The following is a 108115-nucleotide window of genomic DNA, read 5'->3' on the forward strand; positions in this document are numbered from 1 at the left end:
GAGCTATCGCTGCACAGCGAATGGGTGGAGGTGTCGCCAGCCTTGGTGGAGGCCGTGGCGGCCTGCCGGGCGAGAGGGGGGCGGGTGATCGCCGTTGGAACGACCAGTGTGCGGGCTTTGGAGGGGGCTGCGGCGGCAGGGGGCGGCTCGCTCATTCCGATCCGGCAGCCAGTGGATCTGGTGATCCAGCCCGGCTATCGCTTTGCGGTGGTGCAGGGGCTGCTCACCAACTTCCACCTGCCGAAAAGTTCACTGCTGCTGCTGGTGAGTGCCCTGATCGGCCGGGAACGGCTGCTGCAGCTGTATGACGCTGCGATCGAACAGCGCTATCGCTTCTACTCCTATGGCGATGCCATGTGGATTGATCCGGGGGCGGTGCTGCCGGACGCCCGCCCCCCCCAAGGCACCTGAGGGATTGCTGCTCAGACCGCCAGCTCAGACGGCGACAGGCTGCTCGATGATGCCGGTGGGCACATCCGCGAACATCACCGAGGAGAGATAGCGCTCGGCCAGGTCGGGCAGCACCACCACGATCGTTTTGCCGGCGTAGGCGTCCTGCTGGGCGAGGCGGATGGCGGCTGCAGCGGCAGCACCACAGGAGATGCCCACCAGCAGACCTTCTTCTTTGGCGAGGCGAAGGGCCATTGCAATCGATTCCTCGTTGGTGACCTGCTCCACCTTGTCGACCACGGAGAGATCGAGGTTCTTGGGAATGAAGCCGGCGCCGATGCCCTGGATTTTGTGGGGACCAGGCTTCACCTCTTCCCCATTGAGGGTCTGGGTGATCACGGGGCTGTGGGCCGGTTCCACCGCCACGGATTCGATCGCCTTGCCGGCCTGGTTCTTGATGTAGCGCGACACGCCGGTGATCGTGCCGCCGGTGCCGACACCGGCCACGAGCACATCGATGGCGCCGTCGCAGTCGTTCCAGATTTCAGGACCGGTGGTTTTCTCGTGAATCTCGGGGTTGGCGGGGTTCTCGAACTGACCGGGCATGAAGTACTTGGCCGGATCGCTCTCGGCGATCTGCTTGGCCTTGGCGATCGCGCCCGGCATGCCCTTGGCGGCTTCGGTGAGCACGATCTCGGCGCCAAGCACCGCCATCACGCGGCGACGCTCGATCGACATCGACTCCGGCATGGTGAGTACGAGTTTGTAACCCCGGGCTGCAGCGGTGAAGGCCAGGGCGATGCCGGTGTTGCCGGAGGTGGGCTCAACGATCGTTTTGCCTTCGCTGAGCACGCCGCGTTTCTCGGCGTCCCAAATCATGTTGGCGCCGATCCGGCACTTGACGCTGTAGGCGGGGTTCCGGCCCTCAACCTTGGCGAGCACGGTGGCTTTGCAACCCTTGGTCACGTGGTTGAGGCGAACCAGGGGGGTGTTGCCGATGGCCTGGCTGTTATCGGCGTAAACGCGAGACATGGTGGGAAAACGCAGGTGCCCAATCGCGTCAGTGTAGAGAGTTCCCCGCGGGATCTGGCCCGCTGTTAAGGCCTTGTTCAGACTTGTGCGTTACTGGTGATCTCAGGCTGCAAGGGCCGAGTGGAAACGGCTCCAGAGCTCATCGGGATCCTCCAACCCCACCGACACCCGCAGCAGGTGGGAGGGCACGCCGCAGCGTTCGGCCCAGCTCAGCTCGTCGTAGTGGGCGAGCAGCACATAGGGGCAACAGAGCGTGAAGCTGGTGCCGAGGCTGGGGCCCTTGCACACCGCCAGGGCGTCGTAGACCCGCTCGGCCCTGTCGCGGCCGCCTTTCAGCTCAAACGACAGCAGGCAGCCGTGCCCGGGGGCGATACAGCCGTGCCCGGGGGCGATACAGCCGTGCCTGGAAGTGGGTCGCATCAGGGCGCGAAAGTTGGGGCAGCCCGCTGGATGGAACACGCGGGCCACCGCCGGGTGCTGTGCCAACCGCTCCGCCAGCTCCAGAGTGTGGCGGTTGAGCCGAGGCAGGCGGTCCTCCAGATCGCGGCTGCCCTCTTCGAGGGCGATGGCGTCGGCATCGGCCAGGGGTGCCAGCGCTCCGGCGTTCGGATCGTCGCCATCTCCCCCCGCCCGCAGCCAGCGCGATTCGGGGTTCACGATCAGGCTGCCCGCCAGCACATCCCCCCGGCCGGCAAAGCTCTTGGTGAGGGAGCTGAACACCAGATCGGCATAGGGCAGGGCATTGATGTTCAGTCCGGAGCCGATCGTGTCATCGGCGATCACCGGGATGGCACGGGCGTGGGCGAGCGCGGCGATGGCGGCAAGGTCGACGCAGCGCAGCAGGGGATTGCTCGGCAGTTCCACCACCACCGCCATCGGTTGCAGGCGATCCAGCGCTGCCTCCACCGCCGAGGGCGAGGGGTCGAGGAGCAGTTCACTGCCGTGAAACAGCACCTGGGGCTGCTTGAGCACATCCACATAGGGAAAGCCGATCTGCAGGGTGGGGCGCCCAGGGCGCAGGGCGCAGACCCGGCGCAGAGCCTGATGCAGCGCCGCCATACCGGAGGGATGGAGGCTGATGGCTGCGGTAGGGCAGCCGTAGATCCGCGCCAGGCGTTCGATCACCATGCGCTTGGCGGAGACTCCCACCTTCGGGGTTGGGGCGCTCTCCCGGCCCAGGGCGATGGCGGCCAGCCGCGAGGAGGCGCCGAGACCGGCGTGCTGCCAGAAGGCTTTTGCTGCCGCCGTGCTGGTCTGATCCGCGATCAGGCAAGGTAATTCATGCACGATGGCGATCGAGGTGTGGGTCTCGGGTGCCGTGCGGCGGCAGTGGGTCTGGGCGGCGCGGGCGGCGGCTTCGGTGGGATAAGGCCAAGCGCTGGTCGCGTCCGGAGTGTTGGCTGCGTCCAGGGCGCAGCGAGCCAGCTCCTCCACGAGGGGATGGAAGCCGAAGCGGGGATAGATCGCGCGCAGGGCGTCACGGCAGGCGGGATCCTTTTCCTCGTAAGCGATCACATCACGCCAGCGGGGCAGGGCTACCGACACGGCATGCACGGCGTTGGGCAGCGGATGGCCCAGGTCGGCGGCCTGCCAGCAGGGGTCGCGCAGCAGATCGCGCCCGCTCATGGCAACAGGCTGAGGGCCTGATCAAGATCGTCGATCAGATCCGCTGTGTCTTCGCATCCCACCGACAGGCGCACCAGCCCATCGCTGATGCCGAGCTTCTCCTTCACGTCCGCCGACACAGCTGCGTGGGTCATGGTGGCGGGGTGGCAGATCAGGCTCTCCACGCCCCCCAGGCTCTCGGCCATGGTGAACCAGCGCAGGGCCTTGCAGACCGCGTAGGCCTGCTCGCGGCTGGCGTTGATGTTGATGGTCACGATCGCGCCACCGCCCTGCATCTGTCGCTGGGCCACCGCGTGCTGCGGATGGTCGGCGCGATGGGGATAGCGCACCCAGGTCACGGCGGGATGGGCCGCCAGGTGGTCGGCGATGGCGGCCGCGCTGGCCATTTGCTGGCGCAGGCGCAGCGGCAGGGTTTTGATGCCGCGGGTAATCAGCCAGCAATCAAACGGCGAGGGCATCAGGCCCAGGGCCTTCTGGGCGAACACCATCTTCTGATGCCAGGCGGGATCGTCGGTGCAGACCGCTCCACCGAGGGCATCGGAATGGCCGTTGATGTATTTGGTGGTGCTCGTGAGCGAGAGGGTGGCCCCCAACGCCAGGGGGCGCTGCACCAGTGCCGTGGCGAAGGTGTTGTCGACCACGAGCGGGATTCCCGCCTCCTGGGCTGCGGCACCCACAGCAGCGAGGTCGATCACCTTGAGCAGGGGGTTGGTGGGACTCTCCAGCCACACCATGGCGGGCTGACGGGTTGCGATCGCCGTCAGAGCTGAGAGATCGGTGAAATCCACCCACTCCGTGCGCACACCAAACTTGGCAAACACCTGCTCAAACAGGCGCACGGTGCAGCCGTAGAGGTTCTCCTCGCAGAGCACCAGATCGCCTTGGCGCAGGGTGGAGGCGATCGCAGTGATCGCACTCACGCCGGAGCCGAACACCGTGGCGTGGGCACACTGCTCCACTGAAGCCAGCACCGCCTCGAGGATGCGGAAGTTGGGGTTGCCGGAGCGCGTGTAATCAAAGCCGCCAGGGTTGCCGTGGGCAAAGGTGGAGGTGGCGTAGATCGGCGGCATCACCGTGCCGGTGCCTTCGGCGTAGCTGTCGCCGTGATGGATGGCCCGGGTGGCGATCGCCGGCTTCTGCACGCTGTAGAGGAAAGGCTCAATGGCCAGCCTACGCAGGCGGCTGGGTCACTTCTGGCGTTCGTCGATCAATTGAATGGCGTCGGCCCCCTTGTTCTCACAGGCCTCGGCAATCGCCTGCCTGCAGAAATAATTGAGGCTCATGTCTTCTGCCATGCACAACAGCCTGGCGCGCTGATAGAGCGACATGGAGACCTCGATGGTAATTCTTTTTGTGGATCGACGATCTTTTCCGCCATTTGTAGGGCTGGAGCTGATCATGGCTGCTGATCGAAGACGTGCGCAAGTATGCACTGCTGCGATTTCGTTTTCAAGCAAATGCAGTTTTTGGAAGCGCAATCAACTGCTGAACTGCTGAACTGCTGAACTGCTGAACTGCTGAACTGCTGAACTGCTGAACTGCTGAGCGGAATCCTGTTTTCTTGATGTGTGTAGCCTGCCGGACGTATTGAATCGCAGTTGCCATGAAAGGCCGATTGGGTGCAGTAGTCGGCTTGCTAGCTTGGTTTGTGACTGCTGCCACGGCGCCTGTTGTTGTTGTCGCCAAGGAATTTCGGTTGGCGAGTTCTGACGTTTCTCGTGCAGCAACTCTTCAGGAGGATGCCTATATCATCGGGCCTGGTGATGTGCTTGACCTGAGGCTCTTCGATGCACCTGAGCTCTCCGGTCAGCTTGAAGTTCTTAGTGATGGGACCGTTCCTTTGCCATTGATTGGAAGTGTTCGAGTGAGTGGCTTGACGCTTCAGCAGGCAACGGGTTGGTTTCAAGAGTTGCTCTCAAAGCAGCTGATACGCCCTCAATTGCAGCTTCTTGTTTCGAAGCCCCGGCCGATTCGAGTGGCCCTTGTGGGCGAGGTGGAAAGGCCGGGAATCTATTCGATGTCTCTCAATGAGACGGCGCAAACCGAAGGTGGGCCAGCCACTCGGCTCACTGGCCTTCCAACCGTTGTGGATGCCATTCAGAAGGCTGGGGGAATTACTCAATTGGCTGATTTGCGAACCGTGCTTTTGCGGCGGCGATTGCCTGGCGATCAGCTTCTGTATAAGCAAGCAAAGCTTGATCTCCTGGCTTTGGTGCTTGAGGGCGTTCAATCTCAAAATCCATATTTATTCGATGGTGATACGCTTATTCTTAAGCCTGCGGAGGAGGTCCCTGAGGAGGCTGTTGAATTGGCTTCTGTTAACCTTTCTCCTCAGGTGATTCAGGTGAATGTGATTGGTGAGGTGGAGACACCGGGGTTGTTACGGTTGCAGGCAAATACTCCTCTTGTGCAGGCCATTTTGGCTGCTGGTGGGCCCAAGGCCTGGAGGGCTAGTAAGGGGAATGTGGAACTGGTTCGTATCAATCGGAATGGCTCGGCTACCTTGAAAGAATTCGAGATAGACTTGAACCAAGGAGCTTCAAATCAAAAAAATCCTCCCTTGCGCGATGGTGATACTGTCAGGGTGAAGAGAAGTGCGCTTGCGAGAACGAGTGACGCCATTAATGCGATCAGTCAGCCAGTGAGTGGTTTGGTGACGATCTGGAGTTTGTTTAGGCTTATCAATACGACTTCAAATTGAGGTTGATGGATTCACTGTTCGCGATCTGTTGCAGCAAGGCCAGCTGTCCGGGTAGTGGATTGGTGCCTGGGTGTACCTGCATCAGGTAGTCGAGAGCTTGGGCGGGTTTGAGCTTGTGACGTTGAACAAGCCAGCTGAGGCAGACCAGCGGTGAGCGTTCCATCGCGGCGACGCAGTGCACGAACACGGCACCATGCTCGTGCTGGAGCATGGCCAGCAGTTCCAGGGCCGTCAACAGCTCAGCGGTTTCGGGCAGACGGCCGGAACGGTGATCGGGCAGCACAAGTCGTTCACAAGCGAAGCGCTCGACCAGGCCTTCAGGAGGTGGAGCCTCTGCATGGCTGCAGAGGCTGAGCACTGCTCGCACGCCGGCATTCTCCAGGCGAGTGAGATGCCGCTCGGCGCGGGGAGCGGGGCCGATGGCCAGCTCATTCACCAACACCCAGTTGATCCGGAAGCGCTGCGGCACCGTCATCAGCTATCCAGCCAGCGCATCACGGCTCGACCGCGTTGCCGCAGCGCCGCCGACCAATGCTGGGAACCGGCCTCGGCTTGGTCTGGTTGCCCTGGGGCCACGCTGGTGTTGGCAGATGGCGCCTCGCTGCCTTCGGGGTCGGCGTAGTGGGCATAGGCGGCTGAGGTGTCATACGCCGCGTAGCCATAACCTCCGTATCCGTATCCATACTTGCCATAGCCGTATTGCCCGTAGCCGTAGCCATAGGCGCTGGCTTGCTTGCCGGCTTTGATGGCATTGGTGACGATGCCCAGCAGGGGGGCGCCGCTGGAACGGATCCGTGCCACCGATTCCTTGGGAAGACCGCGGTCGACGCGGTCGAGACTGACCAGCAGCATCAGGCCATCGCAGTGTTCTGCGACCAGGGCGGCATCGGCCAGGCCGAGTACGGGTGGAGTGTCAAATACCACCAGGTCGAACTCACCACCGTTGGCCAGCTCCTGCACCAGGGAGTGCATGCGCTGAGAACTGAGCAGACGGGTGGGATCGGGCGGCCGGCGTCCGGCGGTGATCAGGCTCCATTGGTCATAGCCGGGCACGGTCTGCACCACATCGCGCCAATGGAAGCCATCGTCGGCAAGCAGGTTGGAGAGGCCACTCAGGTTGTTAAGCCCCAGGCGGGTGTGCATCTGCGGCTTGCGCAGATCGGCGTCGATCAGCAGCACCCGCTGCCCCATTTCCGAGAGGGTTTTGGCCAGCAGCACGTTCACCAGCGACTTGCCTTCCGCTGGCAGGGAGCTGGTGAGAGCAATGGCGCGCAGGGGGCGGTCGCTATTGAGGAAGCGAATCGAGGTGAACAGGTTGCGAAAGGCCTCCTGGTAGAAGAAACGCTGGTAGCGCTGTTCGCGGCGGTCGTCGGCATCACCGCCGCTCACGGATTGGTCCAGTTCCTGGAGAAGGAAGCGCTTGTCTTCCCGCACTCCCTGGAAAAACGACACGTGGGGGATGTGGCCCAGCAGGGGAAGACCCAAGTCATCTTTGACTTCGCCGGGGTGATGAAAGACGTGATCCAAACGATCGCGCAGCAATCCGGCGCCGGCACCGGCCACAAGACCCAACACGGCTCCGAGGGCCAGATTGCGGGGGACCGACGGTTGGATGGGATCCGGATTGATCTTCGGTGGGTCAATCACGCGCCAGGGCACGCTGCGCTGGGCGATCTCGAGCTGGAAGTTTTCGCGGGCACTCACCAGGCCGGCGAGATTGTCCTGCGCAATCTTGAGGCGGGTCTGCAGAGCTTCATATTGTTTGATCAGGGCCGGTTGGCGCAGGAACTGCACATTCAGTTGTCGCTCCTGAGCCTGGGCCGTTGCGAGGCGTCCGGCATTGAGGCTGAGGGCGGCATCGACTGCCTCCAGTTGGTTCTGGCGCAGCAAGGGCTGGAGCTGGTTGAGGCGGGCCTCGAGGCTGAGCACCATCGAGGAGTTGGGGTTGTATTTGGCACGCGCTTCAGCGAGTTCGGTTTCCACCTTGAGCAGCTGTTGGAGCAGGCTCTGATCGGCATCGCTCACCGACAGCCCCTGGGCTGATTGACCGCCGCCGCCGGAGCCAGTGCTGATCGCCTCCTGGAAGCCGCGGGCGCTGAGGGTGCCGGCGGCAATTTCAGCGCGCACGCGTTGAAGCCGGCTGCGCTCGGCCTCCAGGCCGAGGATCTCGGTGGCCACCGCAGTTTCCCGATCCTTGAGGGCGCCGCCTTCGGCGGTGGGCTCCAGCAGGGAGTGCTGGCGGCGGAACGCTGCCAGCTCGTTCTGGATCGCTTCGGTTTTCTGCTGCAGCGCCGGAGCCTGTTTGTTCAGGAAGTCAATGCCGTCGGCCAGGCGCTGCTGGCGCTGTTGCAGGGCGGCCTGGAGATAGGCGGTGCTTATCGCTTGGAGCAACACCTCGTCTTGCTCGGGGTCTCGGCCGGTGAGGCTCACATTCAGTACCCCATCAGCTTCTTTGCGCTTGGCGCCACCGGTGGAAATTTCGATGCGGCTCGCCAGAGCGTTTTCTGCCAGATCAAAGCGTTTGGCAATCGGGGCAAGCAGCAGCGGGCTCTGCAACACCTCGATCAGGGTGGGAATGTCGTTCTGGGTGGTGTTGCGGGCCAGTTGTTCAAACATCGTGCCGCTGGCGGCAAAGGCAGCATTTCTGCCATTGCCGCCTTCGTTGCTGATCGGGTCGGTGATCAGCAGCGCAAAGGAGCCCTGGTAAACAGGGCGGAAAATGCGCTGGTAAGCGGTGACCATGCCCGCGAGTGCAACGACTGCGGCAGCGGTGACGCCCACCAGTTTTTTGCGTCGTTTGAGGGCGCGCCAGAGTTCGCGCAGGTCAATTTCATCGTCGGCTGCAGCGGGTCCAGCCGCCACCGAGGTGCCCAGATCACGCACCTGCACGGTCTGGATGCCCTGAACGGCCAGATTTGGGCTGTGGCCTGCTCTGGGGATCAGGTTCGACACGATGTGGCTGTCAGCGTAGAGATTGAAAATTTGCTTCCGAAATCAATCTTTTGAGGAAAGCAAAAAGATCGGGTTAGTTTTAATTTGGTGTTTCCTTGCTAATCACTTTAACGCAGGTGGTGTAAATGTCGCGGTTTAACTGTGGTTGCGCAGGACCTTTTTCTTGCTCATTTGCAGTCGCAGGATGCTGCTGTACCAGGCATTTGGTTTCCTGTAGGGGGTTCCGGGGGCTTGAGCTCTGGTCTGATCGCTTTTGCAGATCCTGAAGTGTTGGAAATGATCAAAGCGCGCCCACAAAAAAGCCCCCGCCGGAGCGAGGGCCATGGATGCAGCGGAACGCTGCTTGGGAGCACTGGGCTCAGACTTTTCTGGAGTAGTACTCCACCACCAGCAGTTCGTTGATCTCCAGAGCGACCCACTCCCGCTCGCAGCGGCCAATCACCTTGGCGCTGAGCTTGGTTTTGTCGAGTTCGAGGTGGGGCGGCACGTTGGCGAGGCCAGGGAATTCCAGGTTGCCTTCGGCCAGTTTCTTGCTGCCCTTGCGCTCGCGGATGGTGATCACATCGCCGGCCTTGCACTGGTAGCTGGCGATGTCGGTGACGCGACCGTTCACGGCCACATGGCCATGATTCACCAGTTGCCGCGCACCGGGAACGGTGGGACCGAAGCCGAGTCGGAAACAGACGTTGTCGAGACGGTTCTCGAGCAGTTTGAGCAGGTTGGTTCCGGTGGAACCCTCCTGGGCGCGCGCTTTCTTCACGTAGCGCACAAGCTGACGTTCGGAAACGCCGTAGTTGAAGCGAAGCTTCTGCTTTTCTTCGAGACGGATCGCGTATTCAGAGCGCTTGCGACGGGCCTGGCCGTGCTGACCGGGGGGATAGGACCGCTTTGCGGCCTTCCGGGTGAGACCGGGGAGGTCTCCCAAGCGCCGCGTGATCCTCAGGCGAGGGCCGCGGTAACGAGACATAGAGACAGGATGGGATGGAGCTTCCGCGCCGCTGACCCGTCATGCTGGGCAAGAGGCCCAGGTTGCGGCTCCGCATGCGCGAATCCACCACTCTATCCGGCGGCTTTCCCGCCCAGATCAATCGCCTCATCAGCGGCCTGCTGCTGGCGCTGATCGGTGTCTACCGGCGCTGGTTCTCTCCCTTGCTCGGCCCCCGTTGCCGCTTCATCCCGAGCTGCAGCGCCTATGGCCTGGAGGCGATCCAGCGCCATGGCCCCTGGCGCGGCGGATGGCTCACCCTGCGTCGGCTCAGCCGTTGCCATCCCTTCACACCCTGTGGCTGTGACCCCGTCCCCGACTGAGCCCCTTGCCCTGACCCTCTACAGCCGCCAGGGTTGTTGCCTGTGTGAGGGCCTGGAGCAGCGCTTGCGAGAGCTTGCGCTTCACACCCTGAAGCCGCCGCTGCAGTTGCAGGTGATCAACATCGATGCAGCCGGAGTCGATCCCGCCCTCAAGGCCCGCTACGACCTGGAGGTGCCGGTGCTGGCGCTTGCCGCCGGTGCGTTGCCCCGGGTGTCACCACGGCTGTCGGGCGAGGGTCTGTTCCGCTGGTTGCAACGGGCTTGCGCCACCAGGCTCGGATCGGATTAGAACGACTCCACCTGAGCGGGCAGACGATGTCCCAGACGTTGCATTCACTTCTGCGTGCGGTGGGGTTGCCCTGGCCTGATCAGCTGGCCAACGTGCCGATTGAGTCGATCACCTGCGACTCCCGCTGCGTCAGCCGCGGCAGCCTGTTTCTGGGGCTTCCCGGCGTTCGCGTCGATGGGGGCAGCTTCTGGCCCAGGGCCCTGGCCGATGGGGCGGCCGCCGCGGTGATCGGTCCGGCGGCGGCGGCGGTGCAACCACCCGGTCCGGAGGATCCGGTGCTGGTGGTGCCGGAGCCGGTGGCCCAGTGGATCGGTGAGCTGGCGGCGGCGTTCTGGCAGCGGCCCTCCAGCCGCATGACCCTGATCGGGGTGACGGGCACCAACGGCAAGACCACCACCACCCACCTGATCGAGCACCTGGCCGCCCAAGCCGGTCGGCCCGCTGCCCTGTTCGGCACCCTGGTGAACCGCTGGCCCGGCCACAGCATCACCGCCACCCACACCACCGCCTTCGCCGATCGGCTGCAGGCCCAACTGGCGGAGGCCGTGGCCGGTGGCACCCAGGTGGCAGCGATGGAGGTGAGCTCCCACGCCCTGGAGCAGCAGCGGGTGGCCGGGTGCCGCTTCGCCGGGGCGGTGTTCACCAACCTCAGCCAGGACCACCTCGACTACCACCCATCGATGCAGGCCTATTTCGAGGCCAAGGCGTTGCTGTTCGCCGAGCCCCTGCTGGCGAGCGACGGGGTGCGAGCGGTGGTGACGATGGACGACCCCTGGGGCCGCCAGCTGGCGGAGCGGCTGGGCGACCGGTGCTGGCGCTGTTCCCTGGAGCCTGATCAGGAGGCGGAGCTGACCATGACCGATCTGGTGATGCGCTCCAGCGGTGTGGAGGGGCGCCTGATCACTCCCAAAGGCGAGGGGCGGTTCGCGTCGCCCCTGGTGGGGCGCTTCAATCTGATGAATCTGATGCAGGCGGTGGCGGTGCTCCAGCAGCAGGGTCTGCCCCTGCCTCTGCTGCTCAAAGGGCTCGGCAGTTTTCGCGGTGTTCCCGGGCGGATGGAGCGGGTGGTGGTGGCCTCAGCTGCAGCGGCTCAGTTGCCCGCCGTCCTGGTCGACTATGCCCACACCCCTGATGGCCTCAAGAATGCGCTTGAGGCGTGTCGCCCCTTTGTGGAGGGCCGTCTGATCTGCGTGTTCGGCTGTGGCGGTGATCGCGATCGGGGCAAGCGCCCCCAGATGGCCTCGATCGCCGCGAAGCTGGCGGATCGGGTGGTGGTGACCTCTGACAACCCCCGCACGGAGGACCCTCAGCAGATCCTTGCCGATGTGGTGGAGGGGCTGCCCTCCAGCACCGATTGCGTGGTGGAGGGGGATCGGGCGGCGGCGATTGCCGCTGCTGTCGCCGAAGCGAAACCCGGCGATCTGGTGCTGATCGCTGGCAAGGGCCATGAGGACTACCAGATTCTCGGCACCGAGAAAGTGCACTTCGATGATCGTGAGGAGGCGGGGAAGGCGCTGCGCTCTCGATTGACCAGCTGACCCCGCAGCTCTACAGCAGGGCCAGGATCCGGCTGCGGCCCACGATCAGGGCCACGCTCACGGCAAAGCCGATCAGGAGCAGCACCTGATAACAAAGGAAGAACAACCGCTCGCTGGCACCGCGATAAAAGCGCTGACCGCTCAGATTGCCGATCACCGTGACCGGAATCAGCAGCAGGGCACTGCCGGCGTTGCCGAGATGGAGGATGCCCAGGCTGATCAGGGGAATCAACTTCAGCAGGTTCTGCACCAGCAGGGCGATCAGTTGCGCTGCCACGAAGCGACTGCGTGGCACCTGATGGCGCAGGAAAAACACCGTGAGCAGCGGTGAGCCGGAATTGGCCACGGTCTGGCTGATGCCCACCCCCGATCCCACCAGCAGCAGGCCGGTGGGGCCGGCCGGTCCGCCGCCGCCACCGGCGCGGGCAATGGCGTTGCGCCCTGCCACCAGGGCCACATACAGCAGCGAGAGCAGGGCCACCAACACCTCCATGCGGCGATGCACAAGGTTGAGATCGCCGCCCGACACCAGAGCCCAGAGCGCCAGTCCGCCCAGGGCCGTGCCCAGCACCATGCCGAGCACCAGGGGTTGCAACAGGCGTCGCTCGCCTTCGCCGCGGTGCTGCCACACGCCGAGCAGGGCCGCCGGCAGCATCAGCATCGCCACCACGGCCAGGCCATCGCTCGGGCCGAGGGCGAACACCATCAGGGGCGACACGACAAAGCCACCGGTGCCCAGGCCACTGCGGGCGAAGCCCATCAGGAAGGCGGCGCTGAGGGCGAGCAGCAGGGCCAGCCAGGGCAGGGGCTGGGTGAGAAACGCCTGCAGCACAGCGATGCCTGAATCATTCACACCCTATGGCAGCTTCGCCAGGGCCTCCCGCAGCCGCTCCAGCTCCTCGTCGCTGCTGGTGATGTGGGTGCAGGCCCGCAGGCAGGCGGGATCGGCCAGGTCACGGATCCAGATTCCTTCGGCACCGAGCGCCTGCACCACCTGGCTGGGGGCGCTGGCGCTGGTCAGCGTGAAGCTCACCAGCCCGGCCGGCGGCGGACCCTCCAGCAGGGGCGTCGCCCCCGGCAGCGTGGCCAGGTGCTGCCAGAGCCTGGCGCTGAGCGCCGAGATTGTTTCCAGGCGCCGCTCGGCACTGCCCTGCTGCTCGAGCAGCTCCAGCGAGGTGCGCAATCCGGCCAGCAACGGGATGCAGCTGGTGGCGACTTCGAAACGGCGACTGTCGTGGTGAAACGGATCCGGGTCTCCAGCGATCGCCCGGCTTTCATCCTGGAGACTGCGCCAGCCGATCAGGGTGGGGCTGGCCTCCGCCAGCACCCGTTCGGAGAGGGCCACACCACCCAATCCCTCCGGACCGCAGGCCCACTTGTGCCCTGTGAAGGCGTAGATGTCGGCTGCGGCCGCGGCGTCGGCAACGGGGATCTGGCCAAAGCTCTGGGCCGCATCCACCAGCAGGTAGGGCTGGCTGGGGTGCTGATTGAGCTGCGCCGCCACCGCGGCGATCGGCATCAGCTGGCCGGTGTTCCAGAGCAGATGGGAGAGCACCACCAGGCGGGTGCGCGGCTGCAGATGGGCCGCCAGCGCCTGGAGCACGGCGGCATCGGTTTGCTTCTGCTCTTCGCGACCACCCCGGAGCTGTTGCACCGGCAGGGTGTCGATCGGCAGTCGCTGGCGTCGCGCCAGCTCGTGACAGGCGGCCACCACACCGGGGTGTTCGCAGTCGCTGATCAGGATCCGATCCCCCGGCGCCAGGGGCAGACCCCAGAGCGGCAGCACACAGCCACTGGTCACGTTCTCGCTCAGGGCGAGGCGATGGGGGGCGACGCCGCACAGCCCGGCCAGCAGGCTCCGGGTGCTGTTCACCTCGGCGCTGATGTAAGGCCAAACGTCGGCGGTGAAGGGCCCCAGCTCCTGGATGCGCTGCCAGCAGGCGGTGATCGCCTCCAGCGACGGGGTGGGCAACGGGCCCTGGCCGCCGTAGTTGCAGTAGGTCTTGTTGGCGAGGGCGGGGCAGAGGTGGCGCATCGCTCCAGGCGTCAGCGTCTGAACTGGATCATCGCTGGATCTTCGGCTTGGCAGCGGGATCAGATTGGGGTGTGTCGCGCTGATGGCGATGGACGCCAAGGTGATCGTTGGCAGCGAGGAGTGGTGCGGCCTGCCCGGGATCGGCCTGCCGGCGATCAAGGCGCGGGTGGATTCCGGTGCCGCCACCTCCTCACTCCATGCCTTCAACATCGCGCCCTTTCAACGGGAGGGGCAGGAGTGGATCAGCTTTGAGGTACACCCGCTGCAGAGCGACCGCTCGGTGGTGGTGCGGCATGAGGCTCCCGTGCTCCAGCAGCGGGGCGTGAAGAACACCAGTGGCCTGGTGGAGGCCCGCTACGTGATCCGGGAGACCCTGCAGCTGGGGGATCAGCAGTGGCCGATCGAGATCACCCTCACCAATCGCGATGCCATGGGGTATCGGATGCTCCTGGGCCGGGAGGCGATGGTGGGGCGGGTGCTGGTGGATCCCGAGGGCAGCCATCACCTTGTCCAGTACGCAGCGCCTGAGGTGGAGGCGATGTATGCCCATCACCGGGTGGAACGCACAGGCCTGCGCATTGCTCTGCTCGCCACCGATCCCGACCTCTACAGCAACCGCCGCCTGATGGAGGCAGGAGAGGAGCGGGGCCATCGCATGGAATTTCTGGCGATCAAGCACTGCTACATGCGCCTCGATGCCCAGAGCCCGGAGATGCATTACCGAGGGCGGGATGTGCTGGAGCGTTTCGATGCGGTGATCCCGCGCATCCGGCCCAGCGTCACCTTCTATGGCTGTGCGGTGACGCGTCAGTTTCAGGCCATGGGCCTGCAGACGCTCAACACGGCGGAAGCGATCAGTTGCTCGCGCGACAAGCTGCTGGCCTCGCAGCTGTTCGTGCGCCACGGGTTGAATGTGCCGGTGACGGGCTTCGCCAGCTCCCCGCTCGACACGAAAGACCTGATCAAGATGGTGGGTGGGGCGCCGCTGATCGTGAAGTTGCTCGAGGGTGCCCAGGGGCGCGGCGTGGTGCTGGCGGAAACCCAGAAGGCGGCGGAGAGTGTGATCAACGCGATGAAAAGCATCAACGCCAACCTGTTGGTGCAGGAATTCATCAAGGAAGCCGGCGGCAAGGATCTCCGCTGTTTTGTGATGGGCGGCAAGGTGGTGGCGGCGATCGAGCGCACCGCGGCCCTGGGCGACTATCGCGCCAACCTGCACCAGGGCGGCAAGGCCCGGGCGGTGCGGGTGCTGCAGAACGAGCGACGTCTGGCGATCGCCGCCAGCCGGGCGATGGGCCTCGATGTGGCCGGTGTCGACATCATCCGTTCGGAACGCGGCCCCCTGCTGCTGGAGGTGAATTCCAGCCCCGGGTTGGAGGGCATCGAAACCGCCACGGGCAAAGACCTGGCGGGGCGCATGATTCAGGAGCTGGAGCGCAAGCTCGGCTGGGTGCGCCCCATGCATTCCGCTCTAGCCTGAGGGTCTGAATTCATGCTGGGTCTTGGCATCCGTTGACTGGCTCTGGATCCTCCACCCGTTTCTGGCGGTGGTGCTGATCTATCCCCTGATCGGCATGGTGATCCGCCTGGCGCTGCAGACCCGGCAGCGACGCCTGCAAAAAACCAAACTTCCCCCCACAGTCGGCCGCGACCACAGCGATCTGGGCCGATGGTTGTCGGCCGGCGTGGTGGTGATCGTGCTGATCGCCCTCACGGTGGTGATTGCCACGAAGGCGCCTCTGTCGGCGTTCACCGGGGGAGCCCCCCGGGCCATCCAGCTGCTGCTGGTGCTGATCGGCACGCTGGTGAGCCTGGTGGCGCTCTGGTTCTCGAAGGCGGCGGGGCTGCGTTTGGCGTTTGCCCTGATCACTTGGGCCGGTGTGCTCGGGCTCGGCGCCCAGCCGGAGGTCTGGCGGCTGTCGGATAACCCCCTGGATGGGGCCTTCTGGCAGTCGCATTACTGGGCCGGCGTGGGGGTGACGGGCTTGATGCTCTTCTCGCTCGGCGCCCGGCCCGAGATCCTGCGCGACATCCGCCTGCGACGGTTGCATGTGAGCGCCAGTGTGCTGGCGGCCGTGCTGTTTGTGCTGCAGGGGCTCACCGGTACCCGGGATCTGTTGGAGATCCCCCTGAGCTGGCAGAAGCCGGCGGTGTATGCCTGCGATTTCGAGGCGCGCACCTGCCCGCCACCGGCTCAGAGCACCTGAACCACTTCACTCACTTCAGGGATCATTTCGCGCAACTTGCGCTCGATGCCCATCTTGAGCGTCATGGTGCTGCTGGGGCAGCTGCCGCAGGCGCCCTGCAGACGCACCTTCACCACCGGACCATCGATTTCCACTACTTCCACGTTGCCGCCGTCGGCCATCAGGAAGGGACGCAGTTCATCGAGTACCTTCTCCACGTTCTCGCTGGAGAGGGGCAGGGTTTCCGTGCTCATGGCGGCGTTGCGGGGAAGTCAGGACAACAATCGTAGGCAGGTCCTGTGCGACACCGGCCCATAGCCTTGAACGGCTATGCCGCCTGCTGTCATCGCTTTGGAACGCTACGACGCTGTGCTGGTGGGTGCTGGGATCATGAGCGCCACGCTGGCCTCGCTCCTGCAGGCCCTCGATCCCGAGCTGCGCCTGCTGCTGGTGGAGCGGCTGGAGGCGCCGGCGCTGGAGAGCAGTGCAGCGGTGAACAACGCCGGCACGGGCCATGCCGCCAACTGCGAACTGAATTACACGCCGCAGCAGCCGGATGGCACCGTGGCCACGGCCAAGGCCCTGGCGATCAATGCGTCCTTCGAGACCAGCCTCGAGTTCTGGGCTTCGCTGGCGGAGCGGGGACAGTTGCAGCCCGACACCTTCCTGCACCGTGTGCCCCATTGCAGCCTGGTGTGGGGTGATGCCGATGTGGCGTTTCTCCGGCAGCGGCATCGCCAGCTGAGCGCGTTGCCGGCGTTCGCGGCAATGGAATGGAGCACCGACCGGGCTGAAATCGCCGCTTGGATGCCATTGGTGATGGCGGGGCGTCGCCAGGATCAGCCGATCGCGGCCACCCGGATCGCCCGGGGCATGGATGTGGATTTCGGGGCCCTCACCCGTGCCCTGCTGGCGCCCCTGCAGGCGGCCGGCTCCCTGGAGCTGCTGTTGGGCACCACGGTCACCGATCTGCAGCGCTGCTCTGCCGCTACGGATGGGGGATCAGCTGACTGGTGCCTGACGCTGCGTGGCCCTTCAGGTGATCGCCAGGTGCAGACGCCTTTTGTGTTTCTGGGTGCCGGCGGTGGCGCCTTGCCCCTGCTGCAGCGCAGCGGCATTCCGGAAGCGGACGCCTACGCCGGGTTTCCGGTGAGCGGGCAGTGGTTGGTCTGCAACGACCCGGCCCTGGTGGAACGCCACCACGCCAAGGTGTACGGAAAAGCCAGGGTGGGGGCGCCGCCGATGTCGGTGCCCCACCTCGACAGCCGCTGGATCGATGGCCAACGGTCGCTGCTGTTCGGCCCCTATGCCGGCTTCAGCAGCAAATTTCTCAAAACCGGCTCCCTGCTCGATCTGCCCCGCTCGGTGCGACGCCGCAATCTGGTGCCGATGCTGCAGGTGGGCGTGAACAACCTGCCTCTGGTGCGGTATCTGATCAACCAGCTGCGCCAGAGCGATGCCGAGCGCATGGAGGCTCTGCGCGCCTTCCTGCCCCAGGCGCGCCCTCAAGACTGGACGCTGTCGGTGGCCGGCCAACGGGTGCAGATCATCAAGCGCACGCCGGAGGGGGGGCGGCTTCAGCTGGGGACTGAGGTGGTGGCCGCCGCCGACGGCTCCCTGGCGGCCCTGCTGGGGGCCTCGCCCGGAGCGAGCACGGCGGTGACGATCATGCTCGAGGTGCTGCAGCGCTGTTTCCCGCAGCGCCTGGCCAGCCCCGCCTGGAGCGAGCGTCTGCAGCAGTTGCTGCCCAGTGTGGGCCAGGACCTCAAGGCTGATCCGGCGTTGTTGGCCCGCACGCGCGCGCGCAGCGACGCTTTGCTCAGCCGTGCTCCAGCGACCCGGTGAGATTCACGATCACCACCCCGGCGGCGATCAGGCCCATGCCGATCAGTTGGCCGGAGCTGGGCACCTGGCGATAGGCCAGCACCCCCACCAGCACGATCGCCACGATGCCGATGCCACTCCAGAGGGCATAGGTGAGGCCCAGAGGGATGCTTTGCACCACCCGCGACATCAGGGCCATCGAGGTGGCGTAGGCCGCCAGCACCAGCAAGGTCGGCAGCGGCCGGCTGAAACCCTCCGACAGCTTGAGGCAGGAGGTGCCCACCACCTCAGCGGCGATGGCGAACAGCAACAGGATCCAGGGAGAGGTCATCGGTGTCAGGCCTTGATGAACTCATCCACTGACACACCGGCTTGGCGAATGATGGCCCTCAGAGTGCCTTCCGGCATATCGCCCGGGTGGTTGGGAAGCGTGGTGTAGGCAGAGTCGCTCGGTCGGTACCAAATCTCATGGGAGCCAGCGGCCTGCCGATCAAAGCCAAATCCGAGTGCTTTCAATTTCTTGGCGACGTCGCGATAGCGGAATCCTGCCAGTCGCCCCACGTCAGACCCCAACGACCAGGGGGATGTCGAACTCCTCTTCGAGTGGAGCTGCCGGAAGTTCCTCTCCACGCTCGAGTCGAGCTTCGACCAGACGCTTGGCAAGGTCTCGGGCGATCTCCAGCGTTTCAGTGACGGTGCGACCCTGAGCCACCAGGCCAGGAATGGCGTCACAGGTGCCCAGGAAGCACCCTTCAGGGAGTCGCTCGATATGCACCTGGACCAACTGCTCGTTCATGGCCTGATCTGCGACCTCACCACGCTAGGCAGCAGCGCTCTGGTGGCTGCTCCCTAGGATCGCTTCACTGAAGCCGCACACCCGAGCCGGGATTTCGCCAACCGCATGACCGCCGCCCCCGTCTCCCGGATCCGCAATTTCTGCATCATTGCCCACATCGACCACGGCAAGTCGACCCTGGCCGATCGCTTGCTGCAGGACACGGGCACGGTCGCCAGCCGCGACATGCAGGAGCAGTTCCTCGACAACATGGAACTGGAGCGTGAGCGGGGCATCACGATCAAGCTTCAGGCCGCCCGGATGAACTACAAAGCGGCCGATGGAGAGGAGTACGTCCTCAACCTGATCGACACCCCCGGCCATGTGGACTTCTCCTACGAGGTGAGCCGCTCCTTGCAGGCCTGCGAAGGGGCGCTGCTGGTGGTGGATGCCAGCCAGGGCGTGGAGGCCCAGACCCTGGCGAATGTGTATCTGGCGCTGGAGAACGATCTGGAGATCATCCCGGTGCTCAACAAGATCGATCTGCCTGGGGCGGAGCCGGACCGGATCAAGGAGGAAATCGAGGCGATCATCGGGCTCGACTGCTCTGGAGCGATCCCCTGTTCCGCCAAAACCGGCTTGGGAGTGCCGGAGATCCTGCAGGCGGTGGTGGATCGGGTGCCGCCGCCGGCCGATGCGGTGGAGGAGCCCACCAAGGCCCTCATCTTCGACTCTTACTACGACCCCTACCGGGGCGTGATTGTGTATTTCCGGGTGATGAGCGGCCGGATCAGCTGCAAAGACAAGGTGCTGCTGATGGCCAGCCAGAAAACCTACGAATTGGATGAGATCGGTGTGATGGCACCGGATCAGCGCAAGGTGGAGGAACTCCACGCCGGCGAGGTGGGCTATTTGGCGGCCTCGATCAAGGCGGTGGCCGATGCGCGGGTGGGCGACACGATCACGTTGGTGAATGCTCCGGCTGACGAACCTTTGCCTGGCTACACCGAAGCCAAGCCGATGGTGTTCTGCGGCCTGTTTCCCACGGAGGCCGATCAGTACCCCGATCTGCGCGAAGCCCTCGACAAGCTGCAGCTCTCGGATGCGGCCCTGCGCTATGAGCCGGAAACCAGCAGCGCCATGGGCTTCGGCTTCCGCTGCGGTTTCCTTGGCCTGCTGCACATGGAGATCGTGCAGGAACGGCTGGAACGGGAATACAACCTCGATCTGATCGTCACGGCGCCGTCGGTGATCTACAAGGTGAATCTGATCGATGGCAGCGAGGTGATGATTGATAATCCCGCCACACTTCCCGATCCGCAGAAACGGGAGTCGATCGAAGAACCGTATGTGCGCATGGAGATTTATGCGCCCAATGATTACAACGGCACCTTGATGGGCCTGTGCCAGGAACGGCGTGGTGACTTCATCGACATGAAATACATCACCACCGAGCGGGTGACCTTGATCTATGAGATGCCGCTGGCGGAGGTGGTCACCGACTTCTTTGATCAGATGAAGAGTCGCACCCAGGGCTATGCCTCGATGGAATACCACCTGATCGGTTATCGCCGCAACGATCTGGTGCGCCTGGATGTGCTGATCAACGGCGAGAAAGCTGATCCGCTCACCACGATTGTGCACCGCGACAAGGCCTACAACGTGGGCAAGGGCCTGGTGGAAAAGCTGAAGGAACTGATCCCCAGGCAGCAGTTCAAGATTCCGCTGCAGGCCTCGATCGGCAGCCGGATCATCGCCAGCGAAAGCATCAATGCGATTCGCAAGGATGTGCTCGCCAAGTGCTATGGCGGCGATATCTCACGCAAAAAGAAATTGCTGCAGAAACAAGCGAAAGGCAAGAAGCGCATGAAGGCGATGGGCAAGGTGGATGTGCCCCAGGAAGCCTTCATGGCGGTGTTGAAGCTGAATCAGAGCCCTTGAGCAGGGCTCTTTCTTCACTTCAAGGGTTGCGGAACTGACCAGCGCCGGTGAGTTCCACGTCGGCGGCATCGTTGCAGTAGGAGAAGTTGGCACTGGGATTGCTGGGATCGCAGAAGCCTTCGTTGTTGCCGATGCCGTTGTTGTCTTTCAGCGACTCGGGATCGATCTGGGTGTACACCCCCTTGCCTCGTTCGGCGAACAGCTTCATCCAGGGGGATTCCAGACCAAGTGCGGTGGTGAACACCTTGGCGGGGGTGGCGCGCTCATTGTTCTTGGCGATGTAGTACTCCACCGTGGGGCCGTAATCGCGGCTGCTCCAGCGGCGACCGCGTCGATCCTGGCTCGGTTCACCATCGGAGAGGAAATACACCGCATTCACGTCGGCCATCGTCATCGCTTTTTCCAATCCATTCCAGGGATCGGTGCCGCCCCAGCGGGTCACATTGCCGGCGCTGAGGGAGTTCACGAACTCCTTGGCGGATTGGTAGTGGTCCACATCACCGATGCGCACCAACCCATCGGAGGAGCGGCTCCATTCGCGGTGGTTGGAATATCCCCTTGAGCTGAAGGCGGTGAGGGTGATTTTGGTGTCGGGTGCGTTGTGATGCAGATCGGTGAGCACCGCCAGTAGTTCCTTCTGAAGCGATTCCATCCGGGTCATGGCACAGGAGCGTCTGGTGCTCTGATAGCGCTGGCCATTCCAGTAGGTGCGCTTGTCTCCATTGCCGCTGCCCCAGAGGATGCAGGCGCTCATCGAACCGGAGCCATCCACCAGGAAAGCGACGCGATCGCTGTTGAGTTCGGGGAAGAAGGCGGAGTCGATGGCGATGCCGGTTTCGCCGTAGTTCTCGAGGCGTTTGTCCGCCCGTGCAAAGGCGGCGAGATAGAGGGGATAAACCGAGAGAGAACGGCTGCTGTTGCTCAGTTGCAGATGGCTTTCGTTGAGATTGTCGTCGTATTCCGTGCCGGTGTTGGGATCAATGAATTTCACCAACTTGTAGTTGGGATCGGTTTCAATCCTCAGGGCTGGTTCGCGATAGATGCGCTCCGGGGTGGTGTAGGAGTCGGTGCTGAAGTTTACATCGAGGCTGGAAGCAATGGCCTCGAGTTGCTTGGTTTTGTTGTTGTCTTCTGTGTCGGTGCACTCACCGCTGGCGCAGGGCATCAAGGCGATGTCATCGATCACCCTGGCAATGAAGATTTCGTCGGTTTCGTTGTAGGTGCCGTCGATGCTGAGGGGGGCGCCACAGCGCGAGAGGCTGTAGCCCTTGCCGCTGGCGCTGGTGCTGATGCCATAAAACACCGGATCGGTCAGCTCGATCATCTTCAGGCCGAACACAGGCCGAAACACCTGGTTGCTGGCGCTCGCTTTGGCCTGGCAGGTTTGCAGCGGTGCGGCATATTGCTCATCGGCCAGGTCAAAATCCACCCCCTGGCTGGCCTTGCTGCCATTCACCATGATGTGCATGCTGCGTTCCACTTCAGAACGGAGCAGCCGCAGCCCGTTCGTGGTGTTCTGACGCAGGCTCGCTTTGCCTTCGGCCCGATTGATCAACACGTCGGTGGAGCGCAGCGCCATCGCCCCTGCTCCGATCACCAGCACACCGGCGGCGAGCGCCACGATCGCTTCGGTGGTGCCCATGCCCCGGCAGCGCTTCGATCTGCGTTTCGGTGGTGTGTTGCGTAGGAAGGCGGGGAGTTTCATGGCATCCGGGTCAGGGGGGCTGACCTCGATACAGTCAGTGTGACGGGTTCAAGCGGTCTGTTCCTAAGGCGGCTGTGAACAGATTCTGAGAAGAGGCTGAATTCACGTCGTTCAGCTGCTGTCGCATTGGCTGGTGCTCTGGGTCCAGTTGCCTCGATGCAGGTAGCCATTGCCCGAGAGCAGCACGCAGCGCTGCTTCAGGGGCTGGCCAGTCATGCTGGCGTGGTGCCGGGAACGGATCACGAACACCACATCGTCGTGGTTGATCGTGCCCGGTGGGGTGATCTCAAACTTGGTCTGGCCCCCTTTGAGGTGAATCATCAGTTCCACCTCCCGCGCCTGCTTCGTATTTTCGAGCTTGAGAAAGCGAAAGTCAGGGTCGCGAGGATTCAATGCAGCATCCGCATTACAGGCGGGATCGTTGTCCCCTTCGATGACGCACAGACGGCCATCACTACCATTGACGCGTGTGCCATCGGGTTTGGTGAATTCCACCAGCTGCCATGGCTCCAGAAAGCTGTCGCGGGCCGGAGGGGTGGCGATGAAGCTGATTTTCTCTTTCCCGGCCTTGGCCTTGAGGTCAAACAGGCCGGCTTCCAGGTTTTCGGTGTAGCGATCCACCTGCCCCTGCAGCAGCTGTCGCCGCCAGGCGGGCAGGGCCCAGGCGGTGGTGAGGCCGGCGATCACTAACATCACCAGCATCTCCACCAGGGTGAATCCCCGGGACGGCCATCGATGCATGCAAGGCGTTCGCATGGTCATCACGGGCAACGGGCCTGGAAGTTGGGATTCAGCTCCAGCACCCGGTACTCCCTGCCGATCGATCGTTCGGGTGCCTCAAACCCGTAGCTGATCACCAGGGTGTCGGCCGTGTCGGCGAAGCGCATGGTGCGGCTGACGTCCGGCAGGCGCAGTCTGAGGCTGCGGGAGGGATCGGTGCTGGCTGACGAGCGGGTTTCGATGTAAGCCTTCAGCGCTGCTGAGGGATCAGAGCAGGCGGTGCTGCCGGGTTGATCGGCGGGTTCGGGCGCATCGAAGCGAAATTCCGAGTCGGCCTTCTGGATCAGCTGGATGTTTTCGCTCACCGCCGCCTCGATGCGGGTGCGTTCTCCCTGCAGACGCCCGGTGGCGAGGGCTGCCACCGTGAGCCTGCCCACCGCTGCCATCACGGCCGACAGCACCACAGCAGCAATCAGCACCTCCACCAAGGTGAAGCCGGACTGCTTGCTGAGGCGCACAGTCCGCTGATGCCAGCGAGGGCGGCGGATCATGACGAAGCCAGGGACGCTTGAAGAAGAACGACGAGGACAACCTTTTCTTCTCTTCATGCTCCGTTGGTCATGCCCCTGTCTGGGTTGCAACTCAGCCAGAGTTCCCTGAGAACTTTCTGAGGGCCGAAGTCGAGTCGGGGTGAGCCTTAGAACCGCTTGAAGATGTCGAGACCGGTGCCACGGATGCCGCGCAGCACCTGCCGGCCATAGCCATTCTCTGGCTCCCAGCCCCAGAACTCCTGGGCTGAAGCAATCACTGGCGTGCCGCCCACGTCGGTATTGAGTAGGAGACCATGGCCGTTGGCACAGATGTCGTGGGCCCACACGATTCCTGCCATCTGGGCATCAGCCGAGAGCGAAAGACTGGCCTTGGGCAGGTGAATCAGGGCGGCGGGCAGGGCATCACCAGCGATCTGGAGCACATAGGGCTTGCTGGTGATGCTGTTGCACTGGGACGGTTGAGGCCCAGTGGATGAACTGATCACCAGCCGCTCCGGTTGGGAGGCATCACAGCTGCTGCCACCGGGGCTGGTGAGGCAGAGGCTGCTGTTGCCATCCAGCTGGATCCTGCCGCTGAGTCCGCTTGCGACTGCTGTGTTGTAGGGCAATTCCAGATGCAGCACCACCGCGTCGATGGCACTGCCGAGCGTGCGGAAGCGCAGGTTGGTGTTGTTGAGATTGATGTGCTCGACGAAGAGATGGCACACGGTGTTGCTGCTGTTTTTTGCCACGCAGATGTCATCTGCATCGATGGCCACGGTCCAGCGTCCGTTGCTGCTGGTTTGGCTGATTGAGGCTGGTTTGGAGGTGCTCAGTGAATCGTGGGCACGGGTGCACACCACCGAATTTCTGCAGCCGGAGGCACGGCCGCCACTGTCATCGAAACTCCAGATCCGCACCTTGCTGGTGCTGGCCGGCATCATGTCGATGGTTTTGCCCTTGTCGTAACTGGTGAGGGGGATGCTGCCCTGGAGCACCGGCCAGAGATCCCGGGCGATGGCGCTTTCGATGCTGGTGTTGGAGCCGCTGAAACTGAGGCCAGGAAGTGTTTTCAGATAGCTGGCATTGGCGCAGTTGCTGCTGGGGTTGCGAAAGTTGGCATCGCTGCTCACATTCCAAACGATTTTTCCCTTGGATTCAGTGGAAGCGCCGGCGATCGAAGAGCTGCCAAGATTGAGATAGTTGCCAGCAATCACGGCCCAATCCTCTGGGGTGAGCACCATCGCCGACACATTCAGGGTGCGTGTGAGCAGGGCGCGCGACAGCTCCTCCCCGTCGCCTGTGCCTTCGCGACGCACCAGGCCTTCCACTTCAAACACCCCTTCACCACTGGGTTTGGCGTAGCCTCGAAGTCGGTAATACGTCTTGATCGCATCGTCGCGGCCATCGTCACGCAAGGTGTCGGCATCCGAAGGCAAGGAGAGCGGGGTTTCCTCCAGCGGATCCCAGTTGATCGCCCCATTGCTCAGCAGCGCTGAAGTGTTGGTGCAGAGCTGGGGCAGCACGGGTGGGGCGTCGGTGGCAAAGAGATTCCACTGATAGCCGGGTGCTGGGATGCCGGGCTCGCCTGCTTTCTCCCGGTTGTTCACCGCATAAAGAAACCCGAGGTAGTCGTCGGGGCTGTTGTTGTTGAGGCGGCCGAGGATGCGGTTGAAGCCATTCACTGCGGCGGTTTCGGCCAGCTGTTGGTAGCTCTCGCTGGCACCGAGTTTGCGGGCCATCAGCTGCCGGATGAGCAGGCCGGTGGCCGCGGCGATCAGCAGCATGCCGATGAGCAGGGCCAGCAACAGGGCAATACCGCGTTCTTCCCGTGAAGAGCCAGGCGCGCCCTGCCTGGCACTGTGGCGCAGAAGCCAGTGCAGGCTGGAGATCCGGTGGCGGCGCGGCTGCTGGGTCATGGGTCTGTCCTAACGGCAGTCGAGATCGGAGGCTGTGATCGCGGCGCTGCTGCTGCCTTGTTCCAGATCACTGGCTCCGTTGCTCAGATCCACACAGGCCATCACGTTGAAGTTGGCAGCCGAGCTGTCGGCAGCCGTGAACTCGTAGTAATCGTCGTTGGAGCCGTTATCGGTGCGGGTGATGGTGTAGCGCCCGTTGGGCATGGTGATTGCGGTGTTCAGCGAGGTGCAGCCACTGGCCGGGCCGGAGTCGGTCATCACGGCAGCGATCCCGTTCAGGTCTCCCCAGGTGGGAGCACTGCCGTTGTTGCAGCCGCTGGCGGTGGTGTTGTTCTCGTCGACATAAGCCACCAGGGTGTTCTGGAGCTGGGCCAGGGCTGCTGCCGCTTCGCTCTGCCGGGTGCGTTGCACCTGATTGAAGTAGTTGGGCAGGGCGATGGCGCTGAGAATGCCCACGATCACCACGGTGATCAGCACTTCGGTGAGGGTGAAAGCCTCGGCTCTGGCGTTTCTGGATCGGTCCGATGAAGGCGTTAAGAATCGCGTCACCATGGGCCGTGACCACTGCACATCATCATCATGTGCCTCGCAGGGCGGATTTGGCTGTGAACTCCCTGAGACCTTGCTTGGAACTTCCCTGGTCTTGACCTGACACCATGTCTGCTCACCGTGATCACGGGGGCGGGCTTTTCGCTCTCAGACGCGTGGGGCGTGAAGCGGAAATGGTTGCTGCAACTTCATGTAACCGACGCTGTTGGGGGGTGATGACCTTGGTGATCATTATTTCTGGACTTCAGCTCTACTGGGGAAGGAGCCGAGGCAGGCGGGGAGTGGTAGACTGAGATTGAACGCACATATAATTGATATATTTTGGAAAAAAATTTGATTTTTCGATTCGAGTATTTTAGTAAAGGTTCATGGAGTTGATGTCAAGCTTTGGGGGTGTTAGTTGCTGTGCTTGGTAGCCCTTGGGCTTCACTGTTCAGCAAAATTGATACTGCTCTGGTAGTTAAATGGTTATCGGTTAATTGGTTTTGGTTTGATTGTAGGGAGGTATTAGCGCTTTTGTGAAGCCGCAGAAATGAGCTGCGGCTTTTTCTTTTCCTGGCGCTTTCTTGGTAAGGTCTGGTGGTCGCTAAGTGTTTATTTTTACGAGCAGGTTGGAGCGGTGGCTCCAAGTGTATTGTTGATCTCTATTTTGCCTGTTGACAGGTTTACACATCCTGATAATACTTTACTGGCCAAATCTGCGCCTGCTCCTGATTTTCCGGTTGCAGTCATTGGTAAGACAGTGGCGTTAGCGGCTAGGGTTCCGGTTACAGCGTAGTCGAAATTGCCGGCCGCATCAGCTTTTGCTATAGAGCCTGTCGTGGGAGTCTCCAGGGTTGTTTGTACTTTGCTTGCGTCATTTGAGTATTGGTATTCTGCATGTCCTTCTTTGAGAAGGCCGGAAAGCTTTGTGGTCGCTTCCGAGACTTTCGCTTTTGTTGTTTGATTCAAGAAATTCGGCAGCGCCACCGCCGAGAGGATGCCGACGATCACGATCACGATCATCAGCTCCACCAAGGTGAAGCCTTTCTGGAGAGCGTTGCCGGAGCGCTTGCGCTTCAGCAGGGCCAGTTGGAGCCGGTTGTTGAGTGTGCTCATGGCAGGGAGAGCGATGGGTGCACCACAGGTGCGGTCCCTTTCATCATTCCCCGCCCGATTTGACTTGGGATGGAAGTTGGGCTGAGGTTTCCCTAAGAAGGCTCTTAGCTGATCTCTCAGATGTGTCGATCCGGCCGCTGCCTTCCCTGCGCCTCTGGTTGCAGTCCACCACGTTGTTGGCCGTGATCGCTGGCTACAGCTTGCTGCTGGCGATGGATTCCGTGATCAGCGAGCGGGAGCGGCGCGCCCAGCATGAGCGCCTGGTGGAGGCCCTGATCTCTCTGGAACAGAGTCAGCGCTTGCCCCGCCTCAGTCCGGCGGAAGCCGATGGCGAGGCCCCGCTGCTCCGTTGGCGTGTGCTTCCCGGCCGGCAGCCCCAGCCGATCACCCGCACCGGCGGCACCGATGCTCCACAGGAGCTGGTGAGCCGTCGCCCCTTGCCCGGCGTCCGCGCCACGCCCCTCACCCTGGAGGTGCGCCAGAACATCACCGCCTCCCTGCAGCAACAACGCAGCACCCAGTTGTTGTTGGTGGCGGCAGCAGGCGTGTCCGCCCTGTTCACATCGCTGTTGCTGCGGTTGGTGTTGCGCCGCGGTCTGGTGCAACCACTGCAGGCCTTGGCCGCTGATGTGGCCTCCCTGGAGGCCGACCATCTCGGTGAGCATTGGCTGCCGGTTGCCCAGCAGTCGCAAGAGCTGCAGCCGATCGCCCAGGCGTTCAATGAGCTTCAACAGCGTCTGGCCCTGGCCTGGCAGCAGGAGCGCACCTTCATCGATGGAGTCGCTCACGAGCTGCGCACGCCGATCACCGTGATCTCCGGCCATGCCCAGCGGCTGCAACGTCGCGGTCTGCCCACCGAGCTGCAGGAACCGCTGCGCCTGATCGCTGCGGAAGCCGCCCGCATGGCCACCCAGCTGAGCATTCTCCGTGATCTGGCACGCAGCGATGCCGGACGCCTGCAGCCCCAGTGGCAATCGCTCGATCCCGATGAGCAGCTGCTGCTGGCCTTTGAGCGCTGGCAGGCCCGCTCGCCAGCACGGCTCACGCTTCCGGTGCCCGAGCCAACGCCACCCCAGCGGATTCAGGCCGATCCCGAGCTCCTGCAGCAGTGCCTGGATCTGTTGATCGACAATGCTCTGCGCTACAGCTCCGATTCGGTGGCGTTGCAGCGCAGTGTGGGCGCCACCGGGGAGACGATCCTGCATGTGCTCGACCGTGGCCCCGGCATCCCTGGGGCGGAGCGCGACCAGGTGGTGTGCCGGTTTGTGCGTGGCAGCAGCTCCAGCGGCACCCGCGGCATGGGCATCGGTCTGGCGTTGGCGTTGGCGCTCGCCACCGCCCTGCGGGCCCAGCTGCGGATCGCTGCTCGCACCGCTGGCGGTGCCGATCTGCAGGTGGTGTTCAGTGCGGCTCCTGCTGCGCCATCTCCCGCGCCATGAAGCCCACCCCGCGCACGGTGTGCAGCAGGCGCGGTTGGTCGCTGCTTTCCAGCTTGCGGCGCAGATACCCCACGTACACATCCAGGGTGTTGGGATCGCCCACGAACGGGCTGCCCCACACCCCATCGAGAATCTCCTGGCGTGGAATCACCTCTCCAGCACGGCGCAGCAGAAAGGCGAGCAGATCGAATTCCCGTTGCGAGAGATTGATCGTCCGCTCCCCCCGTCGCACCTGGCGCGTCAACAGCGCCATGGTGAGGTCGCCGAGCTGGAGGCAGTCTCCGTCGCTGCGGTGCTGTTGGTAGTGCCCTCGTCGCAGCAGGGCCCGCACCCGGGCATGCAGTTCGGCGATCTCAAACGGTTTGCTCAGGTGGTCATCGGCACCCATGTCGAGGGCCATCACCCGATCGCCCGTGTCGGCGCGTGCTGTGAGCATCAGCACCGGGGTCTGGTCGCCACTGCGGCGTAGCCGTTGGCAGATCTCCGTGCCGGCGAAGTCCGGGAGGCCCCAATCGAGCACCACCAGGTCGAATCGCTCCTGGCGCAACCGCATCAGGGCCTCCTGGCCATTGAGCACGCCGGTGCAGCTCAAGCCTTCCGCCTGCAGATCGTCGAGCAGGAAGCGCAGCAGTTCCGGGTCATCGTCGACGACGAGGAGGTGATCCACCGCAGGAGGTCAGGTTTCTCCATCGTGCCGCTCGGGGGAATCCTTCACACAGTTGCCTTGGATTCGATGCTCTTGCCCCTGGCCCTCTCCACCTCCGCGGTGCTGCTGCTCGGCAGCGCTTCCATCCACACCCTCAGCCTCCAGGGGCATCTCCGTCTGCAGGCCGCCGAGCGGCGCAGCGAAGCGGCCGATTGGTTGCGCTCGGCCGCGCAGGCGTTTGCCGCCGCCGCTAGCGGTGCGGAGGCCTGTCTGCTGCCCTGGCCGATGCAGGCCTGGGAGGGGGGCGTGGTGGGTTGCACGGCCGCCGATCCCGCTCGGTTGCGCAGTGGTGTGCTGGCGGAACGCCGTTGGACCCTGCGCGACTGGCAGCCCTCAGGGGATACGGGCCTGCTGCATCTGCAACTCGATGACGGTCGCCGTGCCGTCTTTCGCCTCAGCCTCAACCCGGAAGGCCCGGTTGTGCTTGGCATCAGCGAGCCCCAACTGCAGGGACGTGCCACCGGGGAGGTGACGTCATGAGCCTGGTGGAGGTGTTGGTGTCGTCGGTGCTGTTGGCCTCCAGCAGCAGTGCCGCCCTGGCCGTGTGGAGTCAGGCCGGGGTTGCGGTGCAACGCAGCAGCCAGCTGGAGGAGCGGGCGAACCAGCTGGAGCGCCAGCGCCTCGCCACCCACCGCTGGTTGGCGTCGCTGGACGATGGTGTGGCACTGCTGGACCCAGCCGCCGACTGCGCTTTTGCGGCAGGGGCCGTGGCGGCAGCGGCTGACCAGGCCCTGCCCCTGCCCGATGGCGCTGAGCGCCGCTGGGTTGCGGCGGCTGAGGGGGCCGGCCTCTGGTTGGAGCTTGAGCACGGGACGGCGCGGCGCCGCCAGCTGTTCAGTGCGGCGGCCTACGGATTGTGCCAGCCATGAACCAGGCCTCGAAGGGATTCAGCCTGGTGGAGCTGCTGGTGGCGATCGCCATCCTCGGCATCCTGGCGTCGCTGGGCCTGGTGCACGCCGGCAGCGATCGCGATCAGCTCCAGCTCGACACTGCGGCCCGGCGCTTGCAGCTCGGCTTGGAACGGGGGCGCAGCCTCGCCCGCCGCCAGCAGCGCGCCTGTGGCATCAGCCTCGAAGCTGAGGGCTGGTTGCCGTCAGCCGAAGAGGCTCTACCCGGCGAGCTCGCCGCCTGCTCCGGCGCTGGCCTCGCCCTGCAGGAAGCCCTGGAGCAGGGGCCGATTCAGCTGCACACCAACCTGCCGCCGGTGCTGCGGATCGCCGCCAACGGGCTGCTGATCGATGGCGGCACCGTGGTGCTCAGCCATAGTCGCCTGCAGCGCAGCCGCTGCCTGGTGGTGAGTCTGCCGCTGGGGATCAGCCGCCTGGGCCTCTACGACGGTGCCGCACCGGCTGGGGGAGAGGCGCCGAGCAGCAGCCGTTGCCGTCCTGATCCCGGGGAGGCCTGACGCCATGCGCTTCCACTCGTTCCGTTCCCGTTCCGCCGGCTTCACCCTCCTGGAACTGATGCTCGCCCTCAGCCTCGGGGTGATGGTGTTCGGGGTGTTGCTCAACCTGATCGCCGGTGATCTGCGCCTGGGCGGTGCGATGGCCGCGCGGCTGCGGGAATCGGCCCGGCAGCGCCGCACCCTGGAGTTGATCCGCGATGAACTCGCCCTCGGCCAGGGCCGCATGCTGGAGCCGCCGGTGTCGGATCAGTGGCCCTGCGCCATGGCGGGTCGACGCCCCGTTCTCGCCATTGCCACCGAAGCCGGCGACCCCCAGGCGCGCCGCCGCGCGATTGTGTATTCGGTGGGCCGGGCACCGTCGGCGATCTGGCGCGGCCGGGTGTTGATGCGCTGTGGACCGGCCTACAACCTGGAGGGCCTTCCCAGCCTCGACGCTGCTTATCAGAATCGGGTGGTGCTGGATGCACTCCCTGATGATGCAGCCGCCGGTTTTGTGGTGTCGCCCGATCCGGAGCTTCCCGTGCTCCAGCTCGAGCTGGAGCAATCGCTGCCTGGCCGCGATGGTGCCGCCCGGCGGCTTCGCAACGCCATGGCGGCTTGAGGGGTGGCCGGGATGTTGACGCCATGGCGTCGCTGGCGGCAGGCCCCCAGCACGATTCAGTCGCGGCTGGAGCGCACCAGCCTGATTGCGGTGCTGCTCGGCTATGGCCTGCTGCTCGCCGTGGATCTGCAGCTGTTCAACGAACAGCGCCACCAGCGCCAGCTGCAGACGATGGAACGGGCCGAGTTGCTCTTGGCGGAGACTGCCGAGGCGATGGCCCGAACCTCCGCAGGCGGCCGACAGGGACGCTTCGATGCGAGCGGGCTGCAGCGCAGCCTCAGTGATTTCTCCTCCTACCGCCTGGCGCTTTGGATGCATCCCCAGGGCATTCCCGCCTCGCTGGTGGCGCCGAAACGCAGCAGCAATGCCCTGATCAGCACCGTGCCCGGTCTGCGCGAGCGGGCCGAAACCCTGGCCCATCGCAACAGCCTGCCCCAGCTGTTTGAACGGAAGGATCGCCACTATGTGGTCTCCAGCCGGGTGGTGGAGTTCGGCGGCGCCAGCTGGGACCTTTATCTGCTCGAGGATGTGAGCGATGAGGTGCGCTTCCAGCGCCTGCTCAACGGCCTGCTTCTGCTGGCGGCCGCCCTCGCCTCCCTGGTCACGATCCTGATCAATCGGCGCGGCATCGAGCGCAGCCTGCAGCCCCTGAAGCGCTTCAACCGAAGGATCGCAGCGGTGAGTTCCAGCTCACTGGAGAAGCAGCCGTTTCGTCCTGAGCAGGAACCGGAGGAGCTGCAACCCCTCGCCCAGGGGTTCAACGATCTGATGGCGCGCCTGGCGGAGGCCTTCACCCGGCAGCGCCAGTTCGCCAGCACCGTGAGCCATGAACTGCGCAATCCGATCACCCTGATCAGTGGCTACAGCGGTCGTTTGCTGCGACGGTCTGACAACCTCACACCGCAGCAGATCGAGCAGCTGGGAATCATCGAGGAGGAGGGGCGTCGCCTCACGCGGCTGATCAGCGACCTGCTGGCGATCACCCGCGCCGATAACGATCAGTTGGCGATCGAGCCGGTGCCGGTGGGGGTGTGTGATGCGGCGGAGCAGGCGCTGCGGCTGGCCCAGGGCTCAAGATCCCATCACCTGCGCCTGGTGCCGCCCGATCTGGGCGATCCCCACGCGCTTCAGGCCCTCGCTGATCGCGACCGTCTGGTGCAGTGCCTGGTGAATCTGCTGGAGAACGCCTGCAAATTCAGCCCGCCCCACACCACGGTGGAGCTGTCCTGCAGCTGCAGCGACGAGCGCGTGCTGTTGCGGGTGCAAGACCAGGGCCCGGGCGTGCCGGAGGCTGATCGCGACAGGATTTTCGAGCGCTTCGGGAGGGGGCGTCACGCCGCCGGGGTGCCCGGCAGCGGCATCGGCTTGTCGGTGGTGAAGACCCTGGTGGAGCAGATGGAGGGGTCGATCCATGTGGAAACGGCTGAGGGCGGCGGCGCTGCGTTTGTGCTCGGCCTGCGGCGATGGTTGGGCCCCCAGCGAGAATCGGCCCAACCCAACCACTCCCGCGGCGGCCTTTGAGCTTCGGTTTCTCTCCCTTAGGGCTTTCCCGCCCCAGCCTGTCGGCGCGCATGGCCCGCTGGGGGCTGGTGATCGTGGCGATCTACATCGCCGTGGCCCTGCTCACCCCCCTGCTGCTGACGGCCGGTCTGCTGCCGGATCCCAATGCCGGCCTCGACAACCCGATCTACGCCCCGCCCTCCTGGCAGCACTGGTGCGGCACCGATCGGCTCGGCCGCGATGTGTGCGTGCGCACCTTGCAGGGCAGCGGCGTCGCCCTCCAGGTGGTGCTGCTGGCGGTGGCCCTCGCCCTGGTGATCGGCGTGCCCCTGGGAATGGTGAGCGGCTATCTGGGGGGCGGCGTCGACCGGGTGTTGGTGTTGTTGATGGACACCCTCTACACCCTGCCGGTGCTGCTGCTCTCCGTGGTGCTCGCCTTCCTGCTCGGCCGGGGCATTCCCAATGCGGCTGCGGCGTTGTGTGTGGTGTATGTGCCCCAGTATTTCCGGGTGGTGCGCAACCAGACCGCCCAGGTGAAGGCCGAGTTGTTTGTGGAGGCGGCCCAATCCCTCGGCGCCGGGCCGGTGTGGATCCTGCGCCGTTATCTGCTGCGCAATGTGATCACTTCGGTGCCAGTGCTGCTCACCCTCAATGCCGCCGATGCGGTGCTGGTGTTGGGGGGGCTCGGCTTTCTCGGCCTCGGTTTGCCGGAAACGGTGCCCGAGTGGGGCGGCGATCTCAACCTGGCCCTGGCGGCGGTGCCCACCGGCATCTGGTGGACGGCGCTCTATCCGGGGCTGGCGATGTTTGTGCTGGTGCTCGGGCTCTCCTTTCTTGGTGAAGGGCTGGAGGCCTGGGTGAGCAGCAGCGGTCGAGACGCGGCAGACTGAAGGAATTCGCAGCTGCTGCCATGCCCTGGTGGGCCACGCTGATCTTCCTGTCTTTGATGACCTATCTGTGGTTGTCGGGGCGATCCAATCCGGATGATGTGATCGGCCTGCTGGAGCAGATGTTGTCGATCGCCCTGGCCCTGGTGGTGCTGTTCATCGGCCGCAACCTGCTGCTCGAAACCCTGGTGCTGCTGTTTGCCCTGCGTCTGCCGACTGCGCGGCGCGGCATGCCGGTGATCGATCGGCCTCAGGCCAGCAAGGACGTGCTGATGCCGTTCTGATCGGCAGCGGCCAGTCAGCGTCTGCTTTTGCTTAACAGCGCAATCGTGCGGTGCGTGGGAGGTCCTCGAGGATCTCGCCGTCTTCACGCAAGGCCGGATAGGGCCGGCCCTGCTCGCGACACCAGCTGGCCACCTGGGGGTAGGCCCATTCAAACAGCAGGCTGTCGTAGTGATCGGGCGGAATCCCCTCCCCCTGGTGGGGAACCCGGCCCGCAGCCTGGCGTTGTCGCAGCGCCTCAAACAGCAGGGTGGCCGTGGCCACCGACACATTCAGCGACTGCACCATGCCGCGCATCGGGATGAACACGGCCTGATCCATCAGGGCGGTGGCGGCATCGCTCAGGCCCCATTTCTCCGCCCCGAGCACGAAGGCGCAGGGGCCGGTGAAATCGCAGTCGCGATAGTCGCGCGCATCCACGCCCAGGTTGGTGCCATAGAGCTTGAAGCCCTGCGCCTTCAGGTGGTGCACGGCCGCGGTGATGTCGGGGTGATCGCGCAGCGGCACCCAGCGCTGGCTGCCCTGGGCCGTGCTGTTGAAGGTGCGCGGCCTGCCACTCAGGCTCACCGCATGGGCCTCCAACACTCCCACCGCATCGCAGCTGCGCAGAATGGCGGAGAGGTTATGGGGCTTCTCCACATGCTCCACCAGCACCGTGAGATCGGCCATGCGCCGGTTGAGCACCGAGCGCAGCCGTTCAAACCGGCGGGGGAGCAGGGGCATGCCACAGGCTGGATCCTTTGATTCGAGGGTATGGGATGCCGTGGCCCGCATCCCCCAGGGCCGGCTCGCCACCTATGGCCAGGTGGCCGACTGGATCGGGGCCTATGGCTGTGCGCGTCAGGTGGGCTGGGCGCTGCGCCGCCTGCCCTTGCCTTCGCCGATCCCCTGGCACCGGGTGGTGAATGCCCAGGGGCGGGTGGCGATGAGCCTCAGCCGTGAGGGCTCCGACTGGATGCAGCGGCAGATGCTGATCGCCGAGGGGATTCCCGTCGACGACGAGGGGCGTCTGCCCCTGAAGCGCTTCCTCTGGACGCCGGAGCCGCAGGCGATCCGCGGAGCGCTAGGTCTGGAGCCTGACTGATCGCATGGCTGACTCGCATGGCTGATTCCGCTGCCTCGCAGGGCGTGGCTGCCACCACCGGGCTGGGGCCGCGGCGCGTCGCCTGGGAGGTGCTGGAAGCGGTGGCGGCCGGTGCCTACGCCGATGTGGCGCTGGAGCGGGCCCTGCGTGGTGCCGGCCTCTCCGGCGCCGATCGCGGACTGGCCACGGAACTGGCCTACGGCGCCATTCGCCGCCGGCTGTGGCTTGATGCCTGGCTCGATCGGCTCGGTCGCGTACCCGCTCGCAAGCAGCCGCCCCGGTTGCGCTGGCTCCTGCATGTGGGGCTGTATCAGCTCTTCTGGATGGAGCGGATCCCGGCGGCGGCAGCGGTGAACACCACGGTGGAGCTGGCCAAGCACCATCGCCTGGCCCGGCTGGCGCCGGTGGTGAATGGGCTGTTGCGGGCTGCCCTGCGGGCCCGGCAGGCGGGCGACACCCTGGCAATGCCTGCCGATGCGGCGGAGCGCCTGTCGCTGGAGCAGTCGCTGCCGCTGTGGTTCTGCCGGGAGTTGCTGGCCTGGACCGGTGACGTGGGGTGCGCCGCCATACCCGCGGCGGAGCGCATCGCTGCCGCCTGCAATCAGGTGCCGCCGCTCGACCTGCGTGTCAACCGTCTGCGCAGCACGCCCGAGGCGGTGGCTGCCGCCTTTGCGGCGGCCGGCCTGGCGACCCGCCCGATCGAGGGGTGTGGCTCGGGCCTGCAGGTGCTCGGCGCTGCTGGTGATCTGCGCCAGTGGCCCGGCTATGCGGAGGGCCATTGGTGTGTGCAGGATCGGGCAGCTCAGTGGGTGGCGCCCTTGCTGGAGCCCCGGCCCGGCGAGCGGCTGCTCGATGCCTGTGCCGCGCCGGGCGGCAAGAGCACCCATCTGGCCGAGCTGATCGGCGATGCGGGAGAGGTGTGGGCGGTGGATCGTTCCGCCGGGCGTCTGCAGCGGCTGGCGGCCAATGCGGCCCGACTCGGTTGCGGCTGCGTGAACGCGCTTGCCGCCGATGCCTGCGAGCTGCTGCAGGAGCGGCCCCAGTGGCGCGGTGCGTTTCAGCGCGTCCTGCTGGATGCGCCCTGCTCCGGTCTTGGCACCCTGGCCCGCCATGCCGATGCCCGCTGGCGTGTCACGCCCGCCACGATCACGGAGCTGCTGCCGCTGCAGGCGCGATTGCTGGAGGCGATGCTGGCGCTGCTCGCCCCGGGAGGACGCCTGGTGTATGCCACCTGCACAATCCATCCGGCGGAGAACCAGAACCAAATCGCTACGTTTCTTGCGGCCCATCCCGAGCTGACGCTGCACTCGGAGCAGCAGCGCTGGCCCGATCCGGCCGGTGGCGATGGCTTCTATGCAGCCGTGATCACAACGCCATGCTGATCACTGCACCGGCAGGGGCCGGAAGTTTTCGTCCACCGGTGGGCCTCCGGGTGGGGCCACATAGCGGGGCGGCGGTGCCTGGGGGGCGGGAGCTGGCACCGGCTCTGGCGCCCAGATGCTGGGATCCGGGTCGTAGTCGTAGCCGCGATAGGGCGCTTCCTGGTTCTCCTCTGGTTTCTTGGCTTTGGCGCCGGGCTTTTTGAAGGTGCGTTTGAGCACGGGCTTGGGCGGGAAGGTCTGCACCGGAAACTGGTTCTTGATCTTGCTCATGAGTTGGTTCCAGGCCCAGGCGGCCTCCCCGCTGTTGCTGTTGGTTTCGCGGTTGTTGTCGTGGCCGAACCACACGGCCGTGGTGAGTTGGGGGATCGAGCCGATGAACCACAGGTCGCGGGCGCCTTCGGAGGTGCCGGTCTTGCCGGCCACGGGCCGGTCGTTGAGCTTGGCGGCAGCTCCGGTGCCGCCCTCCACCACCCGCTGCAGCATCCAGTTCATGGCGTCGGCCACATCGCTGTCGACGGCCCGGCGTCCGCGATCCCCATCAACGCGGCGGCTCCAGATCACCTCGCCACCCGGCCCGCGGATCTCCTCAAAGGCGGCTGGTTTCACATACACGCCGCGATTGGCCACTGCCGCGTAGGCGGCCGCCATGTCGAGGATGGTCTGCTCGTAGGCGCCGATGGCCATCGGATAAAACTTGCCCAGGGGGCGCGTGGTGCCGATTCCCAGGTTGTTCGCCATGGCAATGATCGGGTCGAAGCCCACCTTGTCTTGCAGCTGCACCGCCACGGTGTTGAGCGAGTTCTTCAGGGCATCGGCGAGGGAGATCGGTCCGAAATACTTGTTGCCGAAGTTCTTCGGGCAATAGCCCCCCCAGCAGCGGGGCGAGTCGTTGAAGATGTCTTCCGGTTTCACGCCGGCATTGATCGCTGCGGCGTAGGGAAACAACTTGAAGGTGGAGCCGGGAGAGCGCAGGGCCTGGGTGGCCCGGTTGAACTGGCTGGCGTTGAAGTCCTTGCCGCCCACCATCACCCGCACCAGGCCCGTGCCCGGTTCGATCGACACGATCGCCCCCTCGGTGCCGCCGGGAGCGAACTCCTTCACCACCTGTTGCGCATCCTTCTGCCAGGCGAGGTTGAGGCTCGTGCGGATCTTGAGGCCGCCCACCTCCAGCTGATCGGGGGTGAGGATCGTGGGCAGCTGTTGAGCGACCCAGCTGGTGAAGTAAGGGGCGGCGCTGTTGAAATATTTCGGGGTGGCCGGTTTGAGGTCGAGCGGTGCGTTGCGCGCTTCCGCCGCTTCTCCGGCCGAGATGAAGCCGGCCTGTTGCATGCGATCGAGCACGATCGAGCGCCGCTCCAGCGCCAGGTCGGGGTTCACCAGCGGCGAATACACCGAAGGCGCTGGCGGCAGGCCGGCGATCAGGGCCGCCTCCGGCAGGGTGAGCTGATCCGGTTGCTTGGAGAAATACACCCAGGCGGCATCGGAAACGCCATAGGCGCTCGAGCCCAGATACACGAAATTGAGGTATTGCTCGAGGATCTGTTCCTTGCTGAGCTGACGCTCGAGTTTGTAGGCCAGAGCGGCTTCCTTCAGCTTGCGGGTGAGGGTGCGGTCCTGGCTGAGAAACACCGTGCGCGCCAGCTGCTGGGTGATCGTGCTGGCGCCTTCCCGCACGGCCCCCTGGCGCAGGTTGGTCACCAGGGCGCGACTGATGCCCCAGAGATCCACGCCATCGTGGGCATAGAAGCGGCGGTCTTCCGCTGCCACGAAGGCCTGCTTCACCAGCTCCGGCATCTGGCCGGGTTGGATTTTTTCGCGAGTGGCGGGCCCGAGTTTCTGGATCACCTGGCCGTCGCTGGAGAGCAGGGTGATCGTTCCGGGACGGTTGAAGCGGGCGATGCCCCTGGCATCGGGCAGGGTGGCATCGAGAGCCTGGGTGAGCGCGGCCTGGCCCAGAGCCACACCCACACCAATCGTGCCAGCGGTGACGCCGAGGAGCACCCAGTGACGGCGGGTGCGTTTCACATCCCCTGGGTCAGGGGGCTGTGGCCAACGGCGAGAGCCGTCACGAGCATGCCGAGCACAAGAAAGGGCTGGGCGCTGGCCTGATATTTCACATCGAAGGCCACCGGGTCGCGCAGCAACCAGATGTCCTGGAAAGTGATCTGGGGCACGATCAGCAGCACGAGCAAAACGGCAGCGAAATGCTGTCCGATTCCGATCAGAACGGCAACCATCAGCAACTGGAACACATCGATCATGCCGGCACTGATCCAGCTGGCCCGTTCGGTGCCGAACACCACCGGCAGCGATTGCAGGCCGAGCGCTTTGTCACCTTCGACGCTCTTGAAGTCGTTCACCACCGCGATGCCCAGCCCGGCGAGGCTGTAGGCAAGGGTGAGGATGGCCGTTGACCAGGTGAGCTGGCCGAACAGGGCCTGGCCTGCCCACCAGGGCAGGGCGATGTAGCTGGCTCCGAGGGCGTAATTGCCAAGCCAACCGTTCTGCTTGAGCTTCAGCGGTGGCGCGGAATAGATGAAACTCACGAAGGAGCCACCGAGGGCGAGCAGCAACACCACGGGCGTGGTGTGACCGGCCCAAGCATCGAGGCCCCAGGCCACGGCCAGTCCGGCCAGGAGCAGCACCCAGATCTGTAGCTTCACCTGCCCGAGTGGGATCGCGCCGGAGGGAATCGGCCGGTAGGGCTCGTTGATCGCGTCGATTTCGCGGTCGTAGTAGTCGTTGATCGTTTGGGTGAAGCCCGCCAGCAACGGGCCGCTCATCACCATGCAGGCAAGGGCGGCGAGCAGGTGATCCCAGCGCCACACGTAATGGCCACTGGCGGCGGCACCGCAGACCACACCCCAGATCAGGGGGATCCAGGTGACCGGCTTCATCAGCTGCAAGCGCAGCTTCCAGATGTTGGTGGTGCCGCTGGCACCTTTCATGCCGAGCAGCTGACGGGCGTCGCTCATGGCCTGGACCTCAGGCGGGGGCGATTTCGTCGTCGAAGAACCAGCTGGTGGAACCGTCGCTGAGCTCAACCACCACGCCGATGCCCTGTCCATCAGTGGTGCGGAAGTCGGTGACGGTGCCGGAGGCGTCCTTCTTGAGCAATTCCACCAGAGCGGCGGGAATGCGATCGCGCACCCGGGTGACCCGCACCTTGGAGCCGATGTCGATGGTGACTGCCGCCTGCTGTGACATGGCCTGCAAGGCTTGGAAAGTGGGCGTCACCCTAACAGCTGCGCCTGAGCCTTCCGTAAGCCCGCCGATGGTTGCCCTGCGCCTGATTCCCTGCCTGGATGTGGCCGATGGCCGCGTGGTGAAGGGGGTCAATTTCGTTGGCCTGCGCGATGCCGGCGATCCGGTGGAGCTGGCCTGTCGTTACAGCCAGGCCGGTGCCGATGAGCTGGTGTTTCTCGACATTGCGGCCAGTCACCAGGGGCGCGCCACCCTGGTGGATCTGGTGCGCCGCACCGCCGACGCGGTGACGATTCCCTTCACGGTGGGGGGCGGCATCAGCACGCTCGAAGGCATCACCGAGCTGCTTCGGGCCGGGGCCGACAAGGTGAGTCTCAATTCCTCCGCCGTGCGTGAACCGGAGCTGGTGGCGCGGGGGGCGGAGCGCTTCGGTTGCCAGTGCATCGTTGTGGCGATCGATGCCCGTGCCAGATCCGGGGGGGGTTGGGATGTGTTTGTGAAGGGGGGGCGTGAGAACACCGGCCTCGATGCTGTGGCCTGGTCCCGGCGGGTGGCGGAGCTGGGGGCGGGGGAGATCCTGCTCACCTCGATGGATGACGATGGCACCCAGGCCGGCTATGACCTCGCCCTCACCCGAGCGGTGGCCCAGGCCGTGCCCGTGCCGGTGATCGCCTCGGGAGGCGCTGGCTGTCTGGATCACATCGCCGCAGCCCTGGATCCAGGGCCGAAAGGGGGGCAGGCATCGGCGGCACTGCTCGCTTCCCTGCTTCACGATGGCGTGCTCACGGTGGAGGCGATCAAGGCCGATCTGCTCGGTCGGGGTCTGCCGATTCGGCCCCCGGAGGTCTGAGCCGGTTTTCTAATGTTGATGAACTTCTGTGAAAGGCTGTGGCTTCGGGCCTTCCCTTGATTGCGCGTTCCTGGGTGATGCCGGTGGGTGTGCTCGGGGTGGTCCTGGTGATCGCTCTGGTGGCCTGGGCCTTGCAATTGATGCAGGCGGCGATAGATCAGCAGGAGTTTTCGCTGATGCTGGCGGGTTGCATGGTCTGTTCGGCGGCCGTGGGGCTGGCGACCGTCATGGTGATGACCCTCAACGGCCTGCCGTTGTGAAGCCTGGTGATCCCGCTGCCGTCGAGCAGCTGTTCAACGCGGTGGCGCCCCGTTACGACCGCCTGAACGATCTGTTGAGCCTGGGTCTGCATCGTGTCTGGAAGCGTCAGCTGTTGGCCTGGCTGCGCCCCTGTGCTGGAGAACGCTGGCTGGATCTTTGTTGCGGTACGGGTGATCTGGCCCTTCTGTTGGCGTCTCGCTTGCGTCCGGGTGGAGAGGTGCTGGGGCTCGATGCGGCAGCTGCACCCCTGCAACGGGCCCAGCAGCGTTCGGCGCAGCAGCCCTGGCTGCCTGTGCGTTGGCAGCAGGGGGATGCGCTGAACACCGGCCTGGCGTCGGCCGGCTTCGATGGGGTGGTGATCGGTTACGGCCTGCGCAACCTCGCGGATCCTGCGGCGGGGCTGGCGGAGGTGCGCCGTCTGCTTCGGCCCGGGGGCCGCGCCGGCGTGCTCGATTTCAATCGGCAGAAGGCCGGTGGTGTGGGCGAGGCGTTTCAGCGCGCCTATCTGCGCCGACTGGTGGTGCCGACGGCGGCGCTGGTGGGCTTGAAGGAGCACTACGCCTATCTGGAGGCCAGCCTGCAGCGGTTCCCTGATGGTGCCGCCCAGGAACAGCTGGCCTTGGACGCAGGCTTTCGCGCTGCCCGCCACCGGGCTCTGGCCGGCGGTCAGATGGGCCTGCTGCTCCTGGAGGCCTGACCCATTAGCTCGTCTCATGGTGTGTCGCTTGCGACAAAGCGGCCATGCGGATTAGAAAGAAATGATTAAGACCTGGGTTGATGGCTGTGGCCTTTCCCCTTCCTTCCTTGCTCGCCTCGATCGAAGATCTGCTCCTGGAGGTGCAGTGGCTCGATGGGATGGTCCTGGTGACCGACTCCCAGCGCGCCACCTTCGTGTCCTTTTCGCAGGTGGATCCGGTGCTGCGCCGCTTGCGGGCTCGCCCCAATGGCATGGACGTGGCGGAGAAGCTCTGTCTGTCGCTTCTCGAATCCCACGGCAAGGCGGCGGCCAAGCCCGTGCTCGTTTTTCAGGGTGACGGCAGCTTCTGGCTCGGCACCATGAGTCCCAGCCGCAGCAATCCCCACCGTCACCACGCCATCGCCCACCTGCACCGCTGTTTCGCCATCAGCGGCTGAGCCGAACCCCTGGTGCGGCTGAATTGGAGAATGGCGTGCGATCGGCCCGCCGTGGATGCACTTTCAAGACATCATCAGCACGCTCAACCGCTTCTGGGCCGAGCAGGGGTGCCTGTTGCTGCAGCCCTACGACACCGAAAAGGGCGCCGGCACCATGAGCCCTCACACGGTGTTGCGGGCGATCGGTCCGGAGCCTTGGGCGGTCGCCTATCCCGAGCCCTGCCGGCGGCCCACCGACGGGCGCTATGGCGATAACCCCAACCGCGCCCAGCACTATTTTCAGTATCAGGTGCTGATCAAGCCGTCGCCGGATGGCATTCAGGAGACCTATCTGGCCTCTCTGGACGCCTTGGGGATCCAGGCCAAGGAGCACGACATCCGCTTTGTTGAAGACAACTGGGAGTCCCCCACCCTCGGCGCCTGGGGGGTGGGCTGGGAGGTGTGGCTCGATGGCATGGAGGTGACCCAGTTCACCTATTTCCAGCAGTGTGGCGGCATCGATTGCCGGCCGGTGTCGATCGAGATCACCTACGGCCTCGAGCGTCTCGCCATGTATCTCCAGGATGTGGAAAGCATCTGGGATCTGAGCTGGAACGCGGAGCGCAGCTATGGCGACATCTGGCTGCCCTTTGAAAGGGGGCAGTGTCAGTTCAATTTCGAAGCGTCCGATCCGGAGCGGCTCAAACAGCTCTTCGCGATCTATGAGGCGGAGGCGTCGGATCTGATCAGCCAGCAGCTGCCGGCCCCGGCGCTTGATTTCGTGCTCAAGTGCAGCCACACCTTCAACCTCCTCGAAGCCCGTGGTGTGATTTCGGTGACCGAGCGCACGGCCACGATCGCCCGCATCCGCACCCTGGCGCGCAAGGTGGCCGAAACCTGGTTGGCGGAGCGTGAAGCTCTCGGTTTCCCATTGCTTGCCGAAGCGCTCGTGTAACGCCTCCTGTCGGCGAGGGGAATCCTCTGGGTAAGGCCTCCGCGCTGCCGCCATGCCCCGCTCCGAATTCACCCTGGCCGCCACCGCTCTCGCCCTGGCGGCTCTGTTGGCCGGAGCCCTGGCCGTTACGCCTGGGCACTGGCTGCTGGTGTTGCTGGCGCTGGCCTGCGGGCTCGCCTGGCTCTGCCGCTGCCGATCCCTCGCCTGGCGCCACGGTGGTGCTCTGTTGCTGCTGCTGCTCGCCCTGGCGGCGGGGTCGAGCTGGCGCAGCCAGGCGAGCCCGCCGCAACGGGATCCGCTCCTGGCCGTGCTGAACGATGCGTCGATGGAGGCTCCCCAACAGATCGAGGCGGTGCTGCTGGCCGACAGCCGGACGCTGGGCGAGCGGTGTCAGGCGCTGCTGGCGGTGGAGCGTGTGAACGGGCGGCCGTTGCGCGGACGCACGGAACTGCAGATCCAGCCCTGCGAACGGGGGCTGGAGCAGGGTTGGCGCATCGCTGCGGAGGGCCGGCTGCGCCAACCGGCGCCTGCTGCCCATCCCCTGGTGCCTGGCGCGGCGGAGCGCCTCGCGGCCCAGGGGGTGCACACCCAGTTCCGGGCTGAGGCGTTCAGGCTGCTGTCGCAGCAGTGGACGCCGTTGGCCGATGCCCGGCGCCGGATCGCCGCCCAGCTGCAGCGATGGGCGGGGCCCAGGGAGGGATCGCTGTTGGCGGCGTTGGTGCTGGGGAGTGCCCAGGTGTCGGTGCCGTCGGAGCTGCGGGATGCCTTCCGGGTGGCGGGGCTCTCCCACGCCCTGGCCGCCAGCGGCTTTCACCTGTCGGTGCTGCTCGGCACCACCCTGGCCCTGGTGCGCTCCTTGCCCGTGGCGTTGCGGCTCGGTGGCGGCGGGCTGGCGATGGCCAGTTTTCTGGCGCTGGCGGGCGGTCAGCCCTCGGTGGTGCGCGCCGTGCTGATGGGGGCAGCGGCCCTGCTGATCCGCGAAGGCGGTGGCCGCAGCCGTCCGCTGGGGGTGCTGCTGATCACGTTGGTGCTGATGCTGCTGATCCATCCGGCCTGGGCGCACTCCATCGGCTTTCAGCTCAGTGCTGCCGCCACTGCTGGGCTGGTGATCAGTGCCGGCCCGATCGAGGCCTGGTTGGCGGAGCGAGTGCCGCGGGGCTGCCTGGGGTGGTTGCCGGCAGCCCTCTCGGTGCCGCTGGCGGCCCTGCTCTGGACCCTGCCCCTGCAGCTGCTGCACTTCGGCTCGACGCCCCTCTATGCGTTGGTGGCCAATCTGCTGGCGGCGCCGCTGCTGGCGCCCCTCACCCTGGCGGCGATGGCGCTGGCCCTGTCGCTGCTGATCCTGCCGGCGGGGCTGGCGGCGCTGTTGCTGCCCTGGCTGATCTGGCCTGTGGCCAAGCTGGCGGGTCTGCTGATTGCGTTGGTGCTCTGGATCAGCACCTGGCCCTATGCCCAGCTGCTCACCGGCCGGCCCCAGCCCTGGGTGGTGCTGCTGTTGCTGCTCGGCTTGCTGCCCTGGTGCCTGCCCGCCCTCGCCCGCCTGCGCTGGCGGGCGCTTCCCCTGGTGCTGCTGGCGGTGATCGTCCAGGCCAGCGTGCAGCTGAAGGACGGGCTGGTGGTGGTGGGGCAGTGGGGGCGCCATTGGCTGCTGGCGCGCCATCAGGGGCGGGCGGCCCTGGTGAGCAGCCATGGCGATGGTCTCAGTTGCGCCCTCGCCCGTCGCCTCAGTGAGGCCCATGGTCATCGCCGGCTCGACTGGGTGGCCGTGCTCGATCCGGTGGCGTCATCGCAGCAGCGCTGTTGGCGGTCGCTGGCGCGCACGGTGCTGGCCGAGCACCAAGGTCAGAGCTCTTTGCAACCCGGCCAGCGCCTGGCGAGTGCGGGACTGGAACTGGGCGCGGAGGTGGATGCGGTGGCGACGCGATCCCTGTGGCTGCGGGCCGGTGCCCAGCGGTTGCGCTTGCAGCGGGCCACGGGCCGACCCTTACAGTGAGGTGTGCCCATCGGGCGCGCTGGAGAGGTGGCAGAGTCCGGTTGATTGCGCACGACTCGAAATCGTGTAGGGGTCACACCCTCGTGGGTTCGAATCCCACCCTCTCCGTTTCCAGCACCGCATCGTTGATCGCAAAAACATGCGGATCTCGCATGGAATGTGGACGGGGGTGCGGATGATTCTGTAGAAGGCAATTTCCTTCAGAAGGGTTGTGCTGAAGCTTGATGAGCTGGCGCTCTTCGATGGTCTGATCTGGTTGCGAACCGGAGAGTCGGTGGCGCGTCGTTTCAGCTGTGCCCAGTCCACCGTCAGTCGCAACACCGCCAAGGTGCTCGAGCTGTTCGGGCTGGAGCTGGTGCGCGATGACTTCGGCGAATGGCAGTTGCTCGGCGATCTTTCCCTGCTCAATGCCGAACGGCAGGTGCATCAGAAGGCCCGCTGGGCCGCGTGGGCGCCGTTGCGCCTGGAAGCCACCTACTGGACCGCGCTCTCCTACTGCGCCGCTGAACTCGGCCCCTGGATGCTCGGCAATTCCGACATCATGTCGATCCGTCATCGCCATCTGCTGCTCGACCACCGGATCGTGGACTGCCAGATCACCACGCTGCCCGATCTGCTTGGACCCGTCGATCCGCATTACCGCTACCTCCAGCTCACGGCGATGCAACCGTTCTTCGTGTGTGCACCGGATCATCCACTCACGAAAGTCAAAAATCCCAGCTTCGATGAGCTCGCTGCCTATCCCTCCCTCGCCCTGCCACCGCAGACCTTCCCGAAGGTGGAGGCTGCCCTCAAGCAGCTCGGCCTCTGGAATACACCGGTGCGCATGTGTCGCTACCGCTACGAGAAATGGGAAGGCAAATGCGAGTCGGAACTGCTCATCTCCTACGGCAACCCGCTCACCCAGCACACCGCCCCCAGCTCCCTGCATCGCCTTCCCCTGGCGTTGCCGTTTGCCTCCGGTGATGTGCTGGTGTACCGCCAAGACTTTGAGGGGCATCCCCTGCTCCTCGCGTTGATCGAGCGTCTGTCGCTTGCCGTGGATGCGGTGCGTGAGATCGTGCCCGACATCACCAAAGTGTTTGCCCCACTGGATGCTGCAGCGCTCGAGGTGCCTGTGCGTCGCTGATTGCCTCTGGCCATCGTCGCTTGGAACACCTGATCGCCATCCTGGATCCAGCAGCCTGGGGGCATGAGCCAGCTTCGCGTCGGTCAGGTTCTGGAGTGCAGCGCCAATGGCAGCCGCTGGCGTGTGATGCACCAGCTTCCCGGCCGGGTGCGACTGCAGCTGCTGCACACCGGTCTTGATGCTGAGCTGGCCCAGGCTCTAGCCCACCAGAGCCTGCAGCGGCATTGGCTGAAGCGGTTTCGGCTCAATGCCCTGGCGGGAAGCCTGGTGCTCGAGGGCCGGCCGGAACGGTTGCGGCGCCGGCGAGCCATTGTGCAGTTGCTGCAGCAGGCCGCCCAGCAGGAGGCTGGCCTGCCCCTGGAGATCACCCCTCGGCTTGAGACCCGCTCCCTGCGCCGACTCGGCCTGGTGGTTGGTCTGTTCAGCCTCAACGCCCTGCTCGAGCTGCCCCTGATCCTGCTGCTGCTGCCGGTCACCCCGCTGCTGTTTGTGCCCCTGTTCCGCTCGATCTGGGCGGAGCGCCGTGCCGGGCGTCTGCCGGCCAAGACCCTGGATCTGCTCTGGTATGGCTCGCTGGTGCTGCGCGGCCACAGCCAGGCCCTGCTGCTCGAGTGGGGCATCGAGGTGGGTAACCATTCCCTCCAGGGCTGGACCCCCAACCACGGCCAACACGAGCGGCTCGCCGATCGGCTCGAAGCGTTTCGCCTGAGCACGGTGGTGACCCGGCTCGAGCGCGATGGTCGTCTTTCGACGCCCACACTGGCGGAGCTCCAACCCGGAGATCGGCTGCGCCTCATCGCCGGAGACCGGGTTCCCTGTCATGGCCTGGTCATGGATGGGGAGGCCGTGATCACCTCGTTATGGGCCGATGGCCGCACCGTGCAGATCGCCGTGCGGCCGTTTCAGCAGTTGCCCGCCGGGGTGCAGCTCGTCAGCGGTGCGCTGACGCTCCGGGTGATCCAATGCGCCGATCCGGTGGAGCGTCGGCTGGAGAACATCCCCGTGCGTGAGCCGGAGGCCCATGTCCCCGCCCTTGTGGAACGGGCCCGCTGGCTGCACACCCGGTCCGTTCCCCTGATCCTGTTGGCGGGGGGTGGTCTGCTGGCCGCCGGTAACTCCGGTGGGGCGGCAGGCCTGTTGCAATTCGATCCCGCCAGCGACTGGCAGTTGAGCTGTTCGCTGCTCTACGGCGCCGTGCAGCGGGATGCCCTCAACCTCGGCGTGGTGCTCAAACGCCCGGAGGCGAGCGATGGCATCGCCCAAAGCCGTCAGCTGCTGATCACCGAAGCGGTGCTGGAGCGGCTGGGCCAGCGCTCCCTTGCCGGCATTCACCCGCTCGACGACACCACGGTGGAGGAGTTGGCCCAGATCGTGGCCGGCTTCCGTTGCCGCCAGCGCCCATTCGGGCTCACGGCATTCCTGCCCCTGTTGCATGCGCTGGATCTGGACCCGTACATCGTTGATGACCTGGAGCCGATGCATCCCTTCGGCTGGCGGGGCATCATTCGCGGTGAACGGGTGGAATTGGGCGGTCCCCGGCTGCTGCAGTCCCGGCATCTCCGCCACGATCCCTCCTTCGGGCGCCATGCCGACCAGACCTGGATCTATGTGCTGCGCAGCGGCCGCCTGATCGGTGCGATCGATCTCCGGGTGCACCTCTCCAGGCGCCTGATTCGTTCTCTCAAGCGGATTCAGCGGATGGGGATCGGGATTCGCTTGCTGATGGCGTCAGATCTGCAGCTGGCCGATCTGCTCTGTCAGCGCCTCGATCTGCCCGCTGAGGCCGTGGTGGTGGCACCGCAACCGGAGCGTCAGCTTGCCCAGGTGAACCGCTGCCGCAAGGCCGGGCCGGTGATGCTGCTCGGTGGCGCCGATGCTGATACGCCCCTGATCGCTGCCGCCGATGTGGGCATCACGATGGTGGAGTCGCAGCCTCAGCTGAGCCAGTCGGTCGCCGATGTGATGATCGCCGCCCGTTGCATCGATCGCCTACCGGCCGCGATAGCGCTCTGTCGCCGCTCCCATGGCGACCAGGCCGGCCAGGCGGCCCTGGTGCTCTTACCCCACCTGCTGGTGGTGCTGGTGAATCTGGTGCTGCCGATTCACCCCCTGCTTGCGGTATTCCTCGTCGACATGCCAATCCTCACCAGCGAGCTGCTGCTGGTGAGGGCCGGACGTCAGCGGCGCTGAGTCAGGAGCGGCTGCTGCTGATCGAGGTGGTGCGCTTGGCCTTGTTCTGCTCCAGGTCGGCCTTGGCTTCCGCCAGCAGATCGGTGAAGCTCTCACCCACTTCCGAGAAGCCCTGGCCGATGCCCCGCAGCAGGCCGCCGGTGCTGTCGGCGAGGCGGATGCCCAGCTTGAGCCCCTGCTTGGTGATGGCGCGGCCCGTGTCGCCGATGGAGCGGCTGACGCGGTTTTCGCCGCCACCCACAGCCTTCACGGCGGGAGCGATGGCCACCAGGGCAGCACCGAGGCCCATGGCGATCAACAGTTCGAGTTCAAACATCGCGGGTTAGAAAACAACCATCACACCCTGATTGCAGCATGAAAGGGCGACGCCGTCGCGTGTTCCAGTCGTAGCCGCAGTTGTTTGTCAGCTGGTGCTGACCGATCGGTGAATCAGCTGGCGCTGACCGGGCCAAGCCACTCAATGTCGCCTTTTTGCAGGGTGTAGCAGGCGGCTTCGATCCGCAGGGTTCCCTCCGCCACCCTGGAGCGCATCAGCTCACTGCCCTGGAGCAGACGCCGGGCCGCCACCCGGCTGTTGGCCCGGAAGGCCCGATCCAGCTCCGAGCCCACACCTTCCTCATCGAGGCCGCTGCGGATGTTGAGCACCAGGTCCTGCAAGGCCGGGGTCAGTGCTTCCTGGGGGGTGCAGGCCGCGGTCACCGCACCACAGCCCTCATGGCCCATCACCACGATGAGTTGCAGGTTCAGCCCCAACACGCCGTAATCCAGGGAGCCGATCGTGTCGGTGAAGCTCGTGTTTCCGGCCGTGCGCACCACATAGAGGTCGCCGAAGCCGGCGTCGAAGAGCAGCTCCACCGGCACGCGCGAATCGGAACAGCTCACCACCGCCGCCAGCGGATGCTGGCCCTCAACCAGCTGGCGCAGCCGATAGGAGGAAGAATGGGGATGACGGGATTCCCCCGCCATGAAGCGGGCATGGCCCTCCTGCAGCGTCTCCAGGAGCTTTTGCGGGTCATGGTTCATCGCTGGCTGAAGGGGAATCGCTCGCGGTGGCCGCAGGGTGGCACAACAGGCCCGTTTCTGTTGTTGTCTGTTTCGGCCATTGGCTCGATCATGACGGCCATAGACCTGCCGGCCGGTGTCCCCCATGAGCGAAGAACTGGTGCCTCTCGCCAAACTGGAGACCGATCTGGGCCTGTCGCGGGCCGATGTGCTGCTCCTGCTGCATCGCCTCAAGCTCGAGCCGGTGCGTCGTGGCCTGCGCACCTATGTGCAGGCCGCCGATGTGGCCCAGCTGCTGGCCGCTGTGGAGGCTGGTGATGCCGAACCGGTGGCGGCCGAGCTGGTGCTCGACCCCGTCGGTGTGGAAGCATCCTTGCCTGTGCCAACCGGAGATCGCGACTGGAGAAAGGCGGAGCTCTACGCCGATCTGAGGCTCTTCCGTGAACGGCTCGACATCCTCGAGCAGCTGGTGCGCACCGGCATTGAGGTGGAGAGTGGTGAACTCGCCGACCTGTTGCAGCTCAAGCGGCTGCCCTCGGTGGAGTCCCTGCCGGAGGGACCTGGCTTCATCCGCCGTGGTCTGCGCTGTCAGCGGATGCAGCGTCCCGGTCAGCGGGCGTCCTGGCGCTTGTTTCGTGATGGCACCGGTTGGCCGGATGCGGCATAACCCGCCGTCTGCACGCTCAGAATGTTGTTGAGCTCCGCCAGCAACATCGGCAGGTCGTAGAAGAGGATCGCTTGCATCGGCGCGATCCAGCCGCTGGCGGTGACCAAGGCGGTGGCGATCTGGGTGCCGGTGATCAGGCTGAAGTTGCCGGTTTCCGCCTGTTGCAGGCGCCGGCTCATGGTCACCAGGCGCGGCAGCCAGGAGGCATTGGTGGGGATCATCAGATCGCAGAGCCGCGCCACCATCAGGCTGTCGTCGGGGGTGGTCATGCCCATCGACACGTCGGCCTGCTCCAAAGCGGCCAGATCCTGGAGCAGGTAGCCCATGTAGGCAACCCCGTTGCTGCCGTTGCCCTGAAGACGACGGATCAGGGCGAGGCGTGCTTCGGCATCACAAGCACCATGCCGCTGGTCATCGGGGAGCTGCAGCGCTTCGGTGCAGGTTTCCAGCTGGTCGTCGGGAAGCGACGACACCACATGCAAGCGGATGCCGAGCTGATGGAGCATGTCGGCAGCCTCCAGCCAGTGCTCATCCGGCAGGAATTGCAGCACAATCCGCCCGATGCAGGCACCGTTACGGCTCAGTCGCAGGGGTGTCAGCAGATCGTCGGGCCGTTCCGCTTCGATCACCACATTGTCGCCAGCTCGGGTGCGCACGCTGTAACGACGCCCGTCCGCCTCGATCGCCACGGAGGTGATCGCCGTTGGCGTTTCGATCTCCTGCAGCTGCCGGGTCCAGATCGCCATGCCATCGATGCCGCTCAACCAGCTCTGAATGCCGGCGAGCAGGCGGAGCAGCTCCCCGTTGTTCGGATCGGCACCCGGGGCCGTTTCTTCCTTCAGTCGCATGCCGCCGGCCTGATTCAGGCAGCTCTGGGTCACCACCAGGTGGCGGATGCGTCCCAGGCTGCTGAGCACATTCGGGTTGCGGATCCGCACCTTGTGCAGGGCCAGGTCGGCCACGGCGGTGAGCCTGGAGGCGGTGACGCTGTCGCTCCAGTTGTGCAGCGGACTGAAACGGAGTGCCGCCAGGGCAATCTCCTTCGACCCCCGCGCCAGCATCACGCCGCCACCGGCCAGCAGCAGCGGACTCATCCAGTCGGAGAGTCGCTGCAGGCGCCGATCGAGCACCCCGGTTTCGATCCGGCTGCGGTCGTGCTGCTCATGCAGCAGGGCGTAGGTGGGATCGCTGATCAGCGCCTCGCTCAGTTCGAGGGTCCCCTGGCCGCGGATCACCAGAGACCCGGTGGGAATCACCTCGCCTCGCTTCAGCCAGCGCGGATGCCAGTGGCCGTTGATGTGGCGATTGCTCACCAGCAAACGGCCCGATACCAGCGTCGAGCGCAGGGGGCAGAGCTGCTGGCCATGAATCAGGTAGCGCTGGCCCGGTTTGGCCTGGGCCAGGGGGATCGGATCGGCCGCACTGTCTGGCGGTTGCAGTTGCACCACCCGGCCGAGACGCGCCAGTAGGCGGTCGCCATCCACAACGTCTTCCTCCGGTTGCATCACCCCCTGCACGGCACCGGTGGCATCGTGAATGCCGAGATCGGTGAGGGTTTCGCGGGGCAGACCCTCCAGGAGCATGGCGGTGGAAAAGCCCAGCTCCAGGGTCTCCACATCGAGCCGGCCCTGCCGGAGTTGCCTCAGGGCGGCATGGATCCGGGGCCAGAGCAGCAGGGAGGAGAGACCCAGCAGCAGGGTGAGCGGCAGGGGGGTGATGGCATCGATCAGGAGGATCGAGGCGCAGGAGAGACCATGGCGGATCAGGGGCCGTCCGGGTGCGAACAGGGACTGTTCCGGATCAGCGAGGTCGAGGCCGCTTCCCGGGAGCGGGGGCGTCAGTGCCCGCTCCAGCAGCGTTTTCAGGTCGCGCCGATGCTGCGGCGGGTAGTGGAGACAGATGCTTCCCGCCAGCGGATTGATCCGGAAGCCGCGCAACCAGTGACAGCTGCTCAGGGTGAGCCGGCAGTGGTGCAGCAGGGTGGAATCGAGCCGGTTGCTCACCGGTTCCCCGGCGGGGTTCAGGCCATGGCAACGCACCCGCAGCCGTCCGGGCAGGTCGCTGACCTGGGTCCAGTGCCGGGAGTGGGCAAGGTCGGCAACCACAGCAGAAGAGCGTGCACGTCGGGGGCGCTTCAGTGCGCTGAATTCAGTGCGCTGAAGCGATGAAGGGGCGCCGCAACAGAAAGGCCAGTTCGATCAACCAGGCCGCGAGCAGCAGCAGCAGGGTGCCTGGAGAGAGGGGGAGCAGGAGGCCGGGCAGCCCGATCAGGATCAGGCTGAAGGCTGTGAGGGTGAGAAGCAAACTGAGGGAGACGGTCATCAGGTTGGTCAGGCCACCCAGCAAGGCCACCAGCCATCGCCAGCGCCGCTCAGGCCTCTGATGCAGCGGCGTGGCGATGTTGCGCAGGGGAATCGTGATCAGCTCCGGTGCCGGAGCTGCAGCGCCGATCTCCTCCAGTGCGGCCACCAGAGCCATGGCCGCCGGTTGCCAGGCTTGGTCGTTGCCGGCAGTGATCCCGGAGATCACCACCGACTGGGCGATTGGATTGAGCCGAAACCGGAACGGTGTTCCCGTGAGCCTGACCCGCAGGGTGTCAGCGAGGGCCGACCAGTCGATCGGCTCCTCAAACCGAAGGGAGTAGCGCCGACGCCCCCGGCCGCGATGACGAAGCCTGAGGCAGTCGACAGCACTCATGCGGCAGCGAGCGCTTCGGGCACATACACCTTGCGGCGATCGCAGTAGCTCCAGCTGTGGCCATCGGGATCGTTCTCCCGGCTCCAGCGGTGCAGTTCACCCTTGCGACGCAATGAGCTCAGTTGCTGGTGGCTGGTGCCGAGCCGTTGGGCCAGTTCCCTGGCGCGCAGGGGCTGGATCGCCGTTTCGGTGACGGCGACGTCCGTTGCGGTGCTGGCGTCGCTGCGGCCGGGGCGTGCCTGCCGCACGCTGCCGTCCTCCAGTTCGGGCAGGGGTTCCGGGCGGAACTGCAGCGTGCGCATGGCATTGCCCGCTGCCACCAGGGAGGAGCCGTTGTTGATCAGAACGGCGGCCACCGGGCCGAGCGGGAAGAAGGTGCCGATCACCAGGGCGGTGAGGTTGGGCACTCCCACGATGCCGATGTTCTGGTTGATCAGCTTGAAAGTGCGACGCGAGAGGTCCTGCGCCACGATCAAGCCCGACACCTTGTCGTTGGTGAGCACGATGTCGGCGGTTTCACGGGCCAGATCGCTGCCGGAGGCAAACGACACCGACACATCGGCATAGGCCAGGGCGGCGGAATCGTTGATGCCGTCACCGACAAACACCACCCGACGCCCCTGCTCCTTGAAGCTCTTCACCAGCTCGGCCTTCTGGTCTGGCAGGGCCTCGGCGTGCACCTCTTCGGGATAAAGACCGAGGCGTTCGGCCACCGCATGGGCCACGGTTGCCACGTCGCCCGTGAGCATGTGGGCTTCGATGCCGCGACGATGCAGCTCCTGCACCAGGGCCTTGCTGTCGGGCCGCAGCTCATCAGCGGCGTGGAAGACGGCCGCCATGGCGCCATCGACAGCCAGATACACGGGGGTGGAGGCATTCAGCTCGGAGCGCTCCGGCAGCTTCGGCTCGCTCAGGCCTTCCTCATGCAGCAGGCGCGCGTTGCCGATCAGCACCTGGTGTCCGTCGATCACGGCGGCCACACCCCGGCCGATGCGGTAATCCCATGCGTCCGGTTTGACACCAGCCACGCCTTCGGCGGCGGCGAACTGGATGATCGATTCGGCGATCGGGTGGTTCAGACCCTGTTCGGCGCTGGCAGCCAGGCGAATCAGTTGTTCGCGGGTGTAGGCATCGTTGAGCACATCCAGGTGCACCACCGAGGGGTGGCCCTGGGTGAGGGTGCCGGTCTTGTCGAAAACCACCACATCCACATCGTTGAGCAGCTCGAGGGCGCGGCCGCTGCGGATCAACAGGCCCTGGCTGCCGGCGCGGGTGAGGGCCGCCATGATCGCGGTGGGCACCGACACCCGCAGACCGGTGCCGAGGTCGAACATCAGCAAGGATGCCGCCGCCGCCAGATTGCCGGCACTGAGCAGGAGCGAAACCCCGGCAAGGGCGAGTGTCGGCAACACGAAGCGGTTGGCAATCCGCGCTGCCACGTTGCCCACACGGGTGTCGAACACCGGGGCCGAATCGATCATCGCCGTGATCTGGCCGATCCGGGTCTGTTCGCCCACGGCGGTGGCCCGCATGATCAGGGTGCCTTCGAGAAGAATGAATCCAGCCAGCACCTCATCGCCGGCTTCGGCATGGCGTGGCACGGATTCACCGGTGAGCTTCACCACATCGAAGCTCACTTCTCCCTTCTCCACCTCACCATCCACGGGGATGCTGTCGCCGGGATAGAAGATCAGGCGATCACCGAGTTCCACCTCAGAACTGGGGATGACCGTTTCTTGGCCCGCGTCATCGAGCCGGCGCACGTCGGCCTGGAGGCTGGCGAGCAGATCGGTGCTGGCGGAATGGGCAATGCGCTGAGTCGCATCGCGAACGGCTTCGCCGCCCTCGATCATGCTGATCATCAGCGCTGGGCCCGTCAGGAAACCCTCCAGGCTGTGGATTGTCACCGCCAGGGCATCGAGAGCGTCCACATTGATGCGGCGCTCCTGACGCAGGCCGTCCCAGGCTCGCTTGAAGCTGAGGCGCGCGGCCACCAGGATGAAGGCGGCCACCGCCAGGGGAGGCAGCGACAGCGGACCCGCCAACAGGGCCAAGGCCAGTGAGCTCACCGGCAGCACAATCCGGGAGGGAACAAAGGGTTCCTCTTCGTCTGCCTCAGCGGCTTGGTCCGCCGCTCCGGCCGGCGTGGCGTCAATCGCCACCTCGTCGAGACGATGATCGCCGCTGCGGGGCAGCTGCTCGAGCCAGGCTTGAAGCTGCTGCTCATTCCAACTCTGGGCGGTTGGAGCCAGTTGCAGCACAAGGCAAGCACCGATGCGGTTGTGGCGCACGCTGCTGATCTCTGCCTGAGTCTCGATCCATCGGGCCAGTCGTTGGCTCTCGGGATCGGTGCTGGGCAGGCGCAGACGCAGGCGCGGGCCGCAGCGGTGGACGATCTGGATGTCGTTGGCATGCCAGGGGGGTAAGGCCCTGGCAGTGGGAACGGCCTTCAGGCCGGAACGACGCCCGTCTGGTGACGGGCTATCGACTGCGATGGAAACTGCCACTGATGCCGTTACTCCACCGTCACTTCGGTGGTCGCAGTCGAGGCTTTGCTGGCCTTGGCCGGTGTGGCGGCACTGTCGTCGCTGCCCTGCATTTCGTGGCGGGCTTCCGCCACCAGGTCGCCGATCGATTCGGCCGCTTCAGCGGCCCCCTTGGCCACGCCTCGGGCTGCTGCTCCAGCCGCACCGGCCACGGTGACGCCCAGTTTGATGCCGCTCTTGGCCATGGAGCGACCGGTGTTGTTCATGGAATCTCCGAGCTGGGGATTACCAAAGCGTCTGACCATCGGCGCCAGGGCCACCAACCCGGCACCCACGCCAAACGCCAGAACTGTTTCCAGCTCAAACATGAATCCAGAGGCCATTGACGAAGCCGAGCTTACGCTGATCTGCTGAAATGTGGTGATTCTGCGCAACCCACTCAGGGAGTTGGTATTGGGCCACACATCCAACCGTGATCCGGGCGCGATGGCTGTGGTGTTGCTGGTGGCAGATCAGCCCCAACAGGCTCTGGACCTCGTGATGGCCCAGCAGCGGCTTGCCGCTTCGGGGCTGGTGGTGCTCGATCTCAATGGCGAGACCAGTCACCTGCTTGAGGGGCGTGATCTCCAGGGCGGCAGCCTGCGCTGGGAGGCCTTTGTGGCCCAGGAGCATGCGGCGGCCCTCTGGCCCGACCTGGAGGGGCCCTTGCGGCCCTGGGCGGCGATGCTCGGGCTGTCGATCGACTCGCCGACACCTCCCTGGCTGGTTCCCGGTCTGGAGGATCTCCAGCGCGTGCTCTGGCTGGCGGACCGTCTGGCGGTGTCGATGGCGGATCCCGAGGTTCAGACGGTCACGCTGGTGCTGCCGCCCCTGGCCCAGGCCTTGCCGCTTCTGCGGCTGGCCCAACGGGCGCCGGAGCTGATCCTCAGCCTCTGGGATCCCCTGCTGAATTGGTGGAGCGACACCCGTCAGCGCCTGTCCCACCTCGAGTTGGTGCTGCGTTTGCAGTTACCCAGCGCCGAATCCCTGCGTCCTCCCACGCCATGGCTGGAGCGGTGCCGGTTGTTGGCCGCCCTTCTGAACAACGAACAACGTCTTGATGTGGTGTTGGCCCTCAGCGGCGATGCCGACTCCTGGCCGCTGCAGCGTCGCCGCCTGGCGGCGTTGCCCTTGAGCGGCTACCCCCTGCATCGCCTCTGGATCCAGGGACAGGGCTGGTCGACGCCGCTGTTGGAGGGCTGGTCGCCGCCGATGCTGCTGGGCGGCACCTCGCCCGCGAATCAAGAGGATCCACTGGTGACCCTGTTGGCGCAGGAGGCACCACGGATCAACCTCACCGATTGGGAGGACCAGCTCTGCCGCGTGTTCGCCCCTGGCGTTGGCCGAGGGGACCTGCGTGTGCAGCAGCAGGAGGACGCTCTGGTGATCTCCGCTTTGGGGCAGCGGCGGATCATTGCCCTGCCGGAGGCCTGCCGTCAGCGCGAACCCGCTTCCGCCAGGGTCTGTGCACCCTTCGTGGAGGTGGTGTTTCGCTGAGAGGGTTGGGGCGGTCGCCAGCCCAGCCACCAGGCCATCAAAAAGAAGGGGGTACCGGGTAGCACCGGTAGGGCCCAGCCCGCCACCGCCAGAGCCATCAGCATCTTGATGCTGCCGAGCCGTGAGCGTTGCAGCACTCCCGGTAGGCCCCGTTCCGGAGGGGCGGCGAGGTGGGCAGGCGGCAGTTGGATGGTCTGCTCCAGCAGCTGCAGGCCCTGGTGGATCGACTGATCGGGATCGAGGCTCCAGAGCACGAGCCCGCGGCCGGAGGAGGCCGGGCGCAGAGCGAAGCCGGCCTGTTGCTGTTCCATCAGCCAGAGCAGGCTGCGCATGCGGTGCGAACAGAGGGGCTGCCGGAAGCGGAGACGGACGCGGTGATGGAGACGGTGCTCCACCACATAGGCCAGGTTGGCGGCGGGCGCTTCAGGGCAATGCATGGGGTGGCCCTGGTCGGCGTTCACTGAACAATCATCCATCAGCCTATGTCGCCTCACGCAGCTGTTGCTTGACTGCGTTCCGTTCCTCCGGCTTGGTCGACTCGCAGCCCGTGAATTTCTCAGAAACCACGTTCCGAAATTTCCATGATCTGGCTCGGGCGCGGCGGGCGTTGCCGATCGGCATCGTGGTGACCCTGGTGGCCCTGTTCTGGATGGGCGGTCGGCCCGGTCGCCTCGACGAGGCCTTTTCCGTGGGCTTCCTGATCGCCATGTTGGTGGATCTCTGGCATTTCAATCGGGAGGCCTTCCTCCTTGGCTCGGAGGAGACACGCGCGCTGTTCGGTCATGAGCGTGCCCGCCGGCAGCGGCTGATCGCGCGCACGGTGGTGTTCACCTTCATGAGCATCGGCCTTTTGAGCCTGAGCATTCAGGACATGCACCATGCCAAGGGGGCTTTGCCGGAATGGTTGCGGATCCTGGTGTATTTCGCAGCAATGTTCGCTACTTGGATGCAGCTGCACAACGGCTTTGGCATCCATTACGCCAAGGCCTACTTTCAGCTCAATCCCAGGGGCCGACAGGAGGGCTCGGACCCTCAGGGCTTCATCTTCGAGGGAGATGAGCCAATGTTTACCGACTTTCTCTACGTTGCTTTCGCCGTAGGGCTCACCTACGCCATGAGTGACGTCAACTTGGAGGATGGTCGGATTCGGCGCACGGTGTGGTTCCACTCCCTGATGAGCTTCCTGTTTTATTCCACGGTGATCTCGGCCGTTCTCAATCTGTTTACCAGTGCCTGATCAGGAATGAAACAGCAGCACCAGGCCGTGGCTCACCTGGTGAAACTCCCTTTCTTCGCGGCTGAGATCCAGGCCAACTTGCAAGCCTTCTTTGAGAGCATCCTCGAATGGAGGGGTGAGCGGTGACGGGCTTTTGTTCCAGAGAGCGGCAATGCCGACGGGGGTGGCATGCCAACGGAAACACGTGGTCTCGCCGATGGAAGGTTCGTTGAGGGATTCTTCCAGGAGGGCGTTGATCGCCATGGTCGTGGTGGACATACCTCCAGCTTCGGGAGCGCGCTCAAGGGCGGCAACCGGCTGAGAGACTTCGTGATGTAACTGTTCATCGCCTCATGTCTGGTCAGGCCAGGGCTGACCTGCCCAGCACGATCGCCCTGGTGCACGAGTGGTTCACACCCCGTTCCGTTGGTGGTGCCGAGCAGGTGGTGGCGGCCATCGACGCTTGTCTGGCGCAACGGGGCCACCAGATCGATCTGGTGGCTCTGGTGGATGGGGAGAGTGGTCGTTTCGGCAGCCCCTGGCAGGGGCGGCGCATCCTCACAAGCCCGATTCAGCAGCTGCCCTGGGGGATCAGCCATGTGCAGCAGTATCTGCCGCTGCTGCCGCTGGCGATTGAGCAGATCGACCTGGGTGCCTACCCCCTGGTGATCAGCAGCAGCCATCTGGTGGCCAAGGGGGTGCTGACGTCCCCCGAACAGCTGCATGTGAGCTATGTGCACACCCCCGTGCGTTACGCCTGGGATCAGATGCATGCCTATCTGCGTCGCTCGGCGCTGGCCCGACGCGGCTTCGGGCCCCTGATCCGCTGGCAGCTGCATGCCTTGCGCCAGTGGGATCAGCTCAGCGCCGCCCGTGTGGATCACCTGCTGGCTAATTCCCGCTTCACGGCCCGGCGGATTCAACGCTTCTGGGGGCGGGAGGCCCAGGTGCTGCATCCGCCGGTGCAGGTGGAGCGGTTCCGCTGGGATCAACCCCGCGATGCGGCCTATCTGTGCGTTTGCCGCCTGGTGCCCTACAAGCGCGTCGATGTGGTGGTGGAGGCGTTCAATCGTCTCGGCCTGCCCCTGCTGGTGGTGGGCGATGGGCCGGAGCGTCGCTCCCTTGAACGGCTGGCCGGTCCCACGGTGCAGATTCTTGGTCGCTTGCCCTCGGCGCGGGTGGAGGCCCTGATGGCCCGCTGTCGCGCTTTTGTGTATGCGGGGCTGGAGGATTTCGGCATCGCGCCGGTGGAGGCGATGGCGGCCGGCGCTCCCGTGATCGGCCTGGGTCGTGGCGGTCTGCTCGACAGCGTGCGCTGCGCCTCCACCGGCGTCAGCACCCCCACCGGGGTGCTGTTTCCCGAGCAGACGGCCGCCTCGGTGGCCGCCGCCGTCAGCTGGTTTGAGGAGCGTCGCCTCTGGCGTGAGCTGGCGCCGGAGCAGATGCGCGCCTGGGCCGAGCGCTTCAGCCCTGAGCGGTTCGCGTCCCGTTTTGAGACAGTGCTGGAACGGCTCTGGTCTGGGCACCAGCAGGCCTGTGCCGCAGCAGGGAGTGACCCCGGCCAGCTGCCAGGTCTCGCTGCCTGCGATTGAGTGGCATGAGACGCGTGGGAAACAGGATGGTGAGCTCCTCGCGTCGTCTGCGTTTGAACACTGCTCCAGCCGCGCTGCGTCGCAAAGCCAGTCGTCGCCATCTTGAGCTTCTGGCGGCACCGCCCTCGGAGCTGCCGGTCAAGGTGTTGGTGCGTCAGCAGAGCACCCTGGGCCGCAGCCTCAAGCGCACGGGTGATGTGGTGTTTGCCCTGGCCGTGCTCGGCCTCGGTTCGCCGCTGTTGGTGGTTCTGGCGCTGTTGGTGAAGATCAGTTCACCCGGTCCTGTGTTCTATGTGCAGCGCCGTGTGGGGCGGGGCTATCGCCGCTTCGGCTGCATCAAATTCCGCACGATGCGTGCCGATGCCGATCAGGTGCTGAGCCGTGTGCTGGCGGAATCACCCGCCATGCGCGCCGAATTCGAGCGTGATTTCAAGCTGCGCCAGGATCCCCGCATCACGCCGATTGGTCGTTTTCTGCGCCGTTCCAGCCTCGATGAACTGCCGCAGTTCCTCAACGTGCTGCGCGGCGAAATGAGTGTGGTGGGTCCACGCCCGATTGTGGACAAGGAGATTCAGCGTTACGGCCCTTACATGGATGAGGTGCTCGCGGTGCGTCCCGGTCTCACGGGGCTCTGGCAGGTGAGTGGGCGCAACAACCTCAGCTATGCCAAGCGGGTGCGCCTCGATCTTGCCTACGCCCGGGGCCGTTCATTCCGGCTCGATCTGGCCATCATCCTGCGCACCTTCGGTGTGTTGCTGCTGCCCATGGATCGTGGTGCTTATTGAGGCCTTGGCACGCCCATGAGCCGCTACACGCGCGATCAGATCCATCGCCTGCGCAAGCGCCATCGCGGCTACATCGTGATGTTGATCTGCGAGTTGGCCTTTCTGGTTCTGCTCCCCCTGTGTGATATCTGGCCGCCGCTGCTGTCGGTGCTGTTGATCAGTCTCACGGTGGTGCTGGTTCGTCTGATCGGCCGTTATTCGCTCCTTCCCCGCCACCAGGCACTCGTGGCCAAGCTGGGACTGCTGGCGATTGCCCTGGAGGTGATCTGGCAATTGTCGCTGCGTTGGTTGTATCTGCTCGGGCATTGGCTCACGTTGCCCCATGTGCTGATCTGGCTGCTCTTCTTCTTTCTCACCACCCTGCGGATGATTCAGTCGTTGATCCGCGAACCGTTTGTGACCCTGGCGGTGGTGATGGGGGCGGCCCAGGGCTATTTACTGATCGGAGTGGCCGGAGGGGTGCTGCTCACGGCCACCTACGAGTTGCATCCTCTGGCCTTTGATCCCGCCGTGTTGGATGCCTCGCTGCACAGCAACCTCACCGATCAGTGGGGGGATGCCGGATCGGTGTTGCGATTCGCGCCGGTGTTGATGGCGGCATCGTTCAACCTGCTCACCACGGTGGGATCCGGGGTGATGAACTCAGGTGATGTCACCTCTCAGGTGGTGGTGACGGCCATCACGGTGAGTGGCCAGCTGTATGTGGCCATCCTGATTGCCCTGATTCTTGGCCGCTTTCATCAGCGCTAGCGCAGCAATGGTTGACTGCTGGCGCCGAGGGCGAGCAGCAGCCAGAGCAGTTCCAGCCTGGCGCTGAGGTTGAGAATCCGGCGCACGGCTGTTGCGTCGACAGGCGGTTGGCCAGCCGCCAGCAACGGTTTCTCCACCCAGCGCTCGCCGTAGCGGTTGGCACCACCGAGCCGAACACCGGCGCAGTGGGCATAGATCGCCTGGGAGCGGCCCGCATTCGGTGAGGGGTCGGGGCGGCCATCCCGTTCGGCGGCATGCACCAGCCGGAGCCAGGCGCTCCAGGGGCGACTGACCAGGGGCAGGGTTAACAGCACCAGGCGGCAGGGCAGCCAGGTGAGCGCATCATCGAGTCGGGCGCCGGCGGTGCCAAGCCACTGCAGGCGGCCGCGGCGATACCCGAGCATGGAGTCGAGTGTGCTACTGGCTTTGAAGGCCCAGGCCAGGGCCAGCGGTCCCGGCCCCGCCGTGCAACCCAGTTGCCAGAGCGCTGCTCCCACCAGCATCCAGAACAGGGGCGCGAACAGACCATCCACGGCGTTTTCGCTGGCGGTTTCGGCGGCGGCCCTAAGAATTTCGTCCTGATCGAGCGCCTCGGTGTCGCGCCCGACGATCCAGGCCAAAGAACGCCTGGCCGCGACCAGATCGGGGAGGGCGTCCACGACGGCGAGCACGCTGTCGCGCAGGCTGCGCGCCGCCAGGGAGCTGGCCAGGCCCACCACCAGCACGGCGGCAGCCCAGGGCGATGGCAGGGGCGAGCCAGGCAACACCAACCGTTCCAAGGCCCAGCCGCAGGTGCCACTGCCCAGCACCAGCACCAGCGTGATCAGCCCACCGCCGGCGCGAAGGCCCAGGCGGTTGTCCCCTGCGAGCCGTTCAACGCATCGGCGCACGATGGTGATGCAGCGCCCCATCCACACCACGGGATGGGGGCACCAGCGGGGATCACCCAGCAGCAGGTCGAGGCCTGCTGCGGCGATCACGTAGAGGAAGGTCTGACTCAGGCCGCCTTCAGCCAGCTGAACATCGAGCGCAGCCCTTTGCCTACCTTCTCGATCGGATGCTCAGCATCGCGGTCGCGGATTTTGTTCATTTCAGGCTTGCCGGCTTCGCATTCCGCCACGAAGTTGCGGGCGAAGGTGCCGTCCTGGATGTCGGTCAGGATCCGCTTCATCTCGGCCTTGGTGTCGGCGGTGATCAGACGTGGTCCGCTCACATAATCGCCGTACTCAGCGGTGTTGGAGATGGAATCGCGCATGGCGGTGAGACCGCCCTTCACCATCAGATCCACGATCAACTTCACCTCGTGGAGGCATTCGAAGTAGGCGAGCTCGGGCTGATAGCCGGCGTCCACCAGGGTTTCAAAGCCTGCCTTCACCAGCTCGGAGAGGCCACCGCAGAGCACGGCCTGCTCCCCGAACAGATCGGTTTCCGTTTCTTCCTTGAAGTTGGTCTCGAGGATGCCGGCACGGGTGCCGCCAATGCCCTTGGCGTAGGCCATCGCCAGCGCGCGCGCCTTGCCGGAGGCGTCCTGCTCAATGGCGAAGAGGGCGGGAACTCCCTGGCCGTTCTGGTATTCCCAGCGCACGGTGTGGCCGGGGCCTTTGGGGGCGATCATCACTACGTCCACATCGGTGGGAGGCTGGATCAGGCCGAAACGGATGTTGAAGCCGTGGGCGAAGCTCAGCACCTTGCCGGCGCTCAGATGGGGCGCGATCTCCTTGTCGTACACCTCCTTCTGGAATTCGTCGGGCAGGAGCACCATGATCCAGTCGGCCTTGGCGGCCGCCTCGGCCACGCTCAGAACGTCCAGGCCATCCGCCTTGGCTTTCTCTGCGGAACGGCTGCCGGCGTAGAGGCCCACCACCACATCCACGCCGCTGTCCTTCAGGTTGAGGGCATGGGCGTGGCCCTGGGAGCCGTAGCCGATGATGGCCACCGTCTTGCCGCTGAGCAGCGAGAGATCGGCATCGGTGTCGTAGAAGAGCTGGGCCATCCGGGCGGCGTGCAAAGCGGAGAAGATGCTGAGCTTACGCAAGCGCCTGTCGTTCAGGCCTCGTTGGGATGGGAGATCACCCGGTCAATCAGGCCGTAGTCCTTGGCTTCCTCGGCGCTGAGGAAATAGTCGCGATCGGTGTCTTTCTCGATCGTCTCGAAACTCTTGCCGGTCATCGCAGCCATGGAGCGGTTGAGCATCTCTTTGATGCGCAGAATCTCGTTGGCTTCGATCTCGATGTCGCTGGCCTGCCGCTGGGCCGTGCCGCCGAGGGGTTGGTGGATCATGATCCGGCTGTGAGGCAGGGCCAGGCGCTTGCCCTTGGTGCCTGCCGCCAGCAGGAAGGCCCCCATCGATGCGGCGAGTCCCACGCAGATCGTCACCACGTCACTCTTGACGTATTGCATCGTGTCGTAGATCGCCAGCCCCGCTGTCACCGAGCCGCCAGGGGAGTTGATGTAGAGATAGATCGGTTTGCTGCTGTCGTCCGAATCCAGATACAGCATCTGGGCCACCAGGCTGTTGGCGATGCCGTCGTTCACTTCCTGACCGAGAAAGAGGATGCGCTCCACCCCCAGACGGGTGTAAATGTCGACCCACCGCTCCATCTGGCTGCCTGGCAGGCGGTAGGGAACGCTGGGGGTACCGATCGGCATGGGTCCGGGCTGAGAAGGGAACGGGGAAAGGGACGGGAGCGCTTCGGGCGCCTGACGGGTTTAGACCGCTGCTGGTGCAGCGGTCGGCAGCTCCTTGCGACTGCCCAACACCCGATCGATCAGGCCATACTCCACAGCCTGCTCTGGTGTGAGATAGCTCATCCTGTCGGAATCCTTGGCGAGCTGCTCAACGCTGCGACCGGTGTTCTCAGAAAGGATCTCGAGCATCGCCCGTTTGTTGTGCAGCACTTCCTTGGCCCGGATCTGAATGTCCGTGGCCTGGCCCCGGGCGCCGCTGCGGGGCTGGTGCAGCACGATCGACGCGTGGGGCAGAGCGGCCCGCTGCCCCTTGGTGCCGGCGGAGAGGATCACCGCCGCCGTTCCCATGGCCTGACCGATGCAGATGGTGTGCACAGGGGGCTTCACGTAGCGGAGGGTGTCGCAGATGGCGAAAGCCTCCGTTTCAAAGCCGATCGCATCGCCGGTATACCAGCTGGTGCCTGTGGAATTGATATAGAAGTAAATCGGCTTGTCGGGATTGTCGAACTCCAGATACAGCAGCTGGGCAATGATCAACTCGGTGACGTCGAGCCCGAGCTGTCGCTTGGTGTCGTCATCGGAGAACAGCGGCAGCCCCAGATACACGATCCGCTCCTTGAGCATCAGAGAGGGCAGATCCGGCGGTGGTGTGCGCAACACCGTGGACTCCCCGTAATAGGGCGCAGACGTGGTCATCCTCAGCACATCCCCTGGCGTTTCGGGAGCCTAGCGGGGGCTGGCTGGTCAGGTGTGCTCATGGGCCTGGCTTGGCAGGGCGGGAGGGCCGATTCGGTTTGGCGGGCTTTCCGGCGGCAGCTTCCTTCTCCAGACGGGCAAACACCATCCGACCGGAGGAACTCTGCAGCGCGCCGGTCACCACCACAGGACGGCGCTCGCCGATCGCCGTTCGCGCCCCTTCCACCACCACCATCGTGCCGTCCTCGAGGTAGCCCACCCCCTGGTTGTCCTCCTTGCCCTCCCGCACGATTTTCAGCAGCAGCTCATCGCCGGGTTGCACCTCGGGGCGCAGGGCGATCACGAGGTCGCTCAGGTTCATCACTTTGAGCTCCTGCACCTGGGCCACCTGGGCGAGGTTGTAATCGGCCGTCACCAGCGTGCCGCCGGTGTCGGCGCTCAGCTTGAGCAGGCGGTCGTCGGTGCCGTCACCCTCGTAGCGGGTGGTGTTGATCACAAGGCGACGGCCATGGGTCTCCCGCAGTTCCGTGAGCAGTTTGAGGCCGCGGCGGCCGCGGGCGCGCTTTTCCGGATTGCTGGAATCGGCGAGTTGCTGCATCTCGTCGATCACCGTCTGGGCAACGATCACCTGGCCCTCGAGCAGGCCGCAGGCCAGAAGGCCGCGGACGCGGCCATCGATGATCACGCTGGTGTCGAGAATCTTGGCGCTGGCTGGGGTGAGCACCCCATCGGCCACCAGCAGGGCTTCCGCCGTTGAGGGATTGAACAGCCTGAGCAGGGTGCGGCCATGCACTTCGGCGAGGTTGTAGCCCAGCACTCCGAAGAACACATTGCTCAGCACCGCCGCCAGCGGTTTCAGCAGCGCAATCGCCCCCCCCAGGGGCAGCAGCAGGATGGGGGCCAGCAGCAGATTGGCCACCAGCAGCCCCAGGATCAGGCCCACGGCCCGGCTCACCAGCAGATCGGTGGGCATGCTGCGCACCTGCCGCATCAACTGCTGGCGCAGGCGCTGAAACACCAGGCCGGCAATCAGGCCGAAGAAAGCGCCGAAGCCCGTGAGCACCCAGCGCACACCAGCCACGTTGGTGCTCTCGTCGAGCAGCTCCTGGGGCAGCAGATGCACGCCCATCCATCCGGCCGAGGCGCCGGAGAGCAGGAACACAAGCAGGATGAGCGGTTCCACCATGGGTTCAGGTCGTGGCTGCTCGATCCGATTGCAGGCAGCATGCACCATCTTCCGTCGCTTGGCCCGGGCTGATGTCCGCACCCCGTAGCGCCTATGTGCACATCCCCTTTTGCCATCGGCGTTGCTTCTACTGCGACTTCGCCGTCGTGCCCCTGGGAGACAGGGCGGATGCGGCGGCGGGGCCCGGACGGGCCTCGATCCAGGCCTATCTCGCCCTGCTGCATGAGGAGATCGGCCTCTCCCCTGCAGGGCCGCCCCTGGCCACGGTGTATGTGGGCGGCGGCACACCCTCCCTGCTCACCCCCAGCCAGATCGCCGATCTGCTGCAGCGGCTGACGCAGCGTTTCGGTCTGCAGGACGGGGCGGAGATCACCCTGGAGATGGATCCGGCCAGTTTTGATCTGCAGCACCTGGAGGCCGTCCTCGACGCCGGCGTGACCCGGGTGAGCCTGGGCGGACAGAGTTTTGATGATGGGGTGCTGGCCAGCCTCGGACGGCGCCATCGCCGGGCCGATCTGCAGGCCGCCTGCACCTGGCTGCAACGGGCTTTGCTGCAGGGACGGCTGACGAGCTGGAGCCTCGACCTGATCCGCAATCTGCCGGGGCAGACCGAGGCGCAATGGCAGCAGCAGCTGGAGTTGGCCCTGGCCGCTGGCGTGCCCCATCTCTCCGTCTACGACCTGTCGGTGGAGCCCGGCACCGTCTTCGCCTGGCGGCAGCAAAGGGGCGAGCTGGTGCTCCCCGATGACGGGGAAGCGGTGGAGCGGATTCGACAGACCGGCGAGCGCCTGCGACAGGCGGGGTTCTGCCGCTATGAGGTGTCGAATTACGCCCGGCCTGGGCATGCCTCGCGCCACAACCGTGTGTATTGGAGCGGTGCCGGCTGGTGGGGCTTCGGGCTTGGGGCCACCAGTGCCCCCTGGGGCCGGCGCCTGGCGCGGCCGCGCATCCGTGAGGCCTACGCCCGCTGGTTGATGACGCAACGGCAGCAGCCCGACTGTTCGCTTCTGGCGTCAGCAGCGGTGCCGCTGCCCCTCGATGACCTGCTCTTGGTGGGGCTGAGGCGACGCGAGGGCGTCGATCTGTGGCGTCTGGCTGCTGCCAGCGGCTGGGATGCGGCCACATGCGAGCGTCATCTGCCCGATCTTGAGCGCCGCTGGTTGGAGCCGGAAGCCCAGGGCCTGATTGAGTCGTGCGGACGCCGCTGGCGCCTGCGAGATCCCGAGGGTCTGGCCCTCAGCAATCAGGTGCTGGTGGAGGTGGTGCGCTGGTGGGAGACCCTGCCGGCTGCCGTTGTGCAGTCACCCAGCCCTGAAGCGCCTCCACCAGCAGTTGCCGCCCCGGGATCAGGGCGGGGCTGAAGGGCGGTTGCAGGGGGGTGAGCCCGAGCAGATCGGCGCTCACCCGCACCTGACCGTCGCAGTCGTCTCCGGCACCGATGCCGATCACAGGAATGCGCAGCGCCTGGCGCACCCGGCTGGCCAACTGGGCGGGCACATGTTCCAGCACCAGGGCGAAACAGCCGTTGGCTTCCAGCGTTTCCGCCTGGCGCAGCAGGGTGTCCTGGCTGCGGGGATCTTCCGCCTGCCGCCGGTAGCCGAGGCGATGCACCGCCTGCGGCGTGAGCCCCAGATGGCCCATCACCGGGATCCCCATCCGCACCAGCCGGTCGATCACCTGCACGATCTCCGGTTCAGCTCCCTCCAGCTTCACAGCGGCGGCGCCGGAGTTCTTCAGCAGGGTTCCGGCGGCTGCCACGGCCCGCTCCTCGCCGCATTGGTAACTGAGAAAGGGCAGGTCGCACACCACCAGGGGCTGGCGCTCCAGCGGTCCATTGAGGCCACGACAGACCGCCTGCGTGTGTTGCAGCATCTGCTCCAGCGTCACCGGCAGGGTGGTGGCATGGCCCAGCACCACCATGGCGAGTGAATCACCCACCAGCACCAGATCGGCACCGGCTGCCTGCACCAGGGCCGCCGAGAGGGCGTCCCAGGCGGTGAGCATGGTGATCGCTTGCCCCGACTGCTTGAACCGGATCAGGTCGGCAGGTCGCATCCGCCTCTCCAGGCCAACGGGGGTCCATTGCTAGCATCACAACGACTCGGACCCATGCGGTTCAGACGCCTAAACCTGGTCAGAACCGGAAGGGAGCAGCCACACGGGATGCTCTGAGCAGGCGTGGACTCCGGGTCACCCCATCCGCCGAGCCACAGCTCAGGCTTCAGTCGTTGGTTGACTCGCGACGAAGCTGACGCTGGCGCAGAAATTGAGGAATGTTCGCGCCGGAATCCTGGCTTGAAGACGGCGTGTAGGGCGTGGATTCAGATCGTGCCGTGGCGCGTTCGCTGCGATAAGGCTGGCCGTTCTCAAAACCGGTGGCGATCACCGTCACGTGGATTTCACCCTCCAGTCGCTCATCGACGACGGCGCCCACGATGATGTTGGCTTCCGGATCCACCACGTCGTAGATCACTTCGGAGGCGGTGGTCATGTCTTCGAGGGTCATGTCGCGACCGCCGCTGATGTTGATCACACACCCCTTGGCGCCATCGATGCGGGCCGCCTCCAGCAGTGGGCTGTTGATCGCCGTCTGGGCGGCTTCCACGGCACGGGAGCGGCCGGAGCCGACGCCGATCCCCAGCAGGGCGGTGCCGGCCTCGGTCATCACCGAGCGCACATCGGCGAAATCCACATTCACCAGGCCTGGGCAGGTGATGATGTCGCTGATGCCCTTCACGCCCATGCGCAGCACGTCGTCAGCGCTGCGGAACGCTTCCTGCAAAGGGGCTCCGGCAATCGCATCGCGCAGACGATCATTGGGGATCACGATCAGGGTGTCGACATGCTCGGCGAGGCGGGCGATGCCTTCATCGGCCTGACGCATGCGGCGGCGACCTTCGAAGCTGAAGGGTTTCGTGACGATGCCCACGGTGAGGGCACCGCTTTCTTTGGCCACTTCGGCCACCACAGGAGCGGCACCCGTGCCCGTGCCACCCCCCATGCCGGCGGCGATGAAGACAAGATCAGCCCCCTGCAGTGCCTGTTGCAAATCGGCGCGGGATTCTTCGGCTGCTTTCTGGCCGATGCTGGGATTGCCGCCCGCTCCTAAGCCGCGGGTGAGGGTCTGGCCCAGTTGCACACGATGATCTGCCGCCGACTGGAGCAGGGCCTGGGCATCGGTGTTGAGCACCCGGTAGGCCACACCCTCCAGATCGCTCTGGATCATGCGGTTCACGGCATTGCTGCCGCCCCCACCCACACCGATCACCTCAATCCGCGCAGACTGGCTGGGGAGGATGCCAGTGGAATCGGCATGGGGGGACTGATGTGCTCCCATCATCTCCATCGTTGCGGCCGAACCATTGAGCTGTGGGTGCATTATGTCCTTGCGGGTTGCATCCGCCGCTGATTCTGATCAGCCTTGTCGCCCGAACCCCGATCTGCAACGAAGCGTCAGGATTCGCTGGCGGGAGTCTTGCCAGCACGGAGCTGAAGTTCCGGTTTGGCGGGATCACTGAGATCGATGCTTGTGCCCGCTTTCTGGCGCAAGTGGCTGGGGAGGCTGCGGCTGAGTTGGGCCATGCTCACCACCTGTTGATCCAACAGGTTCGGGTCCGCGCCCAGGTCCACCCTGCCCAGAGCGGCTGTCTGAATGCTGATGGCCCCATCCGGAGCGATGCTGATGCGCTGCAAGGGGCTCCCCAGGGCATCGCGTCGCTCGAACAGTCGGGCGATCATGGGCCGCTGGCGAGCCGTCCAGCCCGTCACCAGGATCGAGGTTTCCGGCTGATCGCCCCGCGAGGCCACGGTCTGGGGCATCCATTGGCCGTTGCGATCGACCATGCCCTTCTCCATGCCCCCGGGGCTGACCCGACTGGCGGCCGCCATGGGGCGACGGTCCTCCAGGTCCACATCCAGGGCGGGCGGCAGGAGACGGCGATGCACAGCAGCTGATTGCACCGGCAGTTCCCGCAGCAGGGTGCGTTCCAGCGCCCTGGGGTCAAGGCTGAGCAGGGGCAGGGGGAAACGGAGACCCGCCGCCTGGGTCACGGCCTCGCTGCTGATCCGTTCGCTGCCGTTCACCCGCAGTTGCTCCGGGCTGTGCAGGGTCCAGCCCATGCTCAACAGAAGCCAGGCAAGAGCCGTGGCGCTGCCGCTGAACAGCAGCAGGCGCCACAGTTGAATCAGCCGGTCGCGGCGTCGTTCCTGGCGTAGGCGGCGGCGGCGTTCAACGCCGGGGGGGAGTGGGCGGGTAGATCGCTGGCGGCTCACAGGTCGCAACGCGCCTTGGACATCAATTGGTTCATCCAGCTGCGCGCCCGTTGCGCATCGGAGAAGGGCACATCCATCTGTTGGCCATCGCCGATCAGGCGCAGGCGGCAGCGACCCTCCGATTCATGGGCCAGGGGAGCTTCTCCGGAGGCCAAGGCCATCAGCTCCACCAGTTCGAGGGAGTTGATCGTGAATCGTCCCTGTTCTTCGAAGCGACCGGCAGAAAAGCTGCACCATTGCAGTTCCCCATCCAAGACCCTGGCGGCCCCGCAGCCATCCAGCTTGGAGAGTTCGGCCCCTTCAGCCCAGCGCCGAAACAGGGTCTGGCGTCGACGCTCGAGCCAGCCGAGGGCGGCGAGGAGCACAAAGGCCAGGAGCAGGGGAAACCAGAGCAGACCGTGAATCATCGCTGGATCAGGGGAGCGCTGCTGGAAAGTGCTTATTCTCGCGCGCTCTCCACGAGCTGCGCCACCAGATCCTCGAGGGGCAAGCCGCTGGCCTCCCAGAGCATGGGATACATGCTCTGGGAGGTGAAGCCCGGCAGGGTGTTCACCTCATTGATCCAGAGGCGCTCCTGGGTTGCGTCGTAGAAAAAATCCACCCGGGCCTGGCCCACCACCCCGAGCACCCGACAGGCCTCCAGAGCCATCGCCTGCACGTCAGCCTGCCTCGCTGCGGAGATCGGGGCGGGAATCAGGGTGTGGCTCAAGCCATCGCTGTATTTCGTTTTGTAGTCGTACCAATCCGCATCGAAGCGGATCTCCCCCACCACGGAGGCCTTGAGCTGACGGACCCCGAGCACGGCACACTCCAGTTCCCGGGCTTGCACGCCCTGCTCCACCACCAGGCGGTGATCCAGCTCCGCGGCCACCGCCAGGCCGCGCTCCAGTTCCGCCCGGTTCCGGACCTTGCTGATCCCCACCGACGAGCCAAGATTCGCCGGTTTCACGAAACAGGGATAGCCCAGCTCCGTTTCGATCCGCTCGAGCAGGGTCGCGCGAGTGGCGGCATTGTTGAGGCTTGAGGCGTCCAGACCCACGTAGGCGACCTGGGCAAGGCCGGCGGCGGCAAAAGCCGCTTTCATCGCCAGTTTGTCCATGCCCATGGCCGACCCGAGCACTCCCGCTCCCACAAACGGTTTGGCCATCAGGGTGAACAGACCCTGCACGGTGCCGTCTTCGCCATTGGGGCCATGCAGCACCGGATACCAGATCTCCACGGTTTCGGATCCCGCCGGCAGCTGGGAGAAGCCAGGTGCGGGCAGGGGTTGGGGCAGATCAGCCTCCTCCGCTGCCACGCCGTTCTGCAGCACGCTCTCGGCCACCACCGCCGGCCACCAGCGCCCGGCGCGATCGATGTAAAACGGCACCACGTCGAAGCGCTCCCGGTTGCGTCCGCTGCGCAGGGCCTGAATCACCGTGGTGGCCGAGCGGATGGCGATGGTGTGTTCCCCGGATGCACCGCCAAACACCACGCCGACGCGAACAGGGGAAGAGGGCATGGAGAGAGGCCGGCACTGGCAGGAGCGCCAAACGTATCAGCCTCAGATGGGGGTGCCACTGAGGGAGAAGGACCGCACGGCCTCGATTCGAACCTCCACGAGATCACCCGGCTGCCATCGGCTGCCATCCGTGCGTGCGGCGGGGAAGAAGGTGAGCCGATTGGTGCGGGTGCGGCCCATCACCTGCTCGGGATCCTTGGGGTTGATGCCCTCCACCAGCACCTGCTCAGTGCGGCCGGCATAACGGGCGCTGCGGGCCCTGGCCACGCGCTCCACCAGGGCATTGATCTCCCGCAGGCGCTCCACCTTCACCGCTTCCGGTAGCTGATCGGGCCAGTCGGCAGCGGGGGTGTTGGGGCGGGGGGAGTAGGCGGCGGTGTTCACCTGATCGAAGCCGATCGCCTCGATCAGATCCAGGGTGCGCCGGTATTGGGCGGCGGTTTCTCCCGGGAAGGCCACAATCACATCGGCGCTGATCGCCGCATCGGGCATGCGCTCGCGGATGCGATCGATGATGCGGCGGTAGCGATCCACCGTGTAGCCGCGGGCCATCGCTTTGAGCACGGCGTCGTCGCCACTTTGGAAGGGGATGTGGAAGTGTTCGCACACCTTGGGCAGCTCGGCGCAGGCATCGATCAGGCGTTCGGTGAAATAGCGCGGGTGGCTGGTGGCGAAGCGGATGCGCTCGAGGCCTTCCACGTCGTGCACGAACTGCAGCAGATCGGTGAGGGTGTGCTGGCGGCGTCCCTCCGGGGTGATGCCGGGGAGATCGCGGCCGTAGGCATCGATGTTCTGCCCCAGCAGGGTGATCTCCTTGAACCCCTGGGCAGCCAGTCCCTCCATCTCCAGCCGGATCGCTGCCGGCAGCCGTGATTGCTCCTTGCCGCGCACGGAGGGCACCACGCAGTAGGTGCAGCGTTCGTTGCAGCCGTAGATCACGTTCACCCAGCCGCAGATGGCGCTGTCGCGGCGGGCGGTGGTGATGTCTTCAAGGATGTGGTGCTCTTCGGTGGCCACCACCTGCTGGCCCTGCTCCACCTGGGCCAGCAGCACATCAAGGCGGTTGGCGTGCTGGGGGCCCATCACCAGATCCAGCTCGGGCACGCGCCGCAGCAGCGATTCGCCCTCCTGCTGGGCGACGCAGCCGGCCACCACCAGGGTGAGATTGGGATTGGTGCGTTTGCGCTGCGCCTGGCGCCCCAGATAGCTGTAAACCTTCTGCTCGGCGTTGTCGCGGATCGTGCAGGTGTTGTAAAGCACCAGATCGGCCTCCAGCTCGGCGCTCGCTTCGCGATAGCCCATGGATTCCAGGATTCCGGCCATACGCTCGGAATCGGCCTTGTTCATCTGGCAACCGAACGTGGTGACCCAGTAGCTGCCGCGGCTCGAAGCGCGCTCAAGGCTGAGGGGTTGGCTGCTGGAGGAGGCGGAGACGGTCAAGGGGAACGGCGTTTCGGAGAACCGCGGAGCGGACGGCTTGAATCAGTGTCGGTCACGGCGGTGCTGTGCCAGTTTGAAGATCGGTGCAATCAAGGGATGGGCTGGTGCCTGCGGCGGTTTCCACTCACCAAGGCGGTGCCCCTGGCCATCAGTCGCGGCACCACCGCAGCGGTCGAGCACCTCATGCTGCGCTGTGAGGCCGAGGGGGTGGTCGGCCTCGGTGAGGCCGGTGGTCTCGACACGGGGCACCGCGCCTACGACACGGTGGCCATCGCCGCTGAATTAGAGGCGATGCTGCCCGCACTGGATGGGCTCGATCCGAGCCAGCGGCACACCTTCGCTCCGCTGTTGGCGCTCCTGTCACCGCCAGCTCGCTGCGCGGTGGATCTGGCGCTCTGGGACTGGTGGGGACACCGCCTCGGCCAGCCGCTCTGGCGGCTGTTCGGGCTCGATGGCGATTGTGCCGTGGCCACCAGCGTCACCCTCGGACTCGGCCCTGTGGAGCAGGTGCTGCAGCGGCTCGAGCGTTGGTGGCAGCAGCGACCGGCCACCCGGATCAAACTCAAGCTGGGCAGCCCTGAAGGGCTCGATCACGACCGGCAGCTGCTGGACGCCGTCGCTGCCGCGTTGCAGCAGGAACAGCAGCGGCGCCAGCAGCCCCTGGAACTCCAGGTGGATGCCAACGGTGGTTGGTCGTTCGATCAGGCGCGACGGTTCATGCCCCAGCTCCAGGCCCATGGGGTGGTGTTGCTGGAACAACCGCTGGCTGCCAGTGCGGATCCGGAGCTCGATCGCACCGCCTTCGCCAGGCTCAAGCCCGACTGCCCGCTCCCCCTGGTGGCCGATGAGAGTTGCTGGGATCTGGAGGACCTGTTGCGCCTCGCTCCCCATGTGGATGGCATCAATCTGAAGCTGCTCAAAACCGGTGGCCTCAGCGAGGCCTTGCTCATGGCTCGGGTGGGTCAGCGACTCGGGCTCGATCTGATGGTGGGCTGCTACTCCGACAGCAGCCTGCTGAATGGGGCAGCCGCCCAGTTGCTGTCCTTGATCCGCTGGCCGGATCTCGACAGTCACCTCAATCTCCTGGATGACCCGTATCAGGGTCTGCCGATCGAAGACGACCGCTTGCGCCCGCCCCAGGCGGTGGGGCTCGGCATGGCTTCGGTGGCGGAGGTGGGCTGATGCTGGGGGCGGATCAGGCGGTGGTGTTGCTCCAGCACGGGGGCCTGGACAGCCTCACTGGCAAAACCGGACTGGCGATGCTGCGCCATCGCCGTGGGCCGGTGGTGGCGGTGATCGATCCCTCCCATGCCGGGGCGTCCCTTGAGGCGGTGACAGGGATTCACCGGTCGGTGCCGGTGGTGGGTGATCTGCAGGAAGCCCTGGCCTTCGGTCCCGAGGTGGCCGTGGTGGGGTTGGCGCCGTCCGGAGGCCGGCTGCCGGATCCGGTGCGCGCCGATGCGTTGGCGGCTCTGCGAGCCGGGCTCTCCCTGGCCAGTGGGCTGCACACCCGGCTGGGGGATGATCCGGAGTTGCGGGCCGCCTGTCAGCCCGGGCAATGGATCTGGGATCTCCGTTGCGAGCCTGCAGGGCTGCAGGTCGCCCAGGCCAGAGCCGCCGCTTTGCCCCAGCGCCGGGTGTTGGCGCTGGGCACGGACATGGCCGTGGGCAAGATGAGCGCCTGTCTGGCGCTGCAGGCTGCTGCTGAGGCACGGGGTCTGGCGTCGGGCTTCGTCGGCACCGGGCAGGCGGGCATCCTGATCAGTGGCGCCGGTGTGGCGCTCGATGCGGTGCGGGTCGACTACGCCGCCGGTGCGGTGGAAGCGGCCGTGCTCCGCTGCGCCGAGCGCTTGCCTGCCGATGGTCTGGTGCTGGTGGAAGGCCAGGGTTCGCTCTGTCACCCGGGGTCGTCCGCCTCCCTGCCCTTGCTGCGGGGCAGCCAAGCCACGGCATTGCTGCTGGTGCATCGGGCCGGCCAGGCGACGATCGACCGTCTGCCCCAGGTGCCGCTGCCGCCCTTGGTCGAGCTGGTGCAGCTCAGTGAGGCACTTGCCGCCATCGCGCGACCCGCGGGTGCGGGGCCGGCCCCCCGGGTGCGGGCCCTGGCGCTCAACACGGCGCGCCTGGCTGCTCCTGAGGCACAGCGGGCGATCGCAGAAGCCGAGCAGACGCTTCAGCTGGTGTGTGCCGACCCTCTGCGAGGCGGCGCCGATGTCCTGCTTCAGGCCCTGGTGGAGGTGAGTTGAGGGCGAGCGAGGGGATTCGAACCCCCGAATAGCGGCGCCACAAGCCGCTGCCTTAACCACTTGGCGACGCCCGCCGCGTCGGTAAGAATCTAACAATTCGCCTTCAGCGCCCTGCAGCCCGCCACTTCCACGCGACGCGGGCCCAGCGCTGCCCACCTGGCACTGGCCATCGCCGTGGTCGGTGCTGGGGCCGCCCTGGTGGTCACCAATCCCTCCATGGCCGACTATCAGCAGCATGCCGGTGCCCAGCTGGTGCAGCTCGCCACCGAGGAGCTCTGTGATCGCCAGGCTCTGCCGATGGTCCTTCGCCTCTGGATTCGCGACTGTCCGCGGCTGATCGCCGATCAGCGCGGCGCACTCACGGCCCTGGCCGGCCAGGTCACCCGTCGCCGTTCCTTCGGGCTGTTCAGCGTCTTCACCACCCAGCTGGGGGGGAAGGATCTGCTGCCATCGCTGCGGCTGCCGGGTTACACCGTGACCACGATCGGCATTGCCGGCCAGTTCCTCACGGTGCAGACCAAGGCCGACGGGGGCAAGCTCGAGTGAGTGCGATGGCTGGTGGTCCAGCGGCCGCTGGAACGCTTCACGCCTGGTGTCCCGCCAGCCTGCTCGATCAGGCCGGGCTGGGTGACGCCCGCAGGGATGGTTTGGTGGCGATCGAGATCGCCTGGCGGCACGGGGTGATCAGCGCCCTGCGTGCGCTCCCCCCCGGAGCGGCTCCCCCCACCGAGCTGCTGCTGCCCCGGTTGGTGGAGCCCCACGCCCATCTCGACAAAGCCTTCACCTGGGCGGACCATCCCAATCACGAGGGCACCTACGCCGGGGCAATGGCGGCCAATCGGCAGGACCACGCCACGCGCAGCCTGGAGCGGGTGGTGGCCCGCGCCGAGCGGGGCCTGCAGCTGGCCTGGCGCCATGGGCTGCGGGGCATGCGGAGCCATGTCGACAGCCTTGGGCCTGGGGCTGCGTGCAGTTGGGAGGCGCTGCAGGACCGCCGCCAGCTCTGGCGTGAGCGGATTGAGCTTCAGCTGGTGGCCCTGGTGCCGATCAGCCACTGGAGCACTCCAGAAGCGGGCGAACTCGCCCGCCAGGTGGTTGCGGCGGGGGGGCTGCTGGGGGGCGTGCTGGTGCCCCCTTGCCGCGACGCCCAGACCCGCCGCGGCTTGGAGGATCTGCTCGCCCTGGCGGATCGCCTCGGGTGCGGCATCGACCTGCACATTGATGAAGCGGATCAGGATCCCGCCGCAGGCCTGCGGCTGCTGGTGCATTGCCTGGATCGGCGCCCGGTGTCGGTGCCGATCACCTGCAGTCATGCCAGCAGCCTCGCGTTGCTTTCGGCTCGCGCCCTCGCCCAACTGGCGGATCGGATGGCGGCCCATCGACTCGGCGTGGTGGCCCTGCCGCTCACCAATGGCTGGTTGCTGGGGCGCCGGCCGCAGCAGACCCCCCTGCAGCGGCCGCTGGCGCCGCTGCTGCAGTTGCAGCGGGCCGGCGTGGTGGTGGCTGTCGGAGGCGACAACGTGCAGGATCCCTGGTTCCCCGGTGGCAATTTCGATCCGATCGCCCTGATGGCGGCCGCCCTGCCCCTGGCCCAGCTGGCACCCTGGCAGCGCCACGGTCTGATGCCGTTCACCACGGAGGCCGCCCGCTTGTTGGGGCTGGCCTGGGACGGTCGCCTGCAGGTGGGCGCTCCAGCCGATCTGATCCTGCTGGAGGCCACGCACTGGGGAGAGGTGCTGGCCTCCCCCCCCCGGCGGCGTGTGCTGGCGGCAGGACGTTGGCTGGCGGAGACTGGTGCCGATCACAACACGGCGGCCAGCGGCTCATGACCCAGGGATCGGCAGGCCTTCAAGCGCTCCAGGCGGAGTTGGCACCGCTCCCGCAGCTCAGCCTGTTGCAGGGTGAGGCCGATCTGCTGCGCTTTTCCCGGGATGCCTACGACTATTCACCCGTGCTGCGGGAGCGGTTGTCGCACTGTCGAGCCGGCCTGGTCGTGCGCCCCGAGAGCGTGGCTGCCGTGCGTGCTGTGGCCGCCGCCTGTGCCCGTCACGGCGTGCCCCTCACCCTGCGCGGTGCGGGCACGGGCAACTACGGCCAGTGCGTGCCACTGCAGGGTGGTGTGGTGATGCTGATGGGTGCCCTTTCTGCGGTGCGTGCGATCGATCCGCACTCCGGGGTGGTGGAGGTGGAGAGTGGCTGCCTGCTGCGGGATCTCGATCAGGCGGTGGCGGGCCACCATCGCCAGCTGCGGCTGCTGCCCAGCACCTGGCGCACAGCCACGATCGGTGGCTTCATCGCCGGGGGCTCGGGGGGCATCGGCTCGGTGCGCTGGGGGTTCCTGCGCGATCCCGGACACCTGCTCGGGCTGGAGGTGGTGACGCTGGAAGCGGAGCCCCGCCTGCTGCAGCTCGATGCGGCGGATGCCGAAGCCCTCAACCATGCCTACGGCACCAACGGCATCATCACAGCACTGCGTCTCTCGACGGCCCCGCGGCAGGCCTGGCATGAGCTGAGCATTGACTGCGCCGACTGGGAGGTGGCGGTGGATCTGGCGCAACGTTGCCAGCAGGCAGCACTGGAGCTGCATCTCTGCACGGTGCTGGAGCGTTCGATCGTCGATCAACTGCCGAACTGGAGCGGTGCTCCAGCCGGCTGCCACCGGCTGCTGTTGCTCGTGGCTGCCGATGGCGTCTCCACGGTGGAGCGGTTGGCAGCGGCGGTGGGGGCTGTCTGCCGCCACCTCGGCCCGGAGGCGGACCATCACGGCAACGGCCTGCGGGAGCTCAGCTGGAACCACACCACCCTGCATTGCCGCAGCCTGGATCCGAGCTGGACCTATCTGCAGATGCTGCTTCCCCAGCCCGAGCTGCCCCTGCTCAACCAGTTGCGCGCCGACTGGGGGGACGACCTGTTGTGGCACCTCGAGGGGGTTCGTCAGGGCGGTACTGCCCGTCTGGCTGCCCTGCCTCTGGTGCGCTGGCAGGGGGGTGATGCTCTTGAGCGCCTGATCGCTCAGTGCCGCGATCTGGGTGCCGTGATCTTCAATCCCCATGTGATCACAGTGGAGGATGGCGGCCTGGGGGTGATCGACGGTGAGCAGGTGGCGGCCAAGCGGCACCATGACCCCATGGGTCTGCTCAACCCCGGCAAACTCAGGGGCTGGTCAGCCTGAGCCGGCCGCCCCTTTCTGGATCAGCACCCCAGGCTCTCGCGGGTGGAGACCCCCGTGTGCGGATGACTCCCTTCCGCATCGCGACACAGACGCCGCACGTCATCGCGATCGAGCAGGGCATCGCTGAAGTCGGCCCCTTCGATCTGCGCGCCGGCAAAACTGCTGCCTGAGGCGATCACGCCGCTCAGCAGCGTGCCGCGGAGGTCGGTTCCGCTGAAGTCGGCGCGATCCATCAGGGCATCGGAGAGATCAGCGCCGTGGAAATCGGCGTTGGCAAAAGCACCCTGGGTGAAGATCGCACCATGCAGGTTGGCGTCACTGAAGTCGGCGCCGCGACCCACCGCCCCGGCAAAGGAGGTGTTGCGCAGATCCTGACCGTGAAAGTCGTGGCCGCTCTGGTTGGTGAGGGTGTAATCGACCCGTTCCTGAAACAGAGCCCGATCCTGCAATCCCGTTCCTGTGCTCGTGTCGAGTGCCTGGGCGGGGCCGCTGGTCAGCGCCATGAGGGCGAGGAGCAGTCCGGCGAGCATCCAGCGTCTGGGCTGGAGGAGACGGGAGGCCATGGCGGTAGCAAGCGGCTGAACCTCACTCTGCATGCAGCAGGTCGCGTCGCAGCAGGTCGCCGAGCAGATATAGCGACCCGGCAATCACGGGCGGGACCTGCGGCCAACCCCTGCACTCCAGCCTGTCCAGCACGCCCAGCACAGGATCGGGCCCGCCCGTTTCGAGCAGTTGGTGGGCCAGATCTGGGCAGAGGCGCCGCAGCGCCTCGGCGCTCCAGCTGCGGTGGTCAGGCACCGGCACGATCCAGGCCCGATCCGACGGTTGCAACAAGCTGTGCAACATCGGTTCGGCTTGCTTGTGGGACTGGATCCCGAGGATCCAGTCGATGCCCTCACGCTCCCCAGGCCAGTGCCGCCGTTCTGCCGCGAGGCGAGCCGCCGCCGCTGGGTTGTGGGCCCCATCCAGTAGCAGGGGATGCCCTCGCCAGCGCATCGGCTGCATCCGTCCGGGCCAGCGGGCGGCGGCGAAGCCGCTGCGGATGCTGCTGGCGGAGATCGGCCAGCCCATGGCGCCGATCCGCTCCAGCACGGCCAGAGCCACGGCGCCGTTCTCCCGTTGCCAGGTGCCCTGCAGGCCAAGCTGCCAGTCGTCCGGCAGCGGTGGCACCCAGTGCAGTGCAGCGCCCACATCCTGCACGCGTTGCTCCAGCACCGCCTCCACCTCCTGGGCCTGTCGGGCGCTGATCACCGTGGTTCCGGCCTCGATCACGGCCGCTTTCTCTGTGGCCACGGCGGCGAGCGTGTCGCCCAGGTGCTCGCAGTGATCCAGTCCGATCGAGGCTACGGCCACCAGCGGCCGGTGCGGGTGCGCGGTGGTGGCATCGAGGCGACCGCCGAGGCCCGCCTCGAGCACCATCCAGTCGACGGCTTCCGCTTTGAAGTGCATGAGCGCTGCGCTGATCACTAGCTCAAACGGCGTCAGCCGTTCCCGCTTCGCCAGCGGTTGCAGTGCGATCAGGTGGTTCTCCAACTCCTGGGAGCTGATCATCCGACCCTCCACACGGATGCGCTCACACCAATCGATCAGGTGCGGAGAGGTGGTGAGGCCGGAGCGGATGCCGGCGGCCCTGAGGCCACTGTCGATCAGGGTGGCGACCGACCCTTTGCCGTTGGTGCCCACCACCTGAACGGCTGGAATGCCCTGGCTGGGTGATCCCAGGGCCGCAAGAGCGCGTTGGATTCTGATCAGCGACAGATCCATGCCGCGCTGCTCAAAGGGGGGCAGCAGCTCCTGCAGCGTCACGCCTGGGTGGCGCGGGCAGGCAGGGAGGCGAGGCTGGCGTCGAGCCGCTGAAGCAAGAGCGTCACCTCGCGCCGACTGATCACCAGGGGCGGCACCATGCGCACCACCCGGGCACCGGCCGCCACCAGCAGCAGCCCCTGGTCCAGGGCCGCGCGGACCACATCCACGGCACTCACGTCCCAGTCGTCGCGTAACACCAGGCCCTGCAGCAGGCCCCAGCCCCGCACCGCCTCGAGGCGATCCGGGTGGCGCTGGATCAGGGATTCGAGGCCTTGGCGCAGCTGCTCGGCGCGGGCGTTCACATGGCGGAGAAGGCGTCGGCGCTGCAGTTCCCGCGCCACGGTGAGTCCGGCTCGGCAGGCGAAGGGGTTGCCACCGAAGGTGCTGGCGTGGTCGCCGGGCGCGAAGTGATCGGCATGGCTCTGCACCAGCAGGGCACCGATGGCATGACCACCACCCAGCCCCTTGGCGAGGGTGAAAGCATCCGGTTCGATGCCGAGATGCTCATAGCCCCAGAGCTGGCCCGTCCGACCCATTCCCGTCTGCACCTCGTCGAGGATCAGCAGGATGCCGCGTTGGCTGCAGTGCTGTCGCACGGCCTGGAAAAAAGCGCGATCGCCTGGGTTGACGCCCCCCTCACCCTGCAGGGGTTCGATCAGCACAGCCGCCACCCTGGGGCCCTCGGCCTCCCAGCGCTTCAGGGTGGTTTCGAAGCCATCCAGGTCGTTGTAGGGGAAGGTGTCAAAGCCGGCCACCATCGGCTCAAATCCCTGGTGGTATTTCGGCTGACCCGTGGCACTCACAGCGGCAAGCGTGCGGCCATGAAAGCTGGCCTTCGCCGTGAGGATCACCGGCGCTTCGATCCCCCGCACCGTGTGGCCGTGTTTGCGGGCTAGCTTGATCGCCGCCTCATTGGCCTCGGCGCCGGAATTACAGAAGAACACGCTGTCGGCGCAGCTGTGGTCCACGAGCCAATGCGCCAGATCTTCCTGTTCCTGGATCCGGTACAGATTGGACACGTGCTGCAACTTGCGCAGCTGATCAGCGAGGGCCCGACGCAGCGCCGGATCGCTGTGGCCCAGGGTGCAGGTGGCAATGCCGGCGACGGCGTCGAGGTAGCGACGTCCGCGCTCGTCACGCACCCAGCAGCCCTTGCCCCGCACCAAGGTGAGCGGAAAACGGCCGTAGGTCGCCATCACTGCAGTGGGAGCGGTGGGACTTGAACCCACATGCCCGAGGGCGCTCGATTTTGAGTCGAGTCCGTCTACCAATTCCGGCACGCTCCCATAAGACTGATGCTATGCGACGAGCAGCCGCGGCACCGCCGAATCAGCCAGCCTGCCGTTGCAATCGGGCACCGCTGGCACCCAGTTTGGCTTCGATCGCGTCATAACCCCGATCGAGATGATTCAAGCCCGAGACCTGGCTTTTACCGCGGGCGGCCAGTGCGGCCAGCACCATGGCGGCTGCGGCACGTAGATCGCTGCCGGTCACCGGGGCGCCGCTCAGTTGGGGCACCCCTTCCACCACGGCCGTGTTGCCCTGCAGGCGGATGGAGGCTCCCATCCGTTGCAGCTCGGCCACGTGCTGCATGCGGTTTTCGTAGATCTTTTCGGTGATCACGCTGGTGCCGCGGGCTGTGGCCAGAAGGGCCATGAAGGGAGCCTGCAGATCGGTTGGGAAGCCAGGAAAGGGCTGGGTGGTGAGATCAACCCCCTGGATGTCGCCCGGCGTGATGGTGATGCCTTCGTCGTCGATCTCGAGATCGCAGCCGCAGTCGCGCAGTTTCTGGAGCACAGCGCTGAGATGTTCTGGCACCACCGGCGCCACCCTCAGTCTGGAGCGGGTGATGGCTGCTGCGAGCAGAAACGTTCCCGCTTCGATGCGATCTGGAATCACGGCGTAGCTGCAGCCATGGAGGGCTTCGACGCCTTCCACGGTGATGGTGGGTCCGCCGGCGCCCGTGATCCGTGCTCCCATGATGTTGAGCAGGTTGGCCAGATCCTGCACCTCAGGTTCCTGTGCAGCGTTTTCGATCACGCTGGTGCCATTGGCGAGAACGGCCGCCATCAGGATCGTTTCCGTCGCGCCCACGCTCGGGCAATCCAGAACGATCGAGGCACCCCGCAGCCGCTTGCCGCGGCCTGGGACGGCAGCCGACACCACCCCATGCTCGACGTTGACCACAGCGCCGAGGGCCTTGAGTCCGCGGATGTGTTCCACCACGGGCCGGGCACCGATGCGACACCCGCCCGGTAGTGGCACCTTGGCACTGCCCAGTCGTCCCAGCAGCGGGCCGATGGCGAAAAAACTGGCCCGGAGGCCGTTCACCAGGTCATAGGGAGGTTCGCCGTGCTGCAGCTGGCCGGCGTGGATCTCCACCGTGGATCCGTTGCGCTGCACGTGCACACCCAGGGCACGCAGGATCTCCGACATGCCGTCGATATCGGTGAGTTCCGGCACATTGCTGAGACGGAGCGGCTCGTTGCAGAGAAGCGCCGCCGTCATCAGCACCAGGGCTGAATTTTTGGCGCCGCTCACCTTCAGCTCCCCGCTCAGGCGATGCCCGCCTTCAATCTCCAGCAGCGGCTTGAGAATCTCCTGAGACACGGGCGCCGCAGCCGGCATAGCTGGAAATCCTTGAGATGTTGGTCACATCTTGACAACGACGTCTGAGACCGTCTAGACGGCCGGCCCTCAAACTGGTTCTCGCTGGCTGGCGGCAGCCGGTGGGGCCGCAGGTCGATGCCGTATGTTCGTCAACGTCGCCTGTGCGACACGCCAGCGGATGTGGCGGAATTGGTAGACGCGCTAGTTTCAGGTACTAGTGGCAGCAATGTCGTGGGAGTTCAAGTCTCCCCATCCGCATTATTTTGTAGGGGAGCCAACGCCGTCCCGCCCATGATTGTCCTCAAGATCTCCAATTCCTCCGAGGTCGTCGCCTCCAAAGTGGGCAAATTCCTTGAATTTCTCACCCCCGACGAGGTCGACCAGAGTGCCGTTGAGGACCAGGTGATCAAGAAGTTGATTGAGAATCTGGCGGCGGAGGGCATCAAAGGTGAGATCGCGGCTGTGCGCGGTCTTGATCTGGAGGGCCAGGAGCTCAGTCTTCACGACGGCATGAAGGTGCGGAAGCACGAGGCGTTCTGACACAGCGTTCTGACGCTTTGATCACCAGCCGACGCAACCCACTGGTGCGGAGGTTGCGGTCCTTGGCTCAGCGGTCCGGACGGGAACAGGAGGGTCTGCTCCTCTTGGAAGGGGCCCATCTGCTTCAGGAGGTGCTGCGCAGCCAGTCGCCCCAGACCGGCCTGGAGGTGATCGTGACGCCCGCCTGGCTCGAGGCCCATCCCAATGCCCTGAGCGCGTGGGAGGGGTCAGTGCGCTGGCATCACGTCTCCGATGAGGTGCTGCAGGCGGCGTTGTCGACCCTGCACCCTGATGGTGTGGCTTGCCTGCTGCCCCTCGAGGCCCTGCCGGAGCCTCCCGGGCACACCAGTTTTGTGCTCGCGCTCGATCGTGTGCAGGATCCAGGCAATCTCGGCACCTTGCTGCGCACGGCTCTGGCGGCCGATGTGGAGCTGGTCCTGCTGGCCTCCGGCGCCGATCCCCTCAGTCCGAAGGTGGTGCGCAGCTCCTCCGGTGCGGTGCTCACGCTGGCTCAGGAGCGCCTGGGGCCCGAGGAGCGGCAGGGGGTGAGGGCTCTGGCGGAGCGTCTCCAGGATCTGCGCTGCGATGGCCTGCAGGTGGTGGCCACGCTGGTGCCGGATGCCTCCGCTCCTGTGGAGGTGCTGCCCTACTGGGAACTCGACTGGACCCGACCGACGGCCCTGGTGCTTGGCAACGAGGGATCAGGGCTGCATCCGGAGTTGCTTGCCTGCTGCAGCCATGGCGTCACCCTCCCCCACAGCCCGCGGGTGGAATCCCTGAATGTGGCCGCGGCTGCGGTGCCGCTCCTGTTGGAACGCCGACGGGCGACAATGACCGCTCCACGCAGCTGACCGGGTGAGCGACGCCACTTTCGACTTCGATGTGATCGTGATCGGTGCGGGTTACGGCGGTTTTGATGCCGCCAAGCACGCTGCCGAGCACGGCCTGAAGGTGGCGATCATCGAAACCCGCGACATGGGCGGTACCTGCGTCAATCGCGGTTGCGTGCCCTCCAAGGCCCTGCTGGCGGCCAGTGGTCGGGTGCGGGAGCTGGCGGATGCCGACCATCTCGCCGGCTTTGGCATTCATGCGGCACCGGTGCGCTTCGAGCGCCAGAAGATCGCCGACCATGCCAATGCTCTGGTTGCCACGATCAGAGCCAATCTCACCAAGACCCTGGAGCGGGCCGGCGTCACGATCATCCGCGGCAAGGGCCGCCTGGAGGGAAGCCAGCGTGTGGGGGTGCGGGAGGTCAGCGGTGTGGATCGGGTGCTGACGGCCCGCGATGTGATCCTGGCCACCGGGTCCGATCCATTCGTGCCACCGGGGATCGACACCGATGGGCGCAGTGTCTTCACTAGCGATGAGGCTGTGAATCTGGAATGGCTGCCCCGCTGGATCGCGATCATCGGCAGCGGCTACATCGGCCTGGAGTTCGCCGATGTGTACACCGCTCTTGGCTGTGAGGTCACGATGATCGAGGCGTTGGATCGGGTGATGCCGACGTTTGACCCCGACATCGCCAAAATCGCAGCCCGCAAACTGATCGATGGCCGCGATATCGAGGCCCGCTCGGGGGTGCTGGCCAAAGCGATCCGCCCCGGTTCTCCCGTTCAGATCGAGTTGGTCGACATGGACACCCGCGAGCCGGTGGAGACGCTGGAGGTGGATGCGGTGCTGGTGGCCACCGGGCGTGTGCCCAGCAGCAAGGATCTCAATCTTGAATCGGTCGGGGTCGAGACCCAGCGAGGCTTCGTACCGATCGACGACAGCATGCATGTTCTGGTGCATGGCCAGCCCTTGCCGCACCTCTGGGCTGTGGGTGATGTGACCGGCAAGTTGATGCTGGCTCACACGGCGGCCGCCCAGGGCACCGTGGCCGTCGACAACATTCTTGGCCATGGCCGCACCATTGATTACCGCAGCATCCCGGCGGCCACCTTCACCCACCCTGAGATCAGTTCCGTGGGGCTGAGCGAAGCCGACGCGAAGCAGCTGGCTGCCGATCAGGGCTTTGAACTCGGCGTGGTGCGCTCCTATTTCAAAGCCAACACCAAGGCCCTGGCGGAATTGGAAAGTGATGGTCTGATGAAGCTTCTTTTCAACAAGACGAGCGGAGAGGTGCTGGGTGCCCACCTCTATGGCCTGCATGCCGCCGATCTGATTCAGGAGATCGCCAATGCGGTGGCCAGGCGCCAGAGCGTGACGCAGCTGGCCCAGGAGGTGCACACCCATCCCACCCTGAGTGAACTGGTGGAAGTGGCCTACAAGCAGGCTGCAACAGCGCTGGGGGCCTGAGTCATGGAGATCCGTCGCCGTCCTCCCAATCCCCGCATTCAGGTGGCCCACCTGGAATACGCCATTCCCCATGAGGAGAGTGAGCCCCGTCACATTCTTGAGAAGATCGTTTGGGAGAAAGATCGAGAGATCGCCACAGCCAGGGAGCGCATGCCTCTGGAGCAGCTCAAGAGCAAGGTCGCCCAGCTGCCTCCAGCCAAGGATTTCCTTGCTGCCCTGCGCTCAGCACCTGTGGCACCGGCGGTGATCGCCGAGGTCAAAAAAGCCAGCCCCAGCAAAGGGGTGATTCGAGACGATTTCGATCCCGTGGCCATCGCCCGTGCCTATGCCGCCGGCGGGGCCAGCTGTCTATCGGTGCTCACCGACAAAACCTTCTTTCAGGGTGGCTTCGACGTGTTGGTGGAGGTGCGCGACAGCGTTGATCTTCCCCTTCTCTGCAAGGATTTCATCCTCAGCCCCTATCAGCTGTATCAGGCCAGGGCCGCTGGAGCCGATGCTGCCTTATTGATCGCGGCCATCCTCAATGACCAGGATCTTCGTTATCTCCGCAAGGTGGCCGCAGCTCTGGGGCTGACGGTGCTGGTGGAAGTTCACGACGCCAAGGAAATGGAGCGAGTGCTTCAGCTCGGTGGATTTCCCTTGATCGGCATCAACAATCGCGACCTCACCACGTTTGAGACCAACCTGGCCACAACGGAACGGTTGACGACAGAGTTTGGCGATCGCCTCAAGGAGCAGGGTGTGCTCCTGGTGAGTGAATCAGGGTTGTTTGAGCGCTCCGATCTGGATCGGGTCCAGAGTGCAGGAGCGGCTGCTGTGTTGGTGGGAGAGGCGTTGATGCGACAGGCCGACGTCGAAGCCGGCCTGCGCACGCTGCTTCAGGGCTGAGACAAGCTCAGCTCTTCTGCCAGCACTGTTGGGGGTTGCTGGTGGTCAGCAGCATTCCCTGAATCGGAGTGGTCGTGGTGTGCAGGGTGTAGCTGAATTCGCTCGGCCGCACACCGCTCGGCCGTGCACACACGAAGGTGGCACCGCTGGTGTTGGTGGTGGGCACCGTGCTGATGTTGTACAGCTTCAGCAGATTGACCATGGCGGCGTCGTAATTGACCTCCGCCTGGTTGTTGCCCAGGAACAACTGGGAACGGCTGGCACCACAGCGGGTTTTGGAGGTGGTGACCTGGGGATAGAGGGCCTTGGAGGTGTAAGTCACATCGCAGAGCATCCCCTTGGAGGTGTTGCTCGGTCCGCTGATCGCCAGGATCGCCACCGACTGGGGCGTGGCTTCACGCACAAACACGGACTTGGGAATCAACCCCTTCAGGTCGATCGCCTTGGCAGCAGGGCTCAGGGCCGTGATGGCACTGAAACCGGCGCCGCCGAGGGCGATCGCAAAGGCGCAGGAATGGAGGGCAGAACGCATGGGCGCGGTGATCTTCAAGAACGGTGGAATGGAGTCGGATTCAGGCGGCGGCCAGATTGGCGGCCACGAAATCCCAGTTCACCAACTTGTCGAGGTAGGTGCTGATGTAATCGGGGCGGCGATTCTGGTAGTCGAGGTAGTAAGCGTGCTCCCAAACATCCATGGTGAGCAGGGCCTTCTGACCATGGGCCAGGGGCAGGTCGGCGTTGGCGGTTTTGGTGATCTTCAGGCTGCCGTTGTCGAGCACCAGCCAGGCCCAGCCGCTGCCGAACTGCGTGGCACCAGCCGCCTTGAACTGCTCCACAAACGCGTCGTAGCTACCGAAGTCGGCGTTGATCTTCTCCAGCAGGGCGCCGCTGGGCTGGCCACCGCCACCGGGCTTCATGCACTGCCAATAGAAGCTGTGGTTCCACACTTGGGCGGCATTGTTGAACACACCGGCCTTGCTGGCATCGCCAGCCACGGCGGTGATGACCTCCTCCAGGCTCTTGCCGTCAAGATCGGTGCCTTCAATCGCCTTGTTCAGATTGGCGACGTAGGCGTTGTGGTGTTTGCCGTGGTGAAACTCCAGGGTGGAGCGGGAAATGTGCGGCTCGAGCGCATCGAGGGCGTAGGGCAGAGCAGGAAGGGTATGGGCCATGGTGAAGGCGTCCGGGCGGCGGGATCCTAACGGCCCTTCACCTCCAGCAGTTCCACGTCGAAGATCAGGGTGGCGTTGGGAGGAATCACACCACCGGCACCGCGGCTGCCGTAGCCGAGATCGGGGGGGATCACGAGCTTGCGCTTGCCACCCACCTGCATGCCCTGCACGCCTTCATCCCAGCCTTTGATCACCCGACCGGCGCCGAGAGGGAAACTGAAGGGGGTGCCGCGGTCGTAGCTGGCATCAAATTGCGAGCCGTCTTCGAGGCTGCCGCGGTAGTGCACCACCACGGTGTCGCCTGGGCTCGCCTCGGCTCCGGTGCCCACCACCACATCGGTGATGCGCAGACCGCTGGCCGTGAGACGGGATTTCTCCACATCCATCGGGCCGCCGAGGGCGGAGGCATCAGCTTGGGCGATGTCGGCGGGCTGGGTCGGGTCAGCAGGCTGGGTCGGGTTAGCAGCCATGGCAAAAAGGGTGGGGTTGGGATCGTCTGGATCGAGCTCCATCGGTGCTGAAGCCGATGCGCTGCTGGTGGCGATGGCCGGGGCTGTGAGGCTGGTGCTTGACGCACCGGGGGCGGCGGCAGCCACGGTGGAGGGCGCCACGATCTGACTGATCAGGGCCACCATCAGGCAGGCCACACAGACGGCGGAGCTGATCAGGATGTCGCGCACGACGGCTCAAAACAAACGTGAGCCTGATTGTGCCAGGTTCACTCCTGACGGTCGCGTTGGCGCAGCTGCTGTTCCAGGCGGTCGATGCGGCCGCGCAGTTCATCCAATTCCTTCTGGCTGGCCAGGCCGAGATCCTGCAGCAGATTGTCGCGGTTCCGCTCGAGGTTGCGGCCCATCTGCTGTTCGAGCTCAGGCGTTTCACCTCGGAGCGCCTTGAGCACATCATCCACCAGGGCGGAGGCATGGGAGGGATCCAGCCGGCCGCTGCTCACCCACTCCTGGGTGACATAGCGGAGGCGATCCGCCACCAGCGTGGTGGTGCCAAGGCCGCGCAGCAACAGCTGCTGAAGGGGGTTGGCGCTCTCCATGGCAGATCCTTGGCCGGGTTGACTTCAGGATGGCGATCTCCCTCCCCGTTGACCATGGGCGATGACCGATCCATGGCTGTCCTCCAGGCGGCCAGCGGTGGTGTGCTGGCGGGCCTGGCCCTCAGCCTCCATGGCGGCTGGTGGCTCGGGGGGCCGCTCTGGATGACGCCGGCCCTGGCCCTGCTCTGGTCGGTGCTGCGGCAGCCATTCGCAGCGGCGCTCTGGGGCGTGGTGGCCGTGCTGGTGAGCCATCGCTGGCTGCTTGCGCTCCATCCGCTCACCTGGATCGGTGTGCCCGCCCCCCTCAGCCTGCCGCTGGCGACACTGATCTGGTTGTTGTGCGGTCTCGCGGCTGGGGTGCTGGTGGGGCTCTGGGCCTGGCTGGCGACGCTGACTGGACGCAGGCGCTTGCCGGCCGCTGTTCTGCTTGCCGGTTGCTGGGGGTTGGCGGAGGTCGGTCTGGCGCGAACGCCCCTCTTCTGGATTGGCGTGGGCGGCTCGCTGCTGCCAGCCGATCCCTGGCTGGCGGGTCTGGCGCGCTGGCTCGGTGCCGGCGGCCTGGCGGCGCTGCTGCTGCTGCTGGGGTGGTGGCTCTGGCGCCTGGTGCGACTGGTGCAGCTGGGGGCCAGAGGGCAGCGATCCACCCTGCTCGCGGGGCTGGTGCTGCTGGTGCTGGCCCATGGCTTGGGTGGATGGGAGCACCGGTGGGTGCCCACGGCTGAGCCGGCGCTGAGCGCCCCTCACCCAGTCGCCCCCTGGCGCGTTGCCCTGTGGCAGCCGGCGATTCCCACCCGGGAGAAATTCCTCACCGAGCAGCAGCTCCGGCTGCCGGCCCGGCTGGATGCTGCGCTGGTGGAGGCGGCGCGGGCGCAGGCGGATTGGTTGGTGGTGCCCGAGGGCACCTTGCCCCTGCAGGGACGCCTGCAGGAGCCAGCCCCCCTGCCCCTACTCACGGGGGGCTTCCGTTGGCACCGCGGCCGGCAACGCAGTGCCCTGTTGCTGATCCCTGCCGGTGCGCGTCAGCCGATCGATGCGATCGATAAGCATCGCCTTGTGCCCCTCGGGGAGTGGGTGCCGTCCTGGCTTGGCGCCGGTCCGGGCTTGTCGGCGGTGGGGGGGCTGGAGCCCGGGTCGCCTGCGCGCCTCTGGCGCTGGAAAGGGCCACCGGCGGCGGTGGCGATCTGCTACGAGATCAGCAATGGTGCGGCCCTGGCCAGGGCCGTGGCCGATGGTGCCCAGTGGCTGCTCACGATCGCCAACCTGGACCCCTACCCCGTGTTGCTGCAACGCCAGTTCCTGGCCCTGGCCCAACTGCGCAGCGTCGAAACCGCCCGACCCCTGCTCAGTGCTGCCAACACCGGACCCACCGCAACCGTGGCGGCCACAGGAGAGGTCCGTTGGTTGCTGCCTTCTGGAGCGGCGGCGGTGGCGATCGCGCCCCTGGTTCCCACCGATGCCCTCAGTGCCTACGTGCGCTGGCGCGAGGCGCCTCTGGGTTGGCTCACCCTGCTGGCGGCGCTGCTGGTGCTGCGGCAGCGTCTGGCTGGATCAGGCCCCCGCCCAGCAGCCGTTCCCCCGAGTAGAACACCGCCGCCTGACCCGGGGTGATTGAAAACTGTGGCTCCGCAAAGTCGAGCCGACAGCGGTGGGGGCGATCCGCCGCCGCATCGGCTTCTTGGGCCGGCAAGGGGGTCAGGCGTGCCGCAACGGCACCGCTGCGGTAGCGCACCTGCACCTCCACCTCGATCGGATGTTGTGGCTCAGGGATCGAGACCCAGTTCACGGCGCCCACCACCGCGCCGGCGCGGGCCGCATCGCGGCGGGGAGCCACCACGACTCGATTCAGGGCGCCATCCAGTTGGACCACGTGCAAGGGCTCACTCCAGGCCACCCCCAGGCCCTTGCGCTGGCCGATGGTGAAATGTTCGATCCCATCATGCTCGCCCACCACGGTGCCATCCCGCAGCACGATCTCTCCCTGGCGCGGCGCCAGGTAGGTGTCGAGAAAAGCCCGCATCGAGCCGTGGTGATCCGCCAGGCAGAGGTCCTGGCTCTCCGTTTTCTTGGCGGTGCGGAGGCCGTGACGTGCCGCTTCGAGGCGGGTGTCGCTCTTGGTGAGCTCCCCCAGCGGAAACACCAGCCGGCCGAGCGCCTCCTGGGGCAGGTCGTAGAGGAAATAGCTCTGGTCTTTGTGGCTGTCGCAGCCGCGCAGTAATTGGTGGCATCCGTTGTCGCTCTGGGCGCCATGGCGGATGCGGGCGTAATGGCCCGTGGCGATCCGCTCAATGCCCCGTTCGTCGAGAGCCCACTGCAGCATTGGGCCGAATTTCACCTCCCGGTTACAGCGGGAGCAGGGCAGCGGCGTGATGCCCTCGCCATACCCCTGCACGAGGAAATCAACGATCTGCTCCTTGAAATGGGCGCGGAAATCCACCACGTGGTGGGGAATGCCCAGTTGGTCGCAGATCCCGGCCGCATCCACCAGCCCTTCGGCGCAGCAGGCTCCCTTGCCGCTCATCAGCCAGAGGGTGAGCCCTTCCACCTGCCAGCCCGCCTCCACGAGCAGAGCCGCCGTCAGCGAGCTGTCGACCCCACCGGATAAGCCCACAGCCACCCGATGCTCGCCCGGCCAGTGGCGCAGGTTGGCGAGGGCCTGATGCCCTGCCTCGGTGACCGGAGCTGAATCCATGGGCGACGGCACTGGATCTCTCCATAGTGAGGTCCCGCCTGCCCGTTCGTGACCTGGCCCCGTCCCGATGTTGCCCATTGGCTGGTGAGGTGCGAGCGGATGGCGGCCCTCGAACAGGATTGGCTGGCCAGTGGTCTGCCGGTGCCGTCCTTGATGGAAAAGGTGGGGTTGGCGATGGCCGCCTGGCTGCTCGAGCGCCCCACGTGGCTGAACGCCGGCGTGCTGGTGTTGGTGGGCCCCGGTCACAACGGCGGCGATGGCTTGGTGGTGGCCCGGGAACTGGCGCAGGCCGGTGTGGCGGTGCGGCTCTGGCTGCCGTTGCCGATTCGGGCGTCTCTGACCCAGCAACACCTGGACCATGCCCGCTGGCTTGGGATCCCCGTCCTCGAGACGGCTCCCGATCCCGCCGATCCGGCCCTCTGGATCGAGGCCCTCTTCGGTCTTGGCCAGAGTCGGCCTCTGCCGCAGGCGCTGGCTTCCCTGCTGCGCCGGCGGCAGCAGCAGCGCCCCCATCAGCTCGTGAGCCTGGATCTCCCCGCCGGCCTGGATGGTGATCACGGTCATGCCCTCGATGGTGAGGCGGCGGTGGCGCGGGCCACCCTCACGGTGGCCTTGATCAAGGAGGGGTTGGTGCAGGATGCGGCCCTGGAGCATGTGGGCGAGCTTCACCGCATGGATGTCGGCTGGCCCGATCGCCTGATGCCTGATCCGTCCACCCCCCTGCTGCTCGGGGTGAGACCGGAGGATCTCCAAGACCTCGCCTGGCCCCAGCCGCCTTGTTCGGCGATGAAATACCAGAGGGGTCGGGTGCTGGTGATCGCAGGCAGTGATCGCTATCGCGGCGCGACGCTTCTGGCGCTCAGGGGAGCGCTGGCCAGCGGTGTGGGCAGCCTTCAGGCGGTGGTGCCAGAGGCGGTGGCGCAGACGCTGTGGCAAGTGTTGCCGGAAGTGGTGCTGGCTGGAGCTGCAGGCCCTGCCGCTGAGGCTGGGCGGCTCTGGCCCGAGGCCGTCGCAGCCCTCGATCTGAGTCGTTTTGACGCGGTGTTGCTCGGGCCCGGGCTGGGCCCTGGTTCTCTTGACTGGGATCGGGCCGCGGCTCCCCTGCTGGTCTTCCCCGGCGTTCTCGTGCTCGATGCCGATGGCCTGAATCAGCTCGCTGCATCGTCCGGGGGCTGGCGCTGGTTGACCCAGCGGCAGGGACCCACCTGGCTCACGCCCCATGCCGCGGAATTCCGGCGTCTTTTTCCCACCCTTGCGCTGTCGTCTCCCGTCGCGGCAGCCCGGGAGGCCGCCACCTGCAGCGGTGCCGTGCTGGTGCTCAAGGGTGCGCACAGCGTGATCGCCGCGCCGGATGGCAGCGCCAGGCAGTTGCTCCACACCGACCCCCATGTGGCCCGCACCGGTCTGGGGGATGTGTTGGCAGGATTCGCGGCTGGCTGGGCGGCGCAGCGACCGGCCATGACCTGGGGGGCGGAAGCGTTGGCGGCAGCGGTGGCGCTGCATGCGGAGGCGGGGCGCCGTTGCAGGGCGTCAAGTACCGCTGGGGATGTGGCCCAGGCCCTGGCCAGGTTATGCCGACGGCAACAACGGCAAGCCGGTTGAGAGCGGCAGGCTCAGGCGCTTCTGTGTCGTTTTCCTTTCATGAATCTGAAGGGTTGCTGAAAACACATCGCCATTGCGATTTTTCATAAGACAGTTCTGCCACGAACAGTGCGGCAGACATCCCATGGCATCCCTGGCAGCCGGTCTTGCTGAATCCCAGCGTCGTCGGAGCAGTGACCCGATTAGTTGGTATCTGGCGACGATTGGCAGGATTCCTCTGCTCACCCCCGCTGAGGAAATTGAGCTCGGCAATCAGGTGCAGGAAATGATGCGCCTCACCGAAGACGGCACTCTGGCTCCGGATCATGACGGTTTCAGCTCCCATGATCGCCGCATGATCCGCGTCGGCAAACGTGCCAAAGAGCGGATGATGAAAGCCAACCTTCGTCTTGTCGTGAGTGTTGCGAAGAAATATCAGGGCAAAGGATTGGAGTTGCTGGATCTCATCCAGGAGGGATCCCTTGGCTTGGAGCGTGCGGTTGAAAAATTTGACCCCACGCGTGGCTACAAGTTTTCCACCTATGCCTTCTGGTGGATTCGCCAGAGCATGACCCGGGCGATTGCCTGTCAGTCGCGCACGATTCGCCTGCCGGTGCATCTGAGCGAACGCCTCACCACGATTCGCAAGGTCAGCCTCGATCTCGCCCACAAGCTCGGTGCGATGCCCAGCCGGGTGGAGATCGCCGAGGCGATGGACATGCCCCTGGATGAGCTCGATGCCCTGTTACGACAGGCGCTCACCACCAGCAGCCTCGATGCTCCGGTCAATGGAGAGGAGGGGCGCAGTTTTCTGGGGGATCTGATCGCGGATACGTCGCACGACGAGCCCCTCGACAAGGTGGAGCAGAGCATCCATCACGAACAGCTCGGTCGCTGGCTCAGCCACCTCAGCGAACAGGAGCAGTATGTGCTGGGTCTGCGCTTCGGCCTCAATGGCAACGAGCGCCACACCCTGGCGGAGATCGGTCGTCTGATGGAAGTCTCACGCGAGAGGGTGCGTCAGGTGGAGCTCAAGGCCCTGCGCAAACTGCGCAATCTCACCCGCAGGATGCCGAGCCTCTGAGGTTCAGTCCTCCGCCCAGATGTATCGGGTGAGTTCGGCCCCGTCGGGCTCGGGCGCGGCGAGCGCGAAGTCAACGCAGTCCTGCACTTCGGCATCGATGTCTTTTTCGATCGCGCGCAGGTCGTCGCTGGTCACCAGACCGGCAGTCACCAGATCGCGTTCCAGGGCTTTGAGAGGGTCCCGCTGGGCCCAGAACTGTTTCTCCGCTTCCGCTCGCAGCTCGTCAGGGTCGGCGAGCGAGTGGCCGCGGAAGCGATAGGTGAGGCACTCCAGCAGGGTGGGGCCTTCCCCGGCCCGGGCCCGCTCCAGGGCCCGTTGGGTGGCGGCGCGCACCGCCAACACATCCATGCCATCCACTTCTTCGCCGGCCATGCCGAAGGCAGCAGCTTTGCGCCAGATCTCCGGATCGCTGGTGGCTCGGTCGTGGGCCATGCCGATGGCCCACTTGTTGTTCTCCACCACAAAAAGGATCGGCAGCTTCCAGAGCTGGGCCATGTTCAGGCATTCGAAGAACTGGCCGTTGTTGCAGGTGCCGTCTCCGAAGAAAGCTGCTGTGACGGCATTGCTGGAGGCGTCACCCAGGGCATCGCGCTTGTAGCGACTCGTGAATGCGGAGCCGAGTGCCACGGGAATCCCCTCCCCGATGAAGGCGAAGCCACCGAGAAGGTGATGCTGCCTGGAGAAGAGGTGCATGGAGCCACCGCGACCCTTGCTGCAGCCGGTTGCTTTGCCGAAGAGCTCACTCATCACCTCCCGGGCCGGCACACCGGCGCTGAGGGCATGCACGTGGTCGCGATAGGTGCTGCAGAACCAGTCGTGCTGCCGCTTCATGGCGCCGATCACCCCGGTGCTCACAGCCTCCTGGCCGTTGTAGAGGTGCACGAAGCCAAACATCTTGCCCCGGTAATACATCTCGGCGCACTTGTCTTCGAAGCGCCTGCCCAGGGTCATGTCGCGATACAGCGCCAGGCCGGTGTCCCGATCAACCTCGGCCCGCTGGGCCGTCACCAGCGACGACAACCGCTCGGCATGGGGCCCTGCCAGGGAGGCTGTCGCGGTCGTGGGATCGCTGTTCACTGCGATGTTCTGACTCATCCCCAGGCCCGTATCGATGCGCAACTTTAAGGGGCAGCCCACATCCAATGGGCAAAAACCCAGACACTGCCTACAGTCTGCAGCCAATAGCACCGGTGCCGGTGGATTTGCCGATCGATCATTTCCGTCTGCTCGGTGTCAGTCCGTCGGCGGAATCCGAAACGATCCTGCGCACGCTCCAGCTGAGGATCGATCGCTCTCCCGATCAGGGATTCACCCACGAGGGTCTGCAACAACGCGCCGACCTCCTGCGCCTCTCTGCCGATCTGCTCACCGATCCCTCCCGGCGTCGCGACTATGAGGCGGCGCTCATGGAACTCGGGCGGGATCACCCTGGCGAAACCGCTGGCCTGGAAGTGGCGTCGAGTCGTGAAGTGGGCGGACTCATCCTCCTGTGGGAGGCCAACGCCCCCCATGAGGCGTTTCAGCTGGCGCGTCAGGCCCTGCAGCCTCCGCAGGCCCCTGCCCTGGGCAGTGGCCGGGAAGCCGATCTCGCCCTGCTTGCCGCCCTCGCCTGCTTGTCAGCCGCCGAGCAGGATCAGGAGCAGCGCCGTTATGAATCAGCTGCCGGGCTGCTGGGGGAGGGGCTTCAGCTGCTGCACAGGGTCGGCAAATTGCCGGATCAACGCCTGGTGCTGGAGCAGCGCCTGGAGCAGCTCAAGCCCTATCGCATTCTCGACCTGCTCAGTCGCGATCTGTCCGAACAGCAGGCCAGGAGCGAGGGGCTCGATCTTCTCGATCAGCTGGTGAAAGACCGGGGAGGCCTGGAAGGTCTGAATCAGGGTGAGATCGGCCTCAGCCAGGGGGAGTTTGAGCTGTTTTTCCAGCAGATCCGCCGTTTTCTCACCGTGCAGGAGCAGATCGATCTGTTTGAGCGCTGGCAGGGGCTGGGGTCGAGCGATGCCGCGTTCCTGGCGGTGATGGCGTGCTCTGCCGCCGGCTTCTCCCGTCGCAAGCCCGAGCGTCTCGATGAAGCGCGTCAGCGCTTGCGTGATCTCCCCCTGGAGGGTCTCGACACCCATCCGCTTCAGGCCTGTCTGGATCTGCTCCTTGGCGATGTGGATCACGCCATGACCCAGATGCGGGCGAGTGCCGATTCTGAGTTGCAAACCTGGCTCAAGCGCCACCCCGGCGATGATCTGGCGGCTCTTTGCGATTACTGCCGCTCCTGGTTGCGTCGGGATGTGCTGCCCGGCTACCGCGATGTGGATGCCGATGCGGTGGATCTGGAGGCCTGGTTCGCGGATCGCGATGTGCAGGCCTTTGTGGAACGCCTGGAGAGGGTTCAGGCTCGCCGGCTCGGAGGGCCGGCGGAGACCTGGTCACCGACCGACCCCTATCCCGCCTTCCCCCTCGACCCTGACGGCATGCTCCCCCTGGCGATCCCTTCACCCCCCAGCGCTGCGGTCGACAGTGGTGTTGAGGCGGGTGGTGTTGAGGCGGTTGGCGCTGAGCTGGATGGAGAGGCGACGCCGTCCTGGCGCGAGCGCTTCCAACTCGATCGGTTCAGTCCTGCCCGCGTTCAGGTCGGCCGACCGTGGCTGATCGGATCGGTGCTGTTTGTGCTTGTGGTGGCTGTGGCGGCGGCCTTTGCCCTGGTGGGTCTGCGCCGTGAATCGGAAGTGGAGTCGGAGTCGCCAGCGACACCGCCGCCATCCACGCCCGTGCAGGCCAGCTTGAAGCCGGAGGCGGATCCGGCTCCAGCTTCCTTGAAGCCGCTCGAGGCGGACGCCCCCAATGAGGCCCAGCTGCAGACGCTGTTGCAGGCGTGGCTGGATCGCAAGGCTCGTGTGTTGGCAGGGGGTTCCCGGGCCGACGCCCAGCTGGCCACGGTGGCCCGCGATGGCCTGATTCAACAGCTGGAGGCCGAACGGCAGGCGGATGCGGCGGCAGGTGCCCGCCAGACCGTGGAGGCGACGATCACGTCAGTTGAGGTGGTCAGTCGCTCCCCGCAGAGGATTGAACTGCGTGCCCGGGTGGCTTACAGCGATCAGCGCCTGGATGCCGCCGGCAAGGTCATCGAACGCACGCCTCCCACCACCCTCCCGGTGACGTACATCCTCGGTCGCGATGGCCGCACCTGGCGCCTGCACGCCTACATCCCCGGCTGAGTTCCGCCCCGGTGATTCCAAACGATTGGAGGGGGATGCCGATCGGTTGGAGGCGGCTTTTTACGATCGGAGCTGCGTCTTCCAGGATCCCCTTCCATGTTCGATGAGCTGTCAGCCCGCTTTGAAGATGCGGTCAAGGGGCTGAGGGGCCAGGACAAGATCTCCGAAACCAACGTGGAGGGTGCCCTTAAAGAGGTGCGCCGTGCCCTCCTGGAGGCGGACGTGAGCCTGCCGGTGGTGAAGGACTTCGTCGCTGAGGTGCGTCAGAAGGCCGTGGGCGCCGACGTGGTGCGCGGCATCAGCCCGGATCAGAAGTTCATCCAGGTGGTGCACGATCAGCTGGTGGAGGTGATGGGGGGCGGCAATGCGCCGCTCGCCCGGGCGGAGCAGGCGCCCACCGTGGTGCTGATGGCGGGCCTGCAGGGCGCTGGTAAAACCACGGCCACCGCCAAGCTGGGCCTCTACCTCAAGGATCAGGGCCGCCGGGCCTTGATGGTCGGTGCTGATGTGTATCGCCCCGCTGCCATCGATCAGCTCAGAACCCTCGGGGAGCAGATCGGGGTGGAGGTGTTCAGCCTCGGCGCGGAGGCGAAGCCGGAAGACATCGCCAGTGCCGGTCTGGCCAAGGCCAGGCAGGAGGGGTTCGACACCCTGTTGGTCGACACTGCCGGCCGCCTCCAGATCGACCAGTCGATGATGGACGAGATGGTGCGGATCCGTTCCGCCGTGCAGCCCGATGAGGTGCTGCTGGTGGTGGATTCGATGATCGGCCAGGAGGCGGCTGAGCTCACGCGGGCCTTCCATGAGCAGGTGGGGATCACCGGTGCGGTGCTCACCAAACTCGATGGCGATTCCCGTGGCGGCGCCGCCCTGTCGATCCGCAAGGTGAGTGGTCAGCCGATCAAGTTCATCGGCACCGGCGAGAAAGTGGAAGCGCTGCAGCCCTTCCATCCGGAACGGATGGCCAGCCGGATTCTGGGCATGGGGGATGTGCTCACCCTTGTGGAGAAAGCCCAGAAGGAGGTGGAGCTGGCCGATGTGGAGAAGATGCAGAAGAAGTTGCAGGAGGCGTCGTTTGACTTCTCCGACTTCCTGCAGCAGATGCGTCTGATCAAACGCATGGGCTCCCTCGGTGGCCTGATGAAGATGATCCCGGGCATGAACAAGCTCGATGACGGCATGCTCAAACAGGGTGAGCAGCAGTTGAAGAAGATCGAGGCGATGATCGGCTCGATGACCGTCGCCGAACGTCAGCAGCCGGAATTGCTCGCAGCCCAACCCTCGCGTCGGCGCCGGATCGCCTCCGGCAGCGGCCATTCCCCCGCCGACGTGGACAAGGTGCTGGCTGACTTCCAGAAAATGCGCGGCTTCATGCAGCAGATGACCCGAGGTGGTGGCATGCCGGGCATGCCTGGGATGGGGGGAGGATTCCCTGGTATGGGGGGATTTCCAGGGATGGGTGGCCCCGGCGGCGGCATGCCTGGCATGGGGGGCATGGGAGCCCGTGGCGGTCGTGGTGGTCCGCCCCGCCGTCAGCGCCCGGCCAAGAAGAAAAAAGGCTTCGGAGAGCTCTGACGGGTCGCAGGGTATGGTGGCTGTTTGGCGCGCGATTCAGCATCAGCGCCGACGTCCACCCATCCACGCAGCGCCACGATGATCAAGCTCCGCCTGAAGCGGTTCGGTAAGAAGCGGGAAGCGAGCTTCCGCCTTGTGGCCTGCAACAGCACGTCACGCCGTGACGGACGTCCTCTCCAGGAGCTCGGGTTTTACAACCCCCGCACCAAGGAGACCCGTCTGGACACGGAGGGGCTGCGTGCCCGCCTCAGTCAGGGAGCCCAGCCCACCGATGCGGTGCGCTCCTTGCTGGAAAAAGGTGGTTTGATCGAGGCCAAGGTGCGCCCGGCTGAGATCGTCGGCAAGGCCAAGCAAGCGGCAGCCCGTGAAGCGGCAGCCAAGCAGGCCGCCAAGGAAGCGGCTGAAGCCAAGGCGGCAGCTGAAGCCGAAGCCAAAGCCGCCGCTGAGGAGGCGGCCACCGGCGCTGCCGAAGGCGGCGAGAGCGGCGAGGCCTGATTGTTGATGTCCGAAGCTGCCGCATCGGGACGCTTCGTTGTTGATCTACCCCATCCCGAGGCGGCGCTGGCCCTGTCAGGCCCCTCGGATCAGACCCTGCGTCAGCTGGAGGCCCTCACCGGTGTCTCCCTGGTGATGCGGGGTCTTCAATTAGATATCACCGGACGGCCCAGTCAGCTCGAACGCGCTGCAGCTGTGGTGGAGCTGTTGCGGTCGTTCTGGCAAGAGGGAGACGCGATCTCGACGGTGGATCTGCAGACGGCGCTTCAGGCCCTCGATACGAATCGCCGTCAGGACCATCAGGCCATGGGGCAGCAGGTGCTGGCGCGCTCCCAACGGGGGCAGCTGCTGCGGCCGCGCACCCTGCGCCAGAAGACCTATGTCGAGGCGATGGAGCGCCACGATCTCACCTTTGCGCTTGGCCCTGCCGGCACCGGCAAGACCTTCCTGGCCACGGTGTTGGCGGTGCGGATGCTCAGTGAACGCAAGGTGGAGCGACTGATCCTCACCCGTCCGGCGGTGGAGGCCGGTGAGCGGCTCGGCTTTCTTCCCGGGGATCTGCAGCAGAAGGTGGACCCCTACCTGCGCCCTCTCTATGACGCTTTGCATGCCTTGATGGGGGCGGAGAAAACGGCGGCTCTGCTCGAGAAAGGCGTGATCGAAGTGGCGCCTCTGGCTTACATGCGCGGCCGCACCCTGGCGGAATCCTTTGTGATTCTCGATGAGGCGCAGAACACCACCCCTGCCCAGATGCGCATGGTGCTCACCCGTCTGGGCGAGCGCTCCCGCATGGTCGTGACCGGCGATATCACCCAGGTGGATCTGCCTCCAGGGCAGTTGAGCGGCCTGGTGGAGGCGGCTGAGGTGCTGGATGGCGTTGAAGGCGTGGCGGTGTGTCGCCTCACCGCTGCCGATGTGGTGCGCCATCCCTTGGTGCAGCGGGTGGTGGAGGCCTACGCCCGTCGTGACAAAGGCCGCGCCCGGCGCGGATGAGGGGATCCGCACCGACGCAGCCAGCGCCGCCCCGTCAGGACTGGCAGAGTGAGGAGGTCATGTGATCTGGGGCGCCATGCCAGCCAGCAGCAATTTCCAGGAAGCGATCCGCGAGGCCCAGTCGAGTGCCCTCGTCGGCCCCAATGTGGTGAACAAGGCCTTGCCCTACGTGGGGGGCGGCATGGTGCTCACAGCCGGAGGCGTGCTGGGCGGGATGGCCACCATGGCCTCGATCGGTTTCCAGGCGTTCAACACGATCTCTCTGATCGCGATCATCCCCTGGTTCATCCTCTTCTTCGTGGCTCAAAACGCCGCGAACAAGGCCAACAACGGCACGGCCCTGCCGCTGATGGCCACCTTCAGTCTGCTCACCGGATTCACCCTCACCGGCCTGGTGGTCCAGGCGATCGCCGTTGCCGGTGCCGCTTCGATCGGCATCGCCGCTCTGGCCACCGGCATCACCTTCGCGGTGGCTTCAGTGGCCGGTCGTCGGATGAGCGACAGCGTGGGTCAGGCCCTCAGCGCCGTGGTCGGCCTCGGTCTGATCGGTCTGCTGATCGCCATGGTGGGCCTTTTCATCGCCGGCTTCTTCGTGCCCGGCATCTTTGCGGCCACCAACCTGGCCATCGCCGGCTTCGGCACGGTGTTGTTCGTCGGTATGGCCTTTGTCGACTTCTACACCATGCCCCGCACGTACCGGGATGACCAATACCTGGCTGGTGCTCTGGGGATGTATCTCACTTACATCAACCTGTTCATCTTCATCCTGCGCTTGATCATCGCCCTGCAAGGCGGCGGTCGCCGCGACTGATCGCCATCTCGCGTGGGTTGGGCACCCACTCGGGCGGCCCTCCGCTTCTGACCCCGGTCGCTTGACCGGGGTTTTGCATTTCAGGCTGTGACAGCACCCGGACGTTTCCAGGTTGGCTCGCTGGATTAGGAGCGCTTAGTGACAAGTGGATGGCCCCCAGTCTTCAGCGCCGCGAAGCCGATCAGCGGATCCAATTCATCCTGCGGCTTGCGATTGCGGCGGCCTTGGGCGGCTTCCTCTTCGGGTATGACACGGCGGTCATCAATGGGGCCGTGTCCTCGATTCAGGCCACATTCAACGCCTCGGCGATGGGGCTCGGTCTGGCGGTGTCGTCAGCCTTGCTCGGTTCAGCCGCTGGTGCTCTCGGAGCCGGCTGGCTGGCGGATCGCATCGGTCGCCGGCGCAGCATGTGGCTTGCGGCGGTGCTCTTCATCGCCAGTGCGGTCGGGTCCGCCCTGGCACCGACGCTGCGCGATCTGGTGATCTGGCGTGTGATCGGTGGTGTGGCCGTTGGTTTTGCCAGCGTTCTGGCGCCGGCTTACATCGCTGAGATTTCTCCGGCCAACTTGCGGGGGCGCACCGGTTCGCTGCAGCAGTTGGCAATTGTGGTGGGGATTTTTATCGCGCTTCTGTTTGATTACGTGATCGTGCTGGCCACGGTGGATCAGGAGCCGCTCTCCAGTGTGGGCCCGCTGCCCGCCTGGCGCTGGATGTTGATGTCTGAGCTGATCCCGGCGTTGTTGTACGGCGGCATGGTGCTGAGGATTCCCGAAAGCCCTCGCTATCTGGTTCAGATCGGTTGCATTGAGCATGCCCGCGAGGTGATTCTCAAGACTCTGGGTGAACCCACCCAGGAGGTGATTGATCGCATTCAGGCCAGCCTCGGCCATCGCAATGGTGGACAGATTCAGGATCTGTTCTCGAAGCGTTCCCTGCTTTTGCCCGTGGTGTGGACTGGCGTGCTGTTGGCGATCTTCCAGCAATTCGTTGGCATCAACGTGATCTTCTACTACTCCAGTTCTCTCTGGAAGGCGGTGGGATTCAGCACCACCGACAGCCTCAGCATCACGGTGGTGACGTCGATCACCAATGTGGTCACCACATTTTTGGCGATTGCCACGATTGACCGCCTCGGGCGGCGGCCCCTGCTGCTGGCTGGCTCCGTGGTGATCACGATCAGCCTGGGATTGATGAGCTGGACGTTTGCCGGCGCTCCGATTGTCAACGGCGAACCGCAGCTGACCGGCGCCGCCTCGTTGGTGGCCCTGATTTCGGCGAATGTGTTTGTGTTTGCCTTCGGTTTCTCCTGGGGGCCGGTGATGTGGGTGCTTTTGGGTGAGATGTTCAGCAATCGCATCCGCGCCCTGGCCCTGGGGCTCTCCGCCACCGTCAACTGGCTGGCTAATTTCCTCATTTCCACCACCTTCCCCGTGTTGCTCCAGTCATCGGGGCCTGCGCTCGCCTATGGCTTGTATGCCACAGCTGCAGCGATCTCCTTCTTCTTCGTGTTGTTCATGGTGCGGGAAACGAAGGGGCGTGAGCTGGAAGACATGGCCTGACCCTGATGTCAAAATCACAGGCACCTCGGCCCCAACGCTGGGCCTCTCTCCTGGCTCTGATCCTGGCGACTGGAGCGCCATGGCCTGGTTCATCGCCCAGCCTCGCCGAGGAGGTGGATGCATCAGAGCCAGCCAAGGAAACAATCAACAACACCCCCCAGCCCTGGCTGCAGAACTGGCTGGACATGCCCGATTGGATGGCGATCTCCCTGGGATACGTCAATGAAATCAACGGTAATCCATCCGGTGGTTTGCAGCAAACGGCCACCTACACCCACAACATCTCGCTCAACACGAGTTATTCTAGCGGCTATACGCGACCCGTTGATCAGTGGGGCGAAATTGATCACTGGAAACTGGTGGCCAATCTGTCGCAGCGTTCCGGCACCAGCCTGTCGCAGAAGATTCCCAATGCATTGGCCGTGCAGCAGATCTTTGGCTATGGCCAGACTTTTCGGCTGGCGGGCCTTTGGGTGGAGCGCGGTCAGCAAGAGAGCGGTTTGCTCACCCTCAAGTTGGGCAAGATTGCCACGTTTGATGATTTCGCCTCGTCGCCATTGTATTGCTATTACACCAACAATGGCTTCTGCGGTCAGATCTGGGGCATTCCCAATTCCTTGCCCGTCGCCGCCTATCCGGCCAACCAATATGGCGCTGTTGTGCATGTGGGTGATCGCAAGCGCGGCACGCTGCGCTATGGCCTTTATCAGATCAATCCGGAGGGATTTGAACCTGGATATCACGGTGCCGACTTTCAGATCAGCTCCTCCAATGGCCTGGCCCAGTTTTTGCAACTCGACATCCCCTTCGCACCGGCGGGCACGATTCCCCTGAAGTGGATGGCCGATGGCCGCTTGCAGCGCGTGCCGGAGGATGAGAAAGACCTCGATTATGTGTCCGGTCTGCCGGCTCCCGGTTTGCAGCTTGGTGGTTGGTTGGGGCGTTGGGATTTCCCTCTGTTGGAGAACAGTGGCCGCACCGCGTCTCAGAACAACGGGGTGTATGGCCTGGTGGCGGTGCCGCTGACGCTCGGGGGGCTGGCCTTGGATGGTCGTCTCTGGGCCAACCTGGCCTATGGCTTCAACCCTGATGTGCAGACCATTCCTGTGAACTATGCCGGTGGCTGGGTGGGGAAGGGTGTGTTTCGCAACCGTCCGAATGACGCGCTCGTGATCGGGTTTTCCCATGCCGGTTGGAGTTCGGACATGCCCACGCCACAGGTGTGGGAGTCGGTGATCGAATTGGGGTATCAGGTGGCGATCGGCACCAATGCTTCGATTCAGCCCAACCTCCAATACGTGTTCAATCCCAGTGGCACCGGTGCGGTGCCCGATGCCTTCGTGTTGGGGGTGCAGATGACGTTGTTGTTTTGATCTGGTTCGATCAGTCGGCGACGGCCTCCACCGCTTCCCGGATCGCCTGCTTCTGCCGCTCGTCGTAGCCCCAGCGCTCCAGGAAGGCCAGGTCGTCGCCTCGGCTGTGATGGGCCGCCTCGAGCAGGGTCTCGAGACGTTCTTTCACCTGGTGGGGATCGAGTTGACGCAGCAACTCGCAGCAGCGGGCATTGACCCGTTCCGAACCTGCGGCCTGGGCGTCGTCGCCATTGTTGCGATGGTGCACCACCATCGCCGCACTCATCGCCAGGTTGCGAGCGGTGAGGTCCACAACCCCTTCTCCTGCTTCGCGCAGTTGGATCACGAGGGGTTCCGGCAGGCGATCCATCAGGGCGCTGTCGCCGGCGAGGCTCACCACGAAGAAGCCGCGAGCCCCATCGCGACTGGCCACCAGCTCCGCCACCCGATCGGCCAGAACTTCGTCGCTGATCTCCTCCCCATCCCACTGTTGCAACCAGCTGGCGGCGATTTCGATCGCCTGCTGAAAGGTGGGTTCGAGCGCGCTCATGCTCTGCCATCACTGCGGATGTCAGCCTATGGGCAACGGGTTCGCTTGCAAGCGATGCTGAAGCCATGGATCTCACCCCCGGCTCCCAGACCCCTCATCGCTCTGGCTTCGTCGCCCTGATCGGACGCCCCAACGTGGGCAAATCCACCCTGGTGAATCAGCTGGTGGGAGACAAGGTGGCGATCACTTCGCCGGTGGCCCAGACCACGCGCAACCGTCTGCGCGCCATCCTCACCACCCCCGAGGCCCAGCTGATCCTGGTGGACACCCCAGGCATCCACAAGCCGCATCATCTCCTTGGCGAACGCCTGGTGCAAAGCGCCCGATCCGCCATCGGTGAAGTGGATCTGGTGCTGCTGCTCCTGGAGGGGTGTGAAGCCCCTGGTCGTGGCGATGCCTTCATCATCCAGTTGCTGCAACAGCAGCGCCTGCCGGTGCTGGTGGTGCTCAACAAATGGGACCGGGTGCCCGCAGAGCGCAGGCCGGAGGCCGATCTCGCCTATCGGGAGCTGCTGGAGACCCCCGACTGGCCCGTGCACCATTGCAGCGCCCTGAGTGGAGCCGGTTGCCCGGAGCTGGTGCAGGCGATTGCGGCTCGCTTGCCCGAGGGGCCCCAGCTCTATCCCGCCGACATGGTGAGCGATCAGCCGGAACGGTTGTTGATGGCCGAACTGATCCGCGAGCAGGTGCTGTTGCAGACCCGTGAGGAGATCCCCCACAGCGTGGCGGTGCAGATCGATCGGGTGGACGAGATGCCGTCGAAGGGAAAGGGCAAGTCCTGCACCGCCGTGCTCGCCACCGTGCTGGTGGAGCGCAAGAGCCAGAAGGGGATCCTGATCGGAAAAGGAGGAGCGATGCTGAAAACGATCGGCCAGGGTGCCCGTCTGCAGATGCAGACCCTGATCGATGGGCCGGTGTATCTGGAGTTGTTTGTGAAAGTGGTGCCCGACTGGCGCAGCAAACCGGCGCGCCTGGCCGAACTCGGCTATGGCGTGGAGTGAGGCGGGGGACCCACGGCTGAGAAGATGGCGGCATGAGCGATCTCCCCTTCCCTCCTGCTGATCTCGGTGCGTTCCTGCAGCTCTGTGACGGCCGCTGGATGAGCCTGCGCAGCCTTGTTCAACTCGACGGCAGTGACGACTGGCACAGCAGTGAGCGGGGAGAACTGGTGATGCAGAGCGCGCAGGAGGGGGCGGATGGCGGCGCCAGTTTGATGGTGTGCGCTGCGGATGGGCGCCAGCTGGCTGCCATGCACTTTGCCCCAGGCGGTGTGTTGACGCTGGCGGCAAGCCCGACGGATCAAACCGGCCATTGGCAGCTGCATGGCGATGGCTGTCTGGAGCTGACTGTGCCCGGCGCAGATGGCGCCAGCCTGCGCGAGCGGATCTGGTTCACCAAGGCGAACTTGCGCCTGCGCAGCACCACCTTGGTGGATCAGGACGGCACACCGCGTCGGGCCAGTTTCTGCTCGGAGATCCGCCGGGTCACGGCCCCTCAGGGCTGAGGGGATGGCTGGGTTGCGCCTCGATGTGGTGACCCTGGCGCCTCAGGCGTTTGCGCCGTTGCTGGAGCTGGGGGTGATCGGTCGGGCCTTTGCCGCGGGGCGTGCGGAGTTGCACCTGCACAACCCGCGCGATCACGCCACGGATCGCTACCGCAAGGTCGACGATGAGCCCTACGGCGGCGGCGCCGGCATGGTGCTGAAGCCGGAGCCGGTGTATGCCGCTGCTGAGGCGATCCCGGTGTGTGGGCGGCGGCGTGTACTGCTGATGACACCCCAGGGTCAGCCCCTGCGGCAGGCCGACCTGCAGCGCTGGTCGGAGGCGTGCGATCAATTGGTTTTGCTCTGCGGCCACTACGAGGGGTTTGATGAGCGGATCCGCGCCCTAGCGGATGAGGAGGTGTCGCTGGGGGATTTTGTGCTCACGGGCGGTGAGCTGCCGGCGATGACGATCATCAACGGGGTGGTGCGCCTGCTGCCGGGCACGGTGGGGACGGCCCACTCCCTGGTGGAGGAGAGCCACAGCGATCTCCTGTTGGAGCATCCCCACTACACGCGGCCTGCTGATTTCCGGGGGATGGCCGTGCCCGAGGTGCTGCGCAGTGGGGACCACGGAGCGATCGAGCGCTGGCGGCAGGCCCAGCGCGAACAGCGCACGGCGGAGCGCAGACCCGATCTGCTCACCCGCTGGCGCCAGCAGCAACAGCAGGCGCAGCAGTAGGAAGCGCAGCAGTTGGGCCGCGGTTCATCGAGAATGGTGCTCTCGACCAGGTCCCCATGCAACTTCGGATCGGCAACGGCTACGACATGCACCGTCTGGTGCCGGGCCGGCCCCTGATCCTGGGGGGCCAGAAGCTGGAGCATCCCGATGGCCTGGGTCTCGATGGCCACAGCGATGCCGACGTGCTCGTGCACGCGATCATGGACGCCCTGCTCGGGGCGCTCTCTCTGGGCGATATCGGCCAACACTTCCCCCCGGAGGATCCCCGCTGGAGAGGGGCCGACAGCCTGGTGCTGCTGGAGCAGGTGGTGGCCTTGGTGCGGGATCGTGGTTGGGGGGTCGCCAATGTGGATTCGGTGGTGATTGCTGAGCGCCCCAAGCTCAAACCCCATATCGAGGCGATGCGCCGTGCCATCGCCATGCGCCTTGGCATCGCACCGGAGCAGGTGGGGGTGAAAGCCACCACTAACGAGAAGCTCGGCCCCGAGGGGCGGGAAGAGGGAATCTCCGCTCAGGCGGTCGCGCTGCTCCAGGCCCTGTGATCCGCACCTCTCATGGATGGCTGCGTAGGGTTCTGAGCCTTGTTGTGCTGTTCATGGTGCTGTGCAGCTCCCCTGCCCAGGCGCGGTTCGCCGCCTTCGCCGAACCGGAGGGTGGCGACGACGTTGCCGTGATCGAGCATCTCAAGCTGAAGGTGCCGGAGGCTGCACGGCAGGCCTGGTTGGAGGCGGAGCGGGGTAGCTGGGAACCCTGGCTGTCGCGTCAGCAGGGATTTCTGGGTCGGGATCTGCTCTGGAATCCTGAAACCGAAGAAGGCACGCTGCTGATCCGCTGGCACAGCCGAGAGGCCTGGAAGGCGATTCCGCTGCAGGAGGTAGAGGCTGTGCAACAGCGCTTTGAGCAGCTGGCCCGCGAGGCCACCGGCCAGCGTCTGGGCAATCCGTTTCCGCTCCTCTACGCAGGCGAACTGCTGCCCCAATGACGGCGACAGCGCATCTCGACTGGGACCGCCGCCGCCGCATCGGCATCAGCGAGGCGATCTGGGGGGAGCACAAGACGGCGGAGCAGATCGCGGCGATTCTGGAGTCGTTCTACAACCGCGGCGAACCTGCGCTGGTCACCCGCGTCGATGCTGCCAAAGCCGCTGCTGTGGCGGCGTTGCTGCCAGGGCATGCCCTGCAGTGGCATGACCAGGCCCGCTGCCTCAGCAGTGTTCCAATCGCGCTCGAAGCGATCGACGCAGCAGCGCCGGTCACCATCCTCAGCGGTGGCACCAGCGATCTTCCCGTGGCCAAGGAAGCGCAGCTGGCTCTGGCGTTCCAGGGCATCGCCGCCTCGTTGATGGTGGATGTGGGGGTGGCCGGCTTGCACCGTCTGCTCGAGCGGTTGCCACTGCTGCGCAGTGCGCAGGTGCTGATCGCCTGTGCCGGCATGGAGGGAGCTCTGCCCACCGTGCTCGCCGGACTCGTGCCGCAGCCGGTGATCGGTGTGCCGGTGTCGGTGGGGTATGGCGTCAGCACTGGAGGGCGCGCCGCGCTTGATGGCATGCTCGCCAGCTGTGCACCTGGCCTCACGGTGGTGAACATCGACAATGGCTACGGCGCA

The 108115-nt window shown here is 65.4% G+C and carries 113 protein-coding genes, 4 tRNA genes, 1 other RNA gene and 2 pseudogenes (2 of these 120 cut by a window edge); 63 read left to right on the forward strand and 57 right to left on the reverse strand.

Annotated features, from left to right (window positions below; translation table 11 throughout):
• Positions 1-411, forward strand: the 3' end of a protein-coding gene (queA, locus tag SynRS9909_RS03310; RefSeq protein WP_007100487.1) for a tRNA preQ1(34) S-adenosylmethionine ribosyltransferase-isomerase QueA. It extends 711 nt beyond the left edge of the window; 411 of the gene's 1122 nt are visible here — the last part of the coding sequence; the start codon falls outside the window, past its left edge; it ends in the stop codon at positions 409-411.
• Between the two features lie 24 nt (positions 412-435).
• Here the strand turns inward: queA and cysK are convergent, their stop codons facing one another.
• From cysK to SynRS9909_RS03335, 5 genes are all read right to left on the reverse strand, one after another.
• A complete protein-coding gene (cysK, locus tag SynRS9909_RS03315; RefSeq protein ID WP_007100486.1) occupies positions 436-1422 on the reverse strand; it encodes a cysteine synthase A in 987 nt (328 codons plus the stop codon).
• A 102-nt stretch (positions 1423-1524) separates the two neighbouring features.
• On the reverse strand, positions 1525-3048 hold the full coding sequence (locus tag SynRS9909_RS03320; RefSeq protein ID WP_007100485.1) for a PLP-dependent transferase: 1524 nt from the start codon (positions 3046-3048) through the stop codon (positions 1525-1527).
• Positions 3045-4190 carry a PLP-dependent aspartate aminotransferase family protein gene (locus SynRS9909_RS03325; protein WP_007100484.1) on the reverse strand — a complete coding sequence of 382 codons (1146 nt, stop codon included), beginning with the start codon at positions 4188-4190 and terminating at the stop codon, positions 3045-3047. The genes SynRS9909_RS03320 and SynRS9909_RS03325 overlap by 4 nt, the downstream gene beginning before the upstream one ends.
• 45 nt (positions 4191-4235) lie before the next feature.
• The gene (locus SynRS9909_RS03330) at positions 4236-4448 is read right to left on the reverse strand and encodes a hypothetical protein (RefSeq protein ID WP_162858294.1); all 213 of its coding nucleotides are present in this window, start codon (positions 4446-4448) and stop codon (positions 4236-4238) included.
• Between the two features lie 49 nt (positions 4449-4497).
• Complete coding sequence (locus SynRS9909_RS03335) at positions 4498-4653, reverse strand: hypothetical protein (protein WP_186593784.1); 156 nt, start codon at positions 4651-4653, stop codon at positions 4498-4500.
• Here SynRS9909_RS03335 and SynRS9909_RS03340 point away from each other — a divergent pair.
• Positions 4652-5749 (forward strand): SLBB domain-containing protein, encoded by a 1098-nt coding sequence (locus SynRS9909_RS03340; protein ID WP_186593785.1) that lies wholly within the window; start codon positions 4652-4654, stop codon positions 5747-5749. The two genes, SynRS9909_RS03335 and SynRS9909_RS03340, sit on opposite strands and share 2 nt — an antisense overlap.
• Here SynRS9909_RS03340 and SynRS9909_RS03345 read toward each other — a convergent pair.
• From SynRS9909_RS03345 to rpsD, 3 genes are all read right to left on the reverse strand, one after another.
• Complete coding sequence (locus tag SynRS9909_RS03345; RefSeq protein WP_007100482.1) at positions 5730-6224, reverse strand: dual specificity protein phosphatase family protein; 495 nt, start codon at positions 6222-6224, stop codon at positions 5730-5732. The two genes, SynRS9909_RS03340 and SynRS9909_RS03345, sit on opposite strands and share 20 nt — an antisense overlap.
• Positions 6224-8701: a polysaccharide biosynthesis tyrosine autokinase gene (locus SynRS9909_RS03350; protein WP_007100481.1), complete on the reverse strand. Its 2478-nt coding sequence runs from the start codon at positions 8699-8701 to the stop codon at positions 6224-6226. Before SynRS9909_RS03350 ends, SynRS9909_RS03345 begins: the two co-directional genes overlap by 1 nt.
• Before the next feature lie 358 nt (positions 8702-9059).
• Complete coding sequence (rpsD, locus tag SynRS9909_RS03355) at positions 9060-9668, reverse strand: 30S ribosomal protein S4 (RefSeq protein ID WP_007100480.1); 609 nt, start codon at positions 9666-9668, stop codon at positions 9060-9062.
• Between the two features lie 74 nt (positions 9669-9742).
• On the opposite strand from rpsD, the gene yidD reads away from it, so the two are divergent.
• From yidD to SynRS9909_RS03370, 3 genes are read left to right on the forward strand one after another with little or no spacing between them, the layout of a single operon-like run.
• Complete coding sequence (gene yidD / locus SynRS9909_RS03360) at positions 9743-10009, forward strand: membrane protein insertion efficiency factor YidD (protein WP_038000806.1); 267 nt, start codon at positions 9743-9745, stop codon at positions 10007-10009.
• A complete protein-coding gene (locus tag SynRS9909_RS03365; RefSeq protein WP_038000804.1) occupies positions 9990-10298 on the forward strand; it encodes a glutaredoxin family protein in 309 nt (102 codons plus the stop codon). The genes yidD and SynRS9909_RS03365 overlap by 20 nt, the downstream gene beginning before the upstream one ends.
• A gap of 26 nt (positions 10299-10324) precedes the next feature.
• Complete coding sequence (locus SynRS9909_RS03370; RefSeq protein ID WP_007100477.1) at positions 10325-11836, forward strand: UDP-N-acetylmuramoyl-L-alanyl-D-glutamate--2,6-diaminopimelate ligase; 1512 nt, start codon at positions 10325-10327, stop codon at positions 11834-11836.
• Positions 11837-11846: 10 nt separating this feature from the next.
• Here SynRS9909_RS03370 and SynRS9909_RS03375 read toward each other — a convergent pair whose 3' ends face one another.
• Both SynRS9909_RS03375 and SynRS9909_RS03380 read right to left on the reverse strand, forming a co-directional pair.
• Positions 11847-12689, reverse strand: coding sequence for a sulfite exporter TauE/SafE family protein (locus SynRS9909_RS03375; RefSeq protein WP_007100476.1), 843 nt, complete (start codon positions 12687-12689; stop codon positions 11847-11849).
• Positions 12690-12692: 3 nt separating this feature from the next.
• Positions 12693-13871: an aminotransferase class V-fold PLP-dependent enzyme gene (locus SynRS9909_RS03380; RefSeq protein ID WP_007100475.1), complete on the reverse strand. Its 1179-nt coding sequence runs from the start codon at positions 13869-13871 to the stop codon at positions 12693-12695.
• 88 nt (positions 13872-13959) lie between these two features.
• On the opposite strand from SynRS9909_RS03380, the pseudogene SynRS9909_RS14145 reads away from it, so the two are divergent.
• The 3 genes and pseudogenes from SynRS9909_RS14145 to SynRS9909_RS03390 all read left to right on the forward strand — a co-directional run.
• Positions 13960-14352: pseudogene (locus tag SynRS9909_RS14145) on the forward strand (ATP-dependent zinc protease); the annotation flags it as partial.
• A 90-nt stretch (positions 14353-14442) separates the two neighbouring features.
• Positions 14443-15351, forward strand: coding sequence for a 30S ribosomal protein S6--L-glutamate ligase (gene rimK / locus SynRS9909_RS03385; RefSeq protein ID WP_370587899.1), 909 nt, complete (start codon positions 14443-14445; stop codon positions 15349-15351).
• A gap of 22 nt (positions 15352-15373) precedes the next feature.
• Positions 15374-16078 (forward strand): DUF4079 domain-containing protein, encoded by a 705-nt coding sequence (locus SynRS9909_RS03390; RefSeq protein WP_007100473.1) that lies wholly within the window; start codon positions 15374-15376, stop codon positions 16076-16078.
• On the opposite strand, the gene SynRS9909_RS03395 is transcribed toward SynRS9909_RS03390, so the two are convergent.
• Entirely contained in the window at positions 16066-16311 is a 246-nt protein-coding gene (locus SynRS9909_RS03395) for a NifU family protein (protein ID WP_007100472.1), read from the reverse strand. The two genes, SynRS9909_RS03390 and SynRS9909_RS03395, sit on opposite strands and share 13 nt — an antisense overlap.
• A gap of 76 nt (positions 16312-16387) precedes the next feature.
• Between SynRS9909_RS03395 and SynRS9909_RS03400 the strand changes: the two genes are divergently transcribed.
• On the forward strand, positions 16388-17902 hold the full coding sequence (locus SynRS9909_RS03400; protein WP_038000803.1) for a malate:quinone oxidoreductase: 1515 nt from the start codon (positions 16388-16390) through the stop codon (positions 17900-17902).
• Here SynRS9909_RS03400 and SynRS9909_RS03405 read toward each other — a convergent pair.
• Genes SynRS9909_RS03405 through SynRS9909_RS03415 form a run of 3 tightly spaced genes read right to left on the reverse strand, consistent with a single transcriptional unit; the run spans position 17877 to position 18677 of the window.
• Positions 17877-18212: a multidrug efflux SMR transporter gene (locus SynRS9909_RS03405; RefSeq protein WP_007100470.1), complete on the reverse strand. Its 336-nt coding sequence runs from the start codon at positions 18210-18212 to the stop codon at positions 17877-17879. The genes SynRS9909_RS03400 and SynRS9909_RS03405 overlap by 26 nt on opposite strands.
• Before the next feature lie 5 nt (positions 18213-18217).
• Positions 18218-18442 carry a type II toxin-antitoxin system HicA family toxin gene (locus tag SynRS9909_RS03410; RefSeq protein WP_007100469.1) on the reverse strand — a complete coding sequence of 75 codons (225 nt, stop codon included), beginning with the start codon at positions 18440-18442 and terminating at the stop codon, positions 18218-18220.
• Position 18443: 1 nt separating this feature from the next.
• Positions 18444-18677: a type II toxin-antitoxin system HicB family antitoxin gene (locus SynRS9909_RS03415; RefSeq protein ID WP_007100468.1), complete on the reverse strand. Its 234-nt coding sequence runs from the start codon at positions 18675-18677 to the stop codon at positions 18444-18446.
• 105 nt (positions 18678-18782) lie between these two features.
• On the opposite strand from SynRS9909_RS03415, the gene lepA reads away from it, so the two are divergent.
• Complete coding sequence (lepA, locus tag SynRS9909_RS03420) at positions 18783-20597, forward strand: translation elongation factor 4 (protein WP_007100467.1); 1815 nt, start codon at positions 18783-18785, stop codon at positions 20595-20597.
• A 19-nt stretch (positions 20598-20616) separates the two neighbouring features.
• On the opposite strand, the gene SynRS9909_RS03425 is transcribed toward lepA, so the two are convergent.
• From SynRS9909_RS03425 to SynRS9909_RS14120, 6 genes are all read right to left on the reverse strand, one after another.
• On the reverse strand, positions 20617-22302 hold the full coding sequence (locus SynRS9909_RS03425) for a vWA domain-containing protein (RefSeq protein WP_162858293.1): 1686 nt from the start codon (positions 22300-22302) through the stop codon (positions 20617-20619).
• A 111-nt stretch (positions 22303-22413) separates the two neighbouring features.
• Positions 22414-23043, reverse strand: a complete 630-nt coding sequence (locus tag SynRS9909_RS03430) for a Tfp pilus assembly protein FimT/FimU (RefSeq protein ID WP_007100465.1) — start codon at positions 23041-23043, stop codon at positions 22414-22416.
• A 20-nt stretch (positions 23044-23063) separates the two neighbouring features.
• The gene (locus SynRS9909_RS03435) at positions 23064-23573 is read right to left on the reverse strand and encodes a prepilin-type N-terminal cleavage/methylation domain-containing protein (protein ID WP_007100464.1); all 510 of its coding nucleotides are present in this window, start codon (positions 23571-23573) and stop codon (positions 23064-23066) included.
• 146 nt (positions 23574-23719) lie between these two features.
• Positions 23720-25471: a hypothetical protein gene (locus SynRS9909_RS03440; protein ID WP_007100463.1), complete on the reverse strand. Its 1752-nt coding sequence runs from the start codon at positions 25469-25471 to the stop codon at positions 23720-23722.
• A 9-nt stretch (positions 25472-25480) separates the two neighbouring features.
• Positions 25481-26023, reverse strand: a complete 543-nt coding sequence (locus tag SynRS9909_RS03445) for a type IV pilin protein (RefSeq protein ID WP_083774422.1) — start codon at positions 26021-26023, stop codon at positions 25481-25483.
• A 597-nt stretch (positions 26024-26620) separates the two neighbouring features.
• Positions 26621-27118, reverse strand: coding sequence for a prepilin-type N-terminal cleavage/methylation domain-containing protein (locus SynRS9909_RS14120; protein WP_007100461.1), 498 nt, complete (start codon positions 27116-27118; stop codon positions 26621-26623).
• A 122-nt stretch (positions 27119-27240) separates the two neighbouring features.
• Between SynRS9909_RS14120 and SynRS9909_RS03455 the strand changes: the two genes are divergently transcribed.
• Entirely contained in the window at positions 27241-28557 is a 1317-nt protein-coding gene (locus tag SynRS9909_RS03455; RefSeq protein WP_007100460.1) for a sensor histidine kinase KdpD, read from the forward strand.
• On the opposite strand, the gene SynRS9909_RS03460 is transcribed toward SynRS9909_RS03455, so the two are convergent.
• Positions 28520-29224 (reverse strand): response regulator transcription factor, encoded by a 705-nt coding sequence (locus SynRS9909_RS03460; RefSeq protein ID WP_007100459.1) that lies wholly within the window; start codon positions 29222-29224, stop codon positions 28520-28522. The two genes, SynRS9909_RS03455 and SynRS9909_RS03460, sit on opposite strands and share 38 nt — an antisense overlap.
• A gap of 66 nt (positions 29225-29290) precedes the next feature.
• Here SynRS9909_RS03460 and SynRS9909_RS03465 point away from each other — a divergent pair, with 66 nt between their 5' ends.
• From SynRS9909_RS03465 to SynRS9909_RS03495, 7 genes are read left to right on the forward strand one after another with little or no spacing between them, the layout of a single operon-like run.
• Positions 29291-29743: a hypothetical protein gene (locus SynRS9909_RS03465; protein WP_007100458.1), complete on the forward strand. Its 453-nt coding sequence runs from the start codon at positions 29291-29293 to the stop codon at positions 29741-29743.
• Positions 29740-30132 carry a hypothetical protein gene (locus SynRS9909_RS03470; RefSeq protein WP_007100457.1) on the forward strand — a complete coding sequence of 131 codons (393 nt, stop codon included), beginning with the start codon at positions 29740-29742 and terminating at the stop codon, positions 30130-30132. The genes SynRS9909_RS03465 and SynRS9909_RS03470 overlap by 4 nt, the downstream gene beginning before the upstream one ends.
• Positions 30129-30668 (forward strand): GspH/FimT family pseudopilin, encoded by a 540-nt coding sequence (locus tag SynRS9909_RS03475; protein WP_007100456.1) that lies wholly within the window; start codon positions 30129-30131, stop codon positions 30666-30668. The genes SynRS9909_RS03470 and SynRS9909_RS03475 overlap by 4 nt, the downstream gene beginning before the upstream one ends.
• A gap of 4 nt (positions 30669-30672) precedes the next feature.
• Positions 30673-31269, forward strand: coding sequence for a prepilin-type N-terminal cleavage/methylation domain-containing protein (locus SynRS9909_RS03480; RefSeq protein WP_007100455.1), 597 nt, complete (start codon positions 30673-30675; stop codon positions 31267-31269).
• 12 nt (positions 31270-31281) lie between these two features.
• Positions 31282-32790, forward strand: a complete 1509-nt coding sequence (locus SynRS9909_RS03485) for a HAMP domain-containing sensor histidine kinase (RefSeq protein ID WP_007100454.1) — start codon at positions 31282-31284, stop codon at positions 32788-32790.
• A gap of 50 nt (positions 32791-32840) precedes the next feature.
• A complete protein-coding gene (locus SynRS9909_RS03490) occupies positions 32841-33659 on the forward strand; it encodes an ABC transporter permease (protein ID WP_007100453.1) in 819 nt (272 codons plus the stop codon).
• Positions 33660-33679: 20 nt separating this feature from the next.
• Positions 33680-33940 carry a hypothetical protein gene (locus tag SynRS9909_RS03495; protein ID WP_007100452.1) on the forward strand — a complete coding sequence of 87 codons (261 nt, stop codon included), beginning with the start codon at positions 33680-33682 and terminating at the stop codon, positions 33938-33940.
• Between the two features lie 31 nt (positions 33941-33971).
• Here SynRS9909_RS03495 and trmH read toward each other — a convergent pair whose 3' ends face one another.
• A complete protein-coding gene (gene trmH / locus SynRS9909_RS03500) occupies positions 33972-34661 on the reverse strand; it encodes a tRNA (guanosine(18)-2'-O)-methyltransferase TrmH (protein WP_007100451.1) in 690 nt (229 codons plus the stop codon).
• Here trmH and SynRS9909_RS03505 point away from each other — a divergent pair.
• Together SynRS9909_RS03505 and SynRS9909_RS03510 are read left to right on the forward strand one after the other, a co-directional pair.
• Positions 34660-35022: an MGMT family protein gene (locus SynRS9909_RS03505; protein ID WP_007100450.1), complete on the forward strand. Its 363-nt coding sequence runs from the start codon at positions 34660-34662 to the stop codon at positions 35020-35022. The two genes, trmH and SynRS9909_RS03505, sit on opposite strands and share 2 nt — an antisense overlap.
• A 17-nt stretch (positions 35023-35039) precedes the next feature.
• Positions 35040-36404 (forward strand): 16S rRNA (cytosine(967)-C(5))-methyltransferase, encoded by a 1365-nt coding sequence (locus SynRS9909_RS03510; protein WP_007100449.1) that lies wholly within the window; start codon positions 35040-35042, stop codon positions 36402-36404.
• On the opposite strand, the gene SynRS9909_RS03515 is transcribed toward SynRS9909_RS03510, so the two are convergent.
• From SynRS9909_RS03515 to SynRS9909_RS03525, 3 genes are read right to left on the reverse strand one after another with little or no spacing between them, the layout of a single operon-like run.
• Positions 36405-38429 (reverse strand): transglycosylase domain-containing protein, encoded by a 2025-nt coding sequence (locus SynRS9909_RS03515; RefSeq protein WP_007100448.1) that lies wholly within the window; start codon positions 38427-38429, stop codon positions 36405-36407.
• Positions 38426-39379 carry a chlorophyll synthase ChlG gene (gene chlG, locus SynRS9909_RS03520; RefSeq protein ID WP_007100447.1) on the reverse strand — a complete coding sequence of 318 codons (954 nt, stop codon included), beginning with the start codon at positions 39377-39379 and terminating at the stop codon, positions 38426-38428. Before chlG ends, SynRS9909_RS03515 begins: the two co-directional genes overlap by 4 nt.
• 10 nt (positions 39380-39389) lie before the next feature.
• Positions 39390-39611 carry a DUF2862 domain-containing protein gene (locus tag SynRS9909_RS03525; protein WP_038000798.1) on the reverse strand — a complete coding sequence of 74 codons (222 nt, stop codon included), beginning with the start codon at positions 39609-39611 and terminating at the stop codon, positions 39390-39392.
• Positions 39612-39678: 67 nt separating this feature from the next.
• Between SynRS9909_RS03525 and hisF the strand changes: the two genes are divergently transcribed.
• The 9 genes from hisF to SynRS9909_RS03570 all read left to right on the forward strand — a co-directional run bounded on the left by hisF (position 39679) and on the right by SynRS9909_RS03570 (position 48099).
• Positions 39679-40458 (forward strand): imidazole glycerol phosphate synthase subunit HisF, encoded by a 780-nt coding sequence (gene hisF / locus SynRS9909_RS03530; protein WP_007100445.1) that lies wholly within the window; start codon positions 39679-39681, stop codon positions 40456-40458.
• Between the two features lie 56 nt (positions 40459-40514).
• A complete protein-coding gene (locus tag SynRS9909_RS03535) occupies positions 40515-40718 on the forward strand; it encodes a hypothetical protein (protein ID WP_038001536.1) in 204 nt (67 codons plus the stop codon).
• Positions 40715-41416: a bifunctional demethylmenaquinone methyltransferase/2-methoxy-6-polyprenyl-1,4-benzoquinol methylase UbiE gene (gene ubiE / locus SynRS9909_RS03540; RefSeq protein ID WP_007100443.1), complete on the forward strand. Its 702-nt coding sequence runs from the start codon at positions 40715-40717 to the stop codon at positions 41414-41416. Before SynRS9909_RS03535 ends, ubiE begins: the two co-directional genes overlap by 4 nt.
• Positions 41417-41502: 86 nt before the next feature.
• Entirely contained in the window at positions 41503-41853 is a 351-nt protein-coding gene (locus tag SynRS9909_RS03545) for a hypothetical protein (RefSeq protein ID WP_038001534.1), read from the forward strand.
• Between the two features lie 55 nt (positions 41854-41908).
• Positions 41909-42787 (forward strand): glycine--tRNA ligase subunit alpha, encoded by an 879-nt coding sequence (gene glyQ / locus SynRS9909_RS03550; RefSeq protein ID WP_007100441.1) that lies wholly within the window; start codon positions 41909-41911, stop codon positions 42785-42787.
• 52 nt (positions 42788-42839) lie between these two features.
• Complete coding sequence (locus SynRS9909_RS03555) at positions 42840-44780, forward strand: ComEC/Rec2 family competence protein (RefSeq protein ID WP_007100440.1); 1941 nt, start codon at positions 42840-42842, stop codon at positions 44778-44780.
• 21 nt (positions 44781-44801) lie between these two features.
• Positions 44802-44888 (forward strand) — tRNA-Ser (locus tag SynRS9909_RS03560).
• Positions 44889-44991: 103 nt separating this feature from the next.
• Complete coding sequence (locus SynRS9909_RS03565) at positions 44992-45909, forward strand: LysR substrate-binding domain-containing protein (protein ID WP_007100439.1); 918 nt, start codon at positions 44992-44994, stop codon at positions 45907-45909.
• 63 nt (positions 45910-45972) lie between these two features.
• Positions 45973-48099 carry a cation-transporting ATPase gene (locus tag SynRS9909_RS03570; RefSeq protein WP_007100438.1) on the forward strand — a complete coding sequence of 709 codons (2127 nt, stop codon included), beginning with the start codon at positions 45973-45975 and terminating at the stop codon, positions 48097-48099.
• A gap of 1 nt (position 48100) precedes the next feature.
• Here the strand turns inward: SynRS9909_RS03570 and SynRS9909_RS03575 are convergent, their stop codons facing one another.
• Both SynRS9909_RS03575 and SynRS9909_RS03580 read right to left on the reverse strand, forming a co-directional pair.
• Positions 48101-48415 carry a hypothetical protein gene (locus SynRS9909_RS03575; RefSeq protein ID WP_007100437.1) on the reverse strand — a complete coding sequence of 105 codons (315 nt, stop codon included), beginning with the start codon at positions 48413-48415 and terminating at the stop codon, positions 48101-48103.
• Between the two features lie 113 nt (positions 48416-48528).
• On the reverse strand, positions 48529-49122 hold the full coding sequence (locus SynRS9909_RS03580; RefSeq protein WP_038000795.1) for a carbonic anhydrase: 594 nt from the start codon (positions 49120-49122) through the stop codon (positions 48529-48531).
• Between the two features lie 124 nt (positions 49123-49246).
• Between SynRS9909_RS03580 and SynRS9909_RS03585 the strand changes: the two genes are divergently transcribed.
• Positions 49247-49768: a hypothetical protein gene (locus tag SynRS9909_RS03585; RefSeq protein ID WP_007100435.1), complete on the forward strand. Its 522-nt coding sequence runs from the start codon at positions 49247-49249 to the stop codon at positions 49766-49768.
• Here SynRS9909_RS03585 and SynRS9909_RS03590 read toward each other — a convergent pair.
• From SynRS9909_RS03590 to SynRS9909_RS03605, 4 genes are read right to left on the reverse strand one after another with little or no spacing between them, the layout of a single operon-like run.
• Positions 49711-51873, reverse strand: coding sequence for a cation-translocating P-type ATPase (locus SynRS9909_RS03590; protein ID WP_007100434.1), 2163 nt, complete (start codon positions 51871-51873; stop codon positions 49711-49713). The genes SynRS9909_RS03585 and SynRS9909_RS03590 overlap by 58 nt on opposite strands.
• A gap of 43 nt (positions 51874-51916) precedes the next feature.
• Positions 51917-52465 carry a hypothetical protein gene (locus SynRS9909_RS03595; protein ID WP_007100433.1) on the reverse strand — a complete coding sequence of 183 codons (549 nt, stop codon included), beginning with the start codon at positions 52463-52465 and terminating at the stop codon, positions 51917-51919.
• Complete coding sequence (locus SynRS9909_RS03600; RefSeq protein WP_007100432.1) at positions 52462-54972, reverse strand: heavy metal translocating P-type ATPase; 2511 nt, start codon at positions 54970-54972, stop codon at positions 52462-52464. The genes SynRS9909_RS03595 and SynRS9909_RS03600 overlap by 4 nt, the downstream gene beginning before the upstream one ends.
• An 8-nt stretch (positions 54973-54980) precedes the next feature.
• Positions 54981-55319 (reverse strand): hypothetical protein, encoded by a 339-nt coding sequence (locus tag SynRS9909_RS03605; RefSeq protein ID WP_038001525.1) that lies wholly within the window; start codon positions 55317-55319, stop codon positions 54981-54983.
• A 52-nt stretch (positions 55320-55371) separates the two neighbouring features.
• On the opposite strand from SynRS9909_RS03605, the gene SynRS9909_RS03610 reads away from it, so the two are divergent.
• Positions 55372-56487, forward strand: coding sequence for a hypothetical protein (locus SynRS9909_RS03610; protein WP_162858292.1), 1116 nt, complete (start codon positions 55372-55374; stop codon positions 56485-56487).
• Here the strand turns inward: SynRS9909_RS03610 and SynRS9909_RS03615 are convergent.
• Positions 56427-56963, reverse strand: coding sequence for a DUF454 domain-containing protein (locus SynRS9909_RS03615; protein WP_162858291.1), 537 nt, complete (start codon positions 56961-56963; stop codon positions 56427-56429). The two genes, SynRS9909_RS03610 and SynRS9909_RS03615, sit on opposite strands and share 61 nt — an antisense overlap.
• 29 nt (positions 56964-56992) lie before the next feature.
• Between SynRS9909_RS03615 and SynRS9909_RS03620 the strand changes: the two genes are divergently transcribed.
• Positions 56993-57724, forward strand: coding sequence for a DUF1345 domain-containing protein (locus tag SynRS9909_RS03620; RefSeq protein ID WP_007100428.1), 732 nt, complete (start codon positions 56993-56995; stop codon positions 57722-57724).
• On the opposite strand, the gene SynRS9909_RS03625 is transcribed toward SynRS9909_RS03620, so the two are convergent.
• Positions 57725-57982, reverse strand: coding sequence for a hypothetical protein (locus tag SynRS9909_RS03625; RefSeq protein ID WP_007100427.1), 258 nt, complete (start codon positions 57980-57982; stop codon positions 57725-57727).
• 74 nt (positions 57983-58056) lie between these two features.
• Here SynRS9909_RS03625 and SynRS9909_RS03630 point away from each other — a divergent pair, with 74 nt between their 5' ends.
• The 3 genes from SynRS9909_RS03630 to SynRS9909_RS03640 are packed head-to-tail and all read left to right on the forward strand — an operon-like array spanning position 58057 to position 60830.
• Entirely contained in the window at positions 58057-59295 is a 1239-nt protein-coding gene (locus tag SynRS9909_RS03630; RefSeq protein ID WP_007100426.1) for a glycosyltransferase, read from the forward strand.
• Between the two features lie 26 nt (positions 59296-59321).
• Positions 59322-60080: a sugar transferase gene (locus SynRS9909_RS03635; protein ID WP_007100425.1), complete on the forward strand. Its 759-nt coding sequence runs from the start codon at positions 59322-59324 to the stop codon at positions 60078-60080.
• 15 nt (positions 60081-60095) lie between these two features.
• Positions 60096-60830 carry a hypothetical protein gene (locus tag SynRS9909_RS03640; RefSeq protein ID WP_007100424.1) on the forward strand — a complete coding sequence of 245 codons (735 nt, stop codon included), beginning with the start codon at positions 60096-60098 and terminating at the stop codon, positions 60828-60830.
• Here SynRS9909_RS03640 and cbiB read toward each other — a convergent pair.
• Genes cbiB through SynRS9909_RS03665 form a run of 5 tightly spaced genes read right to left on the reverse strand, consistent with a single transcriptional unit; the run spans position 60827 to position 65400 of the window.
• Entirely contained in the window at positions 60827-61810 is a 984-nt protein-coding gene (cbiB, locus tag SynRS9909_RS03645; protein ID WP_007100423.1) for an adenosylcobinamide-phosphate synthase CbiB, read from the reverse strand. The two genes, SynRS9909_RS03640 and cbiB, sit on opposite strands and share 4 nt — an antisense overlap.
• A gap of 17 nt (positions 61811-61827) precedes the next feature.
• A complete protein-coding gene (ilvC, locus tag SynRS9909_RS03650) occupies positions 61828-62823 on the reverse strand; it encodes a ketol-acid reductoisomerase (protein ID WP_007100422.1) in 996 nt (331 codons plus the stop codon).
• A 53-nt stretch (positions 62824-62876) separates the two neighbouring features.
• Complete coding sequence (locus SynRS9909_RS03655; RefSeq protein ID WP_007100421.1) at positions 62877-63479, reverse strand: ATP-dependent Clp protease proteolytic subunit; 603 nt, start codon at positions 63477-63479, stop codon at positions 62877-62879.
• Between the two features lie 60 nt (positions 63480-63539).
• Positions 63540-64214, reverse strand: a complete 675-nt coding sequence (locus SynRS9909_RS03660; RefSeq protein WP_038000791.1) for an ATP-dependent Clp protease proteolytic subunit — start codon at positions 64212-64214, stop codon at positions 63540-63542.
• A gap of 58 nt (positions 64215-64272) precedes the next feature.
• Complete coding sequence (locus SynRS9909_RS03665; protein WP_240307711.1) at positions 64273-65400, reverse strand: PIN/TRAM domain-containing protein; 1128 nt, start codon at positions 65398-65400, stop codon at positions 64273-64275.
• Between the two features lie 71 nt (positions 65401-65471).
• On the opposite strand from SynRS9909_RS03665, the pseudogene hemW reads away from it, so the two are divergent.
• Positions 65472-66755, forward strand: a pseudogene (gene hemW, locus SynRS9909_RS03670) (radical SAM family heme chaperone HemW); the annotation flags it as partial.
• Here the strand turns inward: hemW and panB are convergent.
• On the reverse strand, positions 66637-67455 hold the full coding sequence (gene panB / locus SynRS9909_RS03675; protein ID WP_186593786.1) for a 3-methyl-2-oxobutanoate hydroxymethyltransferase: 819 nt from the start codon (positions 67453-67455) through the stop codon (positions 66637-66639). The pseudogene hemW and the gene panB sit on opposite strands and share 119 nt — an antisense overlap.
• Positions 67456-67498: 43 nt before the next feature.
• Between panB and ffs the strand changes: the two genes are divergently transcribed.
• Positions 67499-67595: signal recognition particle sRNA small type (ffs, locus tag SynRS9909_RS03680), an RNA gene on the forward strand.
• Between the two features lie 26 nt (positions 67596-67621).
• Here ffs and ftsZ read toward each other — a convergent pair.
• The 5 genes from ftsZ to miaB all read right to left on the reverse strand — a co-directional run bounded on the left by ftsZ (position 67622) and on the right by miaB (position 72520).
• Complete coding sequence (ftsZ, locus tag SynRS9909_RS03685; RefSeq protein WP_370587891.1) at positions 67622-68737, reverse strand: cell division protein FtsZ; 1116 nt, start codon at positions 68735-68737, stop codon at positions 67622-67624.
• Positions 68738-68853: 116 nt separating this feature from the next.
• Positions 68854-69672 (reverse strand): cell division protein FtsQ/DivIB, encoded by an 819-nt coding sequence (locus SynRS9909_RS03690; protein ID WP_007100415.1) that lies wholly within the window; start codon positions 69670-69672, stop codon positions 68854-68856.
• Positions 69669-70079 carry a hypothetical protein gene (locus tag SynRS9909_RS03695; protein ID WP_007100414.1) on the reverse strand — a complete coding sequence of 137 codons (411 nt, stop codon included), beginning with the start codon at positions 70077-70079 and terminating at the stop codon, positions 69669-69671. The genes SynRS9909_RS03690 and SynRS9909_RS03695 overlap by 4 nt, the downstream gene beginning before the upstream one ends.
• A 32-nt stretch (positions 70080-70111) precedes the next feature.
• Positions 70112-71173: a D-alanine--D-alanine ligase family protein gene (locus SynRS9909_RS03700; protein ID WP_038000788.1), complete on the reverse strand. Its 1062-nt coding sequence runs from the start codon at positions 71171-71173 to the stop codon at positions 70112-70114.
• A gap of 42 nt (positions 71174-71215) precedes the next feature.
• Positions 71216-72520, reverse strand: coding sequence for a tRNA (N6-isopentenyl adenosine(37)-C2)-methylthiotransferase MiaB (gene miaB, locus SynRS9909_RS03705; protein WP_240307810.1), 1305 nt, complete (start codon positions 72518-72520; stop codon positions 71216-71218).
• A 189-nt stretch (positions 72521-72709) separates the two neighbouring features.
• Between miaB and SynRS9909_RS03710 the strand changes: the two genes are divergently transcribed.
• Together SynRS9909_RS03710 and SynRS9909_RS03715 are read left to right on the forward strand one after the other, a co-directional pair.
• Positions 72710-73795 (forward strand): dipeptide epimerase, encoded by a 1086-nt coding sequence (locus SynRS9909_RS03710; RefSeq protein ID WP_007100411.1) that lies wholly within the window; start codon positions 72710-72712, stop codon positions 73793-73795.
• Positions 73795-74859, forward strand: a complete 1065-nt coding sequence (locus SynRS9909_RS03715) for a DUF1611 domain-containing protein (RefSeq protein ID WP_007100410.1) — start codon at positions 73795-73797, stop codon at positions 74857-74859. The genes SynRS9909_RS03710 and SynRS9909_RS03715 overlap by 1 nt, the downstream gene beginning before the upstream one ends.
• 1 nt (position 74860) lies before the next feature.
• On the opposite strand, the gene SynRS9909_RS03720 is transcribed toward SynRS9909_RS03715, so the two are convergent.
• Positions 74861-74933: transfer RNA gene (locus tag SynRS9909_RS03720), tRNA-His, on the reverse strand.
• A 100-nt stretch (positions 74934-75033) separates the two neighbouring features.
• Between SynRS9909_RS03720 and SynRS9909_RS03725 the strand changes: the two genes are divergently transcribed.
• The 3 genes from SynRS9909_RS03725 to SynRS9909_RS03735 are packed head-to-tail and all read left to right on the forward strand — an operon-like array spanning position 75034 to position 78031.
• On the forward strand, positions 75034-75405 hold the full coding sequence (locus SynRS9909_RS03725) for a DUF4359 domain-containing protein (RefSeq protein ID WP_007100409.1): 372 nt from the start codon (positions 75034-75036) through the stop codon (positions 75403-75405).
• Between the two features lie 5 nt (positions 75406-75410).
• A complete protein-coding gene (locus SynRS9909_RS03730) occupies positions 75411-76688 on the forward strand; it encodes an amidohydrolase family protein (protein ID WP_038000784.1) in 1278 nt (425 codons plus the stop codon).
• Positions 76685-78031 (forward strand): FAD-binding oxidoreductase, encoded by a 1347-nt coding sequence (locus tag SynRS9909_RS03735; protein ID WP_007100407.1) that lies wholly within the window; start codon positions 76685-76687, stop codon positions 78029-78031. The genes SynRS9909_RS03730 and SynRS9909_RS03735 overlap by 4 nt, the downstream gene beginning before the upstream one ends.
• Before the next feature lie 20 nt (positions 78032-78051).
• Here SynRS9909_RS03735 and SynRS9909_RS03740 read toward each other — a convergent pair whose 3' ends face one another.
• The 5 genes from SynRS9909_RS03740 to murA all read right to left on the reverse strand — a co-directional run bounded on the left by SynRS9909_RS03740 (position 78052) and on the right by murA (position 82465).
• Positions 78052-78594, reverse strand: coding sequence for a pentapeptide repeat-containing protein (locus SynRS9909_RS03740; RefSeq protein WP_007100406.1), 543 nt, complete (start codon positions 78592-78594; stop codon positions 78052-78054).
• A gap of 22 nt (positions 78595-78616) precedes the next feature.
• The gene (locus tag SynRS9909_RS03745) at positions 78617-79837 is read right to left on the reverse strand and encodes a folylpolyglutamate synthase/dihydrofolate synthase family protein (RefSeq protein ID WP_007100405.1); all 1221 of its coding nucleotides are present in this window, start codon (positions 79835-79837) and stop codon (positions 78617-78619) included.
• A complete protein-coding gene (locus SynRS9909_RS03750) occupies positions 79834-81033 on the reverse strand; it encodes an aspartate aminotransferase family protein (protein WP_007100404.1) in 1200 nt (399 codons plus the stop codon). Before SynRS9909_RS03750 ends, SynRS9909_RS03745 begins: the two co-directional genes overlap by 4 nt.
• An 8-nt stretch (positions 81034-81041) precedes the next feature.
• Positions 81042-81123 (reverse strand) — tRNA-Leu (locus SynRS9909_RS03755).
• Between the two features lie 43 nt (positions 81124-81166).
• Positions 81167-82465 carry a UDP-N-acetylglucosamine 1-carboxyvinyltransferase gene (murA, locus tag SynRS9909_RS03760; RefSeq protein WP_007100403.1) on the reverse strand — a complete coding sequence of 433 codons (1299 nt, stop codon included), beginning with the start codon at positions 82463-82465 and terminating at the stop codon, positions 81167-81169.
• A 156-nt stretch (positions 82466-82621) separates the two neighbouring features.
• Here murA and SynRS9909_RS03765 point away from each other — a divergent pair.
• From SynRS9909_RS03765 to trpC, 5 genes are all read left to right on the forward strand, one after another.
• Positions 82622-82705 (forward strand) — tRNA-Leu (locus tag SynRS9909_RS03765).
• 33 nt (positions 82706-82738) lie between these two features.
• Positions 82739-82987, forward strand: a complete 249-nt coding sequence (locus SynRS9909_RS03770) for a hypothetical protein (protein WP_007100402.1) — start codon at positions 82739-82741, stop codon at positions 82985-82987.
• A 17-nt stretch (positions 82988-83004) separates the two neighbouring features.
• Positions 83005-83838: an RNA methyltransferase gene (locus SynRS9909_RS03775; protein WP_007100401.1), complete on the forward strand. Its 834-nt coding sequence runs from the start codon at positions 83005-83007 to the stop codon at positions 83836-83838.
• 4 nt (positions 83839-83842) lie between these two features.
• Positions 83843-85285 carry a dihydrolipoyl dehydrogenase gene (gene lpdA / locus SynRS9909_RS03780; protein WP_007100400.1) on the forward strand — a complete coding sequence of 481 codons (1443 nt, stop codon included), beginning with the start codon at positions 83843-83845 and terminating at the stop codon, positions 85283-85285.
• 3 nt (positions 85286-85288) lie between these two features.
• Positions 85289-86173, forward strand: coding sequence for an indole-3-glycerol phosphate synthase TrpC (gene trpC / locus SynRS9909_RS03785; RefSeq protein WP_007100399.1), 885 nt, complete (start codon positions 85289-85291; stop codon positions 86171-86173).
• Positions 86174-86180: 7 nt separating this feature from the next.
• Here trpC and SynRS9909_RS03790 read toward each other — a convergent pair whose 3' ends face one another.
• From SynRS9909_RS03790 to SynRS9909_RS03805, 4 genes are read right to left on the reverse strand one after another with little or no spacing between them, the layout of a single operon-like run.
• On the reverse strand, positions 86181-86705 hold the full coding sequence (locus SynRS9909_RS03790; RefSeq protein ID WP_007100398.1) for a hypothetical protein: 525 nt from the start codon (positions 86703-86705) through the stop codon (positions 86181-86183).
• 40 nt (positions 86706-86745) lie between these two features.
• On the reverse strand, positions 86746-87345 hold the full coding sequence (locus SynRS9909_RS03795; protein ID WP_007100397.1) for a superoxide dismutase: 600 nt from the start codon (positions 87343-87345) through the stop codon (positions 86746-86748).
• A gap of 26 nt (positions 87346-87371) precedes the next feature.
• Positions 87372-88025, reverse strand: a complete 654-nt coding sequence (locus SynRS9909_RS03800; protein WP_007100396.1) for an FKBP-type peptidyl-prolyl cis-trans isomerase — start codon at positions 88023-88025, stop codon at positions 87372-87374.
• A gap of 38 nt (positions 88026-88063) precedes the next feature.
• A complete protein-coding gene (locus SynRS9909_RS03805) occupies positions 88064-88393 on the reverse strand; it encodes a phasin family protein (RefSeq protein ID WP_007100395.1) in 330 nt (109 codons plus the stop codon).
• A 54-nt stretch (positions 88394-88447) separates the two neighbouring features.
• Between SynRS9909_RS03805 and SynRS9909_RS03810 the strand changes: the two genes are divergently transcribed.
• A complete protein-coding gene (locus tag SynRS9909_RS03810) occupies positions 88448-90001 on the forward strand; it encodes an apolipoprotein N-acyltransferase (protein ID WP_007100394.1) in 1554 nt (517 codons plus the stop codon).
• On the opposite strand, the gene mnmA is transcribed toward SynRS9909_RS03810, so the two are convergent.
• A complete protein-coding gene (gene mnmA / locus SynRS9909_RS03815) occupies positions 89895-91082 on the reverse strand; it encodes a tRNA 2-thiouridine(34) synthase MnmA (protein WP_038000781.1) in 1188 nt (395 codons plus the stop codon). The two genes, SynRS9909_RS03810 and mnmA, sit on opposite strands and share 107 nt — an antisense overlap.
• Before the next feature lie 48 nt (positions 91083-91130).
• Here mnmA and SynRS9909_RS03820 point away from each other — a divergent pair, with 48 nt between their 5' ends.
• Positions 91131-92684: a bifunctional ADP-dependent NAD(P)H-hydrate dehydratase/NAD(P)H-hydrate epimerase gene (locus SynRS9909_RS03820; RefSeq protein ID WP_007100391.1), complete on the forward strand. Its 1554-nt coding sequence runs from the start codon at positions 91131-91133 to the stop codon at positions 92682-92684.
• A gap of 124 nt (positions 92685-92808) precedes the next feature.
• Entirely contained in the window at positions 92809-93747 is a 939-nt protein-coding gene (locus SynRS9909_RS03825) for an RpoD/SigA family RNA polymerase sigma factor (RefSeq protein ID WP_007100390.1), read from the forward strand.
• A 3-nt stretch (positions 93748-93750) separates the two neighbouring features.
• On the opposite strand, the gene pdhA is transcribed toward SynRS9909_RS03825, so the two are convergent.
• Complete coding sequence (pdhA, locus tag SynRS9909_RS03830; RefSeq protein ID WP_007100389.1) at positions 93751-94842, reverse strand: pyruvate dehydrogenase (acetyl-transferring) E1 component subunit alpha; 1092 nt, start codon at positions 94840-94842, stop codon at positions 93751-93753.
• Between the two features lie 47 nt (positions 94843-94889).
• Here pdhA and SynRS9909_RS03835 point away from each other — a divergent pair, with 47 nt between their 5' ends.
• From SynRS9909_RS03835 to SynRS9909_RS03865, 7 genes are all read left to right on the forward strand, one after another.
• Entirely contained in the window at positions 94890-96953 is a 2064-nt protein-coding gene (locus SynRS9909_RS03835) for an ARC6/PARC6 family protein (protein ID WP_007100388.1), read from the forward strand.
• Between the two features lie 96 nt (positions 96954-97049).
• Entirely contained in the window at positions 97050-98528 is a 1479-nt protein-coding gene (gene ffh / locus SynRS9909_RS03840; RefSeq protein WP_007100387.1) for a signal recognition particle protein, read from the forward strand.
• A 78-nt stretch (positions 98529-98606) separates the two neighbouring features.
• Positions 98607-99023, forward strand: coding sequence for a 30S ribosomal protein S16 (gene rpsP, locus SynRS9909_RS03845; RefSeq protein WP_007100386.1), 417 nt, complete (start codon positions 98607-98609; stop codon positions 99021-99023).
• A gap of 6 nt (positions 99024-99029) precedes the next feature.
• Positions 99030-100016, forward strand: a complete 987-nt coding sequence (locus SynRS9909_RS03850) for a PhoH family protein (protein WP_007100385.1) — start codon at positions 99030-99032, stop codon at positions 100014-100016.
• A gap of 76 nt (positions 100017-100092) precedes the next feature.
• Positions 100093-100827: a Bax inhibitor-1 family protein gene (locus tag SynRS9909_RS03855; RefSeq protein WP_007100384.1), complete on the forward strand. Its 735-nt coding sequence runs from the start codon at positions 100093-100095 to the stop codon at positions 100825-100827.
• Positions 100828-100976: 149 nt separating this feature from the next.
• A complete protein-coding gene (locus tag SynRS9909_RS03860; protein WP_007100383.1) occupies positions 100977-102386 on the forward strand; it encodes a sugar porter family MFS transporter in 1410 nt (469 codons plus the stop codon).
• Between the two features lie 5 nt (positions 102387-102391).
• Entirely contained in the window at positions 102392-103759 is a 1368-nt protein-coding gene (locus SynRS9909_RS03865) for a carbohydrate porin (protein WP_007100382.1), read from the forward strand.
• Positions 103760-103769: 10 nt separating this feature from the next.
• On the opposite strand, the gene SynRS9909_RS03870 is transcribed toward SynRS9909_RS03865, so the two are convergent.
• Positions 103770-104288, reverse strand: coding sequence for a hypothetical protein (locus tag SynRS9909_RS03870; protein ID WP_007100381.1), 519 nt, complete (start codon positions 104286-104288; stop codon positions 103770-103772).
• 65 nt (positions 104289-104353) lie between these two features.
• Here SynRS9909_RS03870 and era point away from each other — a divergent pair, with 65 nt between their 5' ends.
• The 6 genes in view from era to larB are tightly spaced (at most 56 nt apart) and all read left to right on the forward strand, a layout consistent with a single transcriptional unit that may run on beyond the window.
• The gene (gene era / locus SynRS9909_RS03875) at positions 104354-105289 is read left to right on the forward strand and encodes a GTPase Era (protein WP_007100380.1); all 936 of its coding nucleotides are present in this window, start codon (positions 104354-104356) and stop codon (positions 105287-105289) included.
• Positions 105290-105321: 32 nt separating this feature from the next.
• Positions 105322-105792, forward strand: coding sequence for a phycobiliprotein lyase (locus tag SynRS9909_RS03880; protein ID WP_007100379.1), 471 nt, complete (start codon positions 105322-105324; stop codon positions 105790-105792).
• A gap of 4 nt (positions 105793-105796) precedes the next feature.
• Positions 105797-106510 carry a tRNA (guanosine(37)-N1)-methyltransferase TrmD gene (gene trmD, locus SynRS9909_RS03885; protein WP_007100378.1) on the forward strand — a complete coding sequence of 238 codons (714 nt, stop codon included), beginning with the start codon at positions 105797-105799 and terminating at the stop codon, positions 106508-106510.
• Between the two features lie 56 nt (positions 106511-106566).
• Positions 106567-107052, forward strand: coding sequence for a 2-C-methyl-D-erythritol 2,4-cyclodiphosphate synthase (ispF, locus tag SynRS9909_RS03890; protein ID WP_007100377.1), 486 nt, complete (start codon positions 106567-106569; stop codon positions 107050-107052).
• A 53-nt stretch (positions 107053-107105) separates the two neighbouring features.
• Positions 107106-107492, forward strand: coding sequence for a TIGR03792 family protein (locus SynRS9909_RS03895; protein WP_050752568.1), 387 nt, complete (start codon positions 107106-107108; stop codon positions 107490-107492).
• A protein-coding gene (gene larB, locus SynRS9909_RS03900) for a nickel pincer cofactor biosynthesis protein LarB (protein WP_186593787.1) crosses the window boundary here: on the forward strand, positions 107489-108115 show its 5' portion. 69 nt of this gene lie beyond the right edge of the window; only the first 627 of its 696 coding nucleotides appear in the window; its start codon is at positions 107489-107491; the stop codon falls past the right edge of the window. Before SynRS9909_RS03895 ends, larB begins: the two co-directional genes overlap by 4 nt.

The organism is Synechococcus sp. RS9909 (genome assembly GCF_014279595.1).
Taxonomy (GTDB): Bacteria; Cyanobacteriota; Cyanobacteriia; order PCC-6307; family Cyanobiaceae; genus Synechococcus_C.

Excerpts from the sequence above, each read along its gene's own strand:
- cysK (WP_007100486.1), bottom strand. The coding sequence starts at position 1,422 with ATGTCTCGCGTTTACGCCGATAACAGCCAGGCCATCGGCAACACCCCC.
- SynRS9909_RS03320 (WP_007100485.1), bottom strand. The coding sequence starts at position 3,048 with ATGAGCGGGCGCGATCTGCTGCGCGACCCCTGCTGGCAGGCCGCCGAC.
- SynRS9909_RS03330 (WP_162858294.1), bottom strand. The coding sequence starts at position 4,448 with ATGATCAGCTCCAGCCCTACAAATGGCGGAAAAGATCGTCGATCCACA.
- SynRS9909_RS03340 (WP_186593785.1), top strand. The coding sequence starts at position 4,652 with ATGAAAGGCCGATTGGGTGCAGTAGTCGGCTTGCTAGCTTGGTTTGTG.
- SynRS9909_RS03335 (WP_186593784.1), bottom strand. The coding sequence starts at position 4,653 with ATGGCAACTGCGATTCAATACGTCCGGCAGGCTACACACATCAAGAAA.
- SynRS9909_RS03345 (WP_007100482.1), bottom strand. The coding sequence starts at position 6,224 with ATGACGGTGCCGCAGCGCTTCCGGATCAACTGGGTGTTGGTGAATGAG.
- rpsD (WP_007100480.1), bottom strand. The coding sequence starts at position 9,668 with ATGTCTCGTTACCGCGGCCCTCGCCTGAGGATCACGCGGCGCTTGGGA.
- yidD (WP_038000806.1), top strand. The coding sequence starts at position 9,743 with ATGCGCGAATCCACCACTCTATCCGGCGGCTTTCCCGCCCAGATCAAT.
- SynRS9909_RS03370 (WP_007100477.1), top strand. The coding sequence starts at position 10,325 with ATGTCCCAGACGTTGCATTCACTTCTGCGTGCGGTGGGGTTGCCCTGG.
- SynRS9909_RS03380 (WP_007100475.1), bottom strand. The coding sequence starts at position 13,871 with ATGCGCCACCTCTGCCCCGCCCTCGCCAACAAGACCTACTGCAACTAC.
- SynRS9909_RS03395 (WP_007100472.1), bottom strand. The coding sequence starts at position 16,311 with ATGAGCACGGAAACCCTGCCCCTCTCCAGCGAGAACGTGGAGAAGGTA.
- SynRS9909_RS03400 (WP_038000803.1), top strand. The coding sequence starts at position 16,388 with ATGCCGCCTGCTGTCATCGCTTTGGAACGCTACGACGCTGTGCTGGTG.
- SynRS9909_RS03405 (WP_007100470.1), bottom strand. The coding sequence starts at position 18,212 with ATGACCTCTCCCTGGATCCTGTTGCTGTTCGCCATCGCCGCTGAGGTG.
- SynRS9909_RS03415 (WP_007100468.1), bottom strand. The coding sequence starts at position 18,677 with ATGAACGAGCAGTTGGTCCAGGTGCATATCGAGCGACTCCCTGAAGGG.
- lepA (WP_007100467.1), top strand. The coding sequence starts at position 18,783 with ATGACCGCCGCCCCCGTCTCCCGGATCCGCAATTTCTGCATCATTGCC.
- SynRS9909_RS03425 (WP_162858293.1), bottom strand. The coding sequence starts at position 22,302 with ATGAAACTCCCCGCCTTCCTACGCAACACACCACCGAAACGCAGATCG.
- SynRS9909_RS03430 (WP_007100465.1), bottom strand. The coding sequence starts at position 23,043 with ATGCATCGATGGCCGTCCCGGGGATTCACCCTGGTGGAGATGCTGGTG.
- SynRS9909_RS03435 (WP_007100464.1), bottom strand. The coding sequence starts at position 23,573 with ATGATCCGCCGCCCTCGCTGGCATCAGCGGACTGTGCGCCTCAGCAAG.
- SynRS9909_RS03440 (WP_007100463.1), bottom strand. The coding sequence starts at position 25,471 with ATGACCCAGCAGCCGCGCCGCCACCGGATCTCCAGCCTGCACTGGCTT.
- SynRS9909_RS03445 (WP_083774422.1), bottom strand. The coding sequence starts at position 26,023 with ATGGTGACGCGATTCTTAACGCCTTCATCGGACCGATCCAGAAACGCC.
- SynRS9909_RS14120 (WP_007100461.1), bottom strand. The coding sequence starts at position 27,118 with ATGAGCACACTCAACAACCGGCTCCAACTGGCCCTGCTGAAGCGCAAG.
- SynRS9909_RS03465 (WP_007100458.1), top strand. The coding sequence starts at position 29,291 with ATGCTCTTGCCCCTGGCCCTCTCCACCTCCGCGGTGCTGCTGCTCGGC.
- SynRS9909_RS03470 (WP_007100457.1), top strand. The coding sequence starts at position 29,740 with ATGAGCCTGGTGGAGGTGTTGGTGTCGTCGGTGCTGTTGGCCTCCAGC.
- SynRS9909_RS03475 (WP_007100456.1), top strand. The coding sequence starts at position 30,129 with ATGAACCAGGCCTCGAAGGGATTCAGCCTGGTGGAGCTGCTGGTGGCG.
- SynRS9909_RS03480 (WP_007100455.1), top strand. The coding sequence starts at position 30,673 with ATGCGCTTCCACTCGTTCCGTTCCCGTTCCGCCGGCTTCACCCTCCTG.
- SynRS9909_RS03485 (WP_007100454.1), top strand. The coding sequence starts at position 31,282 with ATGTTGACGCCATGGCGTCGCTGGCGGCAGGCCCCCAGCACGATTCAG.
- SynRS9909_RS03490 (WP_007100453.1), top strand. The coding sequence starts at position 32,841 with ATGGCCCGCTGGGGGCTGGTGATCGTGGCGATCTACATCGCCGTGGCC.
- SynRS9909_RS03495 (WP_007100452.1), top strand. The coding sequence starts at position 33,680 with ATGCCCTGGTGGGCCACGCTGATCTTCCTGTCTTTGATGACCTATCTG.
- SynRS9909_RS03505 (WP_007100450.1), top strand. The coding sequence starts at position 34,660 with ATGCCACAGGCTGGATCCTTTGATTCGAGGGTATGGGATGCCGTGGCC.
- trmH (WP_007100451.1), bottom strand. The coding sequence starts at position 34,661 with ATGCCCCTGCTCCCCCGCCGGTTTGAACGGCTGCGCTCGGTGCTCAAC.
- SynRS9909_RS03510 (WP_007100449.1), top strand. The coding sequence starts at position 35,040 with ATGGCTGATTCCGCTGCCTCGCAGGGCGTGGCTGCCACCACCGGGCTG.
- chlG (WP_007100447.1), bottom strand. The coding sequence starts at position 39,379 with ATGAGCGACGCCCGTCAGCTGCTCGGCATGAAAGGTGCCAGCGGCACC.
- SynRS9909_RS03525 (WP_038000798.1), bottom strand. The coding sequence starts at position 39,611 with ATGTCACAGCAGGCGGCAGTCACCATCGACATCGGCTCCAAGGTGCGG.
- hisF (WP_007100445.1), top strand. The coding sequence starts at position 39,679 with ATGGTTGCCCTGCGCCTGATTCCCTGCCTGGATGTGGCCGATGGCCGC.
- glyQ (WP_007100441.1), top strand. The coding sequence starts at position 41,909 with ATGCACTTTCAAGACATCATCAGCACGCTCAACCGCTTCTGGGCCGAG.
- SynRS9909_RS03555 (WP_007100440.1), top strand. The coding sequence starts at position 42,840 with ATGCCCCGCTCCGAATTCACCCTGGCCGCCACCGCTCTCGCCCTGGCG.
- SynRS9909_RS03570 (WP_007100438.1), top strand. The coding sequence starts at position 45,973 with ATGAGCCAGCTTCGCGTCGGTCAGGTTCTGGAGTGCAGCGCCAATGGC.
- SynRS9909_RS03575 (WP_007100437.1), bottom strand. The coding sequence starts at position 48,415 with ATGTTTGAACTCGAACTGTTGATCGCCATGGGCCTCGGTGCTGCCCTG.
- SynRS9909_RS03580 (WP_038000795.1), bottom strand. The coding sequence starts at position 49,122 with ATGAACCATGACCCGCAAAAGCTCCTGGAGACGCTGCAGGAGGGCCAT.
- SynRS9909_RS03585 (WP_007100435.1), top strand. The coding sequence starts at position 49,247 with ATGAGCGAAGAACTGGTGCCTCTCGCCAAACTGGAGACCGATCTGGGC.
- SynRS9909_RS03595 (WP_007100433.1), bottom strand. The coding sequence starts at position 52,465 with ATGAGTGCTGTCGACTGCCTCAGGCTTCGTCATCGCGGCCGGGGGCGT.
- SynRS9909_RS03605 (WP_038001525.1), bottom strand. The coding sequence starts at position 55,319 with ATGTTTGAGCTGGAAACAGTTCTGGCGTTTGGCGTGGGTGCCGGGTTG.
- SynRS9909_RS03615 (WP_162858291.1), bottom strand. The coding sequence starts at position 56,963 with ATGGATGATTGTTCAGTGAACGCCGACCAGGGCCACCCCATGCATTGC.
- SynRS9909_RS03625 (WP_007100427.1), bottom strand. The coding sequence starts at position 57,982 with ATGTCCACCACGACCATGGCGATCAACGCCCTCCTGGAAGAATCCCTC.
- SynRS9909_RS03630 (WP_007100426.1), top strand. The coding sequence starts at position 58,057 with ATGTCTGGTCAGGCCAGGGCTGACCTGCCCAGCACGATCGCCCTGGTG.
- SynRS9909_RS03635 (WP_007100425.1), top strand. The coding sequence starts at position 59,322 with ATGGTGAGCTCCTCGCGTCGTCTGCGTTTGAACACTGCTCCAGCCGCG.
- SynRS9909_RS03640 (WP_007100424.1), top strand. The coding sequence starts at position 60,096 with ATGAGCCGCTACACGCGCGATCAGATCCATCGCCTGCGCAAGCGCCAT.
- ilvC (WP_007100422.1), bottom strand. The coding sequence starts at position 62,823 with ATGGCCCAGCTCTTCTACGACACCGATGCCGATCTCTCGCTGCTCAGC.
- SynRS9909_RS03655 (WP_007100421.1), bottom strand. The coding sequence starts at position 63,479 with ATGCCGATCGGTACCCCCAGCGTTCCCTACCGCCTGCCAGGCAGCCAG.
- SynRS9909_RS03660 (WP_038000791.1), bottom strand. The coding sequence starts at position 64,214 with ATGACCACGTCTGCGCCCTATTACGGGGAGTCCACGGTGTTGCGCACA.
- SynRS9909_RS03665 (WP_240307711.1), bottom strand. The coding sequence starts at position 65,400 with ATGGTGGAACCGCTCATCCTGCTTGTGTTCCTGCTCTCCGGCGCCTCG.
- panB (WP_186593786.1), bottom strand. The coding sequence starts at position 67,455 with ATGCGACCTGCCGACCTGATCCGGTTCAAGCAGTCGGGGCAAGCGATC.
- ftsZ (WP_370587891.1), bottom strand. The coding sequence starts at position 68,737 with ATGGGAGCACATCAGTCCCCCCATGCCGATTCCACTGGCATCCTCCCC.
- SynRS9909_RS03695 (WP_007100414.1), bottom strand. The coding sequence starts at position 70,079 with ATGATTCACGGTCTGCTCTGGTTTCCCCTGCTCCTGGCCTTTGTGCTC.
- SynRS9909_RS03700 (WP_038000788.1), bottom strand. The coding sequence starts at position 71,173 with ATGCCCTCTTCCCCTGTTCGCGTCGGCGTGGTGTTTGGCGGTGCATCC.
- miaB (WP_240307810.1), bottom strand. The coding sequence starts at position 72,520 with ATGAACAAGGCCGATTCCGAGCGTATGGCCGGAATCCTGGAATCCATG.
- SynRS9909_RS03710 (WP_007100411.1), top strand. The coding sequence starts at position 72,710 with ATGGGCTGGTGCCTGCGGCGGTTTCCACTCACCAAGGCGGTGCCCCTG.
- SynRS9909_RS03715 (WP_007100410.1), top strand. The coding sequence starts at position 73,795 with ATGCTGGGGGCGGATCAGGCGGTGGTGTTGCTCCAGCACGGGGGCCTG.
- SynRS9909_RS03730 (WP_038000784.1), top strand. The coding sequence starts at position 75,411 with ATGGCTGGTGGTCCAGCGGCCGCTGGAACGCTTCACGCCTGGTGTCCC.
- SynRS9909_RS03735 (WP_007100407.1), top strand. The coding sequence starts at position 76,685 with ATGACCCAGGGATCGGCAGGCCTTCAAGCGCTCCAGGCGGAGTTGGCA.
- SynRS9909_RS03740 (WP_007100406.1), bottom strand. The coding sequence starts at position 78,594 with ATGGCCTCCCGTCTCCTCCAGCCCAGACGCTGGATGCTCGCCGGACTG.
- SynRS9909_RS03750 (WP_007100404.1), bottom strand. The coding sequence starts at position 81,033 with ATGGCGACCTACGGCCGTTTTCCGCTCACCTTGGTGCGGGGCAAGGGC.
- murA (WP_007100403.1), bottom strand. The coding sequence starts at position 82,465 with ATGCCGGCTGCGGCGCCCGTGTCTCAGGAGATTCTCAAGCCGCTGCTG.
- SynRS9909_RS03770 (WP_007100402.1), top strand. The coding sequence starts at position 82,739 with ATGATTGTCCTCAAGATCTCCAATTCCTCCGAGGTCGTCGCCTCCAAA.
- trpC (WP_007100399.1), top strand. The coding sequence starts at position 85,289 with ATGGAGATCCGTCGCCGTCCTCCCAATCCCCGCATTCAGGTGGCCCAC.
- SynRS9909_RS03790 (WP_007100398.1), bottom strand. The coding sequence starts at position 86,705 with ATGCGTTCTGCCCTCCATTCCTGCGCCTTTGCGATCGCCCTCGGCGGC.
- SynRS9909_RS03795 (WP_007100397.1), bottom strand. The coding sequence starts at position 87,345 with ATGGCCCATACCCTTCCTGCTCTGCCCTACGCCCTCGATGCGCTCGAG.
- SynRS9909_RS03805 (WP_007100395.1), bottom strand. The coding sequence starts at position 88,393 with ATGGAGAGCGCCAACCCCCTTCAGCAGCTGTTGCTGCGCGGCCTTGGC.
- SynRS9909_RS03810 (WP_007100394.1), top strand. The coding sequence starts at position 88,448 with ATGGGCGATGACCGATCCATGGCTGTCCTCCAGGCGGCCAGCGGTGGT.
- mnmA (WP_038000781.1), bottom strand. The coding sequence starts at position 91,082 with ATGGATTCAGCTCCGGTCACCGAGGCAGGGCATCAGGCCCTCGCCAAC.
- SynRS9909_RS03825 (WP_007100390.1), top strand. The coding sequence starts at position 92,809 with ATGGCATCCCTGGCAGCCGGTCTTGCTGAATCCCAGCGTCGTCGGAGC.
- pdhA (WP_007100389.1), bottom strand. The coding sequence starts at position 94,842 with ATGAGTCAGAACATCGCAGTGAACAGCGATCCCACGACCGCGACAGCC.
- SynRS9909_RS03835 (WP_007100388.1), top strand. The coding sequence starts at position 94,890 with ATGGGCAAAAACCCAGACACTGCCTACAGTCTGCAGCCAATAGCACCG.
- ffh (WP_007100387.1), top strand. The coding sequence starts at position 97,050 with ATGTTCGATGAGCTGTCAGCCCGCTTTGAAGATGCGGTCAAGGGGCTG.
- rpsP (WP_007100386.1), top strand. The coding sequence starts at position 98,607 with ATGATCAAGCTCCGCCTGAAGCGGTTCGGTAAGAAGCGGGAAGCGAGC.
- SynRS9909_RS03850 (WP_007100385.1), top strand. The coding sequence starts at position 99,030 with ATGTCCGAAGCTGCCGCATCGGGACGCTTCGTTGTTGATCTACCCCAT.
- SynRS9909_RS03855 (WP_007100384.1), top strand. The coding sequence starts at position 100,093 with ATGCCAGCCAGCAGCAATTTCCAGGAAGCGATCCGCGAGGCCCAGTCG.
- SynRS9909_RS03860 (WP_007100383.1), top strand. The coding sequence starts at position 100,977 with ATGGCCCCCAGTCTTCAGCGCCGCGAAGCCGATCAGCGGATCCAATTC.
- SynRS9909_RS03865 (WP_007100382.1), top strand. The coding sequence starts at position 102,392 with ATGTCAAAATCACAGGCACCTCGGCCCCAACGCTGGGCCTCTCTCCTG.
- SynRS9909_RS03870 (WP_007100381.1), bottom strand. The coding sequence starts at position 104,288 with ATGAGCGCGCTCGAACCCACCTTTCAGCAGGCGATCGAAATCGCCGCC.
- era (WP_007100380.1), top strand. The coding sequence starts at position 104,354 with ATGGATCTCACCCCCGGCTCCCAGACCCCTCATCGCTCTGGCTTCGTC.
- SynRS9909_RS03880 (WP_007100379.1), top strand. The coding sequence starts at position 105,322 with ATGAGCGATCTCCCCTTCCCTCCTGCTGATCTCGGTGCGTTCCTGCAG.
- trmD (WP_007100378.1), top strand. The coding sequence starts at position 105,797 with ATGGCTGGGTTGCGCCTCGATGTGGTGACCCTGGCGCCTCAGGCGTTT.
- ispF (WP_007100377.1), top strand. The coding sequence starts at position 106,567 with ATGCAACTTCGGATCGGCAACGGCTACGACATGCACCGTCTGGTGCCG.
- SynRS9909_RS03895 (WP_050752568.1), top strand. The coding sequence starts at position 107,106 with ATGGTGCTGTGCAGCTCCCCTGCCCAGGCGCGGTTCGCCGCCTTCGCC.